A 115,343-nucleotide genomic window follows, 5' to 3' on the forward strand; every position below is an offset into this window, starting at 1 on the left:
AGCCAGCAAGAGAAATACCGCTAACAAGTATTTCAAAATATCTCTTAAAAAAATACGATTATAAACTTCCTTTAATAGCTAATCAAAAGCAAAACGAGTATATCAAAGAGGTTTTTCAAGAACTTGGATATACAGACCTTGTTCAGAAAGTAACTACTAAAGGGAAAGAAAATATAAAGGTAGAAATGTTTTACTATGACAGAATAAGTACTCATACCGCTAGAAGAACCTTTATTACAATGATGAAGAGACAGGGGAAGAGCGATAAATTAATTGCATCTATTACTGGACATAGAGATATGAAAACGCTAAATCAGTATTATCAAGTTAGTGAACCAGAAAAGAAAGAAGCTATGGACGAAGTGTTTAATATTCCATTACCTAAATTGAAAAAAGCATAAAGAGATAATATGAAGAAAATAGCTATTTTTTTAAACACTTTTACTGATGCTGTAATTTTATTAGTTTATAAAATTAAGAAGATTAAAGAAAAATATTTATTACTCTTTAAGAAACAAAAGAGTTTATTTGTTTTAATTCCATTAATCATTTTTTTAATCTATTATTTATTAAGTAGTATCTATGAACTGTATACCACAAAGTCTACTTTTATCATAAAAGTTTTATTATGGGCTATGATTCCTGTACTCGTATTTTCAATACTTGCTTATCTGAAGATAGTATTAGAACTTTCGTTTTCGAGTGTTTTTAAAAGTAATAAATCTAAATTCAGAGATGAAATTGATGAAATTCAAAATGCTGAAAAAAGCACAGATATTGACGAGATTAAAGTTGAAAAAAAAGAAGAACTTATTTCTTTAAAAGATTCTTCCATAGAAAGTCAAATGTCTAGTGAATTACAAAAACAAGAATTTTATAATTTTTTCCCAAAAGATATTTTCAATCTGAAAATTGAAAAATTATTGATTGAAAATGGAGTTATAGAAATAAATGGTAAATGGATAAAAGGAGGTTTTCTTCCTAAAAAGAATCAGATATATGTGTTACTTACAAAATTTCATTTATTAGGTCTTGTAAATCTCAATAAGCGTGGAAATAAGAAGAAAATTATTGTTTTATCACAAGTTTATTTTGATGAAATTTTAGATGAATCTGATTTTGGAAAGATTTTTAATAACTCAACAGATAGTTCAATCGATAAATCACATGATCCTTTTAAGTCCGTTTTTGCAAAATTAGTTTTTCTAAATACTATAGAAATAGAAAATTTATAGTCTATTTTATTTAAAACAGTATTTAAAGCTGCCTATTTAACCTATTTTTCCTAAATAGGGAATACTCGTTATGTCTAGTTATTAGGTTTGTACCATAATTAATACTAAAGCTATAATTTTATGGACAACACTCATTTATTAATACAATCTTCGGATTTAAAAGAAGTAAAGAGTTTATTAAACCAAATACTTAATAGACCTAAAGAAGACCTAAGTCAAAAACTGTATACAGTTAAAGAAGCAAGCTCGCTTTTTAAAGTTACAGAACTTACCGTACGAAATAAAATAAAGGCTGGTGAAATAAAAGCTTTTAAAATTGGAGATTCAGTTCGTATCAAACACGAAGAAATCTTTAATTCACTTCAAGAAGTAAAATCAATAAAATACAAAAGAAAAGCGTAAAGGAGCTCCAACTCTTTTACGCTTTATTATTTTTTTAAAACAGTATTAACCTATACCGTATGTGGCAAATATACGGTTTAAAACTCTATTTACAAAAATGGATAATGAAGAACTATACATAAATAATAAATTACTAAAGAACACTACAGTGTATGATACGATTCATAAATATGTGAACGGTAGATATGAAATCGTACTCAATATAATAACACACGAATTACTAATTAGGTACAAAGGCTCTAAAGAATGGGAAGTTCTCAATGAAAAATCTTTAATGATTGAACTAACCAAAAAGAAAATTAAATTTAAAAAATTTGAATTAGAAACATATTTAGGTTCTAATTATATAAAACAAATTAACCCCTTAAAGCAATACTTTAATAATCTTAATAAATGGGATGGAGTAGATCATATTAAAAACCTAACCTCATACATTCCAACTGATGATAATGTGTTTTTTGAATATCACTTAAAAAAATGGCTTGGAAGAAGTATAAAAACTGCATTGGAAGAAAACTTCTACAACAAGCAATGTCTTGTGTTTCTTCAAGAAAAACAAAATTCGGGAAAGAGTAGTCTATGTAGGTTTTTTTGTCCGCCTGAATTAAAAAAACATATCGCAGAGAACATCAGTGATGATAAAGATGGATTAATCCAACTGTGTAAAAACCTCTTAATCAATCTAGATGAAATAGATAAACTTTCGATAAAATACATAAACGCTTATAAATCGATGTTTTCAAAAACACACATAAACATAAGGCTACCGTACGCAAAAAACAATTCACATCAGACCCGAAATTGCTCCTTTATAGGCTCAACTAACCTCATAAATTTTTTAAGAGATGAAACAGGTAATGTTAGATGGGTTTGCATTGAACTCATAGGACAAATTGATTTTAATTACTCAAAAGACATCGATATCAATAAGGTTTGGGAGCAAGCTTTTCATCTAGCTTACAAGGACAAAAGTTTTAATTGTGATTTAACTGTGAATGACATAAAAGAAAATGAAGAAAGGAATGAAAACTATAAGCACACAACTATCGAAGAAGAGTTAATAAATCAACTGTTTGAAAAATCTGATAATAGAGATGATTTTATGACAACCACAACAATTACAATGATAATTAAGAAAGAGTATTCATCCGTAAGCCACATAACGATTGGTAAAATTTTAAGAAAATTAAAGTTCAAGCGGGTTAACAGCAGAACCACAGGAGTAAAAGGATACTTAATTCAGTTACGAAAAAAATAAAAGTTTTCATCAAATCACCTTACCCATCTTACCTATTTCATAAAAAAGGTAAGATGGGTAAGATAAAATCACCAAAAGAAAAATAAAAATGAATTGTAAAAAAGCAAAAATAATAGATTTAGTTTCTTATCTGAAAAAACAAGGTTTTAGAACAGGTAAAACCACTATAAAAGACGTTTGGTTTTACTCTCCTTTTAGAAAAAATGAAAGAACCCCATCATTTAAAGTAGACATTGTCAAAAACGCTTGGTATGATTTCTCTGAAGGTGTTGGAGGAACAATAATTGACTTTATAATGAAATACAATAATTGTTCTATTAAAGAAGCCTTAGTTATTTTATCAGGAGGTACTTTTTCTATTCACCAGCAAAAAGAACATGTTAAGAATGAACAAACGCCAACCTATTCTATTAAAAAAGTAACAGAATTAACGAATCAAATATTATTAGATTATTTAAGTAGTAGGAAAATCAATTTAACATTTGCAAAGCGATTTTGTTTTCAAGTTCATTACTCTTTTTCTGAGGGTAAAGATTTATTCGGAATTGGTTTTATGAATGATATAGGAGGATTGGAAATTAGAAATAAATTCTTTAAAGGTTGCTTAGGAAAGAAAGAAATTACAACCATAAATAATAATTCTGATGTTGTTTCAATATTTGAATCTTGGTCTGATTTCCTTTCTTATCTCACTTTGAAAAAAGAAATACCTAAAGAAAATTTTATCATTTTAAACTCTACTTCTATGATAAAAAAAGTTATTGATTTACTAGGAGATTATTCTATAATCAAAGTTTTCCTTGACAACGATACTAGCGGAGACCAAGCTACCAATTTTTTAATAGAAAATACAAATAATAAAATTATAGACAAAAGAATTGATTACAAAAACTTCAATGATTTAAATGATTATTTAATGAATCAAAATTAAAGTAGTCAGTTCTTAGCCAGTCGTGGCTTTAATTCCTTTTTAGTGCCTACTTCGTGCCCTAAAAAGAAATCAAAACCCGCTGGCTTATTCACAGAAAATGTTCATAAGAAAAAAAACAAAAGAAAAATGAAATCAGATTCAAACAATAAAGTAAAGGTCGTTTTTTACCTCAATGCAGAGGATAAAGAAGTCATTAAAATTCAATGTGAATCATTACAAATAAAACCTTCTTTTTTTTACAGAAATGCAGTTTTAGAAAAATTAGGTAAACCAATATTTACAAAAAAAGTACATGATTTAGATACTAAGAAATATTTGACTTCTTTAATTAGAATTGGAAATAATTTAAATCAGATAGCAAAGAAATTAAATTCAAATGAGCAATTTTTAATCAAAGACCAACAAGTCGTTTTGAACGAAATTAAACATATCAATAACCACATTATAGAAATCAATTCAAAATTATAAACCATTATTATGGAAGAAAACACAAACAATGCCATCTTTACTTTAATGCAAAAAGTAGTAGATAAATTAGACGCTATTTCTAAAGATGTAAATAATATAGACCAAACAGAATTAAGCCATGTTTTCTCAGAAGAGAATAAAGAGTTAAAAAACTTAATAGAAACAACTATTAGTAATCAACATGTACTTGATCAAAAAATTCTATCTAAAAAAGAAATAGATGATTCTATAAAAGAAAATGCAGTAACTCCTAATGTAAATAATTATACTGAATTCAGTTTATTAGGGAGTAAATCACACTTTAAACCTAAGACATTAATTATTATGCTTTTTAGTTTACTTATTATATGGAGTTCTATAAAATATCTTCCTGCCTATTTTATAAATAATAGCTCATTAAGTAAAGAAAAAGAAGAATATGAACTTTTCTATAATTATGTCTATTTAAAAGATTTTAAAAACAATGAAAACACCATTGCAAATGATATTCTAAAAAAGATAAAGCAAAAAGACACCTTGTTTATGAAAGAATATCATACTCTTTTAAGCACTTATCAACGAGAAATAAAAAAGCAAGAATTAAAAGAAGAACTAAAATTACTTGACAATAATGATCGCTAAATTAGAATCCATAGCATACTTACAAAATGCGCTTGATTATTGTGAACGTGGAGGAGAATTAATAGCGTCCAATAAATGTATCGGAAATAGTACTGAAATAAACTCTCAGATAGAAAGAAACAACGCTCTTAATGATAGATGTGTAAAAAATACTTTTCATATCAAAATAAGAATTGCTCCAGAAGACAAAGGAAAATTAAATACCCAAGAATGGATTGATATTTCAAACGATTATGCTAAAATGATTGGTTTTAAAGAGAATCCTTATGCTGTGTATATGCATGAAGAAGGTACAAATAAGGAACATATTCATATTGTAGCATCACGTATACAATCTAATAATTTAGCAGTTAGTGATAGTTACACGCATTATCAAAATATGGACTTTTGTAGAATGATAGAAAACAAGTACAAGCTAAGACAAGTAAAACGTGTATTAGAAGCAGTAAAAAAACAGGAGGTATTTGTGAAAGGAGATAAAAGAATTGCACCATTGGAAGAAAAAATTAAATCTGCTATTAATCAATCTGATTCTTTTGAAGATTTTGAATTTCATTTAAAAAATATGGGAGTTAAAACAAAAAAAGGTAGAGGAATAGGTTTTATAGATGAAAAAGGTGTTTATATAAAAGGTTCTGATATTGATAGAAAATATTCTTTAAAAGGGATTGAAAAACAATTATCATATGAAGAACAAGAAAAACGAATGAATAAAAAAAACAGGGGTTTTAAAATGTAAACTTTTGATTAAAACTTGGAACAATGTATAAAGCTATATATAGACATTTATAGCTTTATACACTTATAACTTTATATAAATGAAAAAAATATAAATGTATCATATAGTTAAGAGGTATTTTTAGCATTTTCTAATGAGAGCAGTAAAAAAAATCTTAAATTTGTAATAATTAATACTAGAATATAAGAAAAAATATAACTATAAAATAAACATATAAAGCGTTTAGCTTTTGATTTGGAACTAGAAAATCGCCAATTTTTAAATCCTCCACAGTCAAAACTAAGACGCCCACGTTCTGCGTGGGCTGTTCTTATTTGGAGGAAAAGGTGTTTGGCGATACCTCTAGTTCATTAAGATTCAGTTCCACGTTTTTTTTGTGCCTAAAAATTAAAAAACAACTAACACTAATTATAAATTTATGAAAATCAAAACATCAATCCTAACATTTTTACTTTTCACATTATTAACATCATGTAGTTCAGACAAACTAACTACTAGCAAAGCTGAATCCTTATTTATTACTTGTCAGGCAGGAGAAAATCTTATAAAAACGAATACATCTTCTTACGGAATTATAGAAAGGTCAGATAGTTATAAAAAAAGGAATGGAAACTTTATAGAATCCTATAAAAAATTAGAAAAAGAAGGACTTTATACCGTTGGAGAATTACAGCGTATAAAAAGAAGTTATATAATGAAAGATAGATATGAAGTAAACTTAACTCCTAAAGCTAAAGAGTTCTTAATTAGCTCTAAAAAAGGTTTTAGAGGAGAAATTTCAGGTAAGTTTAGAATTTGTGAATACACTTTTGGAAGCATAGAAGAAATTCACGAAATACCAGAGAAAAATATTGCAGATGTAAGAGTGAAATTTGTTCGTATTAATGAAACTCCTTTTTTTAGAGAAGCACATGAGAAGTTGAATCCTAAAGAAGTATTTAAACAAGTTAAATATAAAAAAACAAATGATGGTTGGAAACTTTGTAATTAATAAAATTTTTAACAAGTAAAAAGGGCATAAATATGTATTTAAAAGATAGTAATGTTATTGTTGGTCTACTAAAAAACATGATAAGAAAAAACACAGCTAATCATTCAGAAGGTTTTAAAGTCTTTGATAATTTTTTCTTTGTAGTTGAATTAGATGTTTCAGGATTTGAAGAAGGTTTAATTGAAAAAGGAGTTGAAGACTTATGTTCAAACTCTAAATGGCATAAAATTAATGAAGCAGATGTTTACTCCGCAGATATTACAGCCGTAAGTATTAATTGTATAGATCAAAAATTGAAATTTCATATATTAAAGCAAAAGTTAATCGAGTTTAGAGATTTAGTTTTGAACGAAAAATAATTTTTATACACTTGTACAAAAGTATACTTATAGATTTATATAAATATACAAATCTTACGTGGCGCCTCCCGCTTGGGGGCATTTTAAAAACAATCTGATTTTTCAAGCATTGCTATGAAGAGAAAATCAAATTATTTTTAAAACGGAAAAGAGACGAGGGTAATTTTAACTTAAAATTACCCTCGTTTACATATCTATCAAAAAAAATAAAACGCCCCTACTCTCATAGTATTAAAAATTCTTAATTTAAAGTTCATTAAATCACTTTATATAAACACACATATATCTATTTATACATTTATGTTTTTATACATTTATATTCTTATATGTTTATATAAATATGGATTCCCATAATTATATCTCAATTGATTTTGGTACTTTTAATGATTACAAAAAAAGAGGCTATTTAAATGAACAAAACAAATACCAGAAAAGCATTAAATCCTGCATATAGAAAACACAAACCTTTAAGAAAAGACGTTACAAACTTTATAGTACAATTACAAGATTGTATTAATGCTGTAAAATTAAGTGACGATAATGGAGAAAGTGAAGAACATATTAAATCTCATTTTACAACTTTTTTTAATACTACTTTTTATGCTAATAATTATATCAATACTAAAGACAGAATAGATTTAGCTATTTATTTAGAAGATAAACCAACATCTGATATAGGGGTAATTATAGAAGCAAAAAAGCCAAGTAACAAAGCCGAATTTTTAAGAGAAGACAATCTCAATAGAAAAGCATTACAAGAGTTGTTGTTATATTATTTAAGAGAAAGATTAGATAATAACAACAATAATATAAAACACCTAATTGCTACAAATGGCTATGAATGGTATTTGTTTAAAAGTGAAGATTTTTACAATTACTTCTTTAAAAACAAAGCCTTAATAAAAGAATATAAAGATTTTAGAGATGGTTTAAAAGACACTACTAAAAACGAATTATTTTACAATGAAATAGCTAAAAAATACATTGCAGAAATAGAGCAAGATTTGCCTTTTGTTCATTTAGATTTTACCAAGACCAATTTATCTAAACTAAAAGATGGTAATCTAAACACATTATATAAAATATTTTCTGATGTACATATTCTAGGGCATCCTTTTGGTAATGACAGTAACCAATTAAACAAAACATTCTATAATGAGTTATTGCACATTATTGGCTTAGAGGAAGTAAAAGACAAGGGCAAAAAGATAATAAATAGAAAAGAAGTTAAAGACAGAGATTACGCTTCTTTATTAGAAAATACAATATTTCATTTAGAAGATAGAGATTACTTATCTAACATAAAAAGTATTCCTAATGGTGTAGATAAACCTTTTAATGCAGGTTTAGAATTATGTTTAACGTGGGTAAATAGAATTTTATTCTTAAAATTATTAGAATCTCAATTATTAACCTATCATCAAAACGATGAAAAGTATAAATTCTTAAACGCAAAATTTATAAATGGTTTTGATGATTTAAATGATTTATTCTTTTCTGCATTAGCAAAACAAGAAGACCAAAGACACCCAAAATATAAAGACAAGTATAAAGACATACCTTACTTAAATAGTTCTTTATTTGAGCGCAATACGTTAGAAGGTGAAGCCTTTGAAATATCTGCTTTAAATAATGATGAAATTGCAATTTATAGCGGTACTGTTTTAAAAGATGCTAATGGTAAAAAGCAAAAAGGGAAACTTACTACATTAGAATATCTTTTTAAATTTTTAGATGCCTATAATTTTGCTACAGATGGTACAGAAGGTATAGAAGATGAGCAAGAAACCAAATCTTTAATTAACGCATCTGTTTTAGGTTTAATTTTCGAGAAGATAAACGGCTATAAAGAAGGTTCAATTTATACACCTGCATATATAACAATGTATATGTGTAGAGAAACGATAAGAAGAACAGTAGTTCAGAAGTTTAAAGAACAAGAAGAAGACCAAATAGAAACCTTTCAAGACTTGCAATCTTATTGCGGTAAGAAATTTAAAGTTGATGATTTAAAGCGATTAAATAGCATTGTAAATAGTATTAAAATTTGTGACCCAGCAGTAGGTTCTGGACACTTTTTAGTAAGTGCTTTAAATGAGTTAATCGTTATAAAAAACGAATTACGCATTTTAACAGATGCCAAAGGAATGCCTTTGCGTTGCGATATAGAAATTGTAAATGATGAATTGTATGTAATCGATGATAGAGGCGCATTATTTGAATACAACCCCACAGATAAAGAAAGTGTAAGAGTACAGCATACTTTATTTCACGAGAAACAAACTCTTATAGAAAACTGTTTGTTTGGCGTAGATATCAATCCAAATTCTGTAAAGATATGTAGACTTCGTTTATGGATAGAACTGCTTAAAAACGCATATTACACGCCTCAAAAAAGGTTACAAACATTACCTAACATAGATATTAATATTAAATGTGGTAACTCTTTAATTAGTCGATTTAATTTAGATGATGATTTAAAAAATGCCTTTAGAAACAGAAGGAATCAAGAAACTATAAAATATTCTCTTAAAGATTATAAAAACGCTGTTTTAGAGTATAAAGAGACCAATAGTAAAGACCGTAAAAGAGAAGTTTTACAAATAATAAATGAGGTTAAAAATAATTTTCAAAGTACACTTACTAATAGTGTTTTAGAAAATTATAGTAAAGAACAAGCGAAAGTGGTCTTAGAACAAGAGCGTCAAAATAATTTAAAATTATTTGATGAAAAAATAACAGCAGCAGACAAGAGAGTACTAAAAGAATTAAAGGCAAAGGCAGATAAAGCGTTAACAATTAAAAAAGAAATTGTAAATAATGCAGTTTATCATAACTCTTTTGAGTGGAGGTTCGAGTTTCCAGAGGTTTTAAATGATGAAGGTCAATATATTGGTTTTGATGCTGTAATTGGCAACCCTCCTTATGTACAGATGCAAAGTATGAAAGAAATGTCTAAAATTTATAAGACTTTTAAGTATGCTACTTTTCAAAGCTCAGGGGATTTATATGCGTTATTCTATGAAAAAGGAGAGCAAATATTAGCAAGTAATGGTTATTTAGGTTTTATAACAGGAAGTGCTTGGATGCGTGCAAATTATGGTAAATCTTTAAGAAACTTCTTTATTAATAAAACAGCTATTATAGAATTAATAGATTTTTCTGATTGTGAAATATTTGACTCTGCAACTGTACTAACCAATATTATGCTTTTTCAAAAAGCAAAACAAAATGTATCTGCAAAAGCTATTCGTTTTACAAAAAAAGACCAACATTTATTAGATAATTTAAAAAGTGTTTTTGATAAAAAAAATATAGCATTAGAAAATCTAACAGAAAATTCTTGGGTAATTTCAGATAATGAAACTTTTAAAATAAAAAATAAAGTTGAAAAAAAAGGTGTCAAATTAATTGATTGGAATGTTAAAATAACTTATGGTTTTAGAACAGGATATAATATTGCTTATATTCTAAATAAAGAATTAAAGGAAGCTTTGATTCAGATGGATTTGAATAACAGTGAATTAATAAAGCCTATGTTGCGAGGTCGTGACATTAATAAATGGCATCCTAAATTCGGTGAATTGTGGTTGCTTATTATTAAAAAAGGTGACAGTGATTATATAGAAGAAAACTTTCCAACAATTGTAAACTATCTAAATGAACATAAATTAAAATTAACAGAAAGAGCGCAAGTTAAAAATGGTTCTCATCATTGGTTAGAATTAGATAATAGCCCAAATGATGAGTATGTTAAACTTTTTTCAAAGCCAAAAATCATTTACCCTGAGCTAACTAAATTTTTAAATTTTACGATAGATAGAAATGGTGATTATGTAACGAATAATAAATGTTTTATTTTAACAGGTGAAAAAATATACTGGTTAACATCATTTTTTAATAGTAAGCTATGGAGGTATTGTTTCGCTGAAAACTTCCCAGAATTACAAGGAAATACAAGGGAATTACGTAAGGTTATTTTTGAGCAAATTCCAATAAAAAAAATATCTGATAAAGAAGAGCATAAGTTTAAAGAAAAGATTGAAGAAATTTTATTGCTTAAGAAAGAAGGTTCAGAAGAAAATATAGAATTCATTGTAAGTCAAATAGACCAGATGGTTTATAAATTATATGATTTAACAGAAGAAGAAATTGCAATTGTAGAGAATAGTTAAAACAAAAAAAAGTTGCTACTGCTATGGCAAAAGAAAAAAAAAAGGATTTTAAAAGTGATTGGGCTTATTCAGAAAAGCATGGTAAAAACATTCATATATCAGACGCCGAAAGCGGTTTAAAAGGATTTAGGTGTTTAGGTTGCCACGCACAAATGGTTGCCAACATTCAAAAGAAAAACCCTAATTGGCTTTCTTATTTTAGTCATCACGCTACAGATGTCAATAAAGAAAAAATTGAATGCGTAAGAGCAAGTCAAGTTTACCGAGAGAAAATAGCACGTACAATACTTAATGAGCTAAAATATGTGAATGCTCCTGCTATATATAAATACCCTCCTTTAGATTCTGATGAAAATTTATTTCCAATGAAAATTGAAAGTAGAAGGAAAATTGAGGCAGCTTATACAAAGGCAGAATTATCCTTTTACGAAAATGAAGATGGGGTAATTGAATGGGGTAAAAACCGAACGATTACAGATAAAGATTTACTGATTAGACCAGATGTTACATTCTTTAATAAAGATAATAAACCAATATTATTTATTGAATTTATTGTGTACAGTAAAATAAAACCAGATAAATTTTTAAAGTTATCAAGATTAGGTATTGATACACTTCAAATAAATATTCCAAGAAAATCTGAAGCAGACATTGAAAAAGCATTAAAATCATCAAGAACATATAAATGGGTCTATAATGAAAAAGAAGCCAACACAGAGTACATTCCAATATTCAGAAAAGATACAGAAGACTTATCACAGATTAATGATAACGATAGAATCTTTTTTGAAGAAGATTTCAGATGCAGACAAACAGAAATTAATTGGCTCATACGTAGCGTTAAGAGAAATTTACAATCAGAACAATACAGAACAACTGAACTCGGACTTAACCAGCAAATACAAAAGGTTGAGAGAAATACAGAAATCGAAAATCAGAGATTGGGAGACTTGGAAGAATCAAATAGAAGAGTCGCACTTGCTAGAAATTCAAACGAAGAAGACCAAGAGGATAAAGAATACGCAGAACTGGAAAGAAGATATTTTGCAGAAAAGAGAAGACTTGAAGATGCTATCTACAACGCAAGTGTCGACCAAAAATTTAGATCAGAACTTATCGAAAATATCAGAATTGAAGAAGAAGAAATTAAAAGAATTGAACGAGAAGAGATTGACTTTGAGACTGAAATTAGAGAAAGAGTACAAAATAAATTTAGCGGTTCTATTAGAAGAGAAAAAGAAGAAATCGATAGTCTTGAAGAAACAATTCGAGACTCCTTTGATAGAGAAATACTTGCTACAGAACGCATTATTACAACACTTGGAATATCGTACAATGATATACCAAGAGAAGTTTCTGAAAGATTTAGATATAAAGAAGCAATTATCTCATCAAGAATTAAATCAACAAGAGAAAAAAATAAAGACCTTGAAAGAGCCTTATCTAATGAATTTGAAGGAAAAATCAAGTTTGAAGAATCAGAAATTAAAAGAATTAAACGAGAAACAGCAGAGTTTTTGGAAATTTCAGAGTCAGAAAAAGAACGAATTAGAAAAGAAGAAGGAAATATTGAAGAATCAGCTAGAAAAGAATTTAATAGGGAAATTGAAAGTAATGCCAGAGAACTTTCCAAAGAATTTACAAATTTACTGGAAGTACAAAGAGTGGGTAACAATTACCAAGAGCTTAAACTCCTTGAAAAGCGATATAAGTCAGCACGAAAGTTTCTTTCAAAGAGAACTTGGGAAAAAGAATAAAACTTTAGAGTGGTTTTTATCAACATATAAAGATGAAATAGAGAAGAATTTAGAAAGCTATGAGTAACATATCAAACAATATAAATAAAGAGCATATAATTTCTGCTTTACAAGAAATAGATAAATATGGTATATCAAACTCAAGAAGAAGTGCTACTGAATATGCATTATTATATAATGAAAAAGAATATCCACCAAAATATGTAATATCTATTGCTAATAAATATGCTAATAATGAAGAGTTGAGTTCCAATGAATTTAACTCAATTCAATCCAGAACTTTTTTAAATAAACTTGGTTTTAATTGTTTTAAAAAAACAGGTTCATTAAAAAGTAAATTTGCAAACTGGTTATTAATAAATGGAGCAAATTCTTACAAAGATTATTATGGTAATTCAGTAGAAGAGATTGAAATTAAATTAGATGAAATAAATAGTTTTTTTGATTCAAGAGATTTATTTAAGTTAAATAATAATATCGAAGAATTAAAGAACTTTTTACAAGAAAATATTTATGGGGTAAATAGAGAAAATAATAGAGTATTTTTTGAATATGATAAGATAAAAGGTAATGGAAGACCAAAAGCTATTTTAGGTAAAAAAAATTATTTTATTTTTTTAGATGAAATAAACTCTATTAATAATAAAAATATTGAAAATAGTCTTAAACAAAGTTTAACAATAACTCACAAAATGGAATTTTTCACCCACAGAGAATTTGAACTACTTAATAAGTACAAAGGTGTACGTTCAGATAGAGCTAATAAAGATTTAGATAATACTTATACAGAATTAAAAACAGCCTATAAAAAGTTAGAATATTGGTTAAATAGAATACAGAAAAATGTATTTCCAAACGGAGGTAAACATATTTTAAAAAAACCAACTAATCAAGCAAACAATTTTGATGGTTATTTGTGGGCAAAACTATATCCAACAAAAAAAGATGAAAAAGATAAATGGTTAGCAATAACTCTTGGGTTAGATGATGATTTTCACTTTAACGTAAAGATAGATACAGTTGGCTTATCAAATAACCCTGAATTATTAAATAAGTATCTAAATTATAGAGGAGATTTTTTAAAATCAAAAATAGTTAAAAGGCACAAGTCAGAAAGTTTTAATAACTGGGAAGATTTAATACTGCAGACTGTAAAAAATATTGATTTTTTAATGGATTTTTATCCAGAAATAAAAAAATTAAATGATTCATCTTCAAATGAAACAAGTATTATGAAAGATTTAAAAATTCCGAAAAATCAGATTTTATATGGCCCTCCTGGTACAGGAAAAACATATAAAACAAAAGAGTTAGCTGTTCTAATTTCAAATCCAAATTTAATCTATGATAAAAACTGGTCTGTCATTAAAAGAAGAGAAGAAATAGTAAAAGAATATGATAGACTTTGCGAAAAAGGTCAAATTGTTTTTACTACTTTTCATCAATCTATGAGTTATGAAGATTTTGTAGAAGGTATAAAACCAAAAACTGAAAACGAAAAAGTTACTTATGAGGTAGAAGATGGTGTTTTTAAATTGATAAGTGATAAAGCAAAGGATAATTGGGAGGCTCACAACAAAAGATTTGAAAAAGAGTTAGCCTTCGATTCTGTATTTAGTCGGTTAAAGGAAGAATGGGAAGAAGACGATTCTATAAAGTTTCCTATGAAAACCGATGGCAATGATTTTACAATTATTGGCTTTACAAATAAATCTATTCAATTTAAAAAAGCAAGTGGAGGCACAAATCACACATTAAGTATAAATACGTTAAGAGAGATTTTTTATGATGAAGGAAAGAATAGACCAACTGGTGTTGGTATTTACTATCCACCAATTTTAGCATATTTAAAAAAATATAAACCACACACAGATGTGCCAACTATTTTAAATAACTATATTTTAATTATTGATGAAATTAACAGAGGTAATGTTTCTGCTGTTTTTGGTGAATTAATTACATTGTTAGAAGATGATAAACGTATTGATGAAAAGGAAAGTATAAAAATCACATTACCATATTCTAAAGATGAATTTAGTGTACCTTCAAATCTTTACATCATTGGTACTATGAATACAGCTGACAGAAGTGTAGAAGCATTAGACACAGCTTTAAGAAGAAGATTTTCATTTACAGAAGTTGTACCAAATATTGCAATGTTAACAGAAAATGAAATGGAAAATATTAATTTAAGAAAACTATTACAAACCATTAATGAAAGAATAGAATTACTAATTGATAAAGACCATAAAATAGGACATTCCTATTTTATGAAAATTGAAAGTATTGAAGATTTAAAACAAACCTTTAAAAACAAAGTAATTCCATTATTAGAAGAATACTTTTTTGGAGATTATGGTAAAATTGGGTTGGTTTTAGGTGATGGATTTATTAAATTAAAAGATGATGAGGATAAAATTTCTTTCGCCAAAAACTTTACAGAAAAATATGAAGATGCAGAGAATTTAAGAGAAAAAGCAGTTTACACTTTTACAGGTGAAGATAACTGGGATAGAAATACTTTTATTTCAATTTATGAGCAATAATTGTGGGTAAGAAAAATCTCATACAAGTATTTGAATATCAAAAATTAAAATTTGATAGCAAAGAAAACGATTTTACTGAAAGTCATTTTAATGCTATGGTCAAATTTAATGAGAAGAACGATAATAAATATTATACAATAATTCACAGAGGAATAAAATTCAATAGTTATGTTGGTGTAATACAGATTAACGGTTTAACAATTGAAATACTTCCTAAAGTAGATAAGGATAATTCTAATTCAGAATTACAAAAACAAACGTGGCAAAATGTCTTATTAAATATGCTTAAAGTATGTAAGCATATCAATGTAGATAATATATCTGAAACTGCTTTAAAGAAGAGATACAACTCAATTTTAGAGGTGTATTTTGAAATGTATTTAAATGAAATTGAAGAACTCATTCAAAAAGGATTGATTAAAAAATATAGAAGAGTTCAAGAAAATCAATTAGCTTTAAAAGGTAAGTTGGTTTTTACGAAAAATATTCAAAAGAATACTATACATAAAGAACGTTTTTATTGTGAACATCAAGTCTATGATAAAGACCACTTAACACATCAAATATTATATAAAGGGTTAAAGATTTTAAACAGTTTTTTAAGTTCTAATCTTAAAGACAAATTGAATAGAATTCTATTTCATTTTTCTGACTTTAAAGAAGTAAATATTAATAGTTCTCATTTTTCAAAAATAATACCAAATAGAAAAACTCAACCTTATAATAAAGCAATTGATATTGCTAAAATGATAATATTAAATTATTCTCCTAACCTTAATTCTGGTAATGATAATATGCTAACATTACTTTTTGATATGAATAAATTATGGGAAGAATATGTGTATAGAATATTACAAAAGCACAAACCAAAAGACTATTATGTATCTCCTCAAAATTCAACAAGGTTTTGGGAATCAAAAAGAATAAAACCAGATATAATAATAAAACATAATGATGAAACCTATATCATTGATACTAAATGGAAAATTGTAAGTTCTTACAAACCATCTGATGATGATTTAAAGCAAATGTTTGCATACAATCTATTTTGGAAAGCAGGAAAGAGTATGTTATTGTATCCTAAAATAAATCAAGAAGATAGTATCTTTGGAAGTTACCATCATATTCCAAATGAAAACGAGGTTAATCAATGTAAATTGGGGTTTATAAATATTATAGATGAAAATGGATTAAGAGAAAGTAAAAATATTGCTGATGAAATATTTGAGAAGTTTATGCTTGTTTTTTAGTTGATAACTATTAGATTAAACCTTATAAATACAGTTTTAATAATGGTATTTTTGGACTTCAAAATATTTAAATAAACGTTAAAATTCACTTTTAAGTGAAATAAATTTGTAAATTAACTTATAAGTGAATAACTTTGCACACATAAAACCATTATTCAAATTAAAAACAGTAGCTTATTATTCTGTTTGTTTAGAAGATAATGATGTAACACTTTATCAAGAATTTGTTGAAAAGCATACACTTGAAAATAAAAACAAGTTATATCATATTCAAAAATGGTTACAACTTATAGGTGAAAAATATGGTGCACAAAATCGTTTTTTTAGAAATGAAGCAAAAAATGCAGACACTTCAGCATTACCGCCAATTGGCAAAGACCGGAAACCTTACTATGTGGAATATGGTAAGAAAAAGGCAAATAATTTAAGGTTATATTGTTTAAAAGCAAATCCAAACGTTGTTTTTCTCTTTAGTGGAGATATAAAAACAACACAAAAAGCACAAGATTGTCCAAATGTTAGAAAACATTTTAATTTAGCAAATACACTAACTAAAGCCATTGATAACGCTTTTAGAGAAAACGATATTATTTGGAACGAAGATTGCACTTTAATTAAATGTGATGAAGATTTTATTCTTTATTATTAAAACAAACAAAAATGGAATTTCCTAAAGAAAACATACTTAACAACTGGTTAGAAGAAAATAAAAATCCAGAAATAGACAGATTTATTGAGCGTAATTTAGAGATTACTCAAGAAGTTTGTGCTGTTTTGAAAACTCGTGGTATAAACAAAAAAGAGTTTGCTAAAATGTTAGGTAAAAGACCGTCTGAAGTTACAAAGTGGTTATCAGGTTTACATAACCTTACATTAAAAAGCATTACAAAAATGGAAGTAGCTTTAGGTGTAAATTTAATGAATCCAGAGCCTAAATATATTTATTTAGGTAAAGTAGATGGTGGTTCTAAAGATTTAGCGGTAGCTATAGATAATTATGAACAAACATATTACACGCAAGAAGCTGTATAATGGCAGAAAACGTAATCATACCAGATAAGATAAAGCTATTTCATATTGATGTTGTTAGTACGTACATTAATGACAAAACAATTGATAAAAATTTAAAGCTTGAATTTAGTGTTGCACATAACACAAAGCACAACCTAAAAGACGAACGTATTAAAATTGAGTTATTTATAAACTTGTTATCGCATCAAGAAATAGGTGTTAAATTCCATATAGACTTTCATTATAATATTACCGATTTAGAGAATCACTATGTATTAGATGACAATAAAATGCCACTATTTTCTGGACAATTTATAGCAACGTTGTTAGGCATTAGTTTTTCTACAGCAAGAGGTCTTATTTTTCAGCAGTTACAAGAAACTAACTTTAAAGGAATGATTTTACCTGTAGTATCTCCATTAAAAATGTTAGCATCTAAAAAGAAAGAATAAATCACCACAGTACAAAAGCAAATTTATAAAAAAAAACAATAAAGACTTGTCTTTTGTCCTGTTCCGCTTTACCGTACTAAGTTTAACGTTTTAATATTCTAAAGGTAATTGCATTTTATAGTTTGTATTTTCTCACACTCAAACACAACTATAAAAAGTAATTTTTAATATTGTTTTCATAAAACACAAAACTCTTCAAAGCTATTAGATATATTATAGCCGTACATCCAGCACTAACCTATGATATTATTAATAATAACATTTAAATAATCGTCTTTATGACTTTATTTTTATAAAAATTAGATATTATGAGTGACTAATATTATTTAATTAAAATCACTTAAAAATATTTGTACATTTAATCAATAAACAAAAGTCAAAAGAAAAGTAAAGTTTACAGCTTAAGTACACCAAAATTACTAGAAGCCCTTTAAAATATTATAATTACAAAAAAAGATTATATAAAAGCAAATATTGAATTAAAAGAGCTAATAAAACAATTAGATTTAGGGAAAGATGTTGACGATAAATTAATTTCTGTTAGTAATGTTATAGAAGAATATGAATAGATTAATTTAGATCCTAAGTATAATTCAATTTCTATTTTACTAATAAAAGCATTACACTGTTGATTCAAGTTTCTACTATAGCCTTTTAATTTGAGTAGTGTTAAAAGTATTAAAAAAAGTAGTTTTAATACTTCAAGATTAATGTTTTAGAGAATTAATTAAGAATTTTTTTACTTAAAAGTGTCTTTCTGTAAAAAAAACTACTTATTAAAGATTAGGGGGTAAAACAAAAAACAGCACCCAAAACAACACTTGAAAAAATAAAACCCTGTAAATCAATTGGTTACAGGGTTAAAAGTGGAGACGCCGAGAATCGAACTCGGGTCCAAACGAGCAGCCAAAAAGCTTTCTACATACTTAGTTCTTTCTTAATTTTCGACTAAAGGTTGATTAAGAACAATCTGCCTTTAGCTTATCTTCTTTAGTTTCAAAAATTTGCCGAAGCTTCAAATTTTCTATATTTACTTTTACGATGCCCAAAAGTGAATCGCCGTAAATCAAGGCTATTCGTGGACATAAAGCTTGCACACCTAGTGTGCCGAGGCCAATCCTACTGTGATTCGGATTAAGCAGCTAAAGCGTAGTTATCTTCGCCGTTTAAAAAGTTGAAATTAGGTTTTACGAGTGTTATTTCATAACTCGGTATGCTTACAAATTCACTGTCCTCGCTGTCAAAACCAGTCGTCCCCGTTTTAATAGTTTGGGCGTTACCGCACAAAAAAGTGTGGTCAGGCTTTCCGTTATATCTTTTTAATGAAAAATTAAAAAGGATGTCACTTCAATCCTTAACGCGGTCTGCAAAAGTATAAAAAATACAGTTGCTTATCACCATAAATTCTAATATCTTCGAGCAAATATTATACCAATCCTACAGAACTTGTCTAAAGGTCTCTAAAAACACTAAAATTATGAAGTTTGGCATTATAAAAGAACGTAAAAATCCCCCAGATAGAAGAGTTGTTTTTTCACCAGGAAAGCTACAGGAATTTAAGAAAAACTATCCGGAAGCGGTTATTAAAGTAGAGTCTTCAGATATTAGAGTGTTTTCTAACGAAGCTTATAAAGCTGCAGGATTAGAGGTAACTGAAAATGTGTCAGACTGCGATGTTTTATTAGGTGTCAAAGAAGTGCCAATTGAGGCTTTAATCAACAATAAAAAATATTTTTTCTTTAGTCACACTATTAAAAAGCAACCCTATAACAGAAAATTGTTATTAGCTATTCTAGAAAAAAATATAGAATTATACGATCATGAAACGATTGTAGGTGAAAACGGAATGCGTTTAATTGGTTTTGGGCGTTATGCAGGTATAGTTGGTGCTTACAATGGTTTTAGAGCAATTGGTTTAACAAACGAAACCTTTAATTTACCAAAAGCAAAAACTTTAGAGAGTCAACAAGAACTAATTTCTGAATTAAAGAAAATAAAATTACCAAACATAAAAATTCTTTTAACAGGTAACGGAAAAGTAGCTTACGGAGCAAAAGAAATGTTAGATGCAATGTCTATTAAAGAAGTTTCTGTAGATGAATATTTAAAAAACTCGTTTAACGAGCCTGTTTATTGTTTGGCAGATGTGTTAGATTATAACAAGCGTAAAGACGGACAAATACTAGATAATTTTGATTTTTATGATCATCCAGAAAAGTATGAATCTGATTTTATGCGTTTTGCTAAAGTAACAGATTTTTTCATCGCTGGTCATTTTTACGGCAACGGAGCACCTTATTTGTTTACAAGAGAAGACGCAAAAGCTAAAGACTTTCATATAAAATTTGTTGCAGATATTTCTTGTGATGTAGATGGGCCGGTGGCATCTACCATAAAAGCATCAACGATTGCAGACCCTATTTATGGTTACAATCCACAAACAGAATCTGAAGTTAATTTTAAAGACAAAGAAGCTATTGTTGTAATGGCAGTAGACAATTTACCTTGTGAATTGCCAAAAGATGCGAGCGAAGGTTTTGGAGAAATGTTTTTACAAAATGTTATTCCTGCTTTTTATAATAATGACAAAGAGGGCGTTTTACAACGAGCAAAAATGACAGAAAACGGAAAATTGACCCCACGTTTTTCTTATTTACAAGATTATATTGAAGGAAAAGAATAATGACTGAAGACAGACAATTTTTGATAGATTTAGCAAACATGAAAATGCCATTTGGTAAATACAAAGGCAAATACCTTATAGATTTACCAGAACATTACATTGTTTGGTATAAAAACAAAGGTTTTCCTAACGGAAAATTAGGGAAACAAATGGAGTTAGTCTATGAGCTTCAATTAAATGGATTAGAAGATATTATAAGAAAAATTAGACGTCAGTTTTAGTTTTTATTAGATGTTTTTCTACTAAAATTATACTGATAATTCCTAAAGTATACGCAACCAAATCTCCAATACTAAAAGAGGTGCCTAGTATTATTTTTAATGTTTTAGAATAGGCTATTGGAAAGTTGTTTTGTAAATCTGATAATTGAAGAAATTCAATGCTAAAAGCGATTATAAAAGTTATTAAAATTGCTTTTTCTATCGATATTTCTACGATACTTTTTATCAAAGTATAGACCAACATAACAGCTAAATAATCACCAATTGTAAATCTTAGAAAACCAGAAGCAAATCTTTCTATCAGTATTTCTATTATCAACAGTAAAATAAATGCTGTAAAATATTTTAAATTAAATTGTATCATCATTTTTATTTTATAAAAGAGGCTGTTTTAAAAGTTTTCTATTTTTTAGACAGCCTTTTTTAATATTTAAACTTCTAACTATTTTCCCAATCTATTTTTCTTGAAGCAAACATAACCGCTGCCAGAATTACAAATAAACCAATACTGCCTACTAACAATGCATAATTTTCTAACTGAATAATGACAAAAATAAAGGTGTATAATGCCGTTAATGAAATTCCAATAAAAATTGGAAACTTGATGTTTTTCAAGATTGATTTAGAGTATAAAGTGATTAAAGTAACAACGGAAGCTCCTGCAATTAAATAAGCTTTTAGGTAACTACTATGTTCCGAAATAGATATTAATAAGGTGTAAAACATGGTTAATGCAATACCAATCATTAAATATTGAAACGGATGGATGTTTATTTTACTCATAGATTGTATCAAAAAGAAAATTAAGAACGTAAGTCCAATAACTAAAAACCCATATTTAGCAGAACGTTCACTTTTTTGATATTCATCAACAGGAATTAAAAAATTAACTCCAAAAGCATAGTTTTTTAAATTAGGAATTCCGTTAAAGTATTCTTGAGAAAAAGGTCGGTTGATATCTAAAATTTTCCATTTAGCATTAAAACCATTTTCTGTAATTTTATCAGAATTATGAGGTAAATATTCTCCAATAAAATTCGCTGTTTTCCAATCAGAATTGATGCTAACATCTGTTTCTTGACCTACTGGTATAAACCGAATTTGTTTACTACCTTTCATTTTTATGGTTAACGCAAACGAAGTTTTCTTTCCGTTTGGTACATCTAAAAGTTGTAAGTTATTACTTTCTAATTCGTTTAAATCTAAATAATCCGTATTGTAGGCTATTTGATAATCTGTATTTTTAAAGTTCTTAGAGGTTAACTGATACTTGTTTTTATGAAACTGAATTTCAAACAAACTAGCGGCTCCTTTTAAATTTGAAGATTGAATAATTACTCTTGTTTTCTCCCAAAGAATATCTTGGTCGTTAATTTCTATTTCAGAAAAATCGGGTTTAGAGAAACTTCCATTAATAGCTATGCTACTTTTATAAACGGCGGTTTTATAGATTCCTCTCGTTTTTTCTTCTGGGTTAATGGTTGAATTTATTACCAATTTTTTAGGGAAAAAGTGAGCATATTTTATTTTGGTAATTGTTTCCTTTTGTACCTCTTTAGTAATTGGGTTTGTTATCGTTTTTTCTGAATATGTTTTATAAGGTACTTTTAAAATAGGACCATAAATTAGAACTTCTTCTCCCCATTTTTGATTGATTTCACTAACAACCTCTTGTTGGCGTATCATTCTTTCGTAGATTAAACTTTTAATATAAGAGAGCGGAATCATCAATACAAGTATTAATATTCCTACCATTAACATTCTTGCGGTAATAGAGGTTTTTACCCATCTACCAAATTTTCCTTTTTGTTGATTATTTGTTTCCATAGTTATTAATTTATTTATAATTGATTGGTTTATTTAATATTTAAAAGAACTTTGAAATTCAAAGTAGGTGTGTAAAAAAATAGCTTTATTTGTTTTTAATTAATTTTTCGAGTGCTTCAATGTGCTTTTTAAATTCCATTTTACCTAATTCGGTTGCTAAGTATTTTGTGTTTGGTTTTCTGCCAATAAATTGTTTTTCAACTTTTATAAAATCTACTTTTTCTAATGCCTTTGTATGACTGGCTAAATTACCATCTGTGGCACCTAATAATTCTTTTAATGTATTAAAATCTGCATATTCATTCACCATCAAAACAGACATAATACCAAGTCGTATTCGGTGATCAAAAGCTTTATTAATATTTAGAATTATATTTTTCAACTAAGGTTTATTTATTATTAAAAAAGGTTATTTTCTATCGTATTTAAAATACATAACAACTCCATATACAATGTGCATTACTCCAAAACCAAGTACCCAAAACCAAAAACCATAACCAGGAAGAATAGCAGATAATAAACCTAAAACAATCTGAGTAAGCCCCAAATATTTTACGTCGCCCAAAGTAAATTTTGAGGCATTAAATAATGCCAAACCATAAAACAATAACATAAGAGCACCTGTTTGTCCGTAACGTTGTTGGTTTAAAATAACGATGATATAAATTCCGCCAGCTACTAATGGAATCATAAAATTGAATAATAATCTTCTCGTTAAAGGATCCCAAATTTTTTCATTATTCTTTTTGGCTTTGCGTGTAGTTAAAAAAATCGCAGTTCCTACACTAATAGCTCCAACTAAAAGTAAATCTATTAATGCCAAACGAAAAACTTCGCCGTCTAAAGTAAGAATTCCACCTCCTTTTTGTGCTACCAACCAATATGCATACCCAGCGCCAATTAAAGCGTAAATTACTGCTAAAATACCAGACAAACCACTCAATGAAATAAATTTTGATGATTTACTCATTAAGTTTTTAATTTCTGATATGTCTCTTAAATAATCTTCTTGACTCATTTCTTAAAGAACTTTGAATTACAAAGTAAATGTAAAATTTTGAATTGCACAAAAAAAGTTTTAAAATATGATTTTGATATTTAACTATTTGGGTTTAATCAATCAGCCATTATTCTTTTACAACAACACCATAAGCTACATGTGCAATCCCTAAAATAGAAATAGAAGAGGCCCAATACGTAGGTATTAAAAAACAGATAACTGCTAAAAAAACACTTAAACTTGCCAAGTATAACAAGTTTTGTTGACCTTTATTCTTTACTAAAAATAGTAAAAGTCCATATAAAATAAGGAAAGTAGGAGTAATGTATTCTATTAAACCAAGATTTATTAAAATTAGTAGCGAGGTAATGATTACAACAAATGCAAGCATATATTTTTTTAATGCTATTTTGGTTTGATCATTCCAAAGTTGGACTTGTAATTTTTTAGCATTTCTTTTTCCTGTAAAAAATAAAGTTAAAGAGGAGAACAGAAAAACGAGTAAGACAATAACAATAATTGATGTTTCTATATTGTCTGAAACTAAATTAGTTAAAGGATTTTCTTCAATTAAAGAACTTTTTAATACGGTTTCTATAAAAAAGCCAGCAAGAAAAAAGTAAGCACCAATTAAAATGCTTGTAAATCCTTTTAAAGAGAAATTATTTTTTATATTATCGTTCATGTAACCGTTGTTTTTTAACTTTCGGCGAATATACACAAATGAAACCTGTAGAAGAATACATATTAAAGCAATCAGAACCTTTCAAATCAATTATTATGCATTTGCAAATTTTAATTGAAACAAATTTTGCTGAGGTTGATTTACAATTTAAATGGAAAATGCCTTTTTATTATTTAAATGAAAAACCATTTTGTTATTTAAATCCGTCTAAAAAGAAAGGATATGTAGATGTTGGTTTTTATACCAATAGTGAATTACAGAAATTTAACGAATTTGTAATTTCTGATAAAAGAAAAGTAGTAAAATCGTTGCGTTATAAAGAGGTAAGTGATATTGATGCAGAAGTATTGGTTTCTGTTTTAGCAGAAGCATATCAACAAACTACAAAAGGTTTTTTCGGAAAGTGATTTTTATAAGATTTTAATGTCTTTTTTAGTTTTATAAGATAAAAAAAATCCTACAAGATCTAAAGAAAGACCTTGTAGGGTTTATGTAATTAATTTATCAAATAAGTGCGTTAAGGATTGAACGGCTTGTTTGAGCTCTTTTATCTTTTTTATAAAAAAAGCGAGTAGTGAAAGCCTGTTAAAACGCCCAAAAAAAGTTTGTTTTATAAACTATTAATCGTTTTTCTAATAGCAACCAAATTGGTTAATAAACCTTCTAAATTGTCTAAATGTAACATGTTTGCTCCGTCAGATTTTGCATTTGCAGGGTCAAAATGAGTTTCTATAAATAAACCATCAACGTTATTTACAATTCCTGCTCTGGCAATAGTTTCAATCATATCTGGTCTACCACCTGTAACTCCCGCAACTTGATTTGGCTGTTGTAAAGAATGGGTAACATCTAAAATTGTTGGTGCAAATTTTCGCATTTCTGGGATTCCCCTAAAATCTACAATCATATCTTGGTAACCGAACATGGTTCCTCTATCTGTAATCCACGCTTTTTCTGAACCCGCATCTTTTACTTTTTGAACTGCATGTTTCATAGCACCCGGACTCATAAATTGTCCTTTTTTTAAATTGACAACTTTACCTGTTTGTGCAGCAGCAACAACTAAATCTGTTTGACGCACTAAAAAAGCAGGAATCTGTAAAACATCTACATATTCTGCGGCTTTTATAGCATCTGAAACTTCATGAATATCGGTAACAGTTGGTACATTAAAAGTTTCTGAAACTTTACGTAAAATTTTCAATGCTTTTTCATCTCCAATTCCTGTAAAACTATCAATTCTACTTCTATTGGCTTTTTTAAAACTCCCCTTAAAAATATAAGGAATTTCTAATTTGTCTGTAATGGTAATTACTTTTTCTGCAATTCTCATTGCCATTTCTTCACTTTCTATGGCACAAGGACCAGCAAGTAAAAAAAAGTTATTAGAATTGGTATGTTTTATGTTTGGTATAAGAGATAAATCCATATTATATATTTTTAGCAAAAATACGAAATAAAATTAGCTATATTTAGCCTTTTAAAAATCAATTATAATGAAGAAAATTAGCTTAATTTATGTCCTTTTGTTTGCATTTATTTTCTCTTGCAAAGAAAGTTCAAAAGTAATTAAAACCGAAAAAAAAGTAGCAAAGATAGATTCTATTACTGTAAAAAAACATCTTTATACATTAGCTTCTGATGATATGGAAGGTAGAAAAACCGGAACTCCTGGAATTGAAAAAGCGGCTAAATACATAGAAAACGAGTTTAAAAGAATTGGATTGTCTACGTATGATACTTTAAAAAATTACAGACAAACATTTACGTTTACCGATAAAAGATCTAAAAAAGAAATTACAACAAGTAATATTATTGGTGTTTTAGAAGGGAAATCTAAGAAAAACGAATTTGTGATTATCACTGCACATTACGATCATTTAGGTATCAGTAAAAAGGAAGGACAATTAGATAGTATTTATAATGGCGCAAATGATGATGCTTCTGGAGTAACAGGTGTTTTGGCCTTGGCAGAATATTTTAAAGCGGAAGGGAACAATGAAAGAACTATTCTTTTTGTGGCTTTTACCGCTGAAGAAATGGGATTAATTGGTTCTACTCATTTTGGAAAAGGTATTGATGCAGATAAATTTGTTGCAGGTATTAATTTAGAAATGATTGGTAAAGTACCAAGTTTTGGTCCTAATACAGCTTGGTTAACAGGTTTTGAAAGATCTGATTTTGGTAAAATTATTCAGAAAAATTTAGAAGGATCAGGATATCAGTTATTTCCAGACCCGTATAAAAAGTTTAATTTATTTTTTAGATCAGACAATGCTTCTTTGGCTAGGTTAGGGGTTCCTTCACATACTTTTTCTACCACACCAATAGATGTTGATAAAGATTATCATCAAGTTTCTGATGAAGTAGAAACTTTAAATATGACGGTTATTACAGAAACCATAAAGGCTGTTGCTAAAGGTACAGAGAGTATTCTTAATGGAACAGATACACCTACAAGAGTTGTGATTAAAGAAAATAAATAATATTTCTGATGAAAAAAGTCCAATACTTCATTTTACTCTTATTAATGAGTTGCTCAACCTCTAAAGTAATTACAGATTATGATGATAATACCAACTTTAAGGAATATAAAACCTATGCCTTTTTTGATGATATTGGTACAGGTTTAAATGAATTTGATGTAGATAGGGCAGCAGATGCTCTATTTGAAGAAATGGAACTGTTAGGATTCAAAGAAGTAGAAACGCCTGATTTTTATATCAATTTTAAAGCAAAAATAGCTGCACCTAAAGTTACTAATACTATTGCAATTGGTTTAGGAAGTGGAGGAAGAAATGGAGGTTTTGGTGTTTCTGGCGGAATACCAATTGGAGGGAAAAAGTTAGATGAAGAAATAATTGTAGAATTTGTAGACGCTAAAACCAATGAATTATTTTGGGAAGGTATTTTAACTTCCACAATAAAAGAAAAAAGAAAACCAGAAGATAGAGTTGCTTATTTTAAAGAGGTTGTTCGTGAAATTTTACAAAAGTACCCTCATAACAATGATAAATAATGGCTTATAATGAGTATTTGGTAGATAGAGTTTCTTTATTTTTTAGAGAAAAAGGGATTCATTTTAACCCCAAAAAAATGTTTGGAGGTTTTGTTTTTATGGTTGATGATAAGATGTGTGTTGGCGTAATGAAAGACCAAATTATGGCAAGAATTAATCCAGATATTTATGAAGCGTCTTTAGAAAAAGAAGGTTGTAGAAGTATGGATTTTACCAAAAAAAGTATGAAAGGTTTTGTATTTCTTTCTGATGAAGCAATAGATCTAGATAAAGATTTAAATTATTGGTTGCAATTAGCCTTAGATTTTAATCCGCTAGCAAAAGCGAGTAAAAAAAGAAAATCCTCTAAAAATTAATTTAGAGGATTTTTTTATATAATCTTTTATTATCTAGAATTGGTATCTGATACTGAATGCAATGTCATTATCAAAATCATTATAAGTATTTCCAAAACCAAATTCTGGTCTTAAATCTAAAGAAAGTAATATTGGTGCATCTGTAAAATTATACTCTATACCAATATCTCCAGCTGCAAAAGCAAATGTTTCAGAAAAATCATCCTTGTTGTCTTTTCCACTATAGTTTCCTAAACCACCACCAACACCTGCGTACCAATTAAAGCCACCTTCAATATTCCAAACCCATTGATAAATACCTGTAGCTTTAAAACCGTCGTAATTTTTATTGTTTCTTATACCTAAATCAATTTCTAATCTGTTATTATCTCCTAAAGCTCTTTGGTAAGAGATTTCTCCTCCAAAACCATCATTATCTCCTAAACGTAAACCTATTGCATTTTCAGAAATACTTTGTGCATTTACAGAAAATGCCCCAACTACTAAAAGACCGATAATTAAAAGTGTTTTTTTCATAATTTTATATGTTTTTGATTCAAGTTCAAAATTAGATGTATTATTCCATCTAAAAGATCTTTATCCAATGAATTATTAATCCAAAAGGTTTTTTTAAATAGAAAATTAGCACATAAAAAACGTCTAGCAGTAACGAGAGAGGAAAAAAAGGTAGAATAATTTTAAAGTCTAAATTATAAACTTGACTATCAGAATTAACTGAAAAGCAAATTTCTGATTTATAATTGGGAGCAATAAGTTTAAATTATTGATTGCAATTAACTCTGGATTTTTAATTGGTTTGTAAAAGCAGTAAAAAAAGAAATCCTCTAAAAATTAATTTAGAGGATCTTTTATAATGTTAACTATTCTATTTAGAATTGATATCTTACAGCTAAAGATATATCTGAATTTATACCATTTAAATTACCAGAAATACCTACTTCTGGTCTGTAATCTAAAGAAAGTAAAATAGGAGCATCAAAATTATATTCAATTCCTACAACACCTGCTCCAAAGATACTTGCTCCGCTTGCAGAAACAATACCACCACCAACACCTGCATACCAGTTAAATCTATCTTCTAAATTCCAAACCCATTGGTATAAACCAGTTGCTTTAAAATCAGAAAATTCGTTTGCTAAACCTAAATCTACTTCTAAACGGTTGTTATCTCCTAAAGCTTTTTGATAAGAAATTTCACCTCCAACTCCATTTCCTCCACTAAATCTAAGACCAATTGCATTTTCAGAGATGTCTTGTGCATTTACAGAAAATACTCCAGCGACCAAAAGACCGATAATTAAAAGTGTTTTTTTCATAATTTTATGTGTTTTTTGATTAAACTCCAAATTTATATCTATTATTTCATCTAAATGATTTTTATCCTGTGAAATATTAATTCAAAAGATTTTAAATAGTAATTTATCACATAAAAAAAACTTCTAGCTTTTAAAGTAGAAGGTTTAAAAAAAAAGTTAAATATTTTAAAATTGATACCTAACAGCTAATCCGATATCAGAGACTAAACCACTAGAATTACCGGAAAAGCCAATTTCTGGTCTATAATCGAGTGCAATTAGTATTGGTGCTTTAAAGTTATACTCAAAGCCTGCAACACCAGCGGCATAAATACCAAATTTATCAGCAGAAACAATTCCGGCACCTACACCAGCATACCAATTAAAACGTTCTTCAATGTTCCAAACCCACTGATGTAAACCTGTTAATTTAAAGTCATTAAATTTATTTGCTAAACCTAAATCTAGTTCTAAACGATGATTTTCACCTAAATGTTTTTGGTAAGAGATTTCTCCTCCTGTACCGTTTCCGCCACCAATACGTACACCAATTGCGTGGTCTGATATTTCTTGGGCATTCATTGTTAAATTTGCAGCAAATATTAAACTGAGGGCTAATAATATTTTCTTCATTATGTATGTGAGATTGGGGGTTTATCAAATTTACAAACTTTAAACTCTTGTCTCAAAACATAAGGCGTACTATTTTGATAGGTAAAATGCTTAATTTTCTACAACGTTAATTCTTATTCCTTTAGAATGACTGCTAAATTCAGGTGCATACATGCTCTGTATTGTTGTAATTCCATTGCTGAAATTTCCGGCATTATTAACTCTCACATCATACTCAAAAACATAAATTCCTTTCGGTAATCGATCAAAAAAGAAATTTGTTGCAGCATCTTTTGTACTTTCATAATATCCTAAATTATCTTGCCATTTATATCTAGATAAAACATTTATAGGTTCTAATCCAGAAGCTCTCATGTCTTTCATATGAATGAACTCCATATCTCTATCACTTCTAAGTTCAATTCTTACGGTAATTAAATCACCAATGTTTAATTTTGTGTTTTTTGTTATTTCTTTTAATTCTTTTCCAGTGTCTGAATTTACTTTTAAGAATAATTTTTTATGCAGTTTTAAAGGAGTTTCTGCGGAAGTAATTTTGTCTAAATCTTCAAAATATTGCCAATACAAACCTCCCCAAGCAATTCCTTCTCCTTTTTTATTGATGGTAACTTCTGCCATTTTTGGTGTAATTTCAGATCCATTCCATGAAGTTTTAAAATAACCAGTACCAGCTTCTACTTTTACGTTTTCTAACTTTGTTGGATCAATTTCTTGATCACCAACTTTTATATCTACCATTTCTTTTACCGAAATCCAATTGGTTCCATTTAACAATAAGGCATATACGGCTTCTGTAGTTGCTTTGGTAGTTCTCCAACTATTTGTTTGCTTATTTTTTAGCAACCATATTTTTAAATTATCGATAGTTTCTGTATTGTTTTCTATTTCAGAAAATGTTTCAATCATTAATGTCTGAGTTTCTATAGGAGCTTGATAATAATAGTAACCAGCAGCGTTTTCTTTCCAATACATTCCTAATTCATCAGAAGTAATTGAATTTTCTTTTAACGATTTTAATATTTTATTTGCGGTTGTTTTATCATCATTTCTAAACAACGATAAAGCAATTTGTCCTTTTGCATATAAATTATAATCATTCCAATATGTAACAGTTTGATTTCTGTAATAATCAACTGCTTTTTGCAAGTTGTTATCCATAGAAATTGTGCTGTAAAAACTACGCATATACAAATACTGAATGGTAAAATAGTTCAAATTATTTTTTGCTAAATAGGCTGTAAATGCTTCTTCACCTTCCTTTTTTGTTTTAGCTTTCTGTTTAATTTCTGATGCATTGTTTAACAAGTTCTTATGCTGATTAATTAACTCTTCATCTAAGAATTGTATTGCTTTTTCTATCATGTTTTGGGTTGAAGTATCAAAATCAGTAACTCCTAATTTTTGTAAATGACCAAAACCTGTGGCAATATGTTGGGTAATAAATTTACTTTCATTTCGTCCGCCTTTAAACCAAGGGAAGCCTCCAGAATTCATCTGAATACCCTGTAGTTTATTAATGGATTTTTCTTGCTCATTTTTCATTTTATTCAAGTCGAATAATAAAGCGATTCTCTTTTTTTGCTCCGTTTCAGATTGTGCATCTCTTAACCAAGGTGTTTCTTGAATTATTAATGATTTTAATTCTTCATTCTTTTCTAAGTTCGATAAAAGAGCATCAGAAGATTTCCATGCATTAAAGACTTCTTGAATTTTTGGGTTAGAATTTGCCACAAAACTTGCTAAGGTATTGGCATAATATCTAGAAAATACCTGCTCTGCACATTCATAAGGATATTCCATTAAATATGGCAAAGATTGAATTGCATACCAAACAGGGGTAGATGTCATTTCTAAAGTTAACTTATGGTTTTTTAAGGTAGAAGAAGTAGTATTCTTTAATTTATCTAAGGTAAAAGTTTTTGTTTCGTTAGACCGAACCCACATTGGTAACGTTTCTGTAACCAACATTCTGTTGGATAAAACTGGTAAAACATTTTGTTCTCCGTCAGAGAAATCACCTGCTTTTGCTATAATTTTAAATTGTACAGCTTGCACCGTTTCCGGAATTGATAAACTCCAAGAAACATTGGTGTTTCCATCCTTATCAACAGTAAAATTTTTGTTTGAATTTAAATTTTCTAATTCATAATCAATTTCTGCTCCACTAATAGCATCCGTTAAAATCAACTTAGCAAAACCACTCAATTGGTTATTTGTTAAATTGGTAATTTTTGCGCTCAAGGTTATTTTATCACCTTCACGTAAAAATCTTGGTGCATTTGGTACTACCATCAACTCTTTTTGAGTTACTGTTTCTAGTGTTTTTGTTGCAGATTTTAACGATTTTGTATGTGCTAATAATTGCAGTTTCCATTTGGTTAATGCTTCTGGCATTGTAAAAGAAAAACTAACCTGACCGTTTTTATCGGTTCTTAATTCTGGAAAAAAGAAAGCTGTTTCATTAAAGTTTTTTCTAATTTGAATTCCCTCTAAAGAGTTTTTTTCTTGTACTTTATTTTTTTGTTTTTCATCAATTTTCATGAAAGGTACATCTTCCATAATTGCTTCTACTTCATCAGCTTCTGTAGATTCAATAATGGTTTCTACAACTTCTTTTTCATCTTCAACAACCATTATCATTTCCGGACTTGGAGCATTTGCTCTGGTCATAGATTTTCTTAAATAAAGATTTCTATTGTTACCAAAGTGAAACCCAAACCAGTTGTAAGAAGCATAAGAAACCGTTGGGTAACCAAATTGATTTCTTTGGGTATTCACAACGTTAAAATAGGTGTTGCTAAAACTATTATCAGCACTACTGTGTGTGTAAGAATAATATTTTGGTTTTGACGTTATTGGATTGAAGCTCCAATTATGAGGTTTAAATTGGTCTAAAGAGGCATCATACATAGACGCTAAAACTTCTGCAGCAAGTTCGTCATTTTTATCGTTTTTTATTGTAAAACTCCAAGTCTCATCTTGTCCTGGTAATAACTTATCTCTAAATATGTTAGTTTCAATCTCGATGTTTTCTATCTCTTCAGTTACGTTAATTAGTAAACTTCCGCTTTTAAAATAATTATAATTTACAAAGTGATATTTTACAGCAAATCCGCCAAGATCATCTTTGTTAACGGGTATTTTTATTGTTTTTGTTGTATTATTCAACTTTAACAAATGAGTTTCTATAAGTGTATGATTCTTTTCAATTTGTACAATTACCGTAATATCTTTTGAAGCAGAACCTACAGTAACTTCAACAGTATCATCAATCTTATAAGCAGGTTTATCTGCAAGAATTATAAATAAGTTATTGTCTGCAACTTGTTTTTCTTTGGTAGCAAAAAGTGTAACTATTTTTTCGTCTTTTACCTTTTGATTGAACTTATCCTTACTTTCTAAAACTACTTTATATTTACCAGAAATCCAATTTTTGGTGTCCTTTAAAAGAAGTTTTTTACTAATTTCGGTGTTAAAATTTTCACTAAAAACAAGAATCCCTTTTGTCCAGTTTGTAGCATCCATTTCATTTTCTGAATAGGCATCGTTAGGGAATAGTTTTTTAAATTCATTTTCAGAAATATCTTGATAATCTGGTGTAGCCCAAGGTCTTTTTCTTAAAGGGTTTTTAGGTGCTTCTAATTTGTATATTTTAATATTTCCTTTTGCAGGAATGAACTCTCCGTTCAAGTTTTTTGTATCAATATTTAAAATATTGTCATTACTGTTTTTATTGATGTTGTTTTCTGATAAAATAGTTGCAACTAAAGCATGATACCCAACATTTACAATACTTGTTGCGCTGCGAGTTTCTCCATTAATATCGGTAACGTCTGCGGTAATTTCAAAATTAAAAATAGGTAAACTTTCTTTATCAATACTCTCATCCGGAATTGCATTAAAGACTATTTTAAAGGCTCCATTTTCATCAGTATTACTTTCTCCGTGTATAATTTCTTGAGAACTAGAAGTAGTATTTGGTCTTCTCCAATAATACCAACTCGGAAATTGTACTTTTCTGTGTACACGATACACCACTTTAGCATCTGTAATATTGGCTCCAGAAAAAGCTTTTGCAAATCCATTTATGGTAATAGCGTCATTAATTTCATAACTTTCTGTGATGGGCTTAAATGCTGTTTCAAATTTTGGTCTTTTATATTCTTCTACAGAAATATAAGAACGATTAGAGTTCAAACGAATATTGCTTGTACTTTTTGCACTTTGTTTTATTTCAATTGCATATTGACCTGTTAATCCATTGTTTGGTAGAATAAATTCGCCAGCAACAGAACCAAATTCATTCAGTTTTAAAGTTAGTGTACTTACAGTTTGATGATTGACACCTTTTAAATTAATATCTACAAAATCTTCCGTTAAAACAGCTGAATTTTCTCCTTGTTTTTTGATCACAATTGTTTTAAAATAAACTGTTTGTCCTGGTCTGTAAATACTTCTATCTGTAAAAATAAAAGACTGTAAACTTTCGCTTACTTTATCTGTTTGTCTTCTATTGGTTTTATATAAGTAATGATTTCCAAAAGAGGCAAAATCATTTTTTGTTTTCACTGTAATATTTACATTCGGATAATAATTTTCACTTTTAAAAGAAGCAAATCCGTTTTTATCTGTGGTTAACGTTTTATTAATAGTTGCACCTCTTCTAGGTTTGTTGTTAGAAAGAGATATTTCTGCATCCTTTATAGGTTTACCGGTGTTTCTATCTACAATTTGATAATTGTAGATGTCATTAAAATTGTTTTCAATTAAAGTTAAATTGGTCGCTTGAATTGCTGCTGTTCCAAAAATTGAATTTTCATCAATAATTTTATCTTCCGAAGAAACAATTAAATAAGTTCCGTTGTCCAATTTTGGAAGAATTACCTCTGTAGTGTGTTGCAGGTAATCATGCTCATTTCTTAGTTTTGCATTCCAATTTTTGTTTTTCTCTAAAGTGTTTATAAACTTTATTTTATCAGCTATGTTATACGTTTTATTGAGTTTTTCTAAAGCTACATTCGTTATTTTATATGTTGTAAAATAGATGTTATCAATATTTTTATAACTAATTAATGCTCTAGAATTGGTGTTGATAGGAACAAATTGTTCTGCTGTTATAGAAAGTGATTTTTCTAAGATTTGATTTTTTAAAGCTGTGCATTTTTTTGCTCCTAGACTCTTTGGAAACTCATTTATGACGTCATTACAGATTGAAAAAGCAAGTTTGTTATTCGTTTCTTCCTGGTGATATTTAGCAATTTGAAAAGTATATAATCCACTTACTTCATTTTTATTAAAATGTTGTTTAGTTTTATGTAATGTGTTTAAATACATATTTTGTTTGTCTGTAAAATTAGCGTGTTCATTTACAAAGTTTAAACGATGAATATCAATATCTACTAAAGCGTCTAAATTATTTTCTTTTGCATGAAACTGAATTAAATTCTGATAGATTTTTAAGGCATTAAACTGTAAAGATAAGTTGTCTTTAGTTTCAATGTTTAAGTTTAAAAAGGTGTTGTAATCTGATAAAAACGCTGAATTATCTAACACGAATTTATAAGATGGTCTTGTAATGGTAGTTTCTGAAGATTTATAAAATTCTAAAGCATTATTTGCTAAAAAATCATACAATGTAGGTCTGTATTTTTTAGACTCTTTTTCGATTTGTAAAATCTCTGAATATTCAGAAATAGCTATTTTTTGTAAAGCCGCTGTGTTTTCTAATGAATCTTCAAAATGACAGTGAATTTCTTTAAAAAGTGTTTCTAAATCCCAAGTCCTAAAATCGTTTTTATCTACTTTGTTTTCAGTTTTTGTTCTATTGTAAAATTTGTACCTATTTTCATTAAAATATTGCCAGTATAAATTAGCCAATACATTTTCTAATACGTTTTTTGTTGGGTACTCGCTTTTAGCAATGTGTTTTTTAAAACTTTCAATTATATTTAATTGGGCATCTTCTTCTAAGGTTAAAGAATATTTACTTTTATAAAAAAGTGTTTTTATTAACTGAGGTGAATTGCTTTGTTTATCCGCTTTAGCGTAAATGTCTTCTACAACTTTTAAAGCGGATTTTGGTAAGTTCGCTTTTTCAAATGTTTCTACTTCTAACCAAAGCTCTTTAAAGGAGTCTTGAGCGTTAGAAAAAGAAGAGAATGCAATAATCATTACTAGTGTTGTTGTCAATTTTTTCATAATTAATTTATTTAATGCTTTTAAAGCACATACAAATTAGCTTGTAAAATAATTTTTATTAGAGTTTACGTCTAAAGATACTTTATATTGTAGTAAGCTTTTGTATTTTTACTTTTTTAAATTTTGTTCGATGAAAATTCATTTTATTGCTATTGGCGGAAGTGCCATGCACAACTTAGCAATTGCTTTATACCAAAAAGGATACCAAGTTTCTGGATCCGATGATACAATTCACAATCCTTCTAAATCTCGATTAGAAAAATATGGGTTATTGCCAGAAGTATTTGGCTGGTTTCCAGAGGAAATAACATCAGAATTAGATGTTGTCATTTTGGGAATGCATGCTAAAAAAGACAATCCAGAATTATTAAAAGCGCAAGAATTAGGATTAAAAATTTATTCTTACCCTGAGTTTTTATATGAGCAATCTAAGGATAAAACACGAGTTGTAATTGGTGGTTCTCATGGAAAAACAACCATAACTTCTATGATTTTACATGTGTTGAACTATCATGAAAAAGAAGTAGATTATATGGTAGGTGCACAATTAGACGGTTTTGAAACCATGGTGCATTTAACGGAAGAAAATGATTTTATTGTTTTAGAAGGTGATGAATATTTGAGTTCGCCAATAGATATGAGACCTAAATTTCATTTATACAAACCAAATATTGCCCTATTAAGTGGTATTGCTTGGGACCATATTAATGTTTTTCCAACATTTGAAGGTTATGTAGAGCAGTTTAAAATCTTTACAGACTCTATGGTAAACGGAGGAAGTATGGTGTATAATGAGGAAGATGAAATTGTAAAAGATGTTGTAGAATCATCAGAAAATCATATTAAGAAATATCCGTATACTACACCAGGACACTTTATAGAAAACGGAATTACCTATTTACAAACATCAGAAGGAGATTTGCCTTTAGAAGTTTTTGGAAAACACAATCTTCAGAATTTAGCAGGAGCAAAGTGGATTTGTCAGCACATGGGAGTTGATGAAGATGATTTCTATGAGGCAATTGCTAGTTTTGCAGGTGCAAGTAAGCGTTTAGAGAAAATTGTAGAAACTCCATCAACAGTAATTTTTAAAGATTTTGCACATTCGCCAAGTAAAGTAGCAGCAACTACAAAAGCGGTAAAAGAGCAATATTCTGAAAGAACAGTTTTGGCTTGTTTAGAATTACATACATATTCTAGTTTGAATGCTGAGTTTTTAGCAGAATATAAAGGAGCATTAGACGCTGCTGATAAAGCGGTTGTTTTTTACTCTCCCGATGCCGTAAAAATTAAACAATTAGAAGCGGTTACTGCACAACAAATTGCAGAGGCTTTTGAAAGAGAAGATTTAGTTATTTATACAAATCCAGATGAATTTAAAGCATTTTTATTCAGCCAAAATTTAGAGAAATCGGCAGTGGTTTTAATGAGTTCTGGTAATTATGGTGGTTTAGATTTTGATGAAGTTAAAGGTTTGGTTTAGTTTTTTTTAGCCCCAGTTGAATTAATTTTTCTTGTTGCCAATTTTTGTCTGTAGTTCGTTTAATTAACCAGTTTCTATACGTTTTTTCAAAAATAGATTTAGAAATAATACTAAATCTCTTTTTTATAAAAAGTATATTTTTTGTTTTTTTATAACGTTTGTTTCTTAAATTATTATCGTTTAATTGTTCATTAAAAGTAATTAGATATTTTTCTATTTCTTTTGTGTAATTATATTGTAAAGAATCTGGTTTATTAAAAACTTCAAAACAACAGGCATAAAAACAATTTAAAGGGGGTTTTAATTTTTGAAATTTATCAAAACCTTTATTTGAATTTATTTTTTTAGAGAGTAAAAAAACATCGTAAGCGTTTCTTAAAGAAATATTTTTGTAATGAAATCCATCATCATTTATTTGAGTAGCAATAATTGATAAAGCTAATTGATTTTTAAAACTAATTACATTTACTTTATTTATTATTTGTGAATCTTTTTTTACGATATTATAATTAAATTCACCAGCATATTTTTCAATCAATAATTCTTTATGAATTTCTATAGCAGCAATCTTATTTAACCTTTGTAATCTAGGGTGGTGTTTAAATTGAGGGAAATCGTATGTAGTTTTATGTACTTTAGAATATTCATTATTTGCTAATAATTTGATTGCTTTTGGATATTCTTCTTCTGAGAAAATAAAATCGATATCACCAACCATTCTCTCTCCAATATCTTCATACAAACCTTCTAGTAGATTTCCTGTTCCTTTTAAGAAAATAGGTGTAATGTTATTTTTTAAAAGAAGTTCGTTGATTTCTTTAGCTTGATCAATAATTTCTTGGTTTCTTTCTCTATTTAAATCCGTAATGTGAATCATATAATTCACCAATTCTTCGGGTAAATAATGCAGAAAATTCGCTTTTTTTAGATTGCAATATAAAGCTGGGAAAACAAAATGCCCAGTACTTACTTTTACAATAGCATCCCAATCTATATTACCTAATTTTAATTCTGCTTCGATTAAAACTTTATTTTTTTCTTCGTGATTAATCGTTAAACTTTTAGCAATAAAAAAGAGCGTTTCTTTATAAGTCATTATTAAATATTTTAGAAACAGTTGCAATCATTTCTTCATTATTAGAATACGTTAAGCGATAGCAATTTAAAGAACTGAACCAGTCTAAAAATACTTGTGCATTTTCTAATTTTGGAGATATCCAAGAATCTGGAATTAATTGCTGAAAAGCATCAATTTTAGAAATCTTTTCACAAGATAATTCAGCGTCTTTTTTATACTTAATAAAAATCAAATCATTGCAGGGTAAATGGCTAAAATAATTGGTGTTGTTAGGTTTTAAATAGCGTACAATTTTATTTAATCTAGTAAAATTATATTCAGCTGTGGTTTCTAATTCAGGATAAATGGGAAGTAAGGTTTCTAAGCTGCTTTTTTTTATTGATATAGCTGCAAGAAAACTATACACTTCTCTTTTTTCTATATCCATAGGTACAAAGTCATCAGCTAAACAAATAAAACCATTTGCTTGTAATAGCGCTAATGAAGTGCTTTTTCCATTGCCAGAATCTCCTAAAAATAAGATTGATTTTTTTTCATTGCTTACCGCTGATGCATGAAAAACGCCCATCCATTGGTTTTCTTCTTTCTGATGAATTTTCTGAATAAATTGCATAGAAAACTTACCTTGAAAATAATGGATATCACTACGACTCCAAGCGCCTATCAGTTGTTTATCAACAATAAGAAATATAAATTTATTATTTATAAATACATCAAATTCGTAATCAAATTTGCTTGTATCACTAACTACTAAGTGTGCAAATTTTGGATGTACAAGAGATAGTTCTTTTTCGCTTAAATAAGAAACTTTAAAAACAACATTGTTTACTTTATAATACTTAATAAATTCAAATGATTTTGGCTTTTCAATATCTCTATAATCATTAATTATTTCAGATTCTTTATTGCTATGAGGTGCATAAATTCTTTTTTCTAAATCGATTATAAAATCTATAGTTCTATCTAAAGGAACTGATAGTTTTTTAGACAATGCTTCGGCAATTTCATTAACAGAAATACCTTTACTTAATCTTTTTAAAATATCTGCGGTAGTATTTTCTAAAACTAAATATTCATTACTGTTTTCAAACCAAACAATAGTTTTGTCTTCAGCAGTACTATATAAGAAATTTGATTGTTTTTTCATAAATAATAAAAGTAGCTATTTTATTATTTATACAAAACAAAAAACGTCTCAAACTTGAGACGTATATTATTAAAAAATAATTATGGATTTAATTTTTACGCCAAAAGAAAGGAGTAAATAAAATAAGTACTGTAAAAAGTTCTAAACGACCTATAAGCATTAAAAATGAACAAAACCATTTGGCAGCATCAGATAAATGCGCATAACTGTCTACGGGACTTACGCTACCAATTGCAGGTCCAATATTTCCTAAAGAAGATGCTGCGGCTCCTAAAGCAGACATAAAGTCTAAGCCTAAAAGAGTTAGTATTACAGAGGCTAAAATAAAGATGAGCATGTAAATAATAAAAAAGGATAGAATGTTAAATACAATTGTGGGAGGTATCGACTTTCCGTCTAATCTTACAGGAATAATTGCATTTGGGTGTAAAGCTTTTTTAAATTCTAAAAAGCTGTTTTTAAGCATTACTATATGTCTTACTATTTTAATACCACCACTTGTAGAGCCTGCAGAACCACCTGTAAAAAACAATGCAAAGAAAATACCTGTTGCAAAGAAATTCCACATAGTAAAATCTGCACTTACAAAACCAGTTGTTGTTACCACTGAGATCACCATGAAGAGTGAGTGTCTAATAGCACTTTCTACTTCTCCATAAATCATTGGGTGCTGAATGGTTGTTTGTAAATTTGCATCTTGAAAAAAGATGATTATAATAGCTATTAATGCAGAAACGCCTAATATTCCAAAAAAGTAATATTTAAACTCTTCACTTTCAAAAACTTTACGAACCTTTCCTTTTAAAGCAAAATAAGTAATTACAAAGTTGGTCCCTGCCACAAACATAAAAAAGATAATAATATATTGTACCAGTGGAAGGTTGTTATAGAAAGCTACACTACTATTTTTTGTAGAAAAACCACCCGTACTCATGGTTGCCATTGCATGGTTAATAGCATCAAACCAAGTCATACCAGCAACTTTTAATAAAAAGAATTGAGCAAACGTAAGAGATATATAAATTAAATACAATCGTTTTGCTGTATCTGTAATTCTAGGGTGTAATTTATCTGCCGATGGTCCTGGAGCTTCTGCCATAAAAAGTTGCATTCCACCAATACCTAAAAGAGGTAAAATAGCAATGGTAAGTACAATTATACCCATTCCACCAATCCAATGGGTTGCGCTTCTCCAAAATAAAATTCCTTTTGGCATGGACTCTATATCTATTAAGATGGAAGAACCCGTGGTGGAATAGCCAGATATGGTTTCAAAAAAAGCATCTGCAACACTTGGTATTGTGCCAGAAAATAAATAAGGTAACATTCCTGTTATAGAAAGGATTAACCAACCTAAAGTAACAATTAAATATCCGTCTTTCTTTTTTATATTAGTGCTTTTAGGTTTGTTTAGAAAATAAAGTAAAAGTCCAATAATTACAGTTACAATTCCTGCATTTAGAATTCCCCACTTAGCATCTTCTTTGTGGTACACACTAAAAGGATAGGCGATAAACATAAAGAATCCGTTTAGGATTGCGGTAATACCTAAAAAACGAAATATTATTTTACTGTTTAATGTGCTCGTCATATTTATTTAAATAAACGTTCTACAGCACTTATAGCTTCTGGTAAACAGAATACAATTACTTTGTCTCCCGTTTTAATTTGTACATTTCCGTGAGGCATAATTGCTTTTTTATCTCTAATAATACCTCCAAAAATAGCTTCTCTAGGAACGCGAAGATCTTTAATAGGATATTCTGAGACTTTAGCACCTTCTTTAACTTCAAATTCAAAAACTTCTGCATCTACGTTATGTAAATTGGCTAGGTCTAAAATTTCACCTTTTCTAATATGTCTAAAAATATTACTTGCAGCAAGCAATTTTTTATTTATTAAAGATTGAATTCCAATAGTTTGAGAAATATCAATATAATCCATATTTTCAACCAAGGCAACCGTTTTTTTAACACCTTTAGATTTTGCAACCAAACAAGACATAATGTTGGTTTCAGAATTTCCTGTAACTGCAATAAAAGCGTCTGTTTCTCTAATGTTTTCTTCTTCTAACAGTTCTAAATCTCTACCATCACCATTAATAACCAAAGTATCATTTAGCACTTCTGCTAGAAACTCTGCTTTATCTTTTTTCTTTTCTATAAGTTTTACTCTAAAATTATCTTTACAAAGTTTTCTTGCAGTTTTTTCTCCAATACTACCACCACCAAGAATCATAACATTTTTAATATGCATTCGTTTTTTACCAGTAATAGGGTAAAGGTCGCTCATACTATAATTCGGTACACAAAAATAAACTTGGTCTCCTATTTCATAAACAATATCTCCTCTAGGAATAATAGTTTGAGATTCACCTTGCCTCTTTATAGCAATTGTAATAAAATCTACATCCGAAAACTTTTGTTTTGCATCTTTTACAGATAAATCTACAATGGGAGATTTATAAGTTAATGGCGTACCTAATACATTAAAAATACCGCTTTCAAATGCTACAGTATCATTAAATGAAGATTGATTTAACAACATTTTTATTTCATTAGCCGCTAATTCTTGCGGCGAAATCATAAAGTCTAAACCAAATTTTGTAAAATCTACCTCACAATTATTTAGAAACTCAGGATTGTCTATTCTTGCAATTGTTTTTTTAACACCTAAAGATTTTCCAATAACAGAAATTGTAAAATTAGTGTTTTGGCTATCGGTAACTGCTATTAATAAATCTGCAGAATCAATTCCTATTTCTTTTAATAACTTTATTGAGGTAGCGTCTCCTTTTTTAGTAATTACATCTAAATGACTATTTAGATAATCTAATTTTTCACCATCAAAGTCTATAATGTAGGTGTCTTGAGATTCGTAAGAAAGAAGTTTAGCCAAGTGAAAACCAACGTCTCCAGCACCAGCTATAATAATTTTCATAATTTAAAAGTAGTATGTATTGGCAAAGATATAAAGAGTTTTCATGGAAAAGAGAAATAAAAGGAGTTTTTCAAATTTTATGATAATTATCTTATTTTTTAGAAAATATCTTTTTTAGATTTACTGCTACAATTTAAAATAATACCATTCGTGCAATTAAAGAACTCACGCTTATCCGTTTTTTTTTTAATAAACTCACTTTTAGTTTTTATTCTTTTTATCCTTTTTTTTATCTCTTGTGATAAAAAAGATGAATATAAGGCAGTTATAGATGATAGCAGTGTTTTTCTTTCGGGAAAAATGATTCCAGATGATCATTTTTTAGGAGATCAAAAATGTAAAGAATGTCATCAAGATCAGTTTAAAAAATGGGAAGGCTCACATCATGATAAAGCCATGGACCTTGCAGACAGTATTTCTATTTTAGGTGATTTTAATGATCAAACATTTACAAGTCAAGGGGTAACTTCTCATTTTTATAAAAAAGGTAAAGATTTTTATGTAAATACAGATGGACCAGATGGCAAAAACCACGATTATAAAATAATATACACTTTTGGTATTACTCCTTTACAGCAATATATTGTTCAATTTCCAGATGGTCATTACCAATGTTTAAGAACTGCTTGGGATTCTGTAGAACATAAATGGTTCGATTTATATCCAGATTTTAAAGTAGTACATTCCGAATGGTTGCATTGGTCTAGAGGTGGTTTAAATTGGAATAATATGTGTTCGGACTGTCATTCTACCAATGTTCGAAAAAATTATGATGAGAAAACACATAGTTATAATACCGAATTTGCAATTATTAATGTGAATTGTGAAGCATGTCATGGTCCTGGTAAAGAACATGTTGCTGATGTAGATAAACTAGGTGAAGATTATATGGATAGTGGTACTTTTCAAATGACAATCGAAACAGGTCCCAAAGAGTTGGTAGATCAATGTGCACGTTGCCACATGAGAAGAGAACAGTTTTCTGAATTTTTTAATTTTGAAGGAACGATGTTAGATCACTATTATCCACAATTATTAGAAGCACCGTTATATCAAGCAGACGGACAAATTTTAGATGAAGATTATGTATATGGTTCGTTTACGCAGAGTAAAATGTATCAAAATGATGTAACTTGTACAGACTGCCATGATGCACATTCTTTAAAACTAAAGTTTGATGGTAATAAACTGTGTGCCCAATGTCATGTTCCAGAAAAATATGATACTCCTACACATCATTTTCACGAACAAAATACCGATGGAGCAAAATGTATTAATTGCCACATGACAGGAAGATTTTATATGGGAAATGACTTTAGAAGAGATCATAGTTTTAGAGTACCAAGACCAGATTTAAGTGTAAAATATGGAAATCCAAACGCTTGTTCTGGTTGTCATACAGATAAAGATGATGTTTGGGCGGCAGAAAATTTCACAAAATTATTTGGAGAGGTAGATTCTATTCATTATTCAGAAAAATTGGCTCCAGGAATAACAATGCAACCTAATGGACATGAGGGATTAATAGAATTGATGCACGACAAACATCAACCAGAAATAGTGAGAGCATCTGCAACAAAAGTATTGTCTAATTACAATGCACAGAATTTTGTACAAGATTATATTACACTTTTAAATGATGAATCTGCTTTGGTTAGAGGGGCAAGTGTAGATGTTTTAAGTGGCATAAATACCACAGATTATAATGCTTATTTTTTGCCGTTACTAGAAGATCCTAAGAGAAGTGTTAGAGTAAAAGCTTTTTATGGTTTAGGCGGTTTGGCAGAAGCAGAAGTACCTGAAGTTTATAAAGAAAGTTATCAAAAAGTAAAAAAGGAATTTTGGTTGCATTTAGATACGAATGCAGATTTTGTTGGAATAAGAATGAAAAAAGGAGATTACTTTTTAAAACAAGGAAATTTAGAAAAAGCCATTGAATATTTTGAAACTGCCCAAGCTATAGATGTTCTTAACAATCAAATTAGAATAAATTTAGCAACATTGTATTATAATATAAATGATTATAAAAAAGCCGAAGAAGCTTTTAAAACCGTAATTGAACAAGAGCCCGAATATGGACCTGTTTATTATTCTCTTGCACTAATGTATGCCGAGTTAAATAGAGAAGATGAGGCAATTGAGCAACTTAAAATAGCTATGGTTAAAATGCCAGACAATATTCGTGTTTATTATAATTTAGGTTTGCTATATGATAAAAAACAAGACTTTAAAAATGGAGAAAAAGCATTGGTTTCTGGGCTTAAGGTTGATGCAACAAATGAAGGTTTATTGTATGCGCTGGCTTATTTATATTCTAAATCTGATCAAAAAGTAAAAGCGAAAAACATTGTGCAAAGATTAATTGATTTATACCCAAACAACCAACAATATAGAAACTTTCTAAATCAACTGTAATTTTTTCTTACGGATAATGTCTGTACAAGTTTCTATTTAGCATATTTAATAAGTCTTAAAATAGTTAATTTTCATTTTTGTATTTTTATGAAAAAAGAAAATGGAAAAGTTAACTATTAAATCTTGGGCTTTAGATGATAGGCCAAGAGAAAAGTTGTTGGCAAAAGGAAAAACGGCACTTTCTGATGCCGAATTAATTGCAATTCTTATTGGGTCTGGTAACAGGCAAGAAAGTGCTGTAGCGCTATCTAAAAGAATTTTACAGGATGTAGATGGAAACATAAATGAGCTTGCAAAACTATCCGTAGAAAAATTAACAACCTTTAAAGGTATTGGAGAAGCAAAAGCAATTGCTATTATTACCGCCTTAGAAATAGGGAAAAGACGACAATTAGAGATAGCTTTAGAAAAACCAAAAATTACGAGTAGTAAAGATGGTTTTAATTTAATGCAACCTGTTATTGGTGATTTAGAGCACGAAGAATTTTGGGTATTATTTTTAAATAATTCTAACAAAGTTTTAGCAAAAAGTCAGATAAGTAAAGGCGGTTTAACTGCCACAGTTGTAGATGTTAGGTTGTTGTTTAAAAGGGCTTTAGAATTGGCATCTGTGGCAATGATTGTATGCCATAATCACCCTTCTGGAAAATTACAACCTAGTAATGCAGACAAACAACTTACTCAAAAAATTAAAGAAGCAGGAAACACTTTAGATATAAAGCTGCTAGATCATTTGATAATTACCGAAAAAGCGTATTTTAGCTTTGCAGATGAAGGACACTTATAGTCCCCTTTTTTTTCAGTCTGTTGTTCACTGAATACTGCTAACTGAACCCTGCAAACTAAACAAAAAATGATACTAGTTTACACACATAAAATCACCCCAAGAGTTCGTTATATTTTTAAACACATTCTTACAAGAACGTTATTAATTCCGGTAGATTTTACTTCTAAAGTAGAAGAATTTGTGGCCTTTAATGGTCCTAAAATGACCTATACAAAAACACCTTTAGGGAATGAGTTTTTTGTAAAAAGTAACAATTTACTGTTTGAACAAGGTGTTAATGATATGGAAATTTCTATGCAGAAATGGGATGAAACTCCTTGCTTCTTTAAAACCGGACCAAAATCTTCTATTCCTTTTGATGTTTTTGCGGCAAGTTTTTATTTAATTTCTAGATATGAAGAGTATTTACCACATGTAAAAGACATTCATGGACGTTATACTGCAGACCAAAGTTTGGCGTATAAAAAAAGGTTTTTAGAAAAACCTGTGGTAGATATTTGGGCTTATAAACTATTAGATGCTTTAAAAGAAAAATTTCCAGATTATGTATATAGTGAGCGAAAATATGAGTTTATTTCTACTGTAGATATTGATAATGCTTACGCTTATAAGTATAAAAGTTTAGTAAGAAGTGTAGGTGGTTTTGTGAATGATTTGCTTCATTTAAGATTATTTGATGTTTGGAATCGATTTGCAGTTACATTTAATCTAAAAAGCGATCCTTTTGACACTTTTCATAAAATTTTAGAGATTAAAAAAGAGCATAAGATTAAAACGATTTTTTTCTTCTTAATTGGCGACTATACTACTTTTGATACCAATGTTTCTGCATCAAAAAGTAAGTACAGGTTACTTATTAAAGAAATGGTAGATTATGCAAAAGTAGGGTTGCACCCTTCTTATTTTACTATGAATAATGCTTCTTTATTAAAGAAAGAAAAACTGAGATTAGAAAATATTATTAATTCGCCAATTCAAAGATCTAGACAGCATTATTTACGCTTTAGCTTGCCAGAAACGTATCAAAATTTAATAGATTTAGAGGTAGAAGAAGATTATTCTATGGGGTATGCAAGCAATGTAGGGTTTAGGGCTAGTACGTGTACACCTTTTTATTTTTACGATTTAGATTTTGAAATTCAAACACCTTTAAAAGTATTTCCTTTTGCTTTAATGGATACAACTTTAAATGACTATATGAAGTTAACACCTAAACAATCTTTAGGTAGAATTAGAGATATCAAAAACGAAGTAAAAGCTGTTAATGGGACTTTTATTACCTTATTTCATAACGAAAGTTTAAGTGATTATCTGCGTTGGAAAGGCTGGAAAAGATTGTACGAGTCTATGGTTAAAATAGCTATTTCATAATGATTCAATATGTTAAAAGAAAAGATTTAGATGTAGAAAAATATGATGCATGTATAGAAAAATCTTTACAGTCTAATATTTATGGTTATTCTTGGTATTTAGATATTGTTTGTGACAATTGGGATGTTTTAGTCTTAGAAGATTATTGTGCAGTAATGCCAATTCCTTGGAAAAAAAAACTGTTTATAAAATATGTACACCCTCCTTTTTGGTTAATTCAATTAGGAATTTATTCTGTAGAGGTGGTAGATGAAAATGAGTTTTTAATTGAGTTGTTTGACGATTTTAAATTTGTAGAAACCAGAACAAATATTCACAATGCTTTCTCTATGTTTAAGGCTTATGAAAAAGAGAGCTATTTACAAGTTCTATCTTTAGAAGATGATTATGAAGTTCTTTTTAGTAATTACAGAAAAGATAGGCGAAAAGATGTGTCTAAAGCAAAAAAGTTAGATTTAATTGAGAAATGGAATGATGATTCTAAAGTTTTAATTGAGCTTTTTAAAAATAATGTAGGTAAAAGAACTCCTTACATTCAGGAAGTAGATTATAATAAACTTCAAAAATTAATTACGGTTTGTTTAGAGAAAAGGGTAGGTGAAATACTTTCTATTTATGATAAGGAGAATAATTTAGTTGCATCTGGTTTTTTTCTAAAACATAAAAAAGCGATTACAATTTTAGTGTCATCTACCGATTTTAAGAATCGAAAAAATGGGGCAAATACTTTTTTAATTGATCGTGCAATTTATAAGTTCGAAAAGAATTTTAATGTTTTTAATTTTGGGGGGTCTTCATTACAAACTATTGCAAAGTATTTTTTGAGTTTTGGGGCTCTAACGTTAAAATATCCACAGATAAAATATAATAAGCTACCTTGGTTTATTAAGTTGTTAAGAAAAATGAGTTAAATGTCTTTTTTAGAAAAATGAATATACCATTGAGATATTATTTCATTATAATCTTTATACATTTTTTTTGCCTTGATATCTTTTTTATTTAATTCATTAATCATTTGATCGGTTATTGGTTTGTAATTATTCCAATCATGTTTTTTTAATATTCTTTTTTTTAGGTGATTAGGTAAATGTGGCTTTATTTTGTCTTTTAGCTTTTGTAATTTAATTTGTTTTTTTGTAGGCTGAATTTCTTTTTCAAAGTAGACATCAAAAGGTTTAAAATAATCATTAATTAATATATCATCAAAAAGAAGTTTTCCTTTTTTGTGTTTAATTGGAATTTTTTTAAATAAACTTAACAATTCTGTATCCCAAAAAGGAAATCTAAATTGATGATCAAAAAAAGTATAATAACTTGCAGAATTAAAAATATATTTAGCAATTCGTTCTTTTAGGTTGTAATCTTCTAAGACAGTTTCAGGTATTTTTTTTGTATAATTTTTATCAAATAGAAATAAATTCTTTTTTATTTCTGCTTTAATTTGTTTCTTTTCATCATTAGAAAAACAATAATTAATCATTTTTTTTTCTAAGATAACTTCTGGTAAATTAGAGTGTTTTAAGTTTTTAGAAATTGTTTTTGAATATTCACTTCCTCCTAAAATATCGCCGGCAAAACCAGGAACAAAAATAGCATCTTGAGTAATGATTTTTTTGTCTTTTAAAAATTTAATAGCAAAGTATTCTTGAAGATAAGGCATAGAAGAAAGTTTGCCCGCAAAATGTGCGTAATCTTTAAATTCTTCAGTTGGTAAATAATTAGAAATTAATTCATTTTTATATTCAATAAAATACCAGTCAAAATTTAATGTTTCTGCCGTTTTTTTAGAATTTTCAATTTCAAAACTATCTTTTCTGCCATAGGTATAACAAACTACGTTTTTATAGTTGTGCTTTTTAAGCATTACAGCAATTAAACGCGAATCAAAACCACCACTTAAAGGAATTACTGCCATCCTATTATTTAGGGAGTCTATAAACCGTTTAAAACAATTTTCAAAAGCAATTACTACTTTGTTTTTTAAAATAGAATAGGAGTCTAGATATGCTTTTTCTATGGCATAAGAAAAGAAAAAGTTACTCTCAATAATTTTATGATTTTGAATGATTAAATATTCACTTGCTTGTATTTGATTTACATTTTGTAATAATGTTTTATTACCATGAGTATGACAAGATGCTTTTAATTCGATTTCTGAAAGAGTATTAAAATCAACAATATTAAAAGTGTTTTTCAAATAGATAATATCATCGCTCAAAAATAATTTTTCATTCTGAAAAGTATAAAAAATAGGGAAAGATCTTGTTATGTCAGAAGCAATACAAACAGTTTTTTTATCAGAAAAAAGGATTGTAAAAACACCATTTATGTTCTTTAAAAGTTCTTTAAAATCAGAGGTGTCTTTTATTGTTAAAAGAAAATTTAAAGCATTTTCTTTTTCATAAAAAACAGCATCAATATAAAAATAACCTTTTAAATAAAAAGAATCATTTTTATACCATTTAAAGCCTTTATTATGTTTTAAAGTAATGTTCATATTAGCTGTATGCAATTTTCTTTTCTTTGGATGTTTTTAAAAGGTAGATAAATATAAGAATATTAAAAAGCATTCCTACTCCAGAAAAAAGTATCAAAGAAATAACAATATTATCGTAAAAATAGTATCCTAAGAATAATGCCAAAAATCTAAAAAGTAGTAAAAAAGAATCATAAACAACCATAGTTTTTTGTTTGTTTAAAATCAAAATTAATGGTGATATGGGATTACTCAAAAAAGCAAAAAATAACCACGGAATTATAATTCTTGAATACAAACCTACGTCAGACCAATTTTCACCAAAAATAATATCTAAGAAAAAAGAAATTGCAAATAAAGGAATAAAAAGAAAAGAGCTTATAAATAATAAATGTTTGACGGTTTTTATAACTAAATCATGCAAATTGCCTTCTTCATTATGAGTTTTACTTGCTTTATTAAAAAAGACTTGGTTTATTGATTGTTGGAAAATGCCAATAGGAGCTCTTGTAAATTTAATTGCTAGACCATAAATTCCCGAGTTTGCTAAACCAAAATATTTAGTAATTAAAAGCACTGGTAATTCATTAGAAAGATTATTAGTCAAGTTAATAATGGTATTAAAAATGGGAATATCTTTATATTTTTTTGCCAAAAAAAACATCCTTTTTAAGGATAGCTCCTTGGTAAGTTTTTGCATTAATTGGGTAGACGCTTTTATTAAAAAAAGAAGTTGCATAGATTGCCCCAAAAGCATTCCTGGAATTAATCCTAAAGAATTAAAAGAACTAAAACCAGTAGCAAGTTGAGATGAACTCATTACCGCAGATTTTGTTATTAATCCTTTAGATATATTTTTAAACATATTGGTTCTGTTGTTCCAAAAATCAAAAATTGAAACGCTACCAAAAAGGAAGACACTTAATGGTAGTAAATAAATTAAATTTACGAGTTTTGTTATATTAAAAAAAGTAGTAATGTTTTCATTAAAAAAGAAGATGATTACAAGTAATAATAAGCAATATATTGTTAAAATAATAAATGAAAAACCCACTAAATTAATAGCATCTTTATCCTTTTTTGGTAAAACGATAGCAAATTCATATTGCATAGTTGCCAAAGGCTTTAAGATTAAAGTTACGGATGAAAATAAGGTGTAAATACCAAAAAGCTCTGTAGAAAAAAGGCGCGTAAGTATTAAAATTGAAGCATAAATAACAACTTGGCTCAAAGCAGCTCCTGTTATTAAAGTGAAAACATTTTTTACAAACTCTTTTTTAAAAAAAGAAAATAGTTGCATATTACAAACCAATAGTTATACATCCAAATATAATGTAAATGAAAGATATAGAACACGTTTTTTTTGATTTAGATCACACTTTATGGGATTTTGAAAAAAATTCTGACTTAGCGTTTCAAAAAGTTTTTAATAGAAATAATATAACTATAGAGTTAGAAGTTTTCTTAAAAATTTATAAGCCAGTTAATTTTAAATATTGGAAATTATTTAGTGAAGAAAAAGTAACTAAAAGCGAGTTAAGATATGGTAGGTTAAAGGATACTTTTGATGTTTTAAATTATACTGTTTCTGATGATTTAATAGATGAAATAGCCATAAATTACTTAGAGTTTTTACCCGATTTTAATCATCTTTTTGATGGGACTTTTGAAATCTTAGATTATCTTAAAGAAAAGTACGAATTACATGTTATTACTAATGGTTTTGATGAAGTACAGCATAAAAAATTGAAGAGTTCTAATATTCATCATTATTTTAATAAAATAATAACTTCCGAATCTGTAGGAGCAAAAAAACCTAATCCAAAAGTTTTTAATTATGCTTTAGACCTTGCAAAGGCAGATAAAGATAACTCTATTATGATTGGTGATAACTTAGATGCAGATGTGCAAGGAGCATTAAGTGTTGGTATGCAAGCTATTTATTGTAATTTTGAAAATAACACATCTATTAATGGGGAGTTTATTTCTGTTAATTCGCTTATAGAAATAAAACAATATCTTTAACATTCTTAACGTTTTTAATTTAAATAAAGAAAAGTTAATTTATATCTAAAGCTAGATAATATCGTACAATTTTGCGATATTGCATCAGTAAATTATGTTTCTATAAATTAGAAATTCATTAAATATTCAATTAAAATGATTAAAAAAATAGTATTTAGTTTTTTGTTTTTTATAACAATATCAACATTCAGTCAACAAGAAAAATTAAATAATTACAAGTATGTAATTGTATTAGACCGTTTTGAATACTTAAAAAGTGCAGATCAATACCAAACAAGTTCATTAACCAAATTTCTTTTAGAAAAAAAAGGTTTTGAAGTGTATTTAAGTAATGAAGAATTACCTACAGACTTAAAGTTAAATCGTTGTAAAGCTCTAATAGCTGTGGTTACTGATGATTCTAGTATGTTTTCTGTGAAAAGTAAAATCGAATTGCAAGATTGTAATGGTGTTGTTTTATATACATCGGAACAAGGTAGGAGTAAGGAAAAAGATTATAAAAAAGCATATCAAGAAGCTATAAGAAAAGCATATGCAACTATGGAAGATTTAGAGTATACCTATACGCCATTGCAAGAAGAAGTTGTTGCAGAAACAGTTGTTGCAGTAGAGGAAGTGTTGCCTGCTAAAAAACTAATTATAAAAGAAACTGCTCTTCCAAAAAGTAGTTTAGCAGTTTTATATAGTCAAGAAATAGATAATGGTTTTCAGTTAGTAGACACCTCTCCTGCAGTAGTTTTTCAGATTTTAAAAACGAATGTAAAAGATGTTTTTGTAATAAAAGATAAGAATGGAATTATCTATAAAAATGGTAATAATTGGGTTGCAGAATATTATGAAAATGATACGTTAGTAACAAAAAATTACTCGATTAAATTTTAATAAATTGCCAAAATAATTGGTGGTTTATATGTATTTTAGATTATTGTATATCCAATAAAAAAAGATGTCACTCATAAAATAACTTTAGAGTGACATCTTTTTTATTTAAAAGTCTTTGTTATAATAAGTATTAATAATCATAGTTGTTTTTCCATCTATTTTTTAAGATATCTCTAAACTGATTTTCTCTTGCATTATTACCCGGTTCATACAATTTTGTTCCTGATATTTCTTCAGGTAAAAATTCTTGAGCTACAAAATTATTCGGATAATTATGTGAGTATTTATAGTTTTTACCATAGTCTAAGTCTTTCATTAACTTAGTAGGTGCATTTCTTAAATGAATAGGAATCGATAAATCTCCTGTTTTCTGAACCAAATTTATTGCATCATTAATGGCCATGTAAGAAGCGTTGCTTTTAGCAGAATTAGCTAAATAAATAGCACATTGGCTTAATATAATTCTAGATTCTGGGTAACCAACAACAGAAACTGCCTGAAACGTGTTGTTTGCCAAAATTAACGCAGTAGGGTTTGCATTACCAATATCTTCGGATGCAGAAATGAGTAATCTTCTTGCAATAAACTTTACATCTTCACCACCTTCAATCATTCTTGCCAACCAATAAACGGCACCGTTTGGGTCACTACCTCTAATAGATTTTATAAAAGCAGAAATAATGTCATAATGCTGCTCACCAGTTTTATCATATCTAACGGTGTTTTTCTGAATTTTTGCCAATACTAAATCATTGGTAATTTCAATTTCATCTTCTTCAGAAACTAATAATTCAAAAATATTTAAAAGCTTTCTTGCATCTCCACCAGATACTTGTAATAGTGCATCAGTTTCTTTTAAAGTAATTTTTTTTGTTGATAAAAGCTCATCTTTCTCCATTGCTCTATGTAAAAGTGCTACGAGATCTGTTTTATCAAAAGAATTTAAAATATAAACCTGGCAACGAGAGAGTAGTGCAGGTATCACTTCAAAACTGGGGTTTTCTGTAGTTGCTCCTATTAAAGTTACCCAACCTTTTTCTACAGCGCCTAAAAGTGAGTCTTGCTGAGATTTACTAAATCGATGAATCTCATCAATAAACAAAATAGGGTTTTTAACAGTAAATAATCCACCGCTTTTCTTTGCTTTTTCTATAATTTCTCTTACATCTTTTACTCCAGAACTAATAGCGCTTAAAGTATAAAAAGGTCTTTTAGATTCTGTAGCAATGATATTAGCAAGTGTGGTTTTTCCTATTCCTGGAGGTCCCCATAAAATTAATGAAGGAATAATCCCTTTTTTAATTAAATTGGTTAAAACACCAGTTTTACCTACTAAATGTTGCTGACTGATATAGTCTTCAAGAGTTTTAGGTCTAATTCTTTCTGCCAAAGGTTCATTCATTCAGTAAAAATAATAAAGATTTCTGACAGAAATTGCAAAAATCTACATTGGTTAGATTTTTGTTATTTTTTATAGTAATGAAAGAGGAGAATCATTTAAAAATATCAAAATCTATTTTCTTAATTCCAGTTGTATATATTGTTGCAATTTGGTTTATTTATTGGGTTGAGATACAATTTGATATTAACTTTAATAAATATGGTATTTTCCCTAGAACTTTTGTTGGTTTTAGAGGTGTTTTCTTTACACATTTTATACATAGTAATGTTGGTCACCTTTTTAACAATTCGGTTCCTTTATTCGTGCTTTTAAGCAGTCTTTTTTATTTTTATAAGGATGTAGGGTATAAAGTGTTGCTTATTGGCGGTTTTTTTACAGGTTTATTAACATGGTGTATTGCAAGAGAGTCTTATCACATAGGTGCCAGTGGCATTGTGTATTTGCTTTTTAGTTTTGTTTTTTTTAGTGGAATCATCAAAAGACATTTTAGATTGGTGGCGCTGTCTTTAATAATAATTTTTTTATATGGAAGTATGATTTGGTATGTACTCCCTATAAAAGATGGTATTTCATGGGAAGGACACTTATCTGGATTTATAGTGGGATTTCTTTTTGCTATTGCTTTTAGGAATAAAGGAATAATAAGAGAAGAACATCAATTTATAGAAACAGAATTTGATACTTTGTTTGATGAACATGGTAATTTTAATCCACCAGAAATAGAGCAGGAGGTAGGTAATGAAAAAGTTGAATAGAAATTTAAAGCTTCTTATAATTTCTTATATAAATAAACAAAGCTGTATCTAAGTAATTAGATACAGCTTTGTTTATTTATATTTTTAATTCTTTCTAACTACCCACAACAATTCTTTGTCTTACGGCTTCATATAGTAAAACACCACAGGCAACAGATACGTTTAAAGAAGCTATTTCACCTAATAAAGGTAATTTTGCTTTGTAGTCTACCATTTTTAATATAGAAGGATTTACACCTCTATGCTCAGACCCCATAATTATGGCAATTGGTTGTTTAAAGTCAATATCATATACAGAATCTTCTGTCTTTTCTGTAGCTGCTACCGTTTTAATGTCTGATGCTTGTAATAAAAATAAGGCGTCTTTAATGTGATCTACTTTACAAATAGGAATTTTAAAAGCTGCACCTGCAGATGTTTTTATAGTTTCAGCATTAACGGGTGCACTTCCGTTTTTCTGAATGATAATTCCGTTAACTCCAGAACATTCTGCAGTTCTAATGATAGCACCAAAATTACGTACATCAGAAACTTGATCTAACAATAAGAATAAAGGTATTTTATCACTCTCTACTGTTTTTTCTATCAATTCTTCTAAATCGTAAAACTCTACTGGAGATATTTGAGCAACAGCACCTTGATGATTACTGTTTTTAGATAATCTATCTAACTTCTCTACAGGAACCATACTTGTAGTAAGGTTATTTGTTTTAATTAACTTATTTAGTTCATAAAACAATTCTCCTCTTAATCCTTTTTGTAAGTATATTTTATTAATTGAAGAACCACTTTCTATGGCTTCAATTATAGCTCTAATACCAAAAATATTGGTTGTTGGTGTTGTTTCTGTTGTCATGTTGCAAAGGTATGTTAATTATTGAAATTATTAGACAAAAAAAAACCACCTCGTAGTGAGGTGGTTTTTAAAGCATTTAATATTTTAATTGATGTTTGGGTTGCTTTGAACTTCTTCACGTGGAATTTCAAAAGTTAATCTTTCATCAGAATAAGGAATAGATAAACCTTTGTGAAAAACGTGATTGGTTCCTCTCGTCATCGTTTGCTTATTTCTTTTCATCGAAAAATAACTTTTACCTTCTCCCCACAACTCAATTCTGGTTTGTAAAATTACTTCATCCAATAGTGCATTCCCTGTTAAACCATCTATATAACTAAAATCGGCTGCATTTTCGGGAAGAAATCTGTTTGCTAAAATTTGTTTTAATCTTGTTTTGGCCTCTGTATCAGAACCAGCTCCTTTAGCAGACATTTCTGCGGATAACAAATACATTTCTTCACTTCTCATGTATATATAGTCATCCTCTATATTTCTTTGACCTCTAAACTCCTTAGCACCATTATAAAATTTATTCAATGCCATTAATGTTGATGCATGAAATTGACCTTTTCTTACATCTGAATCTTTGATTTTAGAAAATAAACCATTATCAATAGCTTTTCGATCACCAAATGATTGATAACTATAAGTATAATAATCCATTTGTCCCCACCAAGATACTAGGTCTAATCCGTTTGCTAAAGTTACATCAAATCCCCAAATCCAACTAGGTGTTGCAATATCGTTAAAGCCTCCAATAGCTTCTTCATGTGTAGTTAATGGGTAACCAGAAGCAATTACTTGTTCAGCTAAGTCTTTTGCTAGACTGTTAGAGCTACTTTCGTTTTTTGATGCATAAACATAAGCTAAAATACCTTTTGCAACATCTTGATTTACCTGAGATTTACTTGCTCTTGTAATACCATTTAATAATGATATTGCTGAGTTTAAATCTTCAATTATAAAGTCGTATAACTCTTCCATTGTAGCTTGACCTTGAACAGGGTCTGTTGATGATTTGTAAAGAGGTACAACTGGAGTGCTAGCGTTATATTCTGTAGCAAACATTTGAGCTAAATTAAAGTAAGCGTTTGCTCTTATTGTTTTCGCTTGTCCTAATCCAAATTTAACATCATCTGTAGTAGGTTCTGCTTCGTTTCCTCCTAAAGATTCAATTACTAAATTTGAAGATTTTATTAACCTATAGTAATATCTCCAAGGCATGTAGTTAAAATTACTGGTGTAATCTACTGTAGATAATAAATTTGCAATAGCAGAATATCTGTTATAGCTATTTAATGATAATGCCATGTCTCCTGATAACATATCAGTCATTATATCATATCCTTTTTGGCCAAAATCTTCATGACGTGAAGTTCCTCCAGTTTCAGTGTTTATCATCATGGAATAAAGGCCGTTTAAGGTTCCTTGTGTAATTGCACTATTCGTTTTTCCAGATTCAGCCACATCAGCATTACTAATGTATTCTGTTGGAGTAATTTCTAAATACTCTTCACTACAACTAAAAAATGTAGCAAAAACAGTAAACACTAAAAGTGTTTGTTTAAAATTATATTTCATTTTTTTCATTTTTTAATTAAATTATATTTTTACACGAACACCTACTGTGAATGTTGATAATGGTGCGTATGTATACCTTGCAGAAGAACTTGTTAAAGAAGCAGAAGAATTAAAACCTTTTCTTTCGCTTAATAAAAATAAATTATCTCCAGATACCCAGAAATCTACATTTGATAAACCTGTTTTACCTAAATATTTTGAAGGAAGATTATATCCTATTCTAACATTATTTAAAGATAGATAGTCAGATTTTGTTAAAAAACGAGTAGATAAACTATTTGCGTTTACATTAATATTGTTATACAATCTTGGTACATTAGTGATGTCTCCTGGATTTTTCCAGCTGTTTCTAGCATCAATATGGTAGTTGTTTCCTCCAACTTTGCTATTTCCTAAAACACTAGCATAGTTTCCGTCATATCCATATCCACCAATACTATAAGCAAATTGAGAACTAATATCAAAGTTATGAATTTTAGCAGTTAACCTAAAAGCTCCTCTAACTGCAGGTATTACAGATTTACCAACAAATTTGTTAGTAGATTTTGTATAATCGTTTGTAGTTCCTTGAGATATTTCTGTTGTTGGGTTTTTTATTTTATACTCAAATAAATCTCTTACCTCTTCACCAGAATCAAAAGTATTATTTGCATTTGCATCTACATAGTTTACCTCCCATAATGCATCTCCGTTTGCAGAGTCTACACCAGCCCAAACAGGCATGTAGTAATCATAACGGCTATGGCCTTCTGCTCTACCATAAGCACCAGAAATATCTATAATTTTATTTCTTCCTTCAGGGAAATCAAATGGCATTTCTGTAATTTCATTATCTAAAATTTCTCCATTTACAGATAAATCTAATTTAAAGTTTTCTTTGTTAACGATATGTCCTGTAACATCAAATTCAAAACCTTTATTTACAATTTCACCATCATTTATAGTATTAATAGCATCACCTAAAGATGGAGATACACGAACATCAAAAATTAAGTCATGAGTATTTTTCACATAATACTCTAATGAAGCATCAATAATATTATCAAAAAGTCTAAACTCAGTACCTACTTGAAACATCGTACTTGATTCCCAAGTTAATTCTGGGTTTTCTTGTGCTCTAAGTACTAATGATACTTGTGAATTAAGGTTTTCTATGTTGTATCCATTTTGTCCTGAATAAACACTAGCTCCAGCTAAATCTCCTTGCAGACCATAACTAGTTTTTAGTTTTAAATAGTTTACAAAATCAACATCTTCCATAAAAGATTCTTTACTCATTATCCATGATGCTCCGGCAGCCCAAAAGGTACCCCATTTGTTATTTGCAAATCTAGAACTTCCGTCACGTCTTGCAGTTCCTGATAAGAAATACTTACCTTGGTAGTCATAGTTAACTTGTGCAAAATAACTTTCTAGTGCTGTTTGTTCTGTGTATCCAGATGGATTTGAACCTATATTTACATAATTGTTAGGACTGTCTAATCCGTTCTGTAAATTAACTACTGTATTTTTACTAATATAAGTACGGTCTCTTTGCCAGTCATTTGTTTCATGTGCAACTAATGCAGCAATGTTATGTTCTCCAAAGCTTTTGTTGTAGTTAACAATTTGTAATAAATTTTGAGTTAACGCTTGTCTTTGTTGTTTGAATAGACTACCGTTTTGTCCAGCTGCAGAACCATAAAAAGGATTATTAATGTTATCCTCTATAAAACTGTAGTAATTTGCACCATATTTCGTTGTAAAAGATAAATTTTCATTAAAGTTAACTTTGAATGAGAAGTTTCCATTTACGGAATGACGTTTATTTTGATCTAGATTTAAGTGAGCATCTGCAATTGCATTTGTACCAACTCCAAATCCTCTACCATTTAAACCGTAGTCATACTGATTTCCACCAAAATAAGGATCTTCTACTATTGCTCCTGTTGCATCACGTAAAAACAATGGGTATATAGAAGGGATATTATCTGTAAACCAAAATATAGAACCAGAATCTTCAGATTGTCCATTTGTTTTTTGTACACCATAAGCATAATCGATATTTGCGTTAGCCTCCAACCATTCTGTAGGTTTGTGTGTAACGTTAAGTCTAGTTGTATAACGTTTGTATTCAGAGTTTACAATATATCCACCATCTTCTAAATATCCGAATGAAGAAAAGTAAGTAGTTTTGTCATCTCCTCCTGACATACTAAGGTTGGCTTCTGTTCTAAAAGAAGTCTCAAAACCATAGTCAGACCAATTTTCTGGCGTATATTTTCTAGTAACACCAGCATTAACTTTACCTGTTAGAGGATCAATTAGTTCTCCCGCATTTGCTACATTCCACATGTTGTAATAAGGGTCAATTCCATCTTCTGCTGTGTTAAACAAGTTTGCATTAGCAAAAGCTACAGGGTCTGATTCTCCGTTAGCTTCTGCCGTATTTCTCATAGCAGTCCAACCTAAACCAATATATTCTTCTTGATTGGTTATAACGTCGTAAGTTGGTAAAAGTCTCATGTTAACTCCTGTTTTCACATCAACAGTTATATTTGATTGTCCATTACGACCTTTTTTAGTAGTGATTAAAATTACTCCATTTGCACCTCTCGATCCATAGATAGAAGTAGCTGTTGCATCTTTTAAAATTGTAGTAGATTCTATATCCGCTGGATTTAGATTACTAATGCTATTTGTAAAAGGTACTCCATCTACAACATATAAAGGTTCACTATTACCGTTAATAGTTCCAAAACCTCTAATTCTTACTGTGGCAGTACTACCTGGTTGACCAGAACCATTGATTACTGTTACACCAGCTATTTCACCCGCTAAAGATTGTGAGATGTTTGAAACAGATTTAGCTTCTAAATTAGCTGAACTAACAACTTTAGCTGAACCTGTAAACGCTTGTTTAGTTGTAGTTCCATAACCTACTACCACTACTTCATCTAATACGTTGTCTTCATCAACGGATAGGTTTACGTTTAAAATATTAGAACCTCCTATTTTTTTTTCTACTGGTGTAAAACCTAAGTATCTAAAAACTAAAACATCTCCGCTTTTTGCTAGGATAGAGTACTTTCCATCAAAATCAGTCTCTGTACCTTTGTTGGTTCCTTTTACTGATATACTAACACCAGGTAAAGGTCCCGAATTTTCTGTAACTGTACCAGAAACAGTTTTGTCTTGTGCAAATGAAATTTGCACGATTAACGCTAAGAGTAGCGTTAAAAATCCATTAAACTTTGTCTTCATTGTATAATTATTTGAATTAATTAAAGCCAAAAGTCTTAAAATAATCTTAATAAAACAATTTTTTAACACAAATAGTTTTTTAGTATGTGGTAAAAATAGCATTAATTTTGGTTGTTATTTTTGCTTTTTAAATCTTTTTATTCTTTTATTATTTTTTTAATAGGTTCTTTTTTAAGGGGTTCTATTTTTATTTTATCTAAAATACTCTTTCTTTTTTCTTGTATTTTGTAATAAAAATAATATAAACTTTATTTATTTTTTTTATTTAAAATCTTTCGGAGTTAAGAATAATTGAGTGATTTTAATGTTTTTGCAATATAATATTTATTCATATCTCGATATGGTTGAATTATCTGTAATGGGTTCTTCTTTTTTGTATTGTAAGTGGTTGTTTTTTTTATCAGTTATGATTCTTTTGATAAAAAAAAGACCTCTTAAATAGAGGTGGTTTGTTCAAGTAAAAACGATTTTTAACGTTATTATTTCTGTTGATGTTTTTTTAAGGTTCTAGAATAATTTGTATTCCTTTGTAATTATCTTATATGTTAACATAATTTGGTTTAGCGACTTTTTTTATTTAGATAAACGAAATATGTATTAGTTTTAGCTAAAGTCTGTTTTTTTAAAAGATTTTTCTATGGTATAAAAAAAAGACTACCTTTTCAGATAGTCTTTTTCTTTTAGTGTGTTTGATGTTAGTTTCCTACACCTGTAATATCCCAAAATACGCGAGAAGATTTATTATCACCTCCCATTGCACTGCTTGCAGCAGCATAATTATCTGGGTTAAGATCTTTATCGTCGTTTCCATACAAGTATCTTCTTGGTACAGCTTCGTTAGAAATTGAAGGACGAGTAAAAGTATTAGGGTAGTCTAATATTCTCCATGAACTCCAAGCTTCAAATCCTCTTCCGTAAAGTGCTATGTATTTTTGATTACCAATAACTTCTTTCCAAGAAGAACCAGAAGTTGTATACGCAACAGTTGCTTGTGCTAAATATGTGTCAGCCTCTGCTTGTGTTCCTCCCCAATAGATAATTGAAGCAGAAATAGCTGCATTGTAATAAGTTTCTGCACTACCAGTTATAAGGCCTCTTTCTACAGCTTCTGCTAATAAAAATTGAACTTCATCATAACTTAAAAGTACTCCTTCTAAGTCTGGTTGATGCCATGCGTCACCAATATGTGTAAAGTCTGTGTAAGAACTTCCTACACCGTAAGGCGCTCCGATATATGGTGTTTTGTTATCTGCTAAATAAGTTGAAGCTCTTGGGTCGTTTAATGGACTTATTAAATCTACAAAGGTATCAGCTACTAAAAAATCATCACGACCAGATTGTACTAAGTCAACCCAAATTGAATTTGTATTTGGGCTTGTTGTTTCAAAAGCAAAAGCAAAATTATCATCATTAGATGCAAATAATCCACCTGAAACGGCAGCAGAAGCTATTGTGCTTGCTTTAGCGTTATTGTAATCTGCAATTCTAAGTGCCATTCTTAATTTTAAAGAATTACCAAATTTTTTCCACTTTGCAGTTGATCCTCCATAAACGATATCGGCATCACCAAAAGTTTCTGTACCTGCGTTTAAGTTAGTTAAGCTTGCGTCTAAGCGAGTGAATAAATCTGTGTATATGTCTTCATCATTATCGTATACAGGTATAATATTATTTACTCCCATTAAAGCTTCTGTGTAAGGAATATCTCCATATACGTCTACTAAAACACTCCAGGTATAAACTTCCATAAGTCCAATTACTCCTAATTGAGCAGATTTTGTTCCTGCATCTAAAAATTCATCTGCATCAAGAATGTCTCTTGCTGCTTGTAAGTCGATTAAAACGTCTCTATATAAGTAAGTTGAAAAACCACCACCTATATCTCTTCCTCTAATATCGTAGTTTACTTCGTCTGTATATTGTGTTTCTGTCCGGTATTGAGCGAAAAACTTAAATATGTTGTAGTTTACATTAGGACTAGACATCCTATAGAATAAATCTTTTTGAGTACTAGTTACCAAATATGATGCTGGTACTTCACTTGGGTTTTTATCATCGACATTCCATCCTTCAAAATCTTCACATGAAGAAAATGTGATCCCTATCAATAATGCTATTAAAAATATTTTTTTCATCGTTTGTTTTTTTAAAATTGAAGTTTAACACTAAATCCATAATCTTTTGTTGTTGGATAAACACCAGATTGATAACCTTGTACATTACCAGAGCTTAAACCTGCTTCAGGGTCTGCGTATGGTAAACTTTTGTCAATAATCCATAAGTTTCTACCAATTAAAGAAAAAGTAGCTCCTTTAAAAAATGAATTACCTAATTGTTCTTGAGATAGAGAGTAAGATACAGATAATTCTCTTAATTTAACAAAACCTGCATCGTATACGTGAAGTGCATTTGGTGCTCTTTTATACCCCAATGCGTTATTAAAATTACTCATGTCAGTTCTTAAGGTATTAACGGTTCCATCAGAGGTAGCATTTCCGTCTGAATCTGTACCAGTTTGTATAACTCCTGGTAAAACAATACCTCCACTATCATTACCAGATGTTAAAGCATCCCTTTTTGGGTTGCCTAATTCATTAAGTCCAGCTGTTTCAGGATATAATCCAGTAGCCATACCATACCAAGTATCTAAAGAAAATACATTACCTCCTTTTTTAATATCAATTAAAAAGCTTAAAGAGAAGTTTTTGTAGGTAAATGAGTTATTTATACCACCTTTCCAATCTGGTTGAAAAGATCCAAGATTTTCATCTGAACTTTGACTTACTGCATAAGCACCTGATGTTGCGTCAATAATTTTATTCCCGTTGTCGTCAAATACAAAATTAGTACCTCTAATCATACCGTAAGTATCTCCTACTGTTGCGTTTATAGATACTCCACCTTGTAAGCTAGCTAATTGAAGGTTTTTTAAATCTGCAGGAAGTGCTATTACTTTACTTACGTTTTTCCCCCAGTTTAAATCAACTCTCCATTCAAAGTCTTCTGTTTTTATTGGAGAACCGTATAAAGATAATTCAACACCTTTATTTTCAATTTCTCCAGCGTTTAACCATTGTCCAGTATATCCTATAGCAGGAGTAACAGATATTGGTGTAAGTAAATCTTTAGATGTTTTATTGTATAGAGAGAAGTCAAAACCTAATCTTCTTTTTGCAAACATCATTTCTAACCCTATTTCTGTTTCAGTAGACTCTTCATTTTTTAGGTTAGAGTTGTTATTTGTTGATGGTAAAGAAGCAGATGCTTGTCCTTGTACAGGTGTGTTTAATCCGAATGTGTTGTAAAGTGATAATGGAGAAGCAGCATTACCTGTTTTTGCATATCCAATTCTTAGTTTACCTAAGTTCATAAAGTTAGACTCTACTAGTTCAGAGAATAAGAAACTTCCTGATAAACCATAATAATCATATTGATTATCATCTGTTGGAAGGGGAGAGGCTATGTCTAATCTATAAGATCCTTCAAGGAATAAGAAATTTTGATATTCTAAAGATACATTTGCAAAATATCCATCAACTCCAGATTTATATTCATATTGTCCTGGAGCTTCTAGAGCGTTAGCAGAGTTTGATAAAGACCAAAGTCCATCAATATTAATTCCACCGTTAGTTTCTGCATCTACATAAGAGTAATGATTTCTTTGGATATTTGTTCCTAAAATAGCTTTTAAGTTTAAGTCTTCCGTAAGGTCTTTGTCAAAATGTAGCTGTAAATCATAGGTGTTTTGTGTATATGATTCAGTAAAAATACCGTAAGAGGAAGGTAGACTTGTACTACCATTATTAATACGCTCTTCTTGGTTTCCAGAATAAGTGTCAATAGAAGCTCTGGCAAAAACATTTAAATAATCGTTAATTTCATAGTTTAAATTAACATTACCTATAACTCTATTTCTTACGTCAGTTTCATAATTGTTGTCACGCATCCAATAAACGTTGTCGTGGTAAATAGCGTGTAAATCTTCATCAATATAACTTGTATTCCAAGTTGCGTTCTCTCCAGTTGCAAGGTAGGCTGCTTTTTGATCTTTTAAATCTACATTTGTTTGCCACCATTGTCTAGCTGTTTGCATAAAGTTTTGAGAATCATATCCTGTTCCATAACGTCCTTTACCGGTTGTTTTGTTGAAAGAAACACTAGATGCTGCCGTAAGTTTTTCTGTAAGTTTGTATGATGCAGAAAAATCAACATTATCTCTTATTATTTCACTATTAGGCATTATTCCTTTAATGCTTGCTTTTGAATAACCTAGCTTAAAAGTACCTTTATCGCTACCACCATCTAAAAAGACACTGTTAAATACTGTTGTTCCTGTTTCAAATACAGAAGAAGGATCGTTTTTACCAGCCTCCCAAGGAGTTGCTATTCCGTAACCATCTAATGAAGGATAGAAAGAATCCCATTGTCTTACTAGTGTATTTGAGTCATATGCAGCTCCATAAGATCCATTCCAATCAGCTAATGTATAGTTTTCTCCATTTTTAACGTAAAAATCGTCATGATAATTACCAATCCAATATCCTGCTCCATATTCATCTTGGTAAGTTGCAAAAGTATCTGCATTATATTTATTAAATGTTATTGATGAATTCACGGTAACTCCAATAGATCCATCAGTGTCTTTACCTTTTTTAGTTGTTATAACAATAACTCCATTTGCAGCTTGAGACCCGTAAAGAGCAGTTGCGGCACCACCTTTTAGTATGTTTATAGACTCTATGTTATCAGGGTTAATGTCTGCGGCAGCGTTTCCATAATCGTAGCCAGCTCCACCTGTTCGTTGGTCTGCGGAGTTTGAGTTATTGTTACTAATTGGTACGCCATCTACTACAAATAATGCTTGGTTAGATCCGTATAAAGAAGAATAACCACGGATTACAACATTTGTAGATCCACCCATTGTTCCACTTCCAGAAACATCAATACCGGCAACTTTACCTGATAAAGAGTTTGCGAAGTTTACGTCTTTAATTGCACTTACTTCATCTCCTTTAACTTCTTGAGAGGTGTAACCTAAAGATTTTTTCTCTCTTTTAATACCTAAGGCAGTTACAACAATTTCATCTAGAACGCTAGCGTCCTCTGTCATTGTAATATCAATGGTTGCGGAATTGCCAACAGTTTTTTGAATAGTTTTGTAGCCAACATAGCTAAAACTTAATACATCGCCTTGTTTTACATTAATAGAATACTTTCCGTTAAAGTCAGTTTGAGTTCCATTGTTTGTGCCTTTAATTGCTACACTTACTCCGGGTAGTGTGCCAGACGAGTCTGATACGGTTCCAGAAACCTTCTTTTCCTGCGCAAAAGATATTTGCATCAGAAACGCTAATAGTAGCGTTAAAAATCCTTTAAACTTTGTTTTTATTATTATTGATATTTGAATTATTTAACCCAAATATCAATATTTATTATCAATTACGCAATTGTTTTTCTTAAAAAATGTTAAAAAATGAGTGATAAATGTTAATTTCTCTAAAATAATTAAAAATAATTTATCCAGTTTATTGTTAGTTTTATGCTGTTAAGGTCTATTTTTTGTTGGCTAGTTTTTCCTGTAGAAAGATTTATATTTATTTGTGATTTGTTTGTATTAAATAAATATCCTAAGCCTAATCCTATTAGATCTTCGTTTTTAGGATTTAAGTTTGCTTTTCCGAAGTCTGTGATGGTGTATAAATAAGATTTCTCTGATGTTAGGTATCTGTATTCTAGATTTACAAATGTGTAGTTGTGTGTAAATATACTTTGTTCATTAAAGCCTCTTATAGAGTTTGCTCCTCCAATTCTAAAAAGTTCATTGTTAAGGTAAGAATCAGAATTTAAATAACCTGTTTTGTTTTTGATAAAAATACTGTTGCGTGAGTTTAAATCCCATAAATAAGAAATTGTAGCTTCGATTTTAAATTGGCTTGTTTCTTCTTTTGATGTTTTCCTGTTTCCGAAACTAGGATTTACGTCTAAGTGAAATTTATTACTCAAAAAAAAGTCATTTTTAGGGACACTGTATTTTAATTGTAAGCCTAAAAAGTAATTACTAAAGGTTTCTATGTTGTTGGATAAGTTTTCTTTTAGGTTTTCTGATTTTTCAGAATTTAGTGTGAGGGCAAGTTTAATTTTAGAATTGATGTGGTAGGAAATGCGAGAATCAAATTTCGAGTTTAGAAATGTAGAATCTTGTTTGTAGATAGAGAAAGTTAATTCTGGGCTAAATCTAGAGTTAAAAATGTAGGGTATTTCTGTGTTTAATTTTAATTCTTGTTTTTCTTCACCTATACTATTCCAAAATAAACCAAATTTTTCCCCTGTATTTAGAATGTTGTTTAGTTGTATTTCTAAATTTCCGTTAAACAATAATTCTCCATCTTCTTTTGAGGCAAAACCTATAATTCCATCAAAACTGCTGTTTTGATGTTTTTTTAAATACATATATAATAATGTAGAGTCTTTTGTGAATAAAACTTCTGGAGTTTTAATTTCTTTTATGAAATCTAAATTTTTAGAAGCGTCAGATATTTCTAAAATTTTTTGTTGATTAAATATGTCTGTATGTTTTATGTTGAAGTAGTTTTTTAAATATGACCTAGGGAAGTCTTCATACTCTTTAATGATTATTTTATTAATGATTCTTTTCTTAGATGGTATTATTTCTAATTTGGCAAATAGGGAATTTTTTTTGATTAGGATGTTTTTTAGTTGCATTTTAGAAAAGGATTTTCCTTCTGTGTCTAATTTTTTAGAGATTTTTAATAGTGTCTTTTGTAGTTCTTCTATAGGGATGGAGAATGTGTTTTCTTTTGTTTTAAATTTTTCTAAATAAAACTCATATTCTTTATTTGTTGTTATAATAGCGTTGTCTATTTTATTTTTAAGATTAAAATAAGCAATGTATTCTTCATTTGTTTTTTTTATGCTATCTACTGTATTAGTAAAATAACCTATATTCTTTAAGTATTCAGAAATTCTATTAACTTCTATTTTAAGTAAAATTGTGTCTTTATGTTTTTTTCGATAATTAATTGTGCTTAAAATTTCTGTATCTGTTGTTTTTAAAGCTTTTAATTTTAAGGAAAAATCTTGTGCGAGCGTTCCTGTGCTAGAGAGTAGGATGAAAATTAGGGATATGTAATGCAGTTTTTTTCTTTTCAAAATGGATAATATAGGTCATTCAAAAGTAATTTAAAATCATAAATTTTAATATAAAAATCAAGAATAAGAAAAAATAACTTGCTGATTCTTGAATAATTAGAAAATAATTGTACATTTGCGGACTCTTAAAAAAGAGTAAAGGTTTAATTATAAACGAAAAACAGTAATAATTTAGTATGCCAACTATTCAACAATTAGTTCGTAAAGGAAGAACCAAAATAACTAAGAAGAGTAAATCGGCTGCTTTGTCGTCTTGTCCTCAAAGACGTGGAGTGTGTACTCGTGTTTATACTACAACACCAAAGAAACCTAATTCAGCAATGCGTAAAGTTGCCAGAGTTAGATTGACAAATGGTAATGAGATAAACGCATACATCCCAGGTGAAGGACATAACTTACAAGAGCACTCGATAGTATTAGTTAGAGGTGGAAGGGTAAAAGATTTACCAGGTGTTAAATATCACGTAGTACGTGGTGCATTAGATACAGCGGGAGTTGAGGGTAGAACCCAAAGACGTTCAAAGTATGGTGCAAAACGCCCAAAGAAGTAAGAGTTATCGGTAAAGAGTTGTAACGCTTTAAGATGGTAGTTAAATGTTTGAGGTTTTCTTAAGCTTTTTACTATTGTTTTGATGTTTTATGACGAAGAGCTAATAACAAATTAATTAACTTTTTTAATGTAAAGACATGAGAAAAAGAGCAGCAAAAAAAAGAGTCTTATTACCGGATCCTAAATTTAATGATCAGTTAGTAACACGTTTTGTGAATAACTTAATGTGGAGCGGTAAGAAGTCTGTAGCGTTTAAAGTGTTTTATGACGCTTTAGAGCTAGTAGAAGAAAGAAAAGGAGAAGGCGAAGAGAAGTCGGCTTTAGAAATTTGGAAAGATGGTTTATCTAATGTTATGCCTCACGTAGAAGTAAGATCTCGTCGTGTTGGTGGTGCAACATTCCAAATACCAATGCAAATTAGACCAGACCGTAAGGTTTCTATGGCTATTAAATGGATGATTTTATATACTCGTAAGAGAAATGAGAAAACCATGGCACAGCGTTTAGCAGCAGAAATTTTAGCAGCAGCTAAAGAAGAAGGTGCAGCGGTAAAAAAACGTACTGATACTCACAAAATGGCAGAGGCTAATAAAGCTTTCTCTCACTTCAGATTTTAATAGAAATGGCTAGAGATTTAAGATTAACAAGAAATATTGGTATTGCAGCTCATATTGATGCTGGTAAAACCACAACAACAGAACGTATCTTGTTCTATACAGGTGTTTCTCATAAGTTAGGAGAAGTACATGATGGAGCAGCTACGATGGACTGGATGGAGCAAGAGCAGGAAAGAGGTATTACAATTACTTCTGCTGCAACTACTTGTGAATGGGATTTCCCAAAGGAAAATGCAGAGCCTACTCCAGAAACACAAGCATACCATTTTAATATTATTGATACTCCTGGTCACGTAGATTTTACTGTAGAAGTAAATAGATCTTTACGTGTATTAGATGGGTTAGTATTCTTATTTTCAGCAGTTGATGGTGTAGAGCCACAATCTGAAACTAACTGGAGATTAGCTGATAACTATAAAGTACCTAGAATTGGATTCGTTAATAAGATGGATCGTCAAGGATCTGACTTCTTAAAGGTTTGTCAACAGGTAAAAGATATGTTAAAGTCTAACGCAGTGCCAATTGTTTTGAATATTGGTGATGAGGATGAATTTAAAGGTATTGTAGATTTAGTAAAAAACAGAGCTATTGTATGGCATGATGATAACTTCGGAGCTACCTTTGATGTTGTTGCTATTCCAGAAAACATGAAAGATGAAGTACGTAAATATCGTGCTTTATTAATCGAAGAAGTAGCTAGTTATGATGAGAACTTATTAGAAAAATTCATGGAAGATGAAGATTCTATTACAGAAGACGAAGTGCACAATGCATTAAGAGCTGCTGTTATGGATATGGCTATCATTCCAATGGTTTGTGGTTCTTCATTTAAAAATAAAGGTGTTCAGTTTCTTTTAGATGCTGTATGTCGTTACTTGCCTTCTCCAATGGATAAGGAAGGTATTGTTGGTGTAAACCCAGAAACAGAAGAAAAAGAATTACGTAAACCTAGTGTAAAGGAGCCTTTTGCTGCTTTAGCGTTTAAAATTGCTACAGATCCTTTTGTTGGTCGTTTAGCATTTTTTAGAGCATATTCTGGTCGTTTAGATGCAGGTTCTTATGTTTTAAATAACCGTTCAGGTAAAAAAGAACGTATTTCTCGTATCTATCAAATGCATGCTAATAAGCAAAATGCAATTGATTATATTGAAGCTGGAGATATTGGTGCTGCTGTAGGTTTTAAATCTATTAAAACAGGAGATACTTTAACAGCTGAAAAATTCCCTCTTGTATTAGAGTCTATGGATTTTCCAGACCCTGTAATTGGTATTGCTATTGAGCCTAAAACAAAAGCTGATGTAGATAAATTAGGTGTTGGACTTGCTAAATTAGCAGAAGAAGACCCTACGTTTACTGTACGTTCAGACGAAGCTTCAGGACAGACTATTATTTCTGGAATGGGAGAGTTACATTTAGATGTACTTGTAGATCGTTTAAAACGTGAGTTTAAGGTAGAAGTTAACCAAGGACAACCACAAGTAGAATATAAAGAGGCTATTACTGCAGAAGCAGAGCATAGAGAGATTTATAAGAAACAATCTGGTGGACGTGGTAAATTTGCAGATATAGTATTTACTATTGGACCTGCAGATGAAGGTGTTCAAGGTTTACAGTTTGAATCTGTTATTAAAGGTGGAAATGTACCTAGAGAATTTGTTCCTTCTGTAGAGAAAGGATTTAAAGAAGCTATGAAAAACGGTCCTTTAGCAGGTTATGAAATGGACTCAATGAAAGTTACTTTAAGAGATGGGTCTTTCCACGCAGTGGATTCTGATGCATTATCTTTTGAATTAGCAGCTAAAATGGGTTATAAAGCTTCTGCAAAATCTGCAAAAGCAAAAATTATGGAGCCATTAATGAAATTAGAAGTGTTAACTCCAGAGGAGAACATGGGTGATATCGTTGGTGATTTAAATAGAAGAAGAGGTCAGGTTAGCGACATGAGCGATCGTAATGGATCTAAAGTTGTTAAGGCTTTAGTACCGTTATCTGAAATGTTTGGTTACGTTACTACTTTAAGAACAATGTCTTCTGGTAGAGCAACTTCTACTATGGAATTTTCACATTATGCAGAAACTCCTTCAAATGTATCTGAAGATGTTATAGCTAAATCTAAAGGTTAATCTCTAAATAATATAAGATGAGTCAAAAAATTAGAATTAAATTAAAGTCTTACGATTACAATTTAGTAGATAAATCTGCTGAAAAAATTGTAAAGACGGTAAAAAGTACTGGAGCTGTTGTAAACGGGCCAATACCATTACCAACACATAAAAAGATTTTTACTGTATTACGTTCTCCACACGTAAACAAGAAATCTAGAGAGCAATTTCAATTAGCTTCTTACAAAAGATTATTAGACATTTATAGTTCTTCTTCGAAAACTATTGATGCTTTAATGAAACTTGAGTTACCAAGTGGTGTTGAAGTTGAAATTAAAGTTTAATTAGACTTTAATAGAATGTTCTTATTTAGGTAAGAATCTCTAAAAAAAAAGTAATTTTATATTAACTTTCGGTTTAATTTTGTTAAACCGAAAGTTTTTTATACTTTTGCAACCCGAATTAGAGTAGGGTGAGGCTGTTTTTTGATTAATTTTAGAAAATAGTAACATGTCCAGAGCGTTTCGCGAAGGAAAAACGGAAAAACAAAATCAGCGTTGAATTTGTTTGCGCTGTTTTTTTTGGTTGAAATTTAAAGGGCGAAAATGAAACAATTGTTTCGAAAAATAAATTATTAATATAGACGCGCTGGATAATTAAATCTATCGTCTAAAATTTTAACTAAATGTCTGGGTTAATAGGAAGAAAGATTGGGATGACCAGCTTATTCGATGAGAACGGGAAGAATATTCCTTGTACTGTAATCGAAGCAGGTCCTTGCGTTGTCACTCAGGTCAGAACCGAAGAGGTTGACGGCTATAGTGCGTTACAGCTTGGTTTCGATGACAAAAAAGCAAAAAGTTCTAACAAAGCGTTAGATGGCCACTTTAAAAAAGCTGGTACCACTGCTAAAAGAAAAGTCGTTGAATTCCAAGGGTTTGAAGAACAATTTAAATTAGGAGATTCTATTACAGTAGAACACTTTGAAGAAGGCGAATTCGTCGATGTATCTGGTGTTTCTAAAGGTAAGGGTTTTCAAGGTGTTGTAAAACGTCATGGTTTTGGTGGTGTAGGTCAAGCTACTCACGGACAGCATAACCGTTTAAGAGCTCCGGGTTCTATTGGTGCTGCGTCATATCCTGCAAGAGTATTCAAAGGAATGCGAATGGGAGGCCGTATGGGTGGAGATAAAGTGAAAGTACAAAACTTAAGAGTATTAAAAGTAGTTGCTGAAAAGAACTTACTTGTTGTTAAAGGAGCTATTCCTGGACACAAAAATGCTTTTGTAACTATTCAGAAATAATGGAAGTAGCAGTTTTAGATATTACAGGAAAAGATACAGGTAGAAAGGTTGAGCTTTCTAAAGATGTATTTGGAATAGAACCCAACGATCATGCAATTTATTTAGATGTAAAGCAGTATTTGGCTAACCAACGTCAAGGAACGCATAAATCTAAAGAAAGAGCAGAAATTACTGGTTCTACAAGAAAGATAAAAAAACAAAAAGGAACTGGTACTGCAAGAGCAGGTTCTATCAAGTCTGGTGTTTTTAGAGGTGGAGGTCGTATGTTCGGTCCAAGACCAAGAAGTTATTCTTTTAAATTGAATAAAAACTTAAAGCGTTTAGCACGTAAGTCTGCTTTAAGTATTCAAGCAACTGATAATAACTTAGTAGTTATTGAAGATTTTGAATTTGATAGTCCAAAAACAAAAAACTTTACAAACTTATTAAGTGCATTAGCTTTAGATGCTAGAAGATCTTTATTTGTTTTGAACGGATTAAATACTAATGTGTATTTGTCTTCTAGAAACTTAAAAGGTTCTACAGTAATAAACGCTTCAGATTTAAATACTTATGGTATTTTAAATGCAAGTAAGATTGTGATTACTGAAGGTTCTTTAGAAGGAATTAATACAAATTTAACCAAATAGGGATTCATAATGAGTATTTTAATAAAACCTATTATCACGGAAAAAGCAACAAATGACAGCGAATTATATAATCGCTTTACATTTATTGTAGATAAAAAAGCTAATAAATTAGAAATCAAAGGAGCTGTAGAAGCAACTTACGGTATTTCTATTTTAAGCGTTAAGACTTTAAATTATCCAATTCAAAGAAATACTAAGTTTACTAAAAAAGGTTTAGTTACAGGTATTAAAAGTGGGTACAAGAAGGCTATCGTTCAAGTAGCAGAAGGAGAAAGCATTGATTTTTATAACAATCTTTAAGAAAAGACAAAAATGTCAGTTAGAAAATTAAAACCAATAACACCAGGTCAGCGTTTTAGAGTTGTAAATGGGTTCGACACCATAACAACTGATAAGCCGGAGAAAAGTTTACTTGCTCCGAAAAAACGATCTGGAGGTCGAAACAGTCAGGGTAGAATGACAACACGTAACATAGGTGGTGGTCATAAACAAAGATACCGTATTATCGATTTTAAAAGAGATAAAGCAGGTATTCCCGCAACAGTAAAAACTATAGAGTACGATCCAAATCGTACTGCATTTATTGCTTTACTTAGTTATGCTGATGGAGAAAAGCGTTATGTGATTGCACAAAACGGTTTAACAGTAGGTCAAACAATTGTAGCAGGTAGTGCTATTGCACCAGAAATTGGTAATGCAATGTCATTAAGTGAAATTCCTTTAGGAACTGCAATTTCTTGTATAGAATTACGTCCTGGTCAAGGTGCTGTAATGGCGCGTTCTGCTGGTTCTTTTGCTCAGTTAATGGCAAGAGATGGTAAGTATGCGACAGTTAAGTTACCTTCTGGTGAAACAAGATTAATCTTGTTAACATGTATGGCAACTATTGGAGTTGTATCTAATTCAGATCATCAATTATTAGTATCTGGTAAAGCAGGTAGAAGAAGATGGTTAGGTAGAAGACCAAGAGTTAATGCAGTAAGAATGAACCCAGTCGATCACCCAATGGGTGGTGGTGAAGGTCGTGCTTCTGGAGGTCATCCAAGATCTAGAAATGGTATTCCTGCTAAAGGATTTAAAACTAGATCTAAGACTAAAGCTAGTAATAAGTACATTTTAGAACGTAGAAAGAAATAATAAGTTATGGCAAGATCATTAAAGAAAGGACCTTACGTTCACTATAAATTAGAGAAAAAAGTGTTAGCTAATGTAGAGGCTGGTAGCAAAACTGTAATTAAAACTTGGTCTAGAGCAAGTATGATTACTCCAGATTTTGTAGGACAAACTATTGCTGTTCATAATGGACGTCAGTTTGTACCAGTTTTTGTTACAGAAAACATGGTAGGGCATAAATTAGGCGAATTTTCACCAACTCGTTCTTTTAGAGGACACGCTGGTGCAAAAAATAAAGGAAAAAAATAGTAGGATATGGGAGTTCGTAAAAAAAACATGGCAGATCAGTTAAAAGCAGATAGAAAGCAACGTGCTTTCGCGAAGCTTACTAACTGTCCTACATCACCGAGAAAAATGCGTTTAGTCGCAGATCAGATAAGAGGAGTTGAAGTTGAGAAAGCTTTACAAATCTTAAAATTTAGCCCAAAAGAAGCTTCAATTAATTTAGAGAAATTGTTGTTGTCTGCAATTGCAAACTGGCAAGCTAAAAATGAAGAAGCATCTATAGAAGACGCTAAATTATTTGTAAAAACAATTTGTGTTGATAGCGCAGGAATGTTAAAGAGATTAAGACCAGCTCCACAAGGTCGTGCACATAGAATTCGTAAGCGTTCTAATCACGTTACTTTAGAGTTAGGTAGTAAAAATTTAAGCAATTAATCAAAGTAGAAATGGGACAAAAAACTAATCCAATAGGAAATCGTTTAGGAATCATCAGAGGTTGGGAATCTAACTGGTACGGTGGTAATGACTACGGAGATAAAATAGCAGAAGATTTTAAAATAAGACAGTATGTAAATGCTAGATTATTTAAAGCAAGTGTTTCTAGAGTAATTATAGAGCGTACTTTAAAACTTGTAACCGTTACTATCACTACTGCACGTCCAGGTATCATTATTGGTAAAGGAGGTCAAGAGGTAGACAAGTTAAAAGAAGAGCTTAAAAAAATTACAGGTAAAGAAGTTCAAATTAATATTTTTGAAATTAAACGTCCAGAATTAGATGCAAAATTAGTTGCAGTTAGTGTTGCTCGTCAAATTGAAAATAGAATTTCATACAAGAGAGCTACTAAGATGGCTATACAAGCTACAATGCGTATGAACGCTGAAGGAATTAAAATTCAAATTTCAGGTCGTTTAAACGGAGCTGAAATGGCACGTTCAGAGCATTATAAAGAAGGAAGAATTCCTCTTTCTACTTTTAGAGCTGATATTGATTACGCACTTGTTGAAGCTCATACACAATACGGAAGATTAGGTATTAAAGTATGGATTATGAAGGGTGAGGTTTATGGAAAAAGAGAATTATCTCCATTAGTTGGCTTGTCTAAAAAACAAGGTGGTAATAAAGGTGGTGATAGATCTAAACGTCAACAACCTCGTAAAAGAAAATAATTTTTAAAATTAGAAATTAAAAATGTTACAGCCAAAAAGAGTAAAATACCGTAAGGTACAGAAGTCGAAAGGAAATATGACTGGTATATCTGGTAGAGGAAATCAGCTTTCTAATGGAATGTTTGGTATCAAATCACTAGATCAGAACTTATTAACTTCTCGTCAAATAGAAGCAGCTCGTATCGCGGCAACTCGTCATATGAAAAGAGAAGGACAGTTATGGATTAAAGTATTTCCAGACAAGCCTATCACTAAGAAACCTTTAGAGGTACGTATGGGTAAGGGTAAAGGAGCACCAGATCATTTTGTTGCAGTTATTAAACCAGGTAGAATTTTGTTTGAAATTGGTGGAGTATCAATGGAAGTAGCAAAAGAAGCTTTACGTTTAGCAGCTCAAAAACTTCCAGTAAAAACGAAGTTTGTAGTAGCAAGAGATTTTGATATTAACGCATAATTCTAAATAAAATGAAACAATCTGAAATAAAAGAATTATCTATAGCTGATCTTAATGAGAAGCTTGGAGCGTTGCAAAAGAATTATACTGATCTTAAAATGGCTCACGCAATCACTCCTTTGGAGAATCCATTGCAGTTGAGAGGTTTAAGAAGAACTGTAGCAAGAATTGCAACAGAATTAACAAAAAGAGAATTACAATAATTCTATAGTCAGTTTTAAAGATGGAAAAAAGAAATCTTAGAAAAGAGAGAATTGGTGTAGTTTCTAGTAACAAAATGGAAAAATCTATTGTTGTTGCAGAAACTAAGAGAGTAAAGCACCCAATGTACGGTAAATTCGTATTAAAAACGAAGAAGTATGTTGCACACGACGAACAGAATGATTGCAACGAAGGAGACACTGTTAGGATCATGGAAACAAGACCTATGAGTAAATCTAAGCGTTGGAGATTAGTAGAAATCCTAGAAAGAGCTAAATAATATGTTACAGACAGAATCAAGATTAAAAGTCGCAGATAACACTGGAGCAAAAGAAGTTTTAGTGATTAGAGTTTTAGGAGGTACAAGAAAACGTTACGCAAGTATTGGAGACAAGATTGTAGTAGCTGTTAAATCTGCAACTCCAAACGGAACTGTAAAAAAAGGTCAAGTATCTAGAGCAGTTGTTGTAAGAACGAAGAAAGAAGTAAGACGTAAAGACGGATCATACATCAGATTTGATGATAACGCTTGTGTACTTTTAAATCCTACAGAGGAAATGAGAGGAACTCGTGTTTTTGGACCTGTTGCACGTGAGCTTCGTGAGAAACAATTCATGAAAATAGTATCATTAGCACCTGAAGTGCTTTAAATCATTATACAAGATGAAGAAGTTCAAATTAAAATCAGGAGATACTGTAAAAGTAATTGCAGGAGATCATAAAGGATCTGAAGGAAAGGTTTTACAAATCATTAAAGAGAAGGATAGAGTTTTAGTAGAAGGTGTAAACTTAGTTTCTAAGCACACTAAACCTAGCGCTCAAAACCCTCAAGGTGGTATTGTAAAGAAAGAAGCTTCACTTCATATATCTAACTTAATGTTAGTAGAAGATGGTGTAGCTGTGAGAGTAGGTTATAAGGTTGATGGAGATACTAAGACTAGAGTCTCTAAAAAAACTAAAAAATAAGAATAATCATGAGTTACGTACCAAGATTAAAAGCAGAATACAAAGAAAGAGTTATAAGTGCTCTTACTGAAGAATTCAGTTATAAGAATGTAATGCAAGTACCAAAATTAGAAAAAATAGTTGTTTCTAAAGGTGTTGGTGCTGCAATTGCAGATAAGAAATTAATAGATTATGCTTTAGAAGAGTTGACTAAAATTACTGGTCAAAAAGCTGTTTCTACAATGTCTAAAAAAGATATTGCTGCATTTAAATTACGTAAAGGAATGCCAATTGGTGTTAAAGTTACTTTACGTGGAGATAAAATGTATGAATTTTTAGATAGATTAGTTACCGCTTCTTTACCTCGTGTAAGAGACTTTAACGGTATAAAAGCTAATGGTTTTGATGGAAGAGGTAATTACAATTTAGGTATTACTGAACAAATCATCTACCCAGAGATTAATATTGATCAAGTTAAAAAAATTAGTGGAATGGATATTACATTTGTAACATCTGCAGCTACTGATAAAGAAGCTAAATCATTATTAGGAGAATTAGGTTTACCATTTAAAAAAAATTAAGAAATGGCTAAAGAATCAATGAAAGCGCGTGAGCGTAAGAGAGCAGCAACAGTTGCAAAATATGCTGAAAAGAGAAAAGCTTTAAAAGAAGCTGGAGACTATGAAGCATTGCAAAAATTACCTAAAAACGCTTCACCAATTAGAATGCATAATAGATGTAAATTAACTGGACGTCCAAAAGGATATATGAGACAATTTGGTTTATCTCGTGTTACTTTTAGAGAAATGGCCAATCAAGGCTTGATACCAGGTGTTAAAAAAGCATCTTGGTAGATAATTTTAAATAAAGCTCAAATATAAAAATAGAATGTGTATCTTTGCACGCTCTATTTTTTTTGAGTATAAGAATTTTAACTGATTATAGGTTCATTTATCACAGAGAAATCTGTAGCATAAATAGAGATATTTGAAAACCGTAATCGCAATTTTATATAAATATGTATACAGATCCAATCGCGGATTTTCTTACCAGAGTAAGAAATGCAATCGCAGCAGGACACAGAGTAGTGGAAATTCCAGCTTCAAACTTGAAGAAGGAAATGACTAAAATTTTGTTTGATCAAGGGTATATTTTAAGCTACCAGTTCAATGACGATAAAGTTCAGGGAACAATTAAGATCGCTTTAAAATACGAAAGAGAAACAAAAGAATCAGTAATTAGAAAGATTCAACGAATCAGTACACCAGGTTTACGTAAATACGTTGGTTCTACAGAGATGCCAAGAGTATTAAATGGACTTGGAATTGCTATTGTTTCTACATCTAAGGGTGTAATGACAAACAAAAAAGCACGTCAAGAGAATGTTGGAGGAGAAGTTTTATGTTACGTTTATTAATCTATAGAAATGAGTAGAATTGGAAAAAATCCTGTTAGCATTTCACAAGGTGTAGATGTTAACGTAAAAGACAATGTTGTAACCGTAAAAGGAAAATTAGGTGAGTTAACTCAAACTATTTCTGAAGGGATTACAGTAAAAATTGAAGATGGAATTATCACTTTAGATAGAGCATCAGAAAGTAAAAACCATAAAGCACAACATGGTTTAATGAGAGCTTTAATCAGTAATATGATTGAAGGTGTGAGTAAAGGTTGGACGAAAGATTTAGAATTGGTAGGTGTAGGTTATAGAGCTTCTAACCAAGGACAAAAATTAGATTTAGCTTTAGGTTTCTCTCATAATATTGTTCTAGAGTTAGCTCCAGAAGTTAAAATTGAAACAATATCTGAGAAAGGGAAAAACCCGATCATTAAATTATCTTCATTTGACAAACAATTAGTTGGTCAAATTGCTGCAAAGATTCGTTCTTTCAGAGCTCCAGAGCCTTATAAAGGTAAAGGTGTGAAGTTTGTTGGTGAAATATTAAGAAGAAAAGCAGGTAAATCTGCATAATATATAGCATTATGGCATTATCAAAGCTACAAAGAAGAGCTAGAATTAAGCGTAGAATTAGAAAGATCGTTTCTGGTACTGCTACTAAACCAAGATTATCGGTTTATAGAAGTAATAAAGAAATATACGCTCAATTAGTAGACGATGTAAATGGAGTAACATTAGCTTCAGCTTCATCTAGAAATAAAGAAATAAACGCAAGTACTAAAATCGAAGCAGCAACAGCAGTTGGTAAATTAATTGCTGATAAAGCTACTAAAGCAGGAGTTGAAACTATTGCTTTCGATAGAAACGGGTATTTATATCACGGTAGAGTTAAAGTATTAGCAGACGCTGCAAGAGAAGCGGGTTTAAAATTTTAAGAAATTATGCAAGGATATAAAAACGTAGAAAGAGTAAAACCTAGTGGGTTAGATCTTGTAGATAGATTAGTAGGAGTACAACGTGTTACTAAAGTAACAAAAGGTGGTAGAGCATTTGGTTTCTCTGCAATCGTTGTTGTTGGAGATAGTAATGGTGTTGTTGGACACGGTTTAGGTAAATCTAAAGATGTTGCTTCTGCAATTGCTAAAGCAATTGAGGATGCAAAGAAAAATTTAGTTAGAATTCCTATTTTAAACGGAACATTACCTCATGAACAAAAAGGTAAGTTTGGTGGAGCTAAAGTATTTTTAAAGCCAGCTTCTCATGGTACTGGAGTTATCTCTGGTGGTTCTGTAAGACACGTACTTGAGGCAGTAGGTATTAAAGATGTATTATCAAAATCTCAAGGATCATCAAATCCCCATAACGTAGTTAAAGCAACTTTTAATGCTTTATTACAATTACGTAGTGCAGCAGTTATTGCTAAGCAAAGAGGGATTTCTTTAGACAAAGTATTTAACGGATAAACCTAAGAACGATGGCAAGAATAAAAGTTACACAAGTGAAAAGTCAAATCGGACGTCTACAAAGTCAAAAGAGAACTTTAGAGGCATTAGGTTTACGTAAAATGCACCAAACTGTAGAGCATGAGGCAACTCCTTCTATAGTTGGTATGGTAAATACAGTTAAACACTTAGTTTCTTTCGAAGAAATTAAATAAGATATTTAGAAAAGATGAGTTTACATAATTTAACACCGGCAGAAGGTTCCATTAAAAAAGGAAAAAGAATTGCAAGGGGTGAAGGATCTGGAAAAGGTGGTACCGCTACAAGAGGACACAACGGACAGAAATCTCGTTCTGGTTATTCTAAAAAGATTGGTTTTGAAGGGGGACAAATGCCTCTTCAAAGACGTGTACCAAAATTTGGTTTCACAAATATTAATCGTTTAGAATATCAAGGTATCAACATCGATAAATTACAATCTTTAGTTGATAGTGGAAAGATAACAGATACAGTTACTTTAGATACTTTAATTGCTAACAGATTAGCAAGAAAAAACGACTTAATTAAGATATTAGGTAATGGAGAATTAAAGGCTAAATTAAATATAACTGTACATAAATTTACAGCAACAGCAAAAGCAGCTATCGAAGCAGCTGGAGGAGAAGCTGTTACTTTATAACATCCCGTAAATGATGAATTTTATTAATAGATTAAAAGAGATTTTCAGTATTGAAGAGTTGAAGAATAAAATTCTTCTAACAATCGGTTTAATTGCTGTGTATCGTTTTATGGCTTCTGTTCCATTACCTGGAATAGATCCATTACAACTTTCAGCTTTAAAAGAGAGTACTTCAGGAGGTCTTTTAGGTTTATTGAATGCATTTACAGGTGGAGCATTTGCTAGAGCGTCAGTAATGGCACTTGGTATTATGCCTTATATTTCTGCATCTATTGTAGTTCAGTTAATGGGAATTGCGGTTCCGTATTTACAAAAATTACAAAAAGATGGAGAAAGTGGACGTAAAAAAATTACACAAATAACTAGATGGTTAACAATTGGTATTACGTTGGTACAAGCACCAACGTATATTACTGCTATTAAAACTCAGTTTGGTTTAGGACCAGAAGCATTTTTAGTAAGTGGAGCTACGTTTTGGATATCATCAATTATCATTTTAACTGCAGGAACAATTTTTGCAATGTGGTTGGGAGAGCGTATTACAGACAAAGGTGTTGGTAATGGTATTTCATTATTAATTACTGTAGGTATTATTGCTAACTTTCCAGCTGCATTTTTACAAGAGTTTGTTGCTAAAACAACAAATGCAGGAGCGGGTGGTATTATGATGGTTTTAATTGAAATCATTGTTTGGTTTGTAGTAATTTTATTAACTGTGCTATTAGTAACTGCTGTTCGAAAGATTGCAGTGCAATATGCTAGAAGAACAGTTGTAGGAAATGTACAAAACGTTGCAGGTTCAAGAGATTATATTCCTTTGAAGTTAAATGCAGCAGGTGTTATGCCAATTATCTTTGCTCAAGCAATTATGTTTTTACCAGTTGCTTTAGCTCAGAGATTTCCAGCAATTGCTAGTTTACAAGATATGAATGGTTTATGGTACAATGTAATTTTTGCATTGTTAATTATCATTTTTAGTTATTTCTATACTGCTATTACTATTCCTACGAATAAAATGGCAGATGATTTAAAGAGAAGTGGTGGTTTTATACCGGGTATTAGACCAGGAAAAGACACAGCAGATAGATTAGATTCTGTATTGTCTAGAATTACGTTCCCAGGATCGTTATTTTTAGCAGCATTATCAATCTTACCAGCAATTGTAGTTCAGTTTGGAGTACAACAAAGTTGGGCCATGTTTTATGGTGGTACATCATTAATAATAATGGTTGGGGTTGCAATTGATACGTTGCAACAAATTAATTCGTATTTATTAAATCGTCATTATGATGGTTTAATGAAAGCGGGAAATAGCAACAGAAAATCGAATAAATAATATGGCTAAACAATCAGCAATTCAACAAGACGGAACAATAACAGAAGCTTTATCTAATGCAATGTTTCGTGTAGAATTAGAAAATGGACATATTGTTACGGCACACATTTCAGGTAAAATGCGTATGCATTATATAAAATTATTACCAGGAGATAAGGTGAAATTAGAAATGAGCCCATACGATTTATCAAAGGCAAGAATTACTTACAGATACTAAAAAAACAAAACAGATGAAAGTTAGAGCATCAGTTAAAAAAAGAAGTGCCGACTGCAAAATAGTTCGCAGAAAAGGTAGATTATACGTGATTAATAAACAAAATCCTAGATTTAAACAAAGACAAGGGTAATGGCAAGAATAGCAGGTATTGATATTCCAAAGAATAAAAGAGGAGTTATCGCTTTAACTTACATCTTTGGTATAGGAAGCAGCAGAGCAATTAAAGTTCTAGCAGAAGCAAAAGTAGATGAGAGCATTAAAGTTCAAGATTGGACAGATGATCAAATCGCAGCAATTAGAGAACAAGTTGGATCTTTCACTATTGAAGGAGAATTACGTTCTGAGGTACAGGTTAACATCAAACGTTTGATGGATATCGGTTGTCAAAGAGGTATTCGTCATAGACTTGGTCTTCCTTTAAGAGGACAAAGAACTAAGAATAACTCTCGTACAAGAAAAGGTAAGAGAAAAACTGTAGCTAACAAGAAAAAATAAGTTAGATAAAGTAATAAAGATCTAATAATAGTTTTTACTATAAAGTTAGAAAACTAAATTACTAAAACTGAAAAATTATGGCAAAAGCAAGTTCAAAAAAGCGTAAAGTAATAATTGATGCTATTGGAGAGGCGCACGTAACTGCATCTTTTAACAACATCATTATTTCTTTAACAAATAAAAAAGGTGACGTTATTTCTTGGTCATCTGCAGGTAAAATGGGTTTTAGAGGTTCTAAAAAGAATACTCCATATGCAGCTCAATTAGCCGCAGAAGATTGTGCAAACGTTGCAAAAGAAGCAGGTTTACGTAAAGTAAAAGTGTATGTAAAAGGACCGGGTAATGGTAGAGAATCTGCTATTAGATCAATTCATAATGCAGGTATAGAAGTAACAGAAATTATTGATGTTACACCTATTCCTCATAACGGATGTCGCCCTCCTAAGAGAAGAAGAGTATAATTTAATTTTTTAATTTGATAGGAACAAGATTATCGAAGGAGAAAGCCTTAATTCATAATCCCTATCTATAACAACAAAAGAAATGGCAAGATATACAGGACCAAAAACTAAAATTGCTCGTAAGTTTGGTGAAGCAATTTTTGGAGAAGATAAAAACTTCGAAAAAAGAAATTTCCCTCCAGGACAGCATGGAAATGCAAGAAGAAGAGGAAAGAAATCTGAATATGCAACTCAATTAATGGAGAAGCAAAAAGCGAAATATACTTATGGTATTTTAGAGCGTCAATTCAGTAACTTGTTTAAAAAAGCACAAGCTGCTTCTGGTATTACAGGTGAAATCTTATTACAATTATGTGAATCTCGTTTAGATAACGTTGTTTACAGAATGGGTGTTGCAAACTCTAGAAGTGGAGCACGTCAATTAGTTTCTCATAGACATATTACTGTTAATGGAGAAATAGTGAACATACCTTCTTATAGCTTAAATGCTGGAGATGTTGTAGCTGTAAGAGAGAAGTCTAAATCTTTAGTTGCTATTGAAAATGCATTAGCTTCTAACAGCAATGTTTTTGAATGGTTAACTTGGAACACTGATACTAAAACTGGAACTTTTGTAAAAGCACCAGAAAGATTACAAATTCCAGAAAACATCAAAGAACAATTAATCGTAGAATTATATTCTAAGTAATAAATTAATCACATTGAAATTCGGCCAAAGGGTTTATAAATATTTCTTCACATTTATAAACCGCGCAACCGAATTGCAATTAAAACGAAGAAAATGGCAATTTTAAATTTTCAAAAACCAGATAAAGTAATAATGATTGAATCTACTGATTTTACAGGTAGATTCGAGTTTAGACCTTTAGAACCAGGTTTTGGTTTAACAATAGGAAATGCTCTAAGAAGAGTTCTTTTATCTTCTTTAGAAGGGTTTGCAATTACATCATTAAGAATTGATGGTGTAGAGCATGAATTTTCTACTGTTTCTGGAGTAGTAGAAGATGTTACAGAAATTATTTTAAACTTAAAGCAAGTACGTTTTAAGAAACAAATAGAAGAAACAGATAGAGAAACTGTATCTATTTCATTATCTGGTCAAGAGCAGTTTACTGCAGGAGACTTACAGAAATTTATCTCTGGTTTTCAAGTATTGAATCCAGATTTAGTAATCTGTAATATGGATAAATCTGTAAAATTAAATGCAGAAATTACTATAGAAAAAGGTAGAGGATTTGTACCTGCAGAAGAAAATAAAAAGGCTTCTGCTCCAATAGGAACAATTTTTACTGATTCTATTTACACACCAATTAAGAATGTAAAGTATGCAATCGAAAATTACCGTGTAGAACAAAAAACGGATTATGAAAAATTAGTTTTCGATATCGATACTGATGGATCAATCAATCCAAAAGATGCATTAACTGAAGCTGCTAAAATTTTAATTCACCACTTTATGTTATTCTCTGATGAGCGTATCACTTTAGAGGCCGATGAAATTGCACAGACAGAAACGTATGATGAGGAATCATTACACATGCGTCAGTTATTAAAAACTAGATTAATCGATATGGATTTATCTGTTAGAGCTTTAAATTGTTTAAAGGCTGCAGAAGTAGATACTTTAGGAGATTTAGTTTCTTTTAACAAAAGTGATTTAATGAAGTTTAGAAACTTTGGTAAAAAATCATTAACAGAACTAGAAGAATTAGTGATTGTTAAAGGTTTAAGTTTTGGAATGGATTTAACAAAATATAAATTAGATAGAGATTAATTTTTCATAATTTGCTCCTCATAGTGAGTTGATGCAAGATGAAATTATAAAACAAAGGTCATGAGACACGGAAAAAAGCATAATCATTTAGGAAGAACTACTTCACACAGAAAGGCAATGTTAGCTAATATGACATGTTCTTTAATAGAACATAAACGTATTAACACTACAGTGGCTAAAGCAAAAGCATTAAGAGTTTTTGCAGAACCATTAATAACAAAGTCTAAAAGTGATACTACTCACAACAGACGTGTTGTATTTTCTCACTTACGTGATAAATATGCAGTTACAGAGTTATTTAAAGAAATTTCTGTAAAAGTAGCAGATAGACCAGGAGGTTATCTTCGTATTATTAAGTTAGGAAATCGTCAAGGGGATAATGCTCCTATGGCAATGGTAGAATTAGTTGATTACAACGAAATTTACAATCCTAATGGTAAAAAAGCTAAGAAAACTACACGTAGAGGAAGAAGCAAAAAAGCAGATGCTCCACAAGTAGAAGGAACAGCAACAGAAGAAAAATCTGAAGAATAAAAAATGAGAATTTTTTAAATTATATAAAAGGGATAAGCGTTTACGCTTATCCCTTTTTTTTTATATTTTTGCAATAAGAAACACAACAACTATCAATGAAATATCAAACACGAAAAAAGGCACTTGTTTTATTAGCAGATGGAACAATTTTTTATGGTAAATCCGTAGGAATAGAAGGAACTTCTACTGGTGAAATCTGTTTTAATACAGGTATGACAGGGTATCAAGAAATTTTTACAGATCCATCTTATTTTGGTCAATTAATGGTTGCAACAAATGCACATATTGGTAATTATGGGGTAAATGATAATGAAGTTGAATCTGATGGAATCAAAATTTCAGGTTTAATTTGTAGAAATTTTAGTTTTACTCATTCTAGAGTAGATTCTAATGGTAATTTAAAAGATTGGTTTACAAAACATAATCTTGTTGCTATTTCTGATGTTGATACTAGAGCATTAGTATCTTATATTAGAGATAATGGTGCAATGAATGCTATTATTTCTACTGATGTAGATAATATTGATGCTTTAAAAAAACAATTAGCTTCTGTACCAAGTATGGAAGGCTTAGAGTTGGCTTCTAAAGTTTCTACAAAAGAACCTTACTATGTTGGTGATGAGAATGCTACTATCAAAATATCTGCCTTAGATATCGGTATAAAAAAGAATATTTTAAGAAACTTAGCCAAAAGAGGTGCTTATATTAAAGTGTTTCCTTACAATGCAAAGTTTGAAGATTTAGCTGCATTTAATCCTGATGGTTATTTTATTTCTAATGGCCCTGGAGATCCAGAACCTTTAATTGAAGCACAAGAAGTAGCTAAAGAAATAATAGAAAGAAATTTACCTTTATTTGGTATCTGTTTAGGTCATCAAGTGATTGCTTTGGCTAACGGAATTTCTACTTATAAAATGTACAACGGTCATAGAGGAATTAATCATCCTGTTAAAAACTTATTGACTGGTAAAGGAGAAATTACTTCTCAAAACCATGGTTTTGCTATCAACAGAGAAGAAACAGAAGCTAATGACAATGTAGAAATTACTCATGTTCATTTAAATGATCATACAGTAGCGGGAATCCGTATGAAAGACAAGAATGTTTTTTCTGTACAATACCACCCAGAAGCTAGCCCTGGACCGCATGATTCTGAGTATTTATTCGATCAATTTATAAAAAATATTAAGGAAGCAAAATCAGTAACAAATTAGTATTTGTTCAATTATTTTAGCTGAAAACGTTTTCGTAAGTAACTCTTTAAAACCACTCTTTTAAGAGTGGTTTTTTGTAAATTAGCGGTATAAATAAAAGACATAAATTAATTAAATAATAAATAATATGAGCATTATAATTAGCGTTCACGCACGTCAAATTTTTGATTCAAGAGGTAACCCAACGGTTGAAGTAGATGTAACTACAGAAAATGGTGTTTTAGGTAGAGCAGCAGTTCCTTCTGGAGCTTCTACAGGAGAGCATGAAGCTGTTGAATTACGTGATGGTGGTAAAGATTACATGGGTAAAGGTGTTTTAAAAGCTGTATCTAACGTAAATAACATTATTGCAGCAGAATTATTAGGTACTTCTGTTTTTGAACAGAATGCTATTGATCAATTAATGATTGATTTAGATGGTACACCAAATAAATCTAAATTAGGAGCCAATGCTATTTTAGGAGTTTCTTTAGCTGCTGCTAAAGCTGCTGCTAATGAGTTAGGAATGCCTTTATACAGATATGTAGGTGGTGTTTCTGCAAATACTTTACCATTACCAATGATGAATATCATTAATGGTGGTTCTCATTCTGATGCTCCAATTGCTTTTCAAGAATTTATGATTATGCCAGTTAAGGCAAAAACATTTACTGAAGCTATGAAAATGGGTTCTGAAATTTTTCATAACTTGAAAAAAGTTTTACACGATAGAAATTTATCTACTGCTGTTGGAGATGAAGGAGGTTTTGCTCCAAACTTACCAGGAGGTACTGAAGATGCTATTGAAACAATTGCATTAGCAGTTAAAAATGCTGGTTACGTTTTTGGTGAAGAAATTAAAATTGCATTAGATTGTGCTGCTGCAGAATTTTATGTTGATGGTAAATATGATTACACTAAGTTTGAAGGTGAAACAGGAAAAATTAGAACAAGTAAAGAACAAGCAGATTATTTAGCTGAATTAACTGGTAAATATCCTATTATTTCTATTGAAGATGGGATGGATGAAAATGACTGGGATGGTACAAAATACCTTACTGAATTAATTGGAGATAAAGTTCAATTAGTTGGTGATGATTTATTTGTTACTAATGTAGAGCGTTTGGCTAAAGGAATTGAGAATGGAATAGCAAATTCTATTTTAATTAAAGTAAACCAAATTGGAAGTTTAACAGAAACTATTGCAGCTGTAAATATGGCTAAAAATGCAGGTTATACTTCAGTAATGTCTCATAGATCTGGTGAAACAGAAGATAATACTATTGCAGATTTAGCAGTAGCATTAAACTGTGGACAAATAAAAACTGGTTCTGCTTCTCGTTCTGATAGAATGGCAAAATACAACCAATTATTACGTATTGAAGAAGAATTAGGTGCAACTGCTTATTTTCCAGGAGAAAATGCTTTTAAACTTTAAGAGTAACTTTTTTAAATAGATTATAACCTCATAAGAAATTATGAGGTTTTTTTTGCATTATTCTTACATAAGTTACCTTTATTTTAAAATTCTTAAAATCTATTAGTGCACCCTTTTAAAATACTATTAAATTTGGTATCTTCGTCAAACTTAACAATACTAAAAAATCATCAGTAAATGTCAGATACAGCTAAATTACAGATTGGAGATAAAACTTATGAGTTTCCACTTGTAAAGGGTACAGAAAATGAAGTAGCCATAGATATTAAAACCTTAAGAGGTGCAACTAATGGAATTATAACTATAGATCCAGGTTATAAGAACACAGGTTCATGTGAAAGTGCTATTACTTTCTTAGATGGAGAAAAAGGTATTTTACGTTATAGAGGCTATTCTATTGAAGAGTTAGCTGAAAAAGCAGATTTTTTAGAAGTATCTTATGCATTAATATTTGGTAATTTACCTACAAAGGCAGAATTAGAAAAATTTCATAATGACATTAGAGATCATTCATTAGTAGATGATGATGTTAGAAAAATATTAGAAGCATTTCCAAAGACAGCACACCCAATGGGAGTATTGTCTTCTTTAACAAGTGCTTTAACTGCATTTAATCCATCTTCAGTTAATATTGAGTCTAGAGAAGATATGTACAACGCTATTGTACGTATTATGGCTAAATTTCCAGTATTAGTAGCTTGGACTATGCGTAAGCAAAAAGGAATGCATTTAAATTATGGACAAAAATCTTTAGGTTATGTAGAGAATTTGATGTTTATGATGTTTAAGCAACCAAATGAAGATTTTGTAATTAATCCTATTGTTAAAGACGCTTTAGACAAATTGTTAATTTTACATGCAGATCATGAGCAAAACTGTTCTACATCTACTGTAAGAATTGTTGGTTCTTCTCATGCTGGTTTATTTGCATCTCTTTCTGCAGGAATTTCTGCACTTTGGGGACCATTACACGGTGGAGCAAACCAAGCTGTATTAGAAATGTTAGAAGGAATTAGAGCTGACGGCGGTGATACTAAGAAGTACATGGCTAAAGCAAAAGATAAAAATGATCCTTTCCGTTTAATGGGATTTGGTCATAGAGTTTATAAAAACTTCGATCCAAGAGCTAAAATTATTAAAGCAGCAGCAGATGATGTTTTAAATGATTTAGGTGTTAAAGATCCTATTTTAGATATTGCAAGAAGTTTAGAGCAAGAAGCTTTAAATGATCCATATTTTGTTGAAAGAAAATTATATCCAAATGTAGATTTCTATTCTGGTATTATTTACAGAGCTATGGGAATCCCTACAGAGATGTTTACAGTAATGTTTGCTTTAGGACGTTTACCAGGTTGGATTGCTCAGTGGAAAGAAATGCGTCTTAATAAAGAACCAATAGGTAGACCACGTCAAATTTATACTGGAGAAAATTACAGACCATTTACAGGTATAGAAAAAAGATAAATTTTATTACATTTACAAAATCAAAGCTTCATATTTTATGAAGCTTTTTTTAATTATTTTATGTATGTTACAATTAAATATTAAAAACGAAACCTCTAGATTAAGAGCTGTAATTTTAGGTACTGCCAAAAGCAATGGAGGAGTACCTAAAGTAGAAAGCTGTTATGATCCTAAAAGTATTGAACACGTTTTAGCGGGAACATACCCTAAAGAATCTGCAATGAACTTAGAGATGGAAGCTGTTGCTGAAATTTTAAAGAAGTATGATGTAGAAGTATTTAGGCCAGATATAATTGAAAATTACAATCAAATATTTTCTAGAGACATTGCTTTTGTTATTGAAGACACTTTTATAGAAGCAAACATTCTTCCAGACAGAGAAAAAGAATATAGAGCAATAGACAAAGTAATATCAAAAATAGACCCTAAAAAAGTGGTTGTCTTACCTAAAGAATGTCATGTAGAAGGTGGTGATGTGATGCCATGGAATGATTATCTTTTTATTGGTACGTATTCTGGTAGTGACTATTCTGATTATATTACAGCCCGAACAAATATGGACGCAGTAATTGCACTACAAGAGCTATTTCCTGAAAAGAAAGTAAAATCTTTTGAGTTAAGAAAATCAAATACCAATGCTAAAGAAAATGCTTTGCATTTAGACTGTTGTTTTCAACCCATAGGAAAAGACAAAGCAATTCTTCACAAAAATGGTTTTTTAATAGAAAGAGAATATCAATGGTTAGTTAATTTCTTTGGAGAGGAAAATATTTTCGAAATTACTAAAGAAGAAATGTATAGTATGAATAGTAATATCTTTTCAATTTCTGAAGAAGTTATTATTTCTGAAAAAAACTTTACAAGATTAAATACTTGGCTTAGAGATAAAGGTTTTACTGTAGAAGAAGTTGCGTATTCTGAAATTGCGAAGCAAGAAGGCTTACTTAGATGCTCTACGTTGCCTTTAATAAGAGATTAAAAGTAGATGTTATAACCGTTTTATAATTGAGTATTAAAACTCAATTATATTTTGATAAAGAAGTTAAAAATGTGAAAAAAAAATAAACCTTTTTAGACATTCTATTAAATAAAAAAACGAGCAAATTGCTCGTTTTTTTATTTAATAGAATATAATTTTCTTTATTACTTTTTCTTAATAGAATTTAAGTATTCTTGAAAACGTTTTCCGTATTCAGAGCTTTTTACTTTATCTGATAAAGAACTATTTACGGTATCTAACATTTTTAAACTAGCATCATACATCTCTGTTAACCCAATATAAGGTGCTACTTCATAGTCTGCATTTGTAAGTGCAAAATTAGTAGTAAATAAAACTCTTCTTTTTGCAAGATTTTTATAGTCTTTTTCTAATTGAGCAATTAACTCCTGGTCATTTGTTTTTTTAGCTTCAAAATCTTTTTTGATAAAGTCTAATCGTTGATCTTGAAATTTACTTTTAATTTTATTATACTTATCTAAAATTTCTTGATTTTTAGATCCGGTTATTTGCGGTGTAAATCCAAATTTGTCAACATTGTCATTAATGGTTATCGTTCCCTCTTCACCAAAAAATAAAATTCTTTTATCCGTAGTATTTCCATCAAAGGTTAAGTAATACAAAACAGGAGACTTTACATCATCTGTTAAAATAAATTGATCACTCCCTATTAAGTTTACAGAATCTACAGAAACTAAAAGAGTGTCTTTCATCTTCTGAAGGTATAAAGTACCTTTTTTAAGACCTTTAATTTGCCCTTTAACAATCATATTACCTTCTTTTTTAGAAGAACATGCTGTAATTAAAATAGATAGGACTAAAAGCGTAATAATTTTCTTCATAAATCTATATTTTTCGTCTGCAAATATGCTGATTTTTATTTAAAGTGTTGCTGATAATTCCATTAAAATAGTACATAAAATGGCACCAATTGTTCCTATGGCGTATCCAAAAACAGCTAATAAAACACCTACAGTAGCTAAAGATGGATGAAACGCTTGTGCTACAATTGGGGCAGAAGCTGCACCACCAACATTTGCTTGACTACCAAGTGCTAAAAAGAAATAAGGTGCTTTTATTAATTTGGCAACTACAATTAATAAACCAGCATGAATAGACATCCAAACAAGACCAATAGCAATTAAGCCAACATTGTCAAAAATCATTGCTAAATCCATTTTCATACCAATGGTAGCAACCAAAATGTAAATAAATACACTTCCAATTTTACTAGCGCCCGCACCTTCGTAATTTTTTGCTTTTGTAAAAGATAAGATAACTGCAATAACTGTAGAAATACTAATCAACCAAAAGAAACTAGAACCTAAGAAAGTAAAGATGTTTCTCCAAGTTTCAGAAGCAATACTTGCTACTAAGTTACTGAAAAAAGCACTTAAGTATTCTGCTGTAAAATGCCCAAAACCAACGGTACCAAAAGCAATTGCAAGAATTATCATAAAGTCTGTTACAGAAGGATTCCTTTTTACTTTCTTAGCAAATAAAGATACTTTTTCTTTTAAATCTTCTATGGCAGAAGTATCTGCACCTAACCATTTGTCTATTTTATCTTTTTTACCAATACCTATTAATAGAATCGCCATCCAAACATTTGCTACTACAATATCAACAAACACCATTCCTCCATATTTGGCAGGGTTGTATTTATAAATTTCTAACATGGCAGTTTGGTTTGCACCACCACCAATCCAACTTCCTGCAAGTGTAGATAAACCACGCCAAACAGCATCAAAATCTGATCCACCAACAGTTTCTGGAGAGAAAATTGAGATGAGTAAAATAGCTAAAGGCCCACCAATAATAATACCTACAGTTCCCGTAAAAAACATAATTAATGCTTTAGAACCTAAGTTAAAAATAGCTTTTAAATCGATGCTTAGTGTCATTAAAACTAGGGCAGCTGGTAATAAAAATCGACTAGAAATATAATACAATTGAGATTTTCCTTTTACAACTTCTCCTGCTGCACTTAAGGTTTCCCATTCTGGGGATATTATTCCGACTGTTGTAAAAATAGCGGGAATAAAATATGCCATAAATAAACCTGGTACAATTTTATAAAATTTATGCCAAAAGCCACTTGTTTTATTTTCTGTATAAAAAACGAAACCGAGTGATAACATTAAGATTCCAAAAACGATTGCATCATTTGTAAAAGTTGGTGCGGTCATACTTATATTGTTTTATTTGTAAAGTCTGTATTTAATATAATCCCTAATTGTAATCTATGAAGATCACTATTTGAAAATTTTGTGTAAAAGTAACCTAATTTTAGTTTTAGGCTCTCATTAATTTTTTTAAGAATGCCAGCACCTGTTCTATTTTGGCTGTATGCTTTAGAAGCAAATTTTATAAAAAGTTCGCTAAACGTGTAAGCTTCTAAATTGTTAGAAATTGGGTGTTTTAAAAATAAGCCATAACGTATTCTATGTGCTACTTCGTTAGTCGCGTTTTTTCTTTTAAATCTTTGTGCTAAACGGACGCGATGTTTTACTTGAATAGTACTCCAATGATCTTTAATGTTTAAATCTTGATAAAACCGATATTCATGCAAATCAGCAGCATCTTTTTCGTAACTTGTATCTGTTATAGAATAGACGCTACCGCCTGTAACATTAATCTTGTTATTAAAGGCATAATTAATACCTAATCTATAAATTTCTTGTTGATATTCATTTGCCAATTCATAATATCTAAAATGGGCACTTGTTGTAAGTTTTATTTTTTTAGAAAGCTTATGAGACCCATTGTACATATACCAAGTTCCTAATTTACTTTCTGCAGAAGATTGTGCATGTAGTTTAAAGTAAAAGAGCAGTAATAAAATAATTAGTATTTTGTTATTCATAAATTAATTAGATCAAAAAAATTATATTTTAATTGATTTTTATCAAGTAGGCAATATACAAAATACTAAACGCTCAATAAAAATTGAGCGTCTATTTTTAATCTTTATATCGTTTTTAATTTCTTGAAAAAGTAATTCTAATGTTTGTTTTAAAAGTTATTAAATATAGGTGTTAATTTACTCTTCTTTTTTAGTAGGTTCTCTTTTTGCATTTTTAAGAGCTTGCATAAGCATCCATTCTATTTGTCCGTTTGTAGAACGAAATTCATCTGCAGCCCATTTTTCAATAGCTTTTATCATGTCTTCATTAACTCGCAACGCGAATGCTTTTTTCTTTGCCATGTTACTTTTTTATAAATAAACTGATGGTTTTAATTAGTTTATCTGAGATTTGGTATTCCGGAGAATAATAAGATTTTAAATTGTTTTCCTCTTCTTGGATGTCTTTTAAAACATGATTCATGTTTTCTATAATCACCAATTTAGAGTTTGGGTTTGCGGAATGTAGTAATTTTGCGTCTTCAACTGTTACCTGAAGATCTTTATCTCCATTAATAATTAAAATAGGAATCTGTAGTTTTTTAATTTCTGATTCAGGATTTAATTGCATCCAAGAATATAAAAAAGGTTGATTTGGTTTGCCAAATATGCTCATTAAAAACGGATGTACGGTTTCAATTTTACCTTTTACTCTTAAAGTGTCAAACTGTTTTCGGGCTGCAATACCTAAAGGGGCATTGTTCTTTGTAATTTGTTTTATAATCGTTTCATCAATTTGTTCTCCTGTGCCAGCAATAGAAATGTATTTGTCAACATTTTTAGCAGCCATCATTGCAATTAATGAACCTTGACTATGGCCAATTAAAATAATTTTAGAAAAGCGGGTGTCATTTTTAAAATGAGCGATTACTTTTTCTGCATCCACAGTAAAATCGGTAATCTTTGTGTTTGCTAATAACTTGCTGTTATTCTTATTAGCCGTTCTTTTATCATAACTAAAGAAAGCTATATTTTCTTTATTGATGGAGTCTCTAAATTGTTTAATATAGTTTGCTTGTACGTTTTGTGCAGACTGATTTCCGTTTCTCTCAATAGGACCAGAGCCATGAACCCAAATGATTAAAGGCGTATTTTCTTTGGTAAATGTTAAGGTTCCTGGAAGTTCTATTTCTCCATTTTTTATTAAAATTTCTTCGGATTTAACTTGTGCAAAAGAAATTGATATTCCAAAAATTGAGATTATAATATAAGTGATACATCGAATCATATTAATTTTTTTTAATAATATAAGTTTCTAAGATACGCATAGCTTCTTCCTTTTTTTGCGTACCAATTAATAATTTCTTACCATTTTTAAATATAAGCTGAATGCCAATATCACCAGAAACATTTATTGCCTTCTCTTTTCCTTTATTAAAAAAAAAGCCACCTCTTAATCCCCAACCTCCAAACTCACTTATAGGATAATAAGTTCTTACATACGCTTTAGAAATTGTATTCCAAGGAATTGTTTTTACTTTAAGATGCAAAGGAAAAAACTGGTAATGAATTCCCTTTTCATCAATTCTTGTTGTAAGCTTAAATAAAAAAATCAATGAAATTGATAATAAAAAAATTCCGATAGTAATTAAAAATTCTTGTGTTGATAAAGTAGATCCCTTTTTAAAGTATTTTTTTATCATCATTGCTGTAGGTAAAATAGAAGCAACAATTAATATTAAAATCAACCAAGTTTGTCTAAAACGTTGTTCTTCTTTAAATATTTTCATTTTAGCGATTTTTGTTACGTTCAAAAATTACAGAGTTCCAACCTTGAGGCACTTCTTTATAAACCCAACCTTCTCTAGCATATTGATTTAATAAGTCTTCAAAATTTTGAACACGATTTCTAAGACCTAGTTTTAATTGTACTATTTTATATTCTTTCATGTTTATTCTTTTTTGTTTTAGAGTTACAAAGGTTTAAAGTGAATAAAGTTGTGGAGTTGTCATTTTTTTTAGCTCCACTAAACACTAATTAATGACTCAACGTACCCGCATTAACAATAGGAGAGGCTTCTTTATCGCCACATAAAATAACCAATAAATTACTTACCATTGCAGCTTTTCGTTCATCATCTAGCTCTACAATTTGTTTTCTACTTAATTCGTTTAAAGCCATTTCTACCATTTCCACAGCACCTTGTACAATTTTATGTCTTGCAGCTACAATTGCAGTTGCTTGTTGTCTTTTTAACATGGCAGAAGCAATTTCTTGCGCATACGCTAAGTAACCAATTCTTGCTTCTAAAACTTCTATACCTGCAATAGACAAGCGCTCGTCTATTTCTTTTTCTAAAGCTTCAGACACTTCGTTTACACTAGAGCGTAAGGTTATATCTTCATCATGACCTTCATCTGCAAAATTATCATACGGATACATACTAGCCAACTTTCTTACAGCTGCATCTGTTTGTACACGTACAAAGTTCTCATAATTATCTACATCAAAAGCTGCCTTGTAAGTGTCTGTTACTCTCCAAACCAAAATTGTAGAAATCATGATCGGATTTCCTAATTTGTCATTTACTTTTAAACGTTCAGAATCGAAATTACTAGCTCTTAAAGAAATTGTTTTTTTCTTATAGAGTGGGTTTGCCCAATACAAACCATTAGATTTAATGGTTCCTACATATTTACCAAATAATAAAATTACTTTAGACGTGTTTGGGTTTACAAGAATAAATCCGAAGAAACCAATAAAGCCAATTAAACTAACAATTGCATATACAATTGTTTCTTCCATGGCAGAGAATACAATTCCGCCAATAAATAATAATATTACTATTAATAACATTAAATAACCGTTTGCTGGTTTAATAATTTTTTCTGTTTTCATATAGATTCGTTTAAAGTGATATTAAAATGATATCGTAAAGATATACTATTATTTTTGAGATTTACAAATTTGGTGAAGATTATTTTTATAAATTTGTTGAAACATAATTTTAAAAGCACAAGATGAAGATTAAATTACTTTTTATACTATCGCTATTTTTATTCTCAAGTTATACAAAAGAAGAAACTGTATTTTGGGGGCCAACAGGACACAGAACTACTGGTAAAATAGCAGAATATCATTTAACAAACAAAGCAAAAAGAAAAATTGATAAATTGTTAAAGGGACAAAGTTTAGCTTTTGTATCCACCTTTGGTGATGAAATAAAATCTGATAAAAAGTACAATGAATTTTATTCATGGCATTATGTAAATATGGGCTTGGATGAAAAATATGCAGATGCAGAAAAAAATCCGGCAGGAGATATGGTTACTGGTATACAAAAATGTGTGCAAGTTTTAAAGGATGATAATAGTAGTGAAGAAGATAAAGTTTTCTATTTAAAAATGTTAGTACATTTAGTAGGAGATTTACACCAACCAATGCATGTTGGCCAAAGAGAAGATAAAGGAGGGAATACCATACAAGTTCAGTGGTTTGGTAAAGGTGCAAATTTACATTCAGTTTGGGATTCTAAAATAATTGAAGAGTGGAATATGAGTTATATTGAGTTGGCTGAAAATGCAAAAGATTTATCAAAAGCAGAAATTAAAGCCATCGAAAATGGAACTGTTGTAGATTGGGTAGATGAAGTTCATGAAGTTACAAAAGAAGTTTATAAATCTGTTAAAGTTGGAGAAAATTTAAAATACAGATATTCTTACGATCATTTAGAAACCGTAAGAACTCAATTACAAAAAGGGGGAATTCGTTTGGCAAAAATTTTAAACGAAATTTTCTAGTTAAAAAATCAACACTTATAAGAATAGCCTCATAAATTTACTTTTATGAGGCTATTTTTTGTTAAGGATTAGTTAATTGTTTTTTAGTAAGATATCTTCTTTGTAATTTTATAAAATGCTAAAAAAAAGTTTTTATACTTTATTGTTTTTCTCCCTTTTAATCTCTTGTAAAAAAGGAGAAGTAAAAGAGCTATCACAAAAAGTTACTTCTGTAAAGTCTTATACATATAACGAGTTGAAGCCTTTGTTAGAGAGAAATGATGGTAAAACGTATGTGGTTAATTTTTGGGCAACTTGGTGTGCTCCTTGTATTAAAGAATTACCCGCATTTGAAAAATTAAACGAAGAATATGCTGCTAAAAATGTAGAAGTTATTTTGGTAAGTTTAGATTTTCCGAAACAAGTAGATAAAAGATTAATTCCTTTTATCAATAAAAATAATTTGCACTCTAAAGTAGTTTTATTAAATGATGTGAATGAAGATGTTTGGATAAAAGCAATCGATTCTACTTGGTCTGGAGCATTACCTGCTACTTTAATTTACAATGCAAAGGGTAGAAAATTTTATGAGCAATCTTTCGATTATGAAAAACTAGAGTCTGAATTAAAAACTATTTTATAAACTAATAAAGGAACGATATGAAATATACAAAATCAATTTTAATATTATTTGTAGTTTTAGTAGCAAGTGCCTTTACTGTAAAAACGACAGCAGGTTACCAAGTAGGAGATACAATAGAAGACTTTAAATTAATAAATATTGATGATAAGATGGTTTCTTTGTCAGATTATTCTGATGCAAAGGGCTTTATTCTCATTTTTACGTGTAATACATGTCCGTACTCGGTAGCTAATGAGGATAGAATAATTGACTTAGATGCAAAATATAAGAAATTAGGATATCCGGTAATTGCAATTAATCCTAATGATCCAAAAGCATCTAAAGGAGATAGTTTAGAGGATATGAAGGTTAGGGCTAAAGAAAAAGGATTTACGTTTCCTTATTTGTTAGATCAAGAACAAAAAGTGTATCCCAAATTTGGGGCAACAAAAACACCACATGTATTTGTTGTTGGTAAACCAAGTATGAAAGTTGAATATATTGGGCAATAGACAATAACTCTAGAGACGCAGATGCTGTAACAGAAAAATATGTAGAAGACGTTGTAGATGCTTTATTGTCTGGTAAAAAACCAACTAAAACAAACACAAGAGCAATTGGTTGTTCTATAAAAGTATTATAAGAAAAATGATTTAGAAGATTAATTGAACTTTTTCCTCTATTTACTAAAAATCCCAAGTTTTCACTTGGGGTTTTTTTATGATGTATTTAAAAAACTAAACTAGTTGTTAATACCAGCGTTTTTTATTCTTTTTAGAAGCTTCAGATTTTCTTCCTTTATTGTGTTTGCTAACCGTATTTGGTTGCTTTTTTCTGTGTTTTGGAGGTGCAATTGGGTAAGGGTGTTCTGCAATTACTTTAATAGGCTTTTCTATTAATTTTTCTATTAATTTAATATAAGCATTTTCATCTGGAGAGCAGAAAGAAAAAGCAATTCCAGATTTTCCTGCTCTACCAGTTCTACCAATTCTATGAATATAGGTTTCTGGTATGTTAGGAATATCAAAATTAATAATGGCATCTACATTTGTAATGTCAATTCCACGTGCAGCAACATCAGTTGCAATTAATATATTTGCTTTTTTATCTTTAAAATCTTCAATAGCTTTGTTACGTATTGCTTGGGTTTTATCACCATGAATACTTGTAACTTTATAGCCGTTTTTAAGTAAAGATTCTTCTAATTTATCTACACCAAATTTTGTGCGTCTAAAAATAATTATCTTCCCATTTATGGTATTTCTTAATAAATGCAAACATAAATCGGTTTTGTTTTTCTTTGGAAGATAATACAATAACTGACCAATATTTTTAGCAGTTGTTTCTTCTGGATTTATTTCAACCTTTACAGGACTTTTTAAAATCCTTTTAGCCAATTCATCTATTTTTTCTGGAATTGTTGCAGAAAAAAGTAACGTTTGTTTTTGTTTAGGACATAATGCTTCAATTTTTTTAACATCGGCAATAAACCCCATGTCTAGCATTAAATCTGCTTCATCTAACACAAAAATTTCAATAGCACTTAAATCGATATTTCCTTGCAACTGTAAGTCAATTAATCTACCAGGAGTTGCTACTAAAACATCTACACCTTCGCCTAATATTTCTTTTTGAGGTTCTAAAGATACACCTCCAAAAACAGCAGTAGTTTTTAAATCTGTGTATTTGCTATAGCTTACAAAGTTTTCTAGAATTTGTATTGCTAATTCACGAGTTGGCGTTATAATTAAAGACTTTATCTTTTTCTTAGCTTTTTGCGCTTCCTTTTCTTCTTTATCTAATAATAATTGAATGATAGGCAATGCAAAAGCAGCAGTTTTTCCTGTACCAGTTTGTGCAGAAACAATTACATTTTTTTTAGCTAAAACTAAAGGAATTGCTTTTTCTTGTACTTGGGTTGGTCTGTGAAATCGCTCTTCAGCAACTGCTTTTAAGATTGATTTATGTAAAGGTAATTCAGAAAACTGCATTGATTATTTTTATTGCAAAGATAGTTTAATTGTACTTATGCGTATTGTATTTATAAAAAATTGAATGTTAAAGACGTTTTGTGCTCAAAAGAGCGAATCCTACTTAAAAAACTGAAACCGTTTAAACTGTTGAAAATGTAAAATTTTTATTAGTAAAGATGACCAGAACTATGTTTAGAATTTGAATTAGATACTAAAGGAATAAATACTTATGAAAATGTTAAAAAGACCGCCTGAATAAGCAAATCTTTAGATACAATTGACCTTAATTCAGATAAAGTTGATACATTAGTCGCTATTTTATATCCAGAAATTATAAAAGTCTCATAAGGAAGATTTTTATAGAAATTTTAGAAAAAACAAATCTAATTATATAAAAGGATATAAGCCGGAGTAAGGTTGTAATCGTTTTTATATAGAGCTATTAAAATGTTCTATTGACGATGTTATAATAGGATAAAATTTTAAAGAGCAACGTTAAAATATTAATATTGAATCTTTAAGGAAGTTTACTCTAAGTTTGATAAAATGTTATCAATCTTTTAAATTAAAATTTATTAAAAATAAAACTGATACCAAATACTAAATAAAAATAGATGAAAAAAATAATTTTAATTTTAATATTAACCCTTGGGTTTACAGCCTATTCTCAAGTTTTTGAGCCAGTTAAATGGACAACTTCTGTAGAAAAAGTGTCAGATACAGAATACAATCTGGTAGCAAACGCAAGTATAGATCAAGGTTGGCATTTATATTCTCAGGATGTACCAGAGGACGGACCAATAGCAACACTTTTTAATTTTGAAGAAAATGAAAATTACACTTTAATTGGGGATGTTCTAGAAGAAGAAGGACACACGATAGATGATCCTGTTTTTAATATGGTCATTAAGTTTTTTGAGAACAATGCAATATTTAAACAAAAAATAAAAATAACCAATAAAGAACTTTCTTTTATAAAAGGAGAGGTCGAATTTATGGTTTGTGATGATAGTAAATGTCTTCCACCAACTTATATTGATTTAGAATTTAATTTTAATAATACAATTGTTAAAAAAGATGCTGCAGCAACAGGTGTAACTTCAAAAAAAGAAGCTGTTGTTCATAGCACATCTATAAACAACCCAAGTAAAGACAATAATCAAAGAGGTTTAATCTCAATTTTCTTAATTGCTTTTTTATCTGGTTTTGCGGCATTGTTAACGCCTTGTGTGTTCCCAATGATACCAATGACGGTAAGTTTTTTTACCAAACAAAGTAAAACCAAGGCAGCAGGAATTAGAAATGCCATTATTTACGGATTATCAATTATTGTTATTTACGTTTTATTAGGGGTTTTAGTCAGTCTTATTTTTGGTGCAGACTCATTAAATGCCTTGTCTACAAATGTTTGGTTTAACGTTATCTTTTTTATTTTATTATTGGTTTTTGCTACTTCTTTTTTAGGAGCTTTCGAAATTATGTTACCAAATTCTTGGGCAAATAAAGTAGATTCTCAAGCAGATAGAGGTGGTTTAATTGGTATCTTTTTTATGGCTTTGGCACTTGCAATTGTATCCTTCTCATGTACAGGCCCAATTGTTGGTACCTTATTAGTAGAAGCTGCTGCTGGTGGAAGTCAAATAGGTCCAATTGTGGGGATGTTAGGCTTTTCTTTAGCAATAGCTTTACCATTTGCATTATTTGCAGCGTTTCCTGGTTGGTTAAATTCTTTGCCAAAATCTGGTGGTTGGTTAAACACAGTAAAAGTAGTTTTAGGATTCTTAGAACTTGCTTTGGCTTTCAAATTTTTGTCAAATGCAGACTTAGTACTTCAATTACACTGGTTAGAAAGAGAAGTGTTTATAGCTATTTGGATTGCCATTTTTGGAGGGTTAACTTTATATCTTTTCGGAAAAATACAGTTACCACATGATTCTCCTGTAAAACATATTTCTGTTGGTAGATTAGGTTTAGGATTATTTTCATTAACTTTTACATTGTATATGTTACCAGGTTTATGGGGAGCTCCATTAAATTTAATTAGTGCTTTTCCGCCACCACAACATTATAGTGAATCTCCCTACGGTGTTGGGTATATGAAATTAGGTTCTGGAGATGTATCTAATATTGAAATTCCTGACGGAGCACATTTAATGGCGCCGCATAATATTTTAGCATTTAATGATTATGATAAAGGTTTAGCGTATGCTAAAAAAGTTGGCAAACCAGTAATGATGGACTTTACGGGACATGCATGTGTAAATTGTAGAAAGATGGAACAAAATGTCTGGGTACAGCCTAAGGTTTTAAAATTGCTGAAAAATGATGTAATTCTAATTTCTTTATATGTTGATGATAAAAGAAAGTTGAAGGATGAAGAAGTGGTAGATAGCAAATTAAGACCTGGTAAGAAACTAAAATATATTGGTCAGAAATGGAGTGAATTGCAAACCATTAAATACAAAACCAATACACAGCCTTTTTATGTTTTAATGAATCATAATGAAGAGGATTTAAATGCACCAGTAGGGTATACGCCTAACACAGATGAGTATTATACTTGGATGAAAGAAGGAATTGAAAAGTTTAAATAATTTTAATTATCATAATTATGATTTCTGAAAATAAAAATAGAATAGTAAAAACTGATTTAGAAAATTATTTCAATCAGTTTAAAGTAAATATTGTTGGTATTAACCAAACCTTTGAATCTCCTTATGGAGAACAAAAATTAATTTATACAGATTGGACTGCCAGTGGAAGGTTATATCGTCCTATTGAAGAAAAGTTAATCAATGAATTTGGACCATTTATAGCAAATACACATACAGAAACTTCTACTTCTGGTGCTGCTATGACTTTAGCTTACCATGAAGCTAGAAACATTATTAAACGTCATGTAAATGCAAATGAAAATGATGTTTTAATTACTTCTGGTACAGGAATGACAGGTGTAGTAAATAAATTTCAAAGAATTTTAGGTTTAAAAGTTTCAGAGAATTTAAAAGAACATACAAATATTCCAGATGAAATTAGACCTATTGTTTTTGTCTCTCATATGGAACACCATTCTAATCATACTTCTTGGATAGAAACAATTGCAGATGTAGAGGTCGTTCCTTGTGATGATGAAGGTTTGTTATGTATAAAGAAATTTGAAGAATGTATTAAGAAATACGAACACAGAAAAATAAAAATAGCTTCTATAACTGCTTGTTCTAATGTTACTGGTATTAAAACGGCATACCACGAAGTTGCCAAATTAATACATAAATACAACGGACTTTGTTTTGTAGATTTTGCTTGTTGTGCTCCTTATGTAGATATTAATATGCACCCAGAAAATGAAGAAGAACAGTTAGATGCCATCTTCTTTTCTCCGCATAAGTTCTTAGGAGGCCCAGGAACTTCTGGTGTTTTGGTTTTTAATAAGAAATTGTATAAAAATGTGGTGCCAGATAACCCTGGAGGAGGTACAGTAAGTTATACAAACCCATGGGGACAACATGATTATTTTGTTGATGTAGAAACAAGAGAAGATGGTGGTACACCTGGTTTTATGCAGGCCATAAAAATTGCCCTTTCTATTCAGTTGAAAGACCAAATGGGAGTTGTAAATATTAAGAAAAGGGAAGATGAAATTAATGCAGTTGTATTTAAAACATTACATAACCTTTCTGGAGTAAAAATATTAGCTCCAAACCATACAGATAGATTAAGTATTTTTTCTTTTTATTTTGAAAAATATCACTTTAATATGGTTGTAAAAATATTGAACGATAGATTCGGAATTCAAACTAGAGGCGGTTGTTCTTGTGCAGGAACGTACGGACATTTTTTATTGAATGTAGATCAAGAAACTTCTAACAGAATAAAAGATGAAATTTTACTTGGCTGCAATACAGATAAACCAGGTTGGATTCGTTTATCTATTCACCCAACAATAACGTCTGAAGAGTTGAATTTTATTTGTAATTCTCTACAAGAATTGTCAGATAATATTGAAGAATGGTCTAAGGATTATAAGTATGATAGTCTTAAAAACGATTTTTTACACAAGACTGTTAAGCCTATCGAAAAAGAGTTGGTAAAGAAATGGTTTTCATTATAAAAATATTAGTTTAAAATAAGGTGTTTCAGCTTTAAAACGGAATAGTATTAAATTACTTTACGTTAGGTTTTCTTTATTTCTAAGAATATAAAAAGGGATTGTAGCAATACAATCCCTTTCTTTTTTATGTATAAAATTAAAATTTTCTAATTGGTAGAATTAAGAGGTTAATCAATTCCATCTTGATCAGGATTCAATTTTTTATAATGTTTTATTCTATCGGTCCATTCTCTTTCTTCAAGAGGGAAAACATTGTTTTCGGTTGCCTAATCATTCCATTTTTGTTCTAATTCAATTACTTTATCAGGATAGTTTACAGCAATATTATGTTGTTCAAAAGGATCTTTTTCTAAATCGATTAATTCCCAAGGATCAGAAAGTTTTCCACGAACTAGTTTCCAGTGATCTGAAATAATGGCACAACTTTGTTGATGTTGAAAAAATTGATCACGTTTTTTTAAGTCTTTATTTTCTAATACACTTACCAAACTAGCTCCTTCAAATTGAGCTATGTTTTTTTGATTGAATGATTCTGGATAATCAACCCCAGCAAGGTCTAAACAAGTTGGTAGAATATCAATAATATGTGTTAAATTATTTCTTATTTCACCTTGATATTTTGCATATTTCTTTGGGAAATGTATAATAAGTGGAGAGCTTGTTCCGCCCATATAAGTTGATGTTTTATAATTTCTATAAGGTGTGTTGCTTAGGTCTGCAGCCAATTGAGAAATTTCTCCACCTTCTTTGGTCGCACCATTATCACTTAAAAAAAGAAATATAGTATTGTCATAAATTCCTTTTTCTTTGGTTGCCTTAATTACTTCTCCAATTCCATCATCCATAACCTCAATCATGGCAGCATAGGTAGACATTTCTGTAATCCATTTTTCTTTTTTATTTTCAGGTAAAGAGTTCCAAGAAGGACGTTTGTTATTATATTCTTGATTATGAACTGGTAGTTCTTGACTGGAAGTAATCAATCCTTTTTCCTTTAAATTGTCATAGCGCTGTTTTTTTTAAACATCATAACCAACTTTGTATCGTTCTCTATTCGAATCAATTCTATTTTTAGGTGCTTGAAGCGGCCTGTGAGGAGCATAATGTGCCAAATATAAAAACATTGGTTTTTCTGTATTGTGACCTTCAATAAAGTTTAGTGCATTTTCTGTAATAGCATCTGTGTAATAATAATCGTCTGAAAAATCAGTAATAACGGTTTCATTTTTTATTAATCCACTTACTTTTCGGTAATTTCCACCACCAGATAAACCGGCATACGATTCATCAAAACCACGTTGAAATGGCCAACTTCCATTAGGTTTTTCAGCTCCTTTTTTATAAGAACCGTCAAGTGTTAGGTGCCATTTTCCAGACATATAGGTGTAATAGTTATTCTCTTTTAATATTTCTGCTATTGTTGGTATAGCAGCAGAAAGCTGACCTCTATATGCTTCTCTATGTTCATCAACTACAGTCATCCAGCCCATTTCTGCTGCAAACTGATTTCTACCTGTTAGTAAAGCAGCTCTACTTGGGCAACAACGACCAGTATTTTTAAACTGACTAAAACGGACTCCTTGTGCAGCTAAAAGGTCAATGTTTGGTGTTTTAATTTCTCCACCATAACTTCCTAAATCAGAAAAACCCATATCATCACACATGATTAGTATAATATTTGGTTTTTTTGTAATTGTGGTTTCTGATGTTTGTTTTTTACTTGTATTGCAAGATGTTATCAGTAAAAAAAGACAGATAGATAAGCTTATTTTTTTCAAAATTGATACTATTTAAAAGAATGGACAAAGTGAATTTTATAATTGCTAATATAAGTTTTTAAAGGAATACTTTTATTCGTAAACAACGTAAAATAGCATTCAGTTTAATTTAAAAACCTCATAAAATTTAAAATAGATGAGGTTTAAGAGCATCTTTTTTTAGCCATTTCTTAAATATTTCTGCAACCTCATTTACATTTAAGTTAAGGCAATCAGATAACGTTAAGAAGTCTTTACTAAAGACTATTTTAAAATCTGCATGATCAAGGTTCAGTTTTAAGTCGTCATGGTCAATTAACCATTTATGAAAATCTAAGTGTTTTCTGTTTTTGCAGGCAATTAGATCTATCCACGAGGAACTAACTTTGGATCTTTCTTTTTCTCTCTAATTAAATAAATGCCTATTAAAATTAATAAACCACCAAAAACATACCAAAAAGTAAATTTTTCACCATCTAAAACACCCCAAATAACAGCAACTATTGGTAATAAATAACTTGCAGTACTTGCAAAAACGGCAGATGTATCTTGTATTAATTTAAAATACAATAACATGGCAATTGCGGTACCAAACACGGTTAAAAAAGCGAGATAACTTATTGGTTCAGTAAATTCTGGTTTCATTTCAAAATTTTGAATAAACCCCGTAAAGTATAAAATAATTAAAGAGGGGATTGCCCAAATAGAATAGACAGCAGCAGTTAATTTTATAGCATTTACATTCGGGATTCTTTCTTTAATAACCACTGCGTTTACGCCATAAGATGCACCAGCTAATACAACCAACATGACATACCAAAAATTAGAATCTTCTGTATTGGCTTCAGAAAAATAGATAATACTTGCAGCACCTAAAAAACCAATTATGGCACCAAGTATTTGCGTTTTTTTACTTGTAATACCGAATATTAAAAAACCAAAAACCAATACAAAAATGGGAACTAAAGAGTCTAAAATTCCAGCTAAAGAACTACTAACTTGTGTTTGAGCAATAGGGAATAAATACATCGGTAAAAAATTACCAAAAAAACCAGCAATAGTTACCCATATTATTGTTTTTTTAGTCATTTTAAAAAGTGCAGGAATGCCAATAAAACCTAATAAAAGACCAGAACCAACAACACGTATCGCTCCAATTTCATAGGGAGTAAAAACTACTAATGATTTTTTAATCAACATAAACGAGCTACCCCAAGTTAATGCAATTACAAGCAGTAAAAACCATTTATTATTTATAAAATTCTTCATAATTTAAAAAGAATAAAGCAGTTACTTTTCAGTAACGGTTACTTATAAAATACAACTCTTAAACATGATTATTTAGAGTTTATTTGTATTCAAATATACTATATAAAAAAGTCTTAGTTTGTCTTCTTTATTAGATGTTCTCTTAAGTTGCATCGTTTTTTAATGTCATAATTATTCTTTTTTCATTCTCTAAAAAATAATCTTCTAAAACTGTTTCACCTTTAAAACCTAATTCTTTATAAATTTTAATTGCTGCAGCATTTTCAGGATGGACTGTTAAGCATATTTCTAAACAGTTGTCCGTTTTTAAAAGGCTTACTAATTTATTGGTTAGTAGTTTCCCAATTTGTTTTCCTCTAGCTTCTGGATGCACTCCTAAGGACAAAACCCAACCTTTTTGTTCATTCGTATTTAAAGCACCAATAGCAAAGCCCCAGATTTTATTATTTTCTTTAGCTACAATAAACAAATGATTGGAAATGTCAAATAATTGACGGATTACAAAAGCAGGATAACTACCAGTATTAAAAACAAGTTGTTCAAGTGCTAAAATTTCTTTTAAATCTTCTGATTTTGCTGTTTGAATCGTTATCATAACTTCTGATTTTAAATAATATACTTATTTTTTGATGTATGGTGTACTTGTAGCGTTTTTTACTTTGTTTTTATGGCTTCAAAAACAGCTAAAGGAGCTCTTTTTCCAACGTTTAATGATAAGATATTATCATTAATAGTGTAGTTGTCTGCCAATTCAAATGCTTTCAATAATTGAGATTCATTAACAACTGTCTCAGGGCACATTTTTAAAGTAGTTAGCATGTTTTTAAATTGAATTCTATTACCTTCTTTTAAAATATATTCTCCAGAAATTGAATTACAACCAGCAAAACCACTAATTCTATTTTCATCTGTATGTAAAGTGATAAAAATTTCATGATCTTGGTTGTCTGTGATGATAACTTCTTGACCTTGTAAGGTTTTAAGCTTCCAATATTTTTCGGTAATTGAATTTGCTAATGTATCATTGTTTTTTTTATTTTCAGAATTACAACTTATAGTAACCATTGCTATAAGTGTAAATACTATTATTAATTTAGTTTTCATAAGTTCAATTTTAATTTAATAAAGACAAATATAGTATTGGTTCGTAATTAAGCGAACTGAAATTTATTAAAATATTCTTAAATAAAAACTGAATCATATTCATAAACTTTTAAGGAATCATTGTAGGCTAAAATGGTTTTAAAAAAAGAACAAAGGTTGTATTTAAATTAATTGACTATTTGGTTTTACATTTTAATAATATTTGTGTTATAAAGTATTTATTTATTCTGAAATTTGGTTTTTGGTACTGTTTTTTTTAGAATAATATAATTCATAGATTTACCAATTAATCCTTTGGTTAAATTTGATTCAATAAAAATTATTTTTTAAGTAAACTATTTCAACAAAATCAATTTATCTTATGAAAGTTCGTGAATATTTTATAATCATTTCTATTCTTATAACAGCTGCTGTTATTCTTATCGCTCAATTTTGGTTTCCAATTGTTTGGTCATTTCTATTGATTGTGCCATTAATTATTTTGGGTGTTTTTGATGTTTTTCAGACCAAACGTACTATTAGACGTAATTTTCCATTGATAGGTAGATTTAGATATATGCTAGAATCTATTAGACCAGAAATTATGCAGTACTTTGTAGAAACAGATACAGAGGGTAGACCTTTAAACCGTATTTTAAGATCTCTAGTTTATAGAAGAGCAAAGGGAGAAAATGATACAGTACCTTTTGGAACTCAAATGGATTTGTATCACTCTGGTTACGAGTGGTTAGAGCACTCTATGTACGCTAAGAATAATCCAAAAGAAATTGAAGAATTTCCAAGGTTATTAATTGGAGGTAAAGACTGTAAACAACCTTATTCTTCTAGTTTACTTAATATTTCTGCAATGAGTTTTGGATCTTTAAGTAAAAATGCTGTTTTAGCATTAAACAAAGGTGCTAAAATGGGGAATTTTGCACACAATACTGGTGAGGGAGCTATTAGTCAATATCATTTAGAACATGGAGGAGATTTAATTTGGCAAGTTGGTACGGGATATTTTGGTTGTAGAAATGAAGACGGAACTTTTAATGATACAACATTTAGAGAAAATGCTATTAAGCCGGAGGTTAAAATGATAGAAATTAAACTATCTCAAGGTGCTAAACCTGGTCATGGTGGAATTTTACCAGCTTCTAAAAATACAGAAGAAATTGCAAAAATAAGACACGTAAAACCTGGTATTGCTGTACATTCTCCTCCATCTCATTCTGCTTTTTCGAATCCAATTGAATTTATGTATTTTATTAAAAGATTGAGAGACCTTTCTGAAGGAAAACCTATTGGTTTTAAATTATGTTTAGGTAGAAAACAAGAGTTTATGGATTTCTGTGAAGCTATGATTTTTACAGGTATACAACCAGATTTTATTACTGTTGATGGAGGAGAAGGAGGTACTGGAGCTGCGCCTGTAGAATTCTCTAACTCTATGGGAATGCCATTGCGTGAAGGACTTATTTTTGTACATGATACCCTTGTTGGTTTTGGCTTAAGAAAAGATATTAAAGTAATTGTTGCAGGGAAAATAATATCAGGTTTTCATATGGCTAGAGCAATTTCTTTAGGAGCAGATGGTTGTAACAGTGCACGTGCAATGATGCTTGCAATTGGTTGTATCCAAGCCCTACAATGTAATTCAAATACCTGTCCTGTTGGTGTAGCAACTCAGAATAAGTCTTTAGTTAAAGGTTTGGTTGTAGAAGATAAAGCACCAAGAGCAAAAAGATATCATGATGCTACCATTCATAGTTTTTTAGAGCTGGTTGCAGCTGCAGGTTTAAATGAACCAAGTGACTTAACAAGAGATCATATTAGTAAAAGAGTAGGTTTATATAATGTAAAAACTTACCAAGATATTTATCCTTATCTAGAAGAAGGTTGTTTACTTGATGTAAACACGATTCCTGCAGATTATAAAAAATTCTTTCATCTTACAAGAATTATGAGTTAGATAAATAGGCTTAATACCTTAAAAATTATCGTCTATAATTTTAAATAATGATTGTGTTTTTCTAGAAAGATGGTTAGATAATTCTCTTTGAAGTCTCTGGTTTGTGAGTGATAAGTATCCTTTCTATTGCGATATATTACGTACATAACGCTATCAAACAAGACGTTTGGTAATGAGGTTGATAATTTTAAGAAAAAATTTTAACGATCTTTCTTTGGTATTGAGAAAGGTGTGTCATCCAATCTCAGTAACGTTCTACGTTGATAAGATTTATTAAATATTGTTATTTAGGTTCTAATTAAATAAAGATATTCTTAAAAATGAAGCCTTTTGTCAAAAAGGCTAATAGACAACTTCGTAGCAAATATTAACGATTTTTTTATTTAAATTTAGACTTTGTAAATAAAAAATAGAAATTCAATTTTATTGTGATGAAAATTTATAAGTTAGAAACGGTCAATGAAAATGTTTTAAAAGCATTTAGAAAGTTAATTCCGCAATTGAGTACTAGTTGTGTTTTACCTAGCCAAAAAGATATAGAGGATATTGTTAATTCTAGCAACACAATACTTTTTATAGCCGAAGAAAACAATAATATATTAGGTACACTAACGCTTGTTTTTAATAAGATTCCAACGGGTAATAAAGTTTGGATAGAAGATGTAGTGGTAGATAATGATGCAAGAGGCAAAGGAGTGGGAGAGAAATTGACTCAATTTGCTATAGAGTATACAGCTAATAAAGAAATTAAAAGTGTCAATTTAACATCGAGTCCAGATAGAGTTGCTGGTAATAAACTATATCAAAAATTAGGTTTCATTAAAAGAGATACGAATGTTTATAGACTAACAATCGAATAGTTATTAGAGGTTGAGCTAGGAGTCAACCTATTTGAAGAAAGTAGATTTGGTCTACGGCGAATAATTTGAGTTCTAAAGTTGCTTTTTCGTACGTTTTTTCGCTAGGGTTGTTTTTGTGTTTTCATAAGTGACTATAATTAAATGTTTAATTTTTAGTCAACCTATTTCAGGAAAGTACAAGGTTAACAGGGTAGAGGTAGTTTCTAGTCTTGCTCCGGCATAACTACCTGCAGGAATTTGTATAGGAGAAGTAATAGTTAATTCAGAATCACTGTTTGTTTCCGTATAATCAGAGGTAGTAGTATTTACTACATTTTCTTTATTATTAAATTCATCATAATATTTTACAAGGACCTTTTTTCTACTGCTGCTAACAACAACTTTACTAAAATTTGTTACATCGTTTACTAAGGGAATAACTTTATTTTTTGGTAAAGAATTAAGATTATTAGATTCAACAACTATTGTGCTTTCTGCCTTTTTATTAGTAAGACTTTTTGTTACATTATCATTATTGGAGTAAATATTTAAAATATTTACCACACATAAAATACTAAACAAGTTTAGGATAGTTTTTTTCTTCATTCTTTTAGATAAAGTTGATGATCTTATTAAAAATATTTTTAAGATAATTGGTTTTAAAAATAGGCTAATATGTATATGGTTTAATTCCATTTTATGAAATGGATCTTTAATATTTATACTAATACGGACATTTTAGAAAAGAGCTTAGTTTTGTGGGGACGCCGCTAAAAATTATAATTGAAAAAAGAAAATTTCCTAATAAAACTTTTTCAATGAATCTTTTCTGTTATGTCCGATTTTGTATAATGCCTTTAATTTTACGCTAAATTATGGAAAGTTACAGATGATTTACGTTAGTCTATTATCCCTATACCATAATATGAGTAATGTGCAATGTGTTGTTTATTAGGTTGTTGTGTTTTTTTTTTCGTTCTGTAGTAGGGAAAAATGCTTAAAGAAAGTATTTATGTGTAGTGAAAAATGTAAAATTTTTGTTTGATATTGTTCTTTGCAAGGTTATTTTAAATAAAATTCAGAAAATTGTATTTATTAGAAAGGAGAGTGACGAGTCTCTTACAAAGATAAATGGAAGTTTGAAATGAAGAAGCTTGCCCTTGTTTTTTGCATGGGCAAGCCATTGTAAATTAAATTCTAGTCTTTTAAAAATACAGTAAGACTTAAGGCGCCGTGGGCACCAATTACTAAAGATTGTTCTATGTCTGCAGTTTTAGAAGGGCCTGCAATAAATACACCAAAATCGGCATTTAGGTTGGTTAATTTTTCATACGCTTGATGCATATATGGCACAATGTTTTTTTGTGAAATAACGAGCATTAAATGCTTTGTAATAAATGGCAATACACGCACAGGAATCTCTGAATCTGAGATCCAAATTGCACCATTTTCTGCAACGGCTAATTTACTTTCTAAAATTAAAATATCTAAATCTTCTAAGTCGTGTGGCTTCTGTAAAGTAGCTAGTTTTATAGTGTTAAAAGAAGCGGTATCTGCTAAATTAGAGTACTTTACTTTGGCATCTGTAAATGTTTTATCTATTTGCTCAACAATCTCTTGATTAGAGTTTACAGAAACAACGTTACCACCAACGATTTCTACTTTTTTAGTAAATTCTTTAAGAAGATCTAAGCCTTCATCAAAAAGAGAAATATTGATGTTTGGTAAATTAATAAGTGTCGGTTTATTGGCTTTAATTCTGTCTAATATTTGATTTCTGCTACTCATAATTTAACTTTTTTTATCGTTCTCTCTATCTTTAAACCATTGATCAAAACTTTTCTCTGGTCCTAAAGGTAAATCTCTGGTATGTCCCCAAACATTTGGTTTAGAGTTAATCATAGCTTTTGGTAAATTTCTTAAAGACCAACGTGCAATTTTACCGACAGTTTCAAAACGATTTGGGTGTGCAAAAATATTCCCCATTGCCTTCATGGCTTGTTTTTTAACAAACGGTTGAGGTGTTTCTTTGGTGATTATTTGTCGCCATTTGTACAACTGCGAATGAATATCGATTTTTACAGGACATACATCGGAACAAGAGCCACATAAAGTGGATGCAAACGGAAGTGTACTGTGTTTTGTTAAATCTTTTCCTGGTGATAAAATAGAACCAATTGGTCCCGGAATGGTAGCATCGTAACTATGACCGCCACTTCTTCTGTAAATAGGGCAGGTGTTCATACAAGCACCACAACGTATACAGTGTAAGGATGCTCTAAAGTCTGGTCTACTTAATTGTTCAGATCGTCCGTTGTCTACAATTACAATGTGCATTTTTACACCTTTTCTCGGTTTTTTAAAGTGAGATGAATACGTGGTTATTGGTTGTCCAGTAGCAGATCTTGCCAATAATCTTAAAAATACGCCCAAGTGTTCTTGTTTGGGAATTATTTTTTCTACGCCCATACTAGCAATATGCACAGGAGCTAAATGAGCGCCCATATCTGCATTTCCTTCATTGGTGCAAACCACAAATCCTCCCGTATCTGCCACGGCAAAATTAACACCAGTAAGTGCTGCATCTGCTTGAATAAATTTTGTACGAAGATGTTTTCTAGCTTCACCTGTTAAGTATTGTGGATCTCCATCACAAGGTTTTGTACCTAAATGTTCTTGAAATAATTCATCTACTTCATGCCTGTTTTTATGAATTGCAGGCAATACAATATGACTTGGCGTTTCTTTTGCTAATTGTACAATGCGTTCTCCTAAATCGGTATCTATAACCTCAATTCCATCTGCTTCCAAACATGGATTCAAATGGCACTCTTCGGTTAACATCGATTTACTTTTTACAATCTTTTTAGCGTTATTTTCTTTAAGAATTTGAAGTACAATTTTATTGTGTTCATCAGCATCTGCCGCCCAATGAACTTGTACACCATTTTTTTTTGCGTTTTCTTCGAACTGAATTAAATAGTTGTCTAAGTTAGACAGCATGTGTGCTTTAATTCCGTGGCCTAGGTTTCTTAATTCTTCCCAACCTTTTACATTATGAACAGATAGATCTCTTTTATGACGTACAAACCACAAGGCTTTGTCATGCCAGTCAACCCTTTTTTCGTCTTTATTAAAAATACTTGCTAATTTTGAATGACTCATTTTTATAGTATTTTATATGTTACTATTTAAAATTTCTGCGATATGCAAAACTTTTAAAGGTTGCTTATTTCTGTTAATCAATCCTTCTAAATGCATTAAGCAAGACGTATCTGTTGCGGTAATTACTTCTGCGCCACTATTTAAATGATCTTGAATTTTGTCTTTTCCCATTTTAACAGAAATGGCTTCTTCTGTAACAGCAAATGTACCTCCAAAGCCGCAACATTCGTCGTTTCTACTAAGTGTTGTTAATTCGGCACCTTTTACTTCTTGTAGCAATTCTTCTATATAAGAATATTTTTCACCAACAACTTCAGAACAAGAACCTAAACGCAGCCCTCTTAGACCATGACAACTTTTATGAACGCCAATTTTGTGGGGAAAAGCAGCGCCTACATCTTTTATTTTTAGGATATTTAAAATAAAATCACACAATTCATATACGTTATCTCTCACCTTTGTTACTTCAGTTGTTTGAGGAATAATATTGTAGTGCTTTTTTACATGATATGCACAACTTCCCGAAGGAGTAACAATATAATCGAACTCTTTAAAATTGTCTACAAAGTTATTACAAGCACCAACAGATTCATATTCATAACCTGAGTTTGCCATCGGTTGACCACAACAGGTTTGCCCTGACGGATAGCCAACGTCAACATTTAATTTTTCTAAAAGTTCTATAGTTGCAATTCCAACTTGTGGGTATAACTGATTGATGTAACAGGGTATAAAGAGACCTACTTTCATGTGTGTTAATATTAAAAATTATATCAATTTTTATTTATAAATTTTCATTGTTCTATATCCGTAAAGTGCAATAAAACAAAAACAGATAAAAGGTAATATAAATGAAAAGTTGACTCCGCTAAACGGACCAATTTTTTCCATATCTATCATTAATCCTTGTAAAATTGGCATTAAAGCACCACCAACAATAGCCATAACTAATCCTGCAGCTCCTAAAGCAGAATCTTCTTCACTTAATCCGTCTAAGGCAATTCCGTAAATAGTTGGGAACATTAAAGACATAAATGCTGAGGTTGCTACCAGTAAGTATAAACCTGTAATTCCTTCAATTAAAATAACTCCAGATATGGTTACCATCGCACAAAGTGCGAAAATCATCAGTAATTTTTTTGCATTGATATATTTCATTAAAAAAGTACTGATAAACCTACTTCCTAAGAAAATAGACATGGCAATAATATTATAATTTTGTGCTTCTGCCTTCGAAATTCCTAAATTTCCTGCATACTGAATGATAAACGTCCAACACATAATTTGAGCAGCCACATAAAACAATTGTGCTAAAACACCTTCTTTGTATTTTCCGTTTTTAAACAATCTTTTAAAAGAATCTGCGGCACTAGAGTAAGTTGTATTTGCACTTCTTTTTGGCATTTTAGTTACGGCAATTAAAAC

113 protein-coding genes, 1 other RNA gene and 2 pseudogenes (2 of these 116 running past the window's edge) are annotated in these 115,343 nt (G+C 30.0%); 74 read left to right on the forward strand and 42 right to left on the reverse strand.

Features of this window, described 5'->3' with window-relative positions; translation table 11 throughout:
• The 17 genes from WG945_RS14570 to WG945_RS14650 all read left to right on the forward strand — a co-directional run.
• A protein-coding gene (locus WG945_RS14570) for a tyrosine-type recombinase/integrase (RefSeq protein WP_068451350.1) crosses the window boundary here: on the forward strand, window positions 1-401 show its 3' portion. Its footprint begins 853 nt before the window's first position; the window shows 401 of its 1,254 coding nt (coding positions 854-1,254); its start codon lies beyond the left edge, outside the window; its stop codon occupies window positions 399-401.
• A gap of 9 nt (window positions 402-410) precedes the next feature.
• Window positions 411-1,235: a hypothetical protein gene (locus tag WG945_RS14575; protein ID WP_068451354.1), complete on the forward strand. Its 825-nt coding sequence runs from the start codon at window positions 411-413 to the stop codon at window positions 1,233-1,235.
• Between the two features lie 120 nt (window positions 1,236-1,355).
• Window positions 1,356-1,637, forward strand: a complete 282-nt coding sequence (locus WG945_RS14580; protein ID WP_068451357.1) for a helix-turn-helix domain-containing protein — start codon at window positions 1,356-1,358, stop codon at window positions 1,635-1,637.
• A gap of 97 nt (window positions 1,638-1,734) precedes the next feature.
• Window positions 1,735-2,895, forward strand: coding sequence for a VapE domain-containing protein (locus tag WG945_RS14585; RefSeq protein WP_068451582.1), 1,161 nt, complete (start codon window positions 1,735-1,737; stop codon window positions 2,893-2,895).
• A gap of 88 nt (window positions 2,896-2,983) precedes the next feature.
• On the forward strand, window positions 2,984-3,826 hold the full coding sequence (locus WG945_RS14590) for a toprim domain-containing protein (RefSeq protein ID WP_068451360.1): 843 nt from the start codon (window positions 2,984-2,986) through the stop codon (window positions 3,824-3,826).
• A gap of 126 nt (window positions 3,827-3,952) precedes the next feature.
• Entirely contained in the window at window positions 3,953-4,294 is a 342-nt protein-coding gene (locus WG945_RS14595) for a plasmid mobilization protein (RefSeq protein WP_157603702.1), read from the forward strand.
• Between the two features lie 9 nt (window positions 4,295-4,303).
• The gene (locus WG945_RS14600; protein ID WP_068451366.1) at window positions 4,304-4,915 is read left to right on the forward strand and encodes a hypothetical protein; all 612 of its coding nucleotides are present in this window, start codon (window positions 4,304-4,306) and stop codon (window positions 4,913-4,915) included.
• Entirely contained in the window at window positions 4,905-5,654 is a 750-nt protein-coding gene (locus WG945_RS14605; RefSeq protein WP_068451370.1) for a relaxase/mobilization nuclease domain-containing protein, read from the forward strand. The genes WG945_RS14600 and WG945_RS14605 overlap by 11 nt, the downstream gene beginning before the upstream one ends.
• Before the next feature lie 418 nt (window positions 5,655-6,072).
• Complete coding sequence (locus WG945_RS14610) at window positions 6,073-6,645, forward strand: hypothetical protein (RefSeq protein WP_068451373.1); 573 nt, start codon at window positions 6,073-6,075, stop codon at window positions 6,643-6,645.
• 32 nt (window positions 6,646-6,677) lie between these two features.
• A complete protein-coding gene (locus WG945_RS14615) occupies window positions 6,678-7,004 on the forward strand; it encodes a hypothetical protein (protein ID WP_068451376.1) in 327 nt (108 codons plus the stop codon).
• 410 nt (window positions 7,005-7,414) lie between these two features.
• Entirely contained in the window at window positions 7,415-11,179 is a 3,765-nt protein-coding gene (locus tag WG945_RS14620) for a DUF7149 domain-containing protein (protein ID WP_068451379.1), read from the forward strand.
• Between the two features lie 23 nt (window positions 11,180-11,202).
• Window positions 11,203-12,936, forward strand: a complete 1,734-nt coding sequence (locus WG945_RS14625; protein WP_068451382.1) for a hypothetical protein — start codon at window positions 11,203-11,205, stop codon at window positions 12,934-12,936.
• 59 nt (window positions 12,937-12,995) lie between these two features.
• Window positions 12,996-15,482, forward strand: coding sequence for an McrB family protein (locus WG945_RS14630; protein WP_068451385.1), 2,487 nt, complete (start codon window positions 12,996-12,998; stop codon window positions 15,480-15,482).
• A gap of 2 nt (window positions 15,483-15,484) precedes the next feature.
• Window positions 15,485-16,732 (forward strand): McrC family protein, encoded by a 1,248-nt coding sequence (locus WG945_RS14635; RefSeq protein ID WP_068451388.1) that lies wholly within the window; start codon window positions 15,485-15,487, stop codon window positions 16,730-16,732.
• 124 nt (window positions 16,733-16,856) lie between these two features.
• Window positions 16,857-17,381, forward strand: a complete 525-nt coding sequence (locus WG945_RS14640) for a hypothetical protein (RefSeq protein ID WP_068451391.1) — start codon at window positions 16,857-16,859, stop codon at window positions 17,379-17,381.
• An 11-nt stretch (window positions 17,382-17,392) separates the two neighbouring features.
• Window positions 17,393-17,764 (forward strand): helix-turn-helix domain-containing protein, encoded by a 372-nt coding sequence (locus WG945_RS14645; protein ID WP_068451394.1) that lies wholly within the window; start codon window positions 17,393-17,395, stop codon window positions 17,762-17,764.
• Window positions 17,764-18,195, forward strand: a complete 432-nt coding sequence (locus WG945_RS14650) for a hypothetical protein (RefSeq protein ID WP_068451397.1) — start codon at window positions 17,764-17,766, stop codon at window positions 18,193-18,195. The genes WG945_RS14645 and WG945_RS14650 overlap by 1 nt, the downstream gene beginning before the upstream one ends.
• A gap of 864 nt (window positions 18,196-19,059) precedes the next feature.
• Here the strand turns inward: WG945_RS14650 and ssrA are convergent.
• Window positions 19,060-19,453, reverse strand: a transfer-messenger RNA (tmRNA) gene (ssrA, locus tag WG945_RS14655).
• Between the two features lie 219 nt (window positions 19,454-19,672).
• On the opposite strand from ssrA, the gene WG945_RS14660 reads away from it, so the two are divergent.
• Window positions 19,673-20,878 (forward strand): NAD(P)-dependent oxidoreductase, encoded by a 1,206-nt coding sequence (locus WG945_RS14660; RefSeq protein ID WP_068451399.1) that lies wholly within the window; start codon window positions 19,673-19,675, stop codon window positions 20,876-20,878.
• Window positions 20,878-21,099: a DUF3820 family protein gene (locus tag WG945_RS14665; protein ID WP_068451402.1), complete on the forward strand. Its 222-nt coding sequence runs from the start codon at window positions 20,878-20,880 to the stop codon at window positions 21,097-21,099. Before WG945_RS14660 ends, WG945_RS14665 begins: the two co-directional genes overlap by 1 nt.
• Here the strand turns inward: WG945_RS14665 and WG945_RS14670 are convergent.
• The 5 genes from WG945_RS14670 to WG945_RS14690 form a co-directional block, all read right to left on the reverse strand.
• A complete protein-coding gene (locus WG945_RS14670) occupies window positions 21,083-21,466 on the reverse strand; it encodes a DUF2809 domain-containing protein (RefSeq protein WP_068451404.1) in 384 nt (127 codons plus the stop codon). The genes WG945_RS14665 and WG945_RS14670 overlap by 17 nt on opposite strands.
• Window positions 21,467-21,537: 71 nt before the next feature.
• Window positions 21,538-22,926, reverse strand: coding sequence for a cell envelope integrity protein CreD (creD, locus tag WG945_RS14675; protein WP_068451407.1), 1,389 nt, complete (start codon window positions 22,924-22,926; stop codon window positions 21,538-21,540).
• A gap of 85 nt (window positions 22,927-23,011) precedes the next feature.
• Complete coding sequence (locus tag WG945_RS14680; protein WP_082864288.1) at window positions 23,012-23,308, reverse strand: winged helix-turn-helix domain-containing protein; 297 nt, start codon at window positions 23,306-23,308, stop codon at window positions 23,012-23,014.
• A gap of 27 nt (window positions 23,309-23,335) precedes the next feature.
• Window positions 23,336-23,944 carry a hypothetical protein gene (locus WG945_RS14685; RefSeq protein WP_068451413.1) on the reverse strand — a complete coding sequence of 203 codons (609 nt, stop codon included), beginning with the start codon at window positions 23,942-23,944 and terminating at the stop codon, window positions 23,336-23,338.
• A gap of 109 nt (window positions 23,945-24,053) precedes the next feature.
• The gene (locus tag WG945_RS14690; RefSeq protein WP_068451416.1) at window positions 24,054-24,611 is read right to left on the reverse strand and encodes a hypothetical protein; all 558 of its coding nucleotides are present in this window, start codon (window positions 24,609-24,611) and stop codon (window positions 24,054-24,056) included.
• Window positions 24,612-24,649: 38 nt separating this feature from the next.
• On the opposite strand from WG945_RS14690, the gene WG945_RS14695 reads away from it, so the two are divergent.
• Window positions 24,650-25,018 carry a DUF5655 domain-containing protein gene (locus tag WG945_RS14695; RefSeq protein WP_068451419.1) on the forward strand — a complete coding sequence of 123 codons (369 nt, stop codon included), beginning with the start codon at window positions 24,650-24,652 and terminating at the stop codon, window positions 25,016-25,018.
• A gap of 203 nt (window positions 25,019-25,221) precedes the next feature.
• On the opposite strand, the gene kdsA is transcribed toward WG945_RS14695, so the two are convergent.
• On the reverse strand, window positions 25,222-26,040 hold the full coding sequence (gene kdsA / locus WG945_RS14700) for a 3-deoxy-8-phosphooctulonate synthase (protein WP_068451422.1): 819 nt from the start codon (window positions 26,038-26,040) through the stop codon (window positions 25,222-25,224).
• A gap of 67 nt (window positions 26,041-26,107) precedes the next feature.
• Here kdsA and WG945_RS14705 point away from each other — a divergent pair, with 67 nt between their 5' ends.
• The 3 genes from WG945_RS14705 to WG945_RS14715 are packed head-to-tail and all read left to right on the forward strand — an operon-like array spanning window position 26,108 to window position 27,986.
• Window positions 26,108-27,097 (forward strand): M20/M25/M40 family metallo-hydrolase, encoded by a 990-nt coding sequence (locus WG945_RS14705; RefSeq protein ID WP_068451425.1) that lies wholly within the window; start codon window positions 26,108-26,110, stop codon window positions 27,095-27,097.
• An 8-nt stretch (window positions 27,098-27,105) separates the two neighbouring features.
• Window positions 27,106-27,630, forward strand: a complete 525-nt coding sequence (locus tag WG945_RS14710) for a DUF4136 domain-containing protein (RefSeq protein WP_082864289.1) — start codon at window positions 27,106-27,108, stop codon at window positions 27,628-27,630.
• Window positions 27,630-27,986: a TfoX/Sxy family protein gene (locus tag WG945_RS14715; protein ID WP_068451429.1), complete on the forward strand. Its 357-nt coding sequence runs from the start codon at window positions 27,630-27,632 to the stop codon at window positions 27,984-27,986. Before WG945_RS14710 ends, WG945_RS14715 begins: the two co-directional genes overlap by 1 nt.
• A gap of 33 nt (window positions 27,987-28,019) precedes the next feature.
• On the opposite strand, the gene WG945_RS14720 is transcribed toward WG945_RS14715, so the two are convergent.
• The 4 genes from WG945_RS14720 to WG945_RS14735 all read right to left on the reverse strand — a co-directional run bounded on the left by WG945_RS14720 (window position 28,020) and on the right by WG945_RS14735 (window position 36,112).
• Window positions 28,020-28,502, reverse strand: coding sequence for a hypothetical protein (locus WG945_RS14720; RefSeq protein ID WP_068451432.1), 483 nt, complete (start codon window positions 28,500-28,502; stop codon window positions 28,020-28,022).
• A 353-nt stretch (window positions 28,503-28,855) separates the two neighbouring features.
• Window positions 28,856-29,302 carry a hypothetical protein gene (locus tag WG945_RS14725; protein ID WP_068451434.1) on the reverse strand — a complete coding sequence of 149 codons (447 nt, stop codon included), beginning with the start codon at window positions 29,300-29,302 and terminating at the stop codon, window positions 28,856-28,858.
• A 165-nt stretch (window positions 29,303-29,467) separates the two neighbouring features.
• Window positions 29,468-29,914 carry a hypothetical protein gene (locus WG945_RS14730; protein WP_068451437.1) on the reverse strand — a complete coding sequence of 149 codons (447 nt, stop codon included), beginning with the start codon at window positions 29,912-29,914 and terminating at the stop codon, window positions 29,468-29,470.
• Between the two features lie 90 nt (window positions 29,915-30,004).
• Window positions 30,005-36,112 (reverse strand): alpha-2-macroglobulin family protein, encoded by a 6,108-nt coding sequence (locus WG945_RS14735; protein ID WP_068451440.1) that lies wholly within the window; start codon window positions 36,110-36,112, stop codon window positions 30,005-30,007.
• Between the two features lie 130 nt (window positions 36,113-36,242).
• Between WG945_RS14735 and WG945_RS14740 the strand changes: the two genes are divergently transcribed.
• Entirely contained in the window at window positions 36,243-37,595 is a 1,353-nt protein-coding gene (locus WG945_RS14740; protein ID WP_068451443.1) for a UDP-N-acetylmuramate--L-alanine ligase, read from the forward strand.
• Here WG945_RS14740 and WG945_RS14745 read toward each other — a convergent pair.
• The 4 genes from WG945_RS14745 to trkA form a co-directional block, all read right to left on the reverse strand.
• The gene (locus WG945_RS14745; protein WP_068451446.1) at window positions 37,579-38,691 is read right to left on the reverse strand and encodes a nucleotidyltransferase family protein; all 1,113 of its coding nucleotides are present in this window, start codon (window positions 38,689-38,691) and stop codon (window positions 37,579-37,581) included. The two genes, WG945_RS14740 and WG945_RS14745, sit on opposite strands and share 17 nt — an antisense overlap.
• Entirely contained in the window at window positions 38,681-39,820 is a 1,140-nt protein-coding gene (locus WG945_RS14750; protein WP_068451449.1) for a hypothetical protein, read from the reverse strand. The genes WG945_RS14745 and WG945_RS14750 overlap by 11 nt, the downstream gene beginning before the upstream one ends.
• An 88-nt stretch (window positions 39,821-39,908) precedes the next feature.
• Window positions 39,909-41,411 (reverse strand): TrkH family potassium uptake protein, encoded by a 1,503-nt coding sequence (locus WG945_RS14755; RefSeq protein ID WP_068451451.1) that lies wholly within the window; start codon window positions 41,409-41,411, stop codon window positions 39,909-39,911.
• A gap of 2 nt (window positions 41,412-41,413) precedes the next feature.
• On the reverse strand, window positions 41,414-42,760 hold the full coding sequence (gene trkA, locus WG945_RS14760) for a Trk system potassium transporter TrkA (RefSeq protein WP_068451454.1): 1,347 nt from the start codon (window positions 42,758-42,760) through the stop codon (window positions 41,414-41,416).
• 300 nt (window positions 42,761-43,060) lie between these two features.
• Between trkA and WG945_RS14765 the strand changes: the two genes are divergently transcribed.
• The 4 genes from WG945_RS14765 (at window position 43,061) to WG945_RS14780 (ending at window position 48,244) form a co-directional block, all read left to right on the forward strand.
• Entirely contained in the window at window positions 43,061-45,175 is a 2,115-nt protein-coding gene (locus WG945_RS14765) for a tetratricopeptide repeat protein (RefSeq protein ID WP_231874687.1), read from the forward strand.
• 100 nt (window positions 45,176-45,275) lie between these two features.
• Entirely contained in the window at window positions 45,276-45,962 is a 687-nt protein-coding gene (gene radC / locus WG945_RS14770) for a RadC family protein (RefSeq protein WP_068451457.1), read from the forward strand.
• Between the two features lie 66 nt (window positions 45,963-46,028).
• Window positions 46,029-47,333, forward strand: a complete 1,305-nt coding sequence (locus WG945_RS14775) for a polysaccharide deacetylase family protein (RefSeq protein WP_068451460.1) — start codon at window positions 46,029-46,031, stop codon at window positions 47,331-47,333.
• A complete protein-coding gene (locus tag WG945_RS14780; protein WP_068451463.1) occupies window positions 47,333-48,244 on the forward strand; it encodes a hypothetical protein in 912 nt (303 codons plus the stop codon). Before WG945_RS14775 ends, WG945_RS14780 begins: the two co-directional genes overlap by 1 nt.
• Here the strand turns inward: WG945_RS14780 and WG945_RS14785 are convergent.
• Together WG945_RS14785 and WG945_RS14790 are read right to left on the reverse strand one after the other, a co-directional pair.
• Window positions 48,241-49,830, reverse strand: a complete 1,590-nt coding sequence (locus WG945_RS14785) for an asparagine synthase-related protein (RefSeq protein ID WP_068451466.1) — start codon at window positions 49,828-49,830, stop codon at window positions 48,241-48,243. The genes WG945_RS14780 and WG945_RS14785 overlap by 4 nt on opposite strands.
• 1 nt (window position 49,831) lies before the next feature.
• Window positions 49,832-51,109, reverse strand: coding sequence for a lipopolysaccharide biosynthesis protein (locus WG945_RS14790; protein WP_068451469.1), 1,278 nt, complete (start codon window positions 51,107-51,109; stop codon window positions 49,832-49,834).
• Window positions 51,110-51,147: 38 nt separating this feature from the next.
• Here WG945_RS14790 and WG945_RS14795 point away from each other — a divergent pair, with 38 nt between their 5' ends.
• A complete protein-coding gene (locus WG945_RS14795; RefSeq protein ID WP_068451472.1) occupies window positions 51,148-51,834 on the forward strand; it encodes a YjjG family noncanonical pyrimidine nucleotidase in 687 nt (228 codons plus the stop codon).
• A 135-nt stretch (window positions 51,835-51,969) separates the two neighbouring features.
• Window positions 51,970-52,716, forward strand: a complete 747-nt coding sequence (locus WG945_RS14800; protein ID WP_082864290.1) for a hypothetical protein — start codon at window positions 51,970-51,972, stop codon at window positions 52,714-52,716.
• A gap of 130 nt (window positions 52,717-52,846) precedes the next feature.
• Here WG945_RS14800 and WG945_RS14805 read toward each other — a convergent pair whose 3' ends face one another.
• Window positions 52,847-54,118, reverse strand: a complete 1,272-nt coding sequence (locus WG945_RS14805; RefSeq protein WP_068451475.1) for a replication-associated recombination protein A — start codon at window positions 54,116-54,118, stop codon at window positions 52,847-52,849.
• Window positions 54,119-54,195: 77 nt separating this feature from the next.
• Between WG945_RS14805 and WG945_RS14810 the strand changes: the two genes are divergently transcribed.
• A complete protein-coding gene (locus WG945_RS14810) occupies window positions 54,196-54,873 on the forward strand; it encodes a rhomboid family intramembrane serine protease (RefSeq protein ID WP_068451478.1) in 678 nt (225 codons plus the stop codon).
• Window positions 54,874-54,967: 94 nt separating this feature from the next.
• Here the strand turns inward: WG945_RS14810 and rlmB are convergent, their stop codons facing one another.
• The 6 genes from rlmB to WG945_RS14840 all read right to left on the reverse strand — a co-directional run bounded on the left by rlmB (window position 54,968) and on the right by WG945_RS14840 (window position 67,705).
• Window positions 54,968-55,729: a 23S rRNA (guanosine(2251)-2'-O)-methyltransferase RlmB gene (gene rlmB / locus WG945_RS14815; RefSeq protein ID WP_068451480.1), complete on the reverse strand. Its 762-nt coding sequence runs from the start codon at window positions 55,727-55,729 to the stop codon at window positions 54,968-54,970.
• Window positions 55,730-55,813: 84 nt separating this feature from the next.
• Window positions 55,814-57,292 (reverse strand): RagB/SusD family nutrient uptake outer membrane protein, encoded by a 1,479-nt coding sequence (locus WG945_RS14820; protein WP_068451591.1) that lies wholly within the window; start codon window positions 57,290-57,292, stop codon window positions 55,814-55,816.
• A gap of 21 nt (window positions 57,293-57,313) precedes the next feature.
• Window positions 57,314-60,535 carry a SusC/RagA family TonB-linked outer membrane protein gene (locus WG945_RS14825; RefSeq protein WP_068451594.1) on the reverse strand — a complete coding sequence of 1,074 codons (3,222 nt, stop codon included), beginning with the start codon at window positions 60,533-60,535 and terminating at the stop codon, window positions 57,314-57,316.
• 695 nt (window positions 60,536-61,230) lie between these two features.
• Window positions 61,231-62,670: a SusD/RagB family nutrient-binding outer membrane lipoprotein gene (locus tag WG945_RS14830; protein ID WP_068451483.1), complete on the reverse strand. Its 1,440-nt coding sequence runs from the start codon at window positions 62,668-62,670 to the stop codon at window positions 61,231-61,233.
• Window positions 62,671-62,681: 11 nt separating this feature from the next.
• Window positions 62,682-65,876: a SusC/RagA family TonB-linked outer membrane protein gene (locus WG945_RS14835; RefSeq protein ID WP_068451486.1), complete on the reverse strand. Its 3,195-nt coding sequence runs from the start codon at window positions 65,874-65,876 to the stop codon at window positions 62,682-62,684.
• 164 nt (window positions 65,877-66,040) lie between these two features.
• A complete protein-coding gene (locus WG945_RS14840) occupies window positions 66,041-67,705 on the reverse strand; it encodes a ShlB/FhaC/HecB family hemolysin secretion/activation protein (RefSeq protein WP_068451489.1) in 1,665 nt (554 codons plus the stop codon).
• 176 nt (window positions 67,706-67,881) lie between these two features.
• Here WG945_RS14840 and rpsL point away from each other — a divergent pair, with 176 nt between their 5' ends.
• The 36 genes from rpsL to WG945_RS15020 all read left to right on the forward strand — a co-directional run bounded on the left by rpsL (window position 67,882) and on the right by WG945_RS15020 (window position 90,484).
• A complete protein-coding gene (gene rpsL / locus WG945_RS14845; RefSeq protein WP_018943587.1) occupies window positions 67,882-68,256 on the forward strand; it encodes a 30S ribosomal protein S12 in 375 nt (124 codons plus the stop codon).
• A 136-nt stretch (window positions 68,257-68,392) separates the two neighbouring features.
• Complete coding sequence (gene rpsG / locus WG945_RS14850) at window positions 68,393-68,872, forward strand: 30S ribosomal protein S7 (RefSeq protein ID WP_026775259.1); 480 nt, start codon at window positions 68,393-68,395, stop codon at window positions 68,870-68,872.
• A 5-nt stretch (window positions 68,873-68,877) separates the two neighbouring features.
• Window positions 68,878-70,995 (forward strand): elongation factor G, encoded by a 2,118-nt coding sequence (gene fusA, locus WG945_RS14855; RefSeq protein WP_068451492.1) that lies wholly within the window; start codon window positions 68,878-68,880, stop codon window positions 70,993-70,995.
• Window positions 70,996-71,012: 17 nt separating this feature from the next.
• Window positions 71,013-71,318, forward strand: a complete 306-nt coding sequence (gene rpsJ, locus WG945_RS14860; RefSeq protein ID WP_004568745.1) for a 30S ribosomal protein S10 — start codon at window positions 71,013-71,015, stop codon at window positions 71,316-71,318.
• Between the two features lie 341 nt (window positions 71,319-71,659).
• Window positions 71,660-72,277: a 50S ribosomal protein L3 gene (gene rplC / locus WG945_RS14865; RefSeq protein ID WP_068451495.1), complete on the forward strand. Its 618-nt coding sequence runs from the start codon at window positions 71,660-71,662 to the stop codon at window positions 72,275-72,277.
• Entirely contained in the window at window positions 72,277-72,906 is a 630-nt protein-coding gene (gene rplD / locus WG945_RS14870; protein WP_068451498.1) for a 50S ribosomal protein L4, read from the forward strand. Before rplC ends, rplD begins: the two co-directional genes overlap by 1 nt.
• Window positions 72,907-72,915: 9 nt before the next feature.
• On the forward strand, window positions 72,916-73,206 hold the full coding sequence (gene rplW / locus WG945_RS14875; RefSeq protein WP_068451501.1) for a 50S ribosomal protein L23: 291 nt from the start codon (window positions 72,916-72,918) through the stop codon (window positions 73,204-73,206).
• A gap of 12 nt (window positions 73,207-73,218) precedes the next feature.
• On the forward strand, window positions 73,219-74,043 hold the full coding sequence (gene rplB / locus WG945_RS14880; protein ID WP_068451505.1) for a 50S ribosomal protein L2: 825 nt from the start codon (window positions 73,219-73,221) through the stop codon (window positions 74,041-74,043).
• Between the two features lie 6 nt (window positions 74,044-74,049).
• Entirely contained in the window at window positions 74,050-74,328 is a 279-nt protein-coding gene (rpsS, locus tag WG945_RS14885) for a 30S ribosomal protein S19 (protein WP_068451508.1), read from the forward strand.
• Window positions 74,329-74,334: 6 nt separating this feature from the next.
• On the forward strand, window positions 74,335-74,739 hold the full coding sequence (gene rplV, locus WG945_RS14890) for a 50S ribosomal protein L22 (RefSeq protein ID WP_068451511.1): 405 nt from the start codon (window positions 74,335-74,337) through the stop codon (window positions 74,737-74,739).
• 11 nt (window positions 74,740-74,750) lie between these two features.
• On the forward strand, window positions 74,751-75,473 hold the full coding sequence (rpsC, locus tag WG945_RS14895; RefSeq protein WP_068451514.1) for a 30S ribosomal protein S3: 723 nt from the start codon (window positions 74,751-74,753) through the stop codon (window positions 75,471-75,473).
• Window positions 75,474-75,495: 22 nt separating this feature from the next.
• Window positions 75,496-75,927 (forward strand): 50S ribosomal protein L16, encoded by a 432-nt coding sequence (gene rplP / locus WG945_RS14900; RefSeq protein WP_068451517.1) that lies wholly within the window; start codon window positions 75,496-75,498, stop codon window positions 75,925-75,927.
• 11 nt (window positions 75,928-75,938) lie between these two features.
• The gene (gene rpmC / locus WG945_RS14905; protein WP_068451520.1) at window positions 75,939-76,130 is read left to right on the forward strand and encodes a 50S ribosomal protein L29; all 192 of its coding nucleotides are present in this window, start codon (window positions 75,939-75,941) and stop codon (window positions 76,128-76,130) included.
• A gap of 20 nt (window positions 76,131-76,150) precedes the next feature.
• Complete coding sequence (gene rpsQ, locus WG945_RS14910) at window positions 76,151-76,408, forward strand: 30S ribosomal protein S17 (RefSeq protein WP_065320234.1); 258 nt, start codon at window positions 76,151-76,153, stop codon at window positions 76,406-76,408.
• Window position 76,409: 1 nt separating this feature from the next.
• Window positions 76,410-76,778, forward strand: a complete 369-nt coding sequence (rplN, locus tag WG945_RS14915) for a 50S ribosomal protein L14 (RefSeq protein WP_068451523.1) — start codon at window positions 76,410-76,412, stop codon at window positions 76,776-76,778.
• 13 nt (window positions 76,779-76,791) lie between these two features.
• A complete protein-coding gene (rplX, locus tag WG945_RS14920; RefSeq protein ID WP_068451526.1) occupies window positions 76,792-77,094 on the forward strand; it encodes a 50S ribosomal protein L24 in 303 nt (100 codons plus the stop codon).
• 8 nt (window positions 77,095-77,102) lie between these two features.
• Entirely contained in the window at window positions 77,103-77,654 is a 552-nt protein-coding gene (rplE, locus tag WG945_RS14925) for a 50S ribosomal protein L5 (protein ID WP_068451529.1), read from the forward strand.
• Between the two features lie 3 nt (window positions 77,655-77,657).
• Window positions 77,658-77,927: a 30S ribosomal protein S14 gene (gene rpsN, locus WG945_RS14930; RefSeq protein ID WP_068451532.1), complete on the forward strand. Its 270-nt coding sequence runs from the start codon at window positions 77,658-77,660 to the stop codon at window positions 77,925-77,927.
• A 164-nt stretch (window positions 77,928-78,091) separates the two neighbouring features.
• Window positions 78,092-78,490 (forward strand): 30S ribosomal protein S8, encoded by a 399-nt coding sequence (gene rpsH, locus WG945_RS14935; RefSeq protein WP_068451535.1) that lies wholly within the window; start codon window positions 78,092-78,094, stop codon window positions 78,488-78,490.
• 9 nt (window positions 78,491-78,499) lie between these two features.
• Window positions 78,500-79,045: a 50S ribosomal protein L6 gene (rplF, locus tag WG945_RS14940; RefSeq protein WP_068451538.1), complete on the forward strand. Its 546-nt coding sequence runs from the start codon at window positions 78,500-78,502 to the stop codon at window positions 79,043-79,045.
• Window positions 79,046-79,056: 11 nt separating this feature from the next.
• Window positions 79,057-79,407 carry a 50S ribosomal protein L18 gene (gene rplR, locus WG945_RS14945; RefSeq protein WP_068451541.1) on the forward strand — a complete coding sequence of 117 codons (351 nt, stop codon included), beginning with the start codon at window positions 79,057-79,059 and terminating at the stop codon, window positions 79,405-79,407.
• A gap of 3 nt (window positions 79,408-79,410) precedes the next feature.
• Complete coding sequence (gene rpsE / locus WG945_RS14950; RefSeq protein WP_082864291.1) at window positions 79,411-79,935, forward strand: 30S ribosomal protein S5; 525 nt, start codon at window positions 79,411-79,413, stop codon at window positions 79,933-79,935.
• 11 nt (window positions 79,936-79,946) lie between these two features.
• Window positions 79,947-80,129 carry a 50S ribosomal protein L30 gene (rpmD, locus tag WG945_RS14955; protein ID WP_068451547.1) on the forward strand — a complete coding sequence of 61 codons (183 nt, stop codon included), beginning with the start codon at window positions 79,947-79,949 and terminating at the stop codon, window positions 80,127-80,129.
• Between the two features lie 14 nt (window positions 80,130-80,143).
• Window positions 80,144-80,593, forward strand: a complete 450-nt coding sequence (rplO, locus tag WG945_RS14960; protein ID WP_068451550.1) for a 50S ribosomal protein L15 — start codon at window positions 80,144-80,146, stop codon at window positions 80,591-80,593.
• A 13-nt stretch (window positions 80,594-80,606) separates the two neighbouring features.
• Entirely contained in the window at window positions 80,607-81,929 is a 1,323-nt protein-coding gene (gene secY / locus WG945_RS14965; protein ID WP_068451553.1) for a preprotein translocase subunit SecY, read from the forward strand.
• Window position 81,930: 1 nt separating this feature from the next.
• Window positions 81,931-82,146 (forward strand): translation initiation factor IF-1, encoded by a 216-nt coding sequence (gene infA, locus WG945_RS14970; protein ID WP_004568721.1) that lies wholly within the window; start codon window positions 81,931-81,933, stop codon window positions 82,144-82,146.
• A 13-nt stretch (window positions 82,147-82,159) separates the two neighbouring features.
• Window positions 82,160-82,276 carry a type B 50S ribosomal protein L36 gene (ykgO, locus tag WG945_RS14975; RefSeq protein WP_004568720.1) on the forward strand — a complete coding sequence of 39 codons (117 nt, stop codon included), beginning with the start codon at window positions 82,160-82,162 and terminating at the stop codon, window positions 82,274-82,276.
• Window positions 82,276-82,641 carry a 30S ribosomal protein S13 gene (gene rpsM, locus WG945_RS14980; protein WP_068451556.1) on the forward strand — a complete coding sequence of 122 codons (366 nt, stop codon included), beginning with the start codon at window positions 82,276-82,278 and terminating at the stop codon, window positions 82,639-82,641. The genes ykgO and rpsM overlap by 1 nt, the downstream gene beginning before the upstream one ends.
• A 77-nt stretch (window positions 82,642-82,718) precedes the next feature.
• Entirely contained in the window at window positions 82,719-83,102 is a 384-nt protein-coding gene (gene rpsK, locus WG945_RS14985; RefSeq protein WP_036825729.1) for a 30S ribosomal protein S11, read from the forward strand.
• An 82-nt stretch (window positions 83,103-83,184) separates the two neighbouring features.
• On the forward strand, window positions 83,185-83,790 hold the full coding sequence (gene rpsD / locus WG945_RS14990; RefSeq protein WP_068451559.1) for a 30S ribosomal protein S4: 606 nt from the start codon (window positions 83,185-83,187) through the stop codon (window positions 83,788-83,790).
• A 93-nt stretch (window positions 83,791-83,883) separates the two neighbouring features.
• Complete coding sequence (locus WG945_RS14995) at window positions 83,884-84,876, forward strand: DNA-directed RNA polymerase subunit alpha (RefSeq protein WP_068451561.1); 993 nt, start codon at window positions 83,884-83,886, stop codon at window positions 84,874-84,876.
• A gap of 60 nt (window positions 84,877-84,936) precedes the next feature.
• A complete protein-coding gene (gene rplQ / locus WG945_RS15000; protein ID WP_068451564.1) occupies window positions 84,937-85,410 on the forward strand; it encodes a 50S ribosomal protein L17 in 474 nt (157 codons plus the stop codon).
• Window positions 85,411-85,505: 95 nt separating this feature from the next.
• Window positions 85,506-86,624, forward strand: a complete 1,119-nt coding sequence (gene carA / locus WG945_RS15005) for a glutamine-hydrolyzing carbamoyl-phosphate synthase small subunit (protein WP_068451567.1) — start codon at window positions 85,506-85,508, stop codon at window positions 86,622-86,624.
• A gap of 127 nt (window positions 86,625-86,751) precedes the next feature.
• Window positions 86,752-88,041: a phosphopyruvate hydratase gene (gene eno, locus WG945_RS15010; RefSeq protein ID WP_068451570.1), complete on the forward strand. Its 1,290-nt coding sequence runs from the start codon at window positions 86,752-86,754 to the stop codon at window positions 88,039-88,041.
• 177 nt (window positions 88,042-88,218) lie between these two features.
• Entirely contained in the window at window positions 88,219-89,505 is a 1,287-nt protein-coding gene (locus WG945_RS15015) for a citrate synthase (protein ID WP_068451573.1), read from the forward strand.
• 64 nt (window positions 89,506-89,569) lie between these two features.
• Window positions 89,570-90,484 carry a dimethylarginine dimethylaminohydrolase family protein gene (locus tag WG945_RS15020; RefSeq protein WP_068451576.1) on the forward strand — a complete coding sequence of 305 codons (915 nt, stop codon included), beginning with the start codon at window positions 89,570-89,572 and terminating at the stop codon, window positions 90,482-90,484.
• A gap of 164 nt (window positions 90,485-90,648) precedes the next feature.
• On the opposite strand, the gene WG945_RS15025 is transcribed toward WG945_RS15020, so the two are convergent.
• From WG945_RS15025 to WG945_RS15060, 8 genes are all read right to left on the reverse strand, one after another.
• The gene (locus tag WG945_RS15025; protein WP_068451597.1) at window positions 90,649-91,344 is read right to left on the reverse strand and encodes a DUF4369 domain-containing protein; all 696 of its coding nucleotides are present in this window, start codon (window positions 91,342-91,344) and stop codon (window positions 90,649-90,651) included.
• A 39-nt stretch (window positions 91,345-91,383) separates the two neighbouring features.
• Entirely contained in the window at window positions 91,384-92,691 is a 1,308-nt protein-coding gene (locus WG945_RS15030) for a DUF819 domain-containing protein (RefSeq protein ID WP_068451600.1), read from the reverse strand.
• 2 nt (window positions 92,692-92,693) lie between these two features.
• The gene (locus tag WG945_RS15035) at window positions 92,694-93,368 is read right to left on the reverse strand and encodes a DUF2490 domain-containing protein (protein WP_068451603.1); all 675 of its coding nucleotides are present in this window, start codon (window positions 93,366-93,368) and stop codon (window positions 92,694-92,696) included.
• Between the two features lie 177 nt (window positions 93,369-93,545).
• Window positions 93,546-93,710, reverse strand: coding sequence for an Arc family DNA binding domain-containing protein (locus tag WG945_RS15040; protein ID WP_082864293.1), 165 nt, complete (start codon window positions 93,708-93,710; stop codon window positions 93,546-93,548).
• 1 nt (window position 93,711) lies between these two features.
• The gene (locus tag WG945_RS15045) at window positions 93,712-94,635 is read right to left on the reverse strand and encodes an alpha/beta hydrolase (RefSeq protein WP_068451606.1); all 924 of its coding nucleotides are present in this window, start codon (window positions 94,633-94,635) and stop codon (window positions 93,712-93,714) included.
• A gap of 1 nt (window position 94,636) precedes the next feature.
• On the reverse strand, window positions 94,637-95,137 hold the full coding sequence (locus WG945_RS15050; protein ID WP_197482106.1) for a hypothetical protein: 501 nt from the start codon (window positions 95,135-95,137) through the stop codon (window positions 94,637-94,639).
• Between the two features lies 1 nt (window position 95,138).
• Window positions 95,139-95,297 carry a DUF4177 domain-containing protein gene (locus WG945_RS15055; RefSeq protein ID WP_157603704.1) on the reverse strand — a complete coding sequence of 53 codons (159 nt, stop codon included), beginning with the start codon at window positions 95,295-95,297 and terminating at the stop codon, window positions 95,139-95,141.
• Window positions 95,298-95,385: 88 nt separating this feature from the next.
• Window positions 95,386-96,246 carry an SPFH domain-containing protein gene (locus tag WG945_RS15060; RefSeq protein ID WP_068451609.1) on the reverse strand — a complete coding sequence of 287 codons (861 nt, stop codon included), beginning with the start codon at window positions 96,244-96,246 and terminating at the stop codon, window positions 95,386-95,388.
• A 122-nt stretch (window positions 96,247-96,368) separates the two neighbouring features.
• Here WG945_RS15060 and WG945_RS15065 point away from each other — a divergent pair, with 122 nt between their 5' ends.
• From WG945_RS15065 to WG945_RS15075, 3 genes and pseudogenes are all read left to right on the forward strand, one after another.
• Window positions 96,369-97,148, forward strand: a complete 780-nt coding sequence (locus tag WG945_RS15065; RefSeq protein WP_068451612.1) for a S1/P1 nuclease — start codon at window positions 96,369-96,371, stop codon at window positions 97,146-97,148.
• Between the two features lie 115 nt (window positions 97,149-97,263).
• Window positions 97,264-97,770: a TlpA disulfide reductase family protein gene (locus WG945_RS15070; protein WP_068451615.1), complete on the forward strand. Its 507-nt coding sequence runs from the start codon at window positions 97,264-97,266 to the stop codon at window positions 97,768-97,770.
• A 17-nt stretch (window positions 97,771-97,787) separates the two neighbouring features.
• Window positions 97,788-98,392: pseudogene (locus tag WG945_RS15075) on the forward strand (thioredoxin family protein).
• Window positions 98,393-98,498: 106 nt separating this feature from the next.
• Here WG945_RS15075 and WG945_RS15080 read toward each other — a convergent pair.
• Window positions 98,499-99,740 (reverse strand): DEAD/DEAH box helicase, encoded by a 1,242-nt coding sequence (locus WG945_RS15080; RefSeq protein ID WP_068451618.1) that lies wholly within the window; start codon window positions 99,738-99,740, stop codon window positions 98,499-98,501.
• A gap of 596 nt (window positions 99,741-100,336) precedes the next feature.
• Between WG945_RS15080 and WG945_RS15085 the strand changes: the two genes are divergently transcribed.
• Complete coding sequence (locus tag WG945_RS15085; protein WP_068451621.1) at window positions 100,337-102,316, forward strand: protein-disulfide reductase DsbD family protein; 1,980 nt, start codon at window positions 100,337-100,339, stop codon at window positions 102,314-102,316.
• Window positions 102,317-102,333: 17 nt separating this feature from the next.
• Window positions 102,334-103,833 (forward strand): aminotransferase class V-fold PLP-dependent enzyme, encoded by a 1,500-nt coding sequence (locus WG945_RS15090; RefSeq protein ID WP_068451623.1) that lies wholly within the window; start codon window positions 102,334-102,336, stop codon window positions 103,831-103,833.
• A 266-nt stretch (window positions 103,834-104,099) separates the two neighbouring features.
• Here WG945_RS15090 and WG945_RS17795 read toward each other — a convergent pair.
• The 4 genes and pseudogenes from WG945_RS17795 to WG945_RS15115 form a co-directional block, all read right to left on the reverse strand.
• A pseudogene (locus WG945_RS17795) lies at window positions 104,100-105,611 on the reverse strand (arylsulfatase).
• A 345-nt stretch (window positions 105,612-105,956) separates the two neighbouring features.
• Window positions 105,957-106,859, reverse strand: a complete 903-nt coding sequence (locus WG945_RS15105) for a DMT family transporter (RefSeq protein WP_068451626.1) — start codon at window positions 106,857-106,859, stop codon at window positions 105,957-105,959.
• Between the two features lie 142 nt (window positions 106,860-107,001).
• Complete coding sequence (locus tag WG945_RS15110; RefSeq protein ID WP_068451629.1) at window positions 107,002-107,454, reverse strand: GNAT family N-acetyltransferase; 453 nt, start codon at window positions 107,452-107,454, stop codon at window positions 107,002-107,004.
• A gap of 59 nt (window positions 107,455-107,513) precedes the next feature.
• Window positions 107,514-107,963, reverse strand: coding sequence for an META domain-containing protein (locus WG945_RS15115; RefSeq protein WP_068451632.1), 450 nt, complete (start codon window positions 107,961-107,963; stop codon window positions 107,514-107,516).
• Window positions 107,964-108,324: 361 nt separating this feature from the next.
• On the opposite strand from WG945_RS15115, the gene WG945_RS15120 reads away from it, so the two are divergent.
• Window positions 108,325-109,914 carry an FMN-binding glutamate synthase family protein gene (locus tag WG945_RS15120; protein ID WP_068451635.1) on the forward strand — a complete coding sequence of 530 codons (1,590 nt, stop codon included), beginning with the start codon at window positions 108,325-108,327 and terminating at the stop codon, window positions 109,912-109,914.
• A gap of 431 nt (window positions 109,915-110,345) precedes the next feature.
• Window positions 110,346-110,774 carry a GNAT family N-acetyltransferase gene (locus WG945_RS15125; protein ID WP_082864294.1) on the forward strand — a complete coding sequence of 143 codons (429 nt, stop codon included), beginning with the start codon at window positions 110,346-110,348 and terminating at the stop codon, window positions 110,772-110,774.
• 156 nt (window positions 110,775-110,930) lie between these two features.
• On the opposite strand, the gene WG945_RS15130 is transcribed toward WG945_RS15125, so the two are convergent.
• From WG945_RS15130 to fucP, 5 genes are all read right to left on the reverse strand, one after another.
• A complete protein-coding gene (locus WG945_RS15130) occupies window positions 110,931-111,359 on the reverse strand; it encodes a hypothetical protein (RefSeq protein WP_068451641.1) in 429 nt (142 codons plus the stop codon).
• A 591-nt stretch (window positions 111,360-111,950) separates the two neighbouring features.
• The gene (locus WG945_RS15135) at window positions 111,951-112,541 is read right to left on the reverse strand and encodes a LutC/YkgG family protein (protein ID WP_068451643.1); all 591 of its coding nucleotides are present in this window, start codon (window positions 112,539-112,541) and stop codon (window positions 111,951-111,953) included.
• A 3-nt stretch (window positions 112,542-112,544) separates the two neighbouring features.
• On the reverse strand, window positions 112,545-113,918 hold the full coding sequence (locus WG945_RS15140) for a lactate utilization protein B (RefSeq protein WP_068451645.1): 1,374 nt from the start codon (window positions 113,916-113,918) through the stop codon (window positions 112,545-112,547).
• A 12-nt stretch (window positions 113,919-113,930) separates the two neighbouring features.
• Window positions 113,931-114,668: a (Fe-S)-binding protein gene (locus tag WG945_RS15145; protein WP_068451648.1), complete on the reverse strand. Its 738-nt coding sequence runs from the start codon at window positions 114,666-114,668 to the stop codon at window positions 113,931-113,933.
• A gap of 30 nt (window positions 114,669-114,698) precedes the next feature.
• A protein-coding gene (gene fucP, locus WG945_RS15150; protein ID WP_068451651.1) for an L-fucose:H+ symporter permease crosses the window boundary here: on the reverse strand, window positions 114,699-115,343 show its 3' portion. Its footprint extends 654 nt past the window's final position; only the last 645 of its 1,299 coding nucleotides appear in the window; its start codon lies off the right edge, out of view; its stop codon occupies window positions 114,699-114,701.

The sequence above is a fragment of the Polaribacter atrinae genome (assembly GCF_038023995.1).
Classification (GTDB): domain Bacteria; phylum Bacteroidota; class Bacteroidia; order Flavobacteriales; family Flavobacteriaceae; genus Polaribacter; species Polaribacter atrinae.

Bases quoted from the DNA above. Each gene is read 5' to 3' on its own strand.
- rpsH (WP_068451535.1), top strand. From the start codon at position 78,092: ATGTATACAGATCCAATCGCGGATTTTCTTACCAGAGTAAGAAATGCA.
- WG945_RS14685 (WP_068451413.1), bottom strand. From the start codon at position 23,944: ATGAGTCAAGAAGATTATTTAAGAGACATATCAGAAATTAAAAACTTA.
- rplF (WP_068451538.1), top strand. From the start codon at position 78,500: ATGAGTAGAATTGGAAAAAATCCTGTTAGCATTTCACAAGGTGTAGAT.
- infA (WP_004568721.1), top strand. From the start codon at position 81,931: ATGGCTAAACAATCAGCAATTCAACAAGACGGAACAATAACAGAAGCT.
- kdsA (WP_068451422.1), bottom strand. From the start codon at position 26,040: ATGGATTTATCTCTTATACCAAACATAAAACATACCAATTCTAATAAC.
- WG945_RS15060 (WP_068451609.1), bottom strand. From the start codon at position 96,246: ATGAAAACAGAAAAAATTATTAAACCAGCAAACGGTTATTTAATGTTA.
- WG945_RS15040 (WP_082864293.1), bottom strand. From the start codon at position 93,710: ATGGCAAAGAAAAAAGCATTCGCGTTGCGAGTTAATGAAGACATGATA.
- WG945_RS15105 (WP_068451626.1), bottom strand. From the start codon at position 106,859: ATGAAGAATTTTATAAATAATAAATGGTTTTTACTGCTTGTAATTGCA.
- WG945_RS14725 (WP_068451434.1), bottom strand. From the start codon at position 29,302: ATGAAAAAAACACTTTTAATTATCGGTCTTTTGGTCGCTGGAGTATTT.
- WG945_RS14830 (WP_068451483.1), bottom strand. From the start codon at position 62,670: ATGAAAAAAATATTTTTAATAGCATTATTGATAGGGATCACATTTTCT.
- WG945_RS14805 (WP_068451475.1), bottom strand. From the start codon at position 54,118: ATGAATGAACCTTTGGCAGAAAGAATTAGACCTAAAACTCTTGAAGAC.
- WG945_RS15120 (WP_068451635.1), top strand. From the start codon at position 108,325: ATGAAAGTTCGTGAATATTTTATAATCATTTCTATTCTTATAACAGCT.
- WG945_RS14575 (WP_068451354.1), top strand. From the start codon at position 411: ATGAAGAAAATAGCTATTTTTTTAAACACTTTTACTGATGCTGTAATT.
- WG945_RS14690 (WP_068451416.1), bottom strand. From the start codon at position 24,611: ATGAACGATAATATAAAAAATAATTTCTCTTTAAAAGGATTTACAAGC.
- WG945_RS14820 (WP_068451591.1), bottom strand. From the start codon at position 57,292: ATGAAATATAATTTTAAACAAACACTTTTAGTGTTTACTGTTTTTGCT.
- WG945_RS14630 (WP_068451385.1), top strand. From the start codon at position 12,996: ATGAGTAACATATCAAACAATATAAATAAAGAGCATATAATTTCTGCT.
- WG945_RS14710 (WP_082864289.1), top strand. From the start codon at position 27,106: ATGAAAAAAGTCCAATACTTCATTTTACTCTTATTAATGAGTTGCTCA.
- ykgO (WP_004568720.1), top strand. From the start codon at position 82,160: ATGAAAGTTAGAGCATCAGTTAAAAAAAGAAGTGCCGACTGCAAAATA.
- WG945_RS15035 (WP_068451603.1), bottom strand. From the start codon at position 93,368: ATGAATAACAAAATACTAATTATTTTATTACTGCTCTTTTACTTTAAA.
- rpsK (WP_036825729.1), top strand. From the start codon at position 82,719: ATGGCAAAAGCAAGTTCAAAAAAGCGTAAAGTAATAATTGATGCTATT.
- rpsS (WP_068451508.1), top strand. From the start codon at position 74,050: ATGGCAAGATCATTAAAGAAAGGACCTTACGTTCACTATAAATTAGAG.
- WG945_RS15020 (WP_068451576.1), top strand. From the start codon at position 89,570: ATGTTACAATTAAATATTAAAAACGAAACCTCTAGATTAAGAGCTGTA.
- WG945_RS14660 (WP_068451399.1), top strand. From the start codon at position 19,673: ATGAAGTTTGGCATTATAAAAGAACGTAAAAATCCCCCAGATAGAAGA.
- rplN (WP_068451523.1), top strand. From the start codon at position 76,410: ATGTTACAGACAGAATCAAGATTAAAAGTCGCAGATAACACTGGAGCA.
- rpsM (WP_068451556.1), top strand. From the start codon at position 82,276: ATGGCAAGAATAGCAGGTATTGATATTCCAAAGAATAAAAGAGGAGTT.
- WG945_RS14665 (WP_068451402.1), top strand. From the start codon at position 20,878: ATGACTGAAGACAGACAATTTTTGATAGATTTAGCAAACATGAAAATG.
- eno (WP_068451570.1), top strand. From the start codon at position 86,752: ATGAGCATTATAATTAGCGTTCACGCACGTCAAATTTTTGATTCAAGA.
- WG945_RS14695 (WP_068451419.1), top strand. From the start codon at position 24,650: ATGAAACCTGTAGAAGAATACATATTAAAGCAATCAGAACCTTTCAAA.
- rpmD (WP_068451547.1), top strand. From the start codon at position 79,947: ATGGCAAGAATAAAAGTTACACAAGTGAAAAGTCAAATCGGACGTCTA.
- rplE (WP_068451529.1), top strand. From the start codon at position 77,103: ATGAGTTACGTACCAAGATTAAAAGCAGAATACAAAGAAAGAGTTATA.
- WG945_RS15015 (WP_068451573.1), top strand. From the start codon at position 88,219: ATGTCAGATACAGCTAAATTACAGATTGGAGATAAAACTTATGAGTTT.
- WG945_RS15080 (WP_068451618.1), bottom strand. From the start codon at position 99,740: ATGCAGTTTTCTGAATTACCTTTACATAAATCAATCTTAAAAGCAGTT.
- rpsQ (WP_065320234.1), top strand. From the start codon at position 76,151: ATGGAAAAAAGAAATCTTAGAAAAGAGAGAATTGGTGTAGTTTCTAGT.
- WG945_RS14720 (WP_068451432.1), bottom strand. From the start codon at position 28,502: ATGAAAAAAACACTTTTAATTATCGGTCTTTTAGTAGTTGGGGCATTT.
- WG945_RS15115 (WP_068451632.1), bottom strand. From the start codon at position 107,963: ATGAAAACTAAATTAATAATAGTATTTACACTTATAGCAATGGTTACT.
- WG945_RS14715 (WP_068451429.1), top strand. From the start codon at position 27,630: ATGGCTTATAATGAGTATTTGGTAGATAGAGTTTCTTTATTTTTTAGA.
- WG945_RS14645 (WP_068451394.1), top strand. From the start codon at position 17,393: ATGGAATTTCCTAAAGAAAACATACTTAACAACTGGTTAGAAGAAAAT.
- rplR (WP_068451541.1), top strand. From the start codon at position 79,057: ATGGCATTATCAAAGCTACAAAGAAGAGCTAGAATTAAGCGTAGAATT.
- WG945_RS15030 (WP_068451600.1), bottom strand. From the start codon at position 92,691: ATGACCGCACCAACTTTTACAAATGATGCAATCGTTTTTGGAATCTTA.
- secY (WP_068451553.1), top strand. From the start codon at position 80,607: ATGAATTTTATTAATAGATTAAAAGAGATTTTCAGTATTGAAGAGTTG.
- WG945_RS14650 (WP_068451397.1), top strand. From the start codon at position 17,764: ATGGCAGAAAACGTAATCATACCAGATAAGATAAAGCTATTTCATATT.
- WG945_RS14750 (WP_068451449.1), bottom strand. From the start codon at position 39,820: ATGAAAAAACAATCAAATTTCTTATATAGTACTGCTGAAGACAAAACT.
- rpmC (WP_068451520.1), top strand. From the start codon at position 75,939: ATGAAACAATCTGAAATAAAAGAATTATCTATAGCTGATCTTAATGAG.
- WG945_RS15125 (WP_082864294.1), top strand. From the start codon at position 110,346: ATGAAAATTTATAAGTTAGAAACGGTCAATGAAAATGTTTTAAAAGCA.
- WG945_RS14590 (WP_068451360.1), top strand. From the start codon at position 2,984: ATGAATTGTAAAAAAGCAAAAATAATAGATTTAGTTTCTTATCTGAAA.
- WG945_RS14795 (WP_068451472.1), top strand. From the start codon at position 51,148: ATGAAAGATATAGAACACGTTTTTTTTGATTTAGATCACACTTTATGG.
- trkA (WP_068451454.1), bottom strand. From the start codon at position 42,760: ATGAAAATTATTATAGCTGGTGCTGGAGACGTTGGTTTTCACTTGGCT.
- WG945_RS14800 (WP_082864290.1), top strand. From the start codon at position 51,970: ATGATTAAAAAAATAGTATTTAGTTTTTTGTTTTTTATAACAATATCA.
- radC (WP_068451457.1), top strand. From the start codon at position 45,276: ATGGAAAAGTTAACTATTAAATCTTGGGCTTTAGATGATAGGCCAAGA.
- WG945_RS14765 (WP_231874687.1), top strand. From the start codon at position 43,061: ATGATTCCAGATGATCATTTTTTAGGAGATCAAAAATGTAAAGAATGT.
- rpsN (WP_068451532.1), top strand. From the start codon at position 77,658: ATGGCTAAAGAATCAATGAAAGCGCGTGAGCGTAAGAGAGCAGCAACA.
- WG945_RS14785 (WP_068451466.1), bottom strand. From the start codon at position 49,830: ATGAACATTACTTTAAAACATAATAAAGGCTTTAAATGGTATAAAAAT.
- WG945_RS14735 (WP_068451440.1), bottom strand. From the start codon at position 36,112: ATGAAAAAATTGACAACAACACTAGTAATGATTATTGCATTCTCTTCT.
- rplD (WP_068451498.1), top strand. From the start codon at position 72,277: ATGGAAGTAGCAGTTTTAGATATTACAGGAAAAGATACAGGTAGAAAG.
- WG945_RS15050 (WP_197482106.1), bottom strand. From the start codon at position 95,137: ATGAAAATATTTAAAGAAGAACAACGTTTTAGACAAACTTGGTTGATT.
- WG945_RS14670 (WP_068451404.1), bottom strand. From the start codon at position 21,466: ATGATGATACAATTTAATTTAAAATATTTTACAGCATTTATTTTACTG.
- WG945_RS15090 (WP_068451623.1), top strand. From the start codon at position 102,334: ATGATTTCTGAAAATAAAAATAGAATAGTAAAAACTGATTTAGAAAAT.
- WG945_RS14620 (WP_068451379.1), top strand. From the start codon at position 7,415: ATGAACAAAACAAATACCAGAAAAGCATTAAATCCTGCATATAGAAAA.
- WG945_RS15110 (WP_068451629.1), bottom strand. From the start codon at position 107,454: ATGATAACGATTCAAACAGCAAAATCAGAAGATTTAAAAGAAATTTTA.
- WG945_RS14705 (WP_068451425.1), top strand. From the start codon at position 26,108: ATGAAGAAAATTAGCTTAATTTATGTCCTTTTGTTTGCATTTATTTTC.
- WG945_RS14580 (WP_068451357.1), top strand. From the start codon at position 1,356: ATGGACAACACTCATTTATTAATACAATCTTCGGATTTAAAAGAAGTA.
- WG945_RS14810 (WP_068451478.1), top strand. From the start codon at position 54,196: ATGAAAGAGGAGAATCATTTAAAAATATCAAAATCTATTTTCTTAATT.
- rplP (WP_068451517.1), top strand. From the start codon at position 75,496: ATGTTACAGCCAAAAAGAGTAAAATACCGTAAGGTACAGAAGTCGAAA.
- rpsJ (WP_004568745.1), top strand. From the start codon at position 71,013: ATGAGTCAAAAAATTAGAATTAAATTAAAGTCTTACGATTACAATTTA.
- WG945_RS15070 (WP_068451615.1), top strand. From the start codon at position 97,264: ATGCTAAAAAAAAGTTTTTATACTTTATTGTTTTTCTCCCTTTTAATC.
- WG945_RS14740 (WP_068451443.1), top strand. From the start codon at position 36,243: ATGAAAATTCATTTTATTGCTATTGGCGGAAGTGCCATGCACAACTTA.
- rplX (WP_068451526.1), top strand. From the start codon at position 76,792: ATGAAGAAGTTCAAATTAAAATCAGGAGATACTGTAAAAGTAATTGCA.
- WG945_RS15135 (WP_068451643.1), bottom strand. From the start codon at position 112,541: ATGAGTAGCAGAAATCAAATATTAGACAGAATTAAAGCCAATAAACCG.
- WG945_RS14995 (WP_068451561.1), top strand. From the start codon at position 83,884: ATGGCAATTTTAAATTTTCAAAAACCAGATAAAGTAATAATGATTGAA.
- WG945_RS15045 (WP_068451606.1), bottom strand. From the start codon at position 94,635: ATGATTCGATGTATCACTTATATTATAATCTCAATTTTTGGAATATCA.
- WG945_RS14610 (WP_068451373.1), top strand. From the start codon at position 6,073: ATGAAAATCAAAACATCAATCCTAACATTTTTACTTTTCACATTATTA.
- WG945_RS14835 (WP_068451486.1), bottom strand. From the start codon at position 65,876: ATGCAAATATCTTTTGCGCAGGAAAAGAAGGTTTCTGGAACCGTATCA.
- WG945_RS14615 (WP_068451376.1), top strand. From the start codon at position 6,678: ATGTATTTAAAAGATAGTAATGTTATTGTTGGTCTACTAAAAAACATG.
- rpsL (WP_018943587.1), top strand. From the start codon at position 67,882: ATGCCAACTATTCAACAATTAGTTCGTAAAGGAAGAACCAAAATAACT.
- WG945_RS14730 (WP_068451437.1), bottom strand. From the start codon at position 29,914: ATGAAGAAAATATTATTAGCCCTCAGTTTAATATTTGCTGCAAATTTA.
- rpsC (WP_068451514.1), top strand. From the start codon at position 74,751: ATGGGACAAAAAACTAATCCAATAGGAAATCGTTTAGGAATCATCAGA.
- WG945_RS14605 (WP_068451370.1), top strand. From the start codon at position 4,905: ATGATCGCTAAATTAGAATCCATAGCATACTTACAAAATGCGCTTGAT.
- WG945_RS14825 (WP_068451594.1), bottom strand. From the start codon at position 60,535: ATGAAGACAAAGTTTAATGGATTTTTAACGCTACTCTTAGCGTTAATC.
- WG945_RS15085 (WP_068451621.1), top strand. From the start codon at position 100,337: ATGAAAAAAATAATTTTAATTTTAATATTAACCCTTGGGTTTACAGCC.
- WG945_RS15055 (WP_157603704.1), bottom strand. From the start codon at position 95,297: ATGAAAGAATATAAAATAGTACAATTAAAACTAGGTCTTAGAAATCGT.
- rplC (WP_068451495.1), top strand. From the start codon at position 71,660: ATGTCTGGGTTAATAGGAAGAAAGATTGGGATGACCAGCTTATTCGAT.
- WG945_RS14600 (WP_068451366.1), top strand. From the start codon at position 4,304: ATGGAAGAAAACACAAACAATGCCATCTTTACTTTAATGCAAAAAGTA.
- rlmB (WP_068451480.1), bottom strand. From the start codon at position 55,729: ATGACAACAGAAACAACACCAACAACCAATATTTTTGGTATTAGAGCT.
- WG945_RS14790 (WP_068451469.1), bottom strand. From the start codon at position 51,109: ATGCAACTATTTTCTTTTTTTAAAAAAGAGTTTGTAAAAAATGTTTTC.
- rplQ (WP_068451564.1), top strand. From the start codon at position 84,937: ATGAGACACGGAAAAAAGCATAATCATTTAGGAAGAACTACTTCACAC.
- WG945_RS14780 (WP_068451463.1), top strand. From the start codon at position 47,333: ATGATTCAATATGTTAAAAGAAAAGATTTAGATGTAGAAAAATATGAT.
- WG945_RS15130 (WP_068451641.1), bottom strand. From the start codon at position 111,359: ATGAAGAAAAAAACTATCCTAAACTTGTTTAGTATTTTATGTGTGGTA.
- creD (WP_068451407.1), bottom strand. From the start codon at position 22,926: ATGGAAACAAATAATCAACAAAAAGGAAAATTTGGTAGATGGGTAAAA.
- WG945_RS15140 (WP_068451645.1), bottom strand. From the start codon at position 113,918: ATGAGTCATTCAAAATTAGCAAGTATTTTTAATAAAGACGAAAAAAGG.
- WG945_RS14745 (WP_068451446.1), bottom strand. From the start codon at position 38,691: ATGACTTATAAAGAAACGCTCTTTTTTATTGCTAAAAGTTTAACGATT.
- fusA (WP_068451492.1), top strand. From the start codon at position 68,878: ATGGCTAGAGATTTAAGATTAACAAGAAATATTGGTATTGCAGCTCAT.
- rpsD (WP_068451559.1), top strand. From the start codon at position 83,185: ATGGCAAGATATACAGGACCAAAAACTAAAATTGCTCGTAAGTTTGGT.
- WG945_RS14625 (WP_068451382.1), top strand. From the start codon at position 11,203: ATGGCAAAAGAAAAAAAAAAGGATTTTAAAAGTGATTGGGCTTATTCA.
- WG945_RS15065 (WP_068451612.1), top strand. From the start codon at position 96,369: ATGAAGATTAAATTACTTTTTATACTATCGCTATTTTTATTCTCAAGT.
- rplW (WP_068451501.1), top strand. From the start codon at position 72,916: ATGAGTATTTTAATAAAACCTATTATCACGGAAAAAGCAACAAATGAC.
- rplB (WP_068451505.1), top strand. From the start codon at position 73,219: ATGTCAGTTAGAAAATTAAAACCAATAACACCAGGTCAGCGTTTTAGA.
- rpsG (WP_026775259.1), top strand. From the start codon at position 68,393: ATGAGAAAAAGAGCAGCAAAAAAAAGAGTCTTATTACCGGATCCTAAA.
- rplV (WP_068451511.1), top strand. From the start codon at position 74,335: ATGGGAGTTCGTAAAAAAAACATGGCAGATCAGTTAAAAGCAGATAGA.
- WG945_RS14755 (WP_068451451.1), bottom strand. From the start codon at position 41,411: ATGACGAGCACATTAAACAGTAAAATAATATTTCGTTTTTTAGGTATT.
- WG945_RS15145 (WP_068451648.1), bottom strand. From the start codon at position 114,668: ATGAAAGTAGGTCTCTTTATACCCTGTTACATCAATCAGTTATACCCA.
- WG945_RS14585 (WP_068451582.1), top strand. From the start codon at position 1,735: ATGGATAATGAAGAACTATACATAAATAATAAATTACTAAAGAACACT.
- rplO (WP_068451550.1), top strand. From the start codon at position 80,144: ATGAGTTTACATAATTTAACACCGGCAGAAGGTTCCATTAAAAAAGGA.
- carA (WP_068451567.1), top strand. From the start codon at position 85,506: ATGAAATATCAAACACGAAAAAAGGCACTTGTTTTATTAGCAGATGGA.
- WG945_RS15025 (WP_068451597.1), bottom strand. From the start codon at position 91,344: ATGAAGAAAATTATTACGCTTTTAGTCCTATCTATTTTAATTACAGCA.
- WG945_RS14775 (WP_068451460.1), top strand. From the start codon at position 46,029: ATGATACTAGTTTACACACATAAAATCACCCCAAGAGTTCGTTATATT.
- WG945_RS14595 (WP_157603702.1), top strand. From the start codon at position 3,953: ATGAAATCAGATTCAAACAATAAAGTAAAGGTCGTTTTTTACCTCAAT.